The 112,123-nt window shown below is 71.0% G+C and carries 103 protein-coding genes and 3 rRNA genes (2 of these 106 only partly in view); 61 read left to right on the forward strand and 45 right to left on the reverse strand.

Features of this window, described 5'->3' with window-relative positions; all coding sequences use genetic code 11:
• The 3 genes from HNR25_RS13375 to HNR25_RS13380 form a co-directional block, all read left to right on the forward strand.
• Positions 1-2,309: the 3' portion of a sodium-translocating pyrophosphatase gene (locus tag HNR25_RS13375; protein ID WP_184635541.1), read on the forward strand. Its footprint begins 97 nt before the window's first position; 2,309 of the gene's 2,406 nt are visible here — the last part of the coding sequence; its start codon lies beyond the left edge, outside the window; the stop codon is at positions 2,307-2,309.
• A gap of 203 nt (positions 2,310-2,512) precedes the next feature.
• On the forward strand, positions 2,513-2,596 hold the full coding sequence (locus HNR25_RS27260; protein ID WP_512700821.1) for a hypothetical protein: 84 nt from the start codon (positions 2,513-2,515) through the stop codon (positions 2,594-2,596).
• Complete coding sequence (locus HNR25_RS13380; RefSeq protein ID WP_184635543.1) at positions 2,593-3,066, forward strand: SixA phosphatase family protein; 474 nt, start codon at positions 2,593-2,595, stop codon at positions 3,064-3,066. Before HNR25_RS27260 ends, HNR25_RS13380 begins: the two co-directional genes overlap by 4 nt.
• Positions 3,067-3,129: 63 nt before the next feature.
• Here HNR25_RS13380 and HNR25_RS26525 read toward each other — a convergent pair whose 3' ends face one another.
• Complete coding sequence (locus HNR25_RS26525; RefSeq protein ID WP_281387531.1) at positions 3,130-3,261, reverse strand: hypothetical protein; 132 nt, start codon at positions 3,259-3,261, stop codon at positions 3,130-3,132.
• Between the two features lie 553 nt (positions 3,262-3,814).
• Between HNR25_RS26525 and HNR25_RS13385 the strand changes: the two genes are divergently transcribed.
• From HNR25_RS13385 to rrf, 3 genes are all read left to right on the forward strand, one after another.
• A 16S ribosomal RNA gene (locus tag HNR25_RS13385) occupies positions 3,815-5,351 on the forward strand.
• Positions 5,352-5,660: 309 nt separating this feature from the next.
• Positions 5,661-8,752 (forward strand): 23S ribosomal RNA (locus tag HNR25_RS13390).
• Between the two features lie 125 nt (positions 8,753-8,877).
• A 5S ribosomal RNA gene (gene rrf, locus HNR25_RS13395) occupies positions 8,878-8,995 on the forward strand.
• The 16S, 23S and 5S rRNA genes sit together here, the layout of an rRNA operon.
• Positions 8,996-9,218: 223 nt before the next feature.
• Here rrf and serB read toward each other — a convergent pair.
• The 4 genes from serB to HNR25_RS13415 all read right to left on the reverse strand — a co-directional run bounded on the left by serB (position 9,219) and on the right by HNR25_RS13415 (position 12,777).
• Positions 9,219-10,451, reverse strand: a complete 1,233-nt coding sequence (serB, locus tag HNR25_RS13400) for a phosphoserine phosphatase SerB (RefSeq protein WP_184635545.1) — start codon at positions 10,449-10,451, stop codon at positions 9,219-9,221.
• A 136-nt stretch (positions 10,452-10,587) separates the two neighbouring features.
• Complete coding sequence (locus HNR25_RS13405) at positions 10,588-11,214, reverse strand: DUF1707 SHOCT-like domain-containing protein (protein ID WP_184635547.1); 627 nt, start codon at positions 11,212-11,214, stop codon at positions 10,588-10,590.
• 74 nt (positions 11,215-11,288) lie between these two features.
• Entirely contained in the window at positions 11,289-11,915 is a 627-nt protein-coding gene (locus HNR25_RS13410) for a DUF1707 SHOCT-like domain-containing protein (RefSeq protein ID WP_184635549.1), read from the reverse strand.
• A gap of 91 nt (positions 11,916-12,006) precedes the next feature.
• On the reverse strand, positions 12,007-12,777 hold the full coding sequence (locus HNR25_RS13415; protein WP_184635551.1) for an Rv1486c family protein: 771 nt from the start codon (positions 12,775-12,777) through the stop codon (positions 12,007-12,009).
• Between the two features lie 164 nt (positions 12,778-12,941).
• Between HNR25_RS13415 and HNR25_RS13420 the strand changes: the two genes are divergently transcribed.
• Positions 12,942-13,727: an ABC transporter ATP-binding protein gene (locus HNR25_RS13420; protein ID WP_184639271.1), complete on the forward strand. Its 786-nt coding sequence runs from the start codon at positions 12,942-12,944 to the stop codon at positions 13,725-13,727.
• 295 nt (positions 13,728-14,022) lie between these two features.
• Positions 14,023-15,009, forward strand: coding sequence for an SPFH domain-containing protein (locus HNR25_RS13425; RefSeq protein WP_184635553.1), 987 nt, complete (start codon positions 14,023-14,025; stop codon positions 15,007-15,009).
• 216 nt (positions 15,010-15,225) lie between these two features.
• Here the strand turns inward: HNR25_RS13425 and HNR25_RS13430 are convergent, their stop codons facing one another.
• Positions 15,226-15,573: a WhiB family transcriptional regulator gene (locus HNR25_RS13430; protein ID WP_184635554.1), complete on the reverse strand. Its 348-nt coding sequence runs from the start codon at positions 15,571-15,573 to the stop codon at positions 15,226-15,228.
• Between the two features lie 550 nt (positions 15,574-16,123).
• Between HNR25_RS13430 and HNR25_RS13435 the strand changes: the two genes are divergently transcribed.
• Positions 16,124-16,882: a sulfite exporter TauE/SafE family protein gene (locus HNR25_RS13435; protein ID WP_184635556.1), complete on the forward strand. Its 759-nt coding sequence runs from the start codon at positions 16,124-16,126 to the stop codon at positions 16,880-16,882.
• 161 nt (positions 16,883-17,043) lie between these two features.
• On the opposite strand, the gene HNR25_RS13440 is transcribed toward HNR25_RS13435, so the two are convergent.
• Positions 17,044-17,670 (reverse strand): HD domain-containing protein, encoded by a 627-nt coding sequence (locus HNR25_RS13440; RefSeq protein WP_184635558.1) that lies wholly within the window; start codon positions 17,668-17,670, stop codon positions 17,044-17,046.
• 140 nt (positions 17,671-17,810) lie between these two features.
• Here HNR25_RS13440 and HNR25_RS13445 point away from each other — a divergent pair, with 140 nt between their 5' ends.
• Entirely contained in the window at positions 17,811-19,175 is a 1,365-nt protein-coding gene (locus HNR25_RS13445; RefSeq protein ID WP_312862527.1) for an FAD-dependent oxidoreductase, read from the forward strand.
• 29 nt (positions 19,176-19,204) lie between these two features.
• On the opposite strand, the gene HNR25_RS13450 is transcribed toward HNR25_RS13445, so the two are convergent.
• Together HNR25_RS13450 and HNR25_RS13455 are read right to left on the reverse strand one after the other, a co-directional pair.
• Positions 19,205-20,098, reverse strand: coding sequence for a prolyl oligopeptidase family serine peptidase (locus HNR25_RS13450; protein WP_312862528.1), 894 nt, complete (start codon positions 20,096-20,098; stop codon positions 19,205-19,207).
• Between the two features lie 90 nt (positions 20,099-20,188).
• The gene (locus HNR25_RS13455) at positions 20,189-20,755 is read right to left on the reverse strand and encodes a TetR/AcrR family transcriptional regulator (RefSeq protein ID WP_184639273.1); all 567 of its coding nucleotides are present in this window, start codon (positions 20,753-20,755) and stop codon (positions 20,189-20,191) included.
• Between the two features lie 331 nt (positions 20,756-21,086).
• Between HNR25_RS13455 and add the strand changes: the two genes are divergently transcribed.
• Positions 21,087-22,124 carry an adenosine deaminase gene (gene add, locus HNR25_RS13460; protein ID WP_184635564.1) on the forward strand — a complete coding sequence of 346 codons (1,038 nt, stop codon included), beginning with the start codon at positions 21,087-21,089 and terminating at the stop codon, positions 22,122-22,124.
• Between the two features lie 90 nt (positions 22,125-22,214).
• Here add and HNR25_RS13465 read toward each other — a convergent pair whose 3' ends face one another.
• Entirely contained in the window at positions 22,215-23,399 is a 1,185-nt protein-coding gene (locus tag HNR25_RS13465) for a CapA family protein (RefSeq protein ID WP_246463657.1), read from the reverse strand.
• 328 nt (positions 23,400-23,727) lie between these two features.
• On the opposite strand from HNR25_RS13465, the gene HNR25_RS13470 reads away from it, so the two are divergent.
• The 5 genes from HNR25_RS13470 (at position 23,728) to HNR25_RS13490 (ending at position 29,621) form a co-directional block, all read left to right on the forward strand.
• Positions 23,728-24,189, forward strand: a complete 462-nt coding sequence (locus tag HNR25_RS13470) for a Fur family transcriptional regulator (protein WP_184635565.1) — start codon at positions 23,728-23,730, stop codon at positions 24,187-24,189.
• 100 nt (positions 24,190-24,289) lie between these two features.
• Positions 24,290-25,735 carry a catalase gene (locus tag HNR25_RS13475; RefSeq protein ID WP_184635567.1) on the forward strand — a complete coding sequence of 482 codons (1,446 nt, stop codon included), beginning with the start codon at positions 24,290-24,292 and terminating at the stop codon, positions 25,733-25,735.
• Between the two features lie 724 nt (positions 25,736-26,459).
• Positions 26,460-27,569, forward strand: a complete 1,110-nt coding sequence (locus tag HNR25_RS13480; protein WP_184635569.1) for a chaplin — start codon at positions 26,460-26,462, stop codon at positions 27,567-27,569.
• A 224-nt stretch (positions 27,570-27,793) separates the two neighbouring features.
• Positions 27,794-28,654, forward strand: a complete 861-nt coding sequence (locus HNR25_RS13485) for an SURF1 family cytochrome oxidase biogenesis protein (protein ID WP_312862529.1) — start codon at positions 27,794-27,796, stop codon at positions 28,652-28,654.
• A 130-nt stretch (positions 28,655-28,784) separates the two neighbouring features.
• Positions 28,785-29,621, forward strand: coding sequence for a class I SAM-dependent methyltransferase (locus HNR25_RS13490; protein WP_184635571.1), 837 nt, complete (start codon positions 28,785-28,787; stop codon positions 29,619-29,621).
• A 61-nt stretch (positions 29,622-29,682) separates the two neighbouring features.
• Here the strand turns inward: HNR25_RS13490 and HNR25_RS13495 are convergent, their stop codons facing one another.
• On the reverse strand, positions 29,683-30,861 hold the full coding sequence (locus HNR25_RS13495) for an aminotransferase class V-fold PLP-dependent enzyme (RefSeq protein ID WP_184635573.1): 1,179 nt from the start codon (positions 30,859-30,861) through the stop codon (positions 29,683-29,685).
• An 83-nt stretch (positions 30,862-30,944) separates the two neighbouring features.
• Between HNR25_RS13495 and HNR25_RS13500 the strand changes: the two genes are divergently transcribed.
• The gene (locus HNR25_RS13500) at positions 30,945-31,880 is read left to right on the forward strand and encodes a LysR family transcriptional regulator (RefSeq protein WP_184635575.1); all 936 of its coding nucleotides are present in this window, start codon (positions 30,945-30,947) and stop codon (positions 31,878-31,880) included.
• A gap of 82 nt (positions 31,881-31,962) precedes the next feature.
• Here the strand turns inward: HNR25_RS13500 and HNR25_RS13505 are convergent, their stop codons facing one another.
• Positions 31,963-32,658 (reverse strand): class I SAM-dependent methyltransferase, encoded by a 696-nt coding sequence (locus tag HNR25_RS13505; protein ID WP_184635577.1) that lies wholly within the window; start codon positions 32,656-32,658, stop codon positions 31,963-31,965.
• 249 nt (positions 32,659-32,907) lie between these two features.
• Between HNR25_RS13505 and HNR25_RS13510 the strand changes: the two genes are divergently transcribed.
• From HNR25_RS13510 to HNR25_RS13525, 4 genes are all read left to right on the forward strand, one after another.
• On the forward strand, positions 32,908-33,804 hold the full coding sequence (locus HNR25_RS13510) for an SDR family NAD(P)-dependent oxidoreductase (protein ID WP_312862530.1): 897 nt from the start codon (positions 32,908-32,910) through the stop codon (positions 33,802-33,804).
• A gap of 162 nt (positions 33,805-33,966) precedes the next feature.
• A complete protein-coding gene (locus HNR25_RS13515; RefSeq protein ID WP_184639281.1) occupies positions 33,967-34,230 on the forward strand; it encodes a phosphoribosyl-ATP diphosphatase in 264 nt (87 codons plus the stop codon).
• Positions 34,231-34,313: 83 nt separating this feature from the next.
• A complete protein-coding gene (gene hisG / locus HNR25_RS13520; protein WP_184635579.1) occupies positions 34,314-35,168 on the forward strand; it encodes an ATP phosphoribosyltransferase in 855 nt (284 codons plus the stop codon).
• A 96-nt stretch (positions 35,169-35,264) separates the two neighbouring features.
• Positions 35,265-35,987, forward strand: a complete 723-nt coding sequence (locus tag HNR25_RS13525) for a spermine/spermidine synthase domain-containing protein (RefSeq protein WP_376767497.1) — start codon at positions 35,265-35,267, stop codon at positions 35,985-35,987.
• Between the two features lie 46 nt (positions 35,988-36,033).
• On the opposite strand, the gene trxA is transcribed toward HNR25_RS13525, so the two are convergent.
• Positions 36,034-36,420 carry a thioredoxin gene (gene trxA, locus HNR25_RS13530; protein WP_184635581.1) on the reverse strand — a complete coding sequence of 129 codons (387 nt, stop codon included), beginning with the start codon at positions 36,418-36,420 and terminating at the stop codon, positions 36,034-36,036.
• 312 nt (positions 36,421-36,732) lie between these two features.
• Between trxA and HNR25_RS13535 the strand changes: the two genes are divergently transcribed.
• Positions 36,733-37,131 carry a YidH family protein gene (locus tag HNR25_RS13535; protein WP_184635583.1) on the forward strand — a complete coding sequence of 133 codons (399 nt, stop codon included), beginning with the start codon at positions 36,733-36,735 and terminating at the stop codon, positions 37,129-37,131.
• A 74-nt stretch (positions 37,132-37,205) separates the two neighbouring features.
• Positions 37,206-37,541, forward strand: coding sequence for a DUF202 domain-containing protein (locus HNR25_RS13540; RefSeq protein ID WP_246464317.1), 336 nt, complete (start codon positions 37,206-37,208; stop codon positions 37,539-37,541).
• A 203-nt stretch (positions 37,542-37,744) separates the two neighbouring features.
• On the opposite strand, the gene HNR25_RS13545 is transcribed toward HNR25_RS13540, so the two are convergent.
• From HNR25_RS13545 to HNR25_RS13555, 3 genes are all read right to left on the reverse strand, one after another.
• Entirely contained in the window at positions 37,745-38,737 is a 993-nt protein-coding gene (locus tag HNR25_RS13545) for an NAD-dependent epimerase/dehydratase family protein (RefSeq protein ID WP_184635587.1), read from the reverse strand.
• 76 nt (positions 38,738-38,813) lie between these two features.
• Entirely contained in the window at positions 38,814-39,524 is a 711-nt protein-coding gene (locus HNR25_RS13550) for a PIG-L deacetylase family protein (RefSeq protein ID WP_184635589.1), read from the reverse strand.
• Between the two features lie 157 nt (positions 39,525-39,681).
• A complete protein-coding gene (locus tag HNR25_RS13555) occupies positions 39,682-40,401 on the reverse strand; it encodes a WbqC family protein (protein ID WP_312862532.1) in 720 nt (239 codons plus the stop codon).
• 364 nt (positions 40,402-40,765) lie between these two features.
• On the opposite strand from HNR25_RS13555, the gene HNR25_RS13560 reads away from it, so the two are divergent.
• Complete coding sequence (locus tag HNR25_RS13560; protein WP_184635591.1) at positions 40,766-42,379, forward strand: glycosyltransferase family 2 protein; 1,614 nt, start codon at positions 40,766-40,768, stop codon at positions 42,377-42,379.
• A gap of 218 nt (positions 42,380-42,597) precedes the next feature.
• Complete coding sequence (locus HNR25_RS13565; RefSeq protein WP_184635593.1) at positions 42,598-43,020, forward strand: DUF3817 domain-containing protein; 423 nt, start codon at positions 42,598-42,600, stop codon at positions 43,018-43,020.
• Here the strand turns inward: HNR25_RS13565 and HNR25_RS13570 are convergent.
• The 4 genes from HNR25_RS13570 to HNR25_RS13585 form a co-directional block, all read right to left on the reverse strand.
• A complete protein-coding gene (locus HNR25_RS13570; RefSeq protein WP_184635595.1) occupies positions 42,996-43,847 on the reverse strand; it encodes an SURF1 family protein in 852 nt (283 codons plus the stop codon). The genes HNR25_RS13565 and HNR25_RS13570 overlap by 25 nt on opposite strands.
• A 381-nt stretch (positions 43,848-44,228) precedes the next feature.
• Positions 44,229-45,680: a hypothetical protein gene (locus HNR25_RS13575; RefSeq protein WP_184635597.1), complete on the reverse strand. Its 1,452-nt coding sequence runs from the start codon at positions 45,678-45,680 to the stop codon at positions 44,229-44,231.
• Between the two features lie 320 nt (positions 45,681-46,000).
• Positions 46,001-46,237: a helix-turn-helix domain-containing protein gene (locus HNR25_RS13580; protein WP_184635599.1), complete on the reverse strand. Its 237-nt coding sequence runs from the start codon at positions 46,235-46,237 to the stop codon at positions 46,001-46,003.
• Positions 46,234-46,539, reverse strand: coding sequence for a hypothetical protein (locus HNR25_RS13585; protein ID WP_184635601.1), 306 nt, complete (start codon positions 46,537-46,539; stop codon positions 46,234-46,236). The genes HNR25_RS13580 and HNR25_RS13585 overlap by 4 nt, the downstream gene beginning before the upstream one ends.
• Before the next feature lie 405 nt (positions 46,540-46,944).
• On the opposite strand from HNR25_RS13585, the gene HNR25_RS13590 reads away from it, so the two are divergent.
• From HNR25_RS13590 to HNR25_RS13600, 3 genes are all read left to right on the forward strand, one after another.
• A complete protein-coding gene (locus tag HNR25_RS13590) occupies positions 46,945-47,433 on the forward strand; it encodes a hypothetical protein (protein WP_312862533.1) in 489 nt (162 codons plus the stop codon).
• A gap of 98 nt (positions 47,434-47,531) precedes the next feature.
• On the forward strand, positions 47,532-47,903 hold the full coding sequence (locus HNR25_RS13595; RefSeq protein ID WP_184635605.1) for a hypothetical protein: 372 nt from the start codon (positions 47,532-47,534) through the stop codon (positions 47,901-47,903).
• Between the two features lie 120 nt (positions 47,904-48,023).
• Positions 48,024-48,371 (forward strand): helix-turn-helix domain-containing protein, encoded by a 348-nt coding sequence (locus HNR25_RS13600; RefSeq protein WP_184635607.1) that lies wholly within the window; start codon positions 48,024-48,026, stop codon positions 48,369-48,371.
• A 163-nt stretch (positions 48,372-48,534) separates the two neighbouring features.
• Here the strand turns inward: HNR25_RS13600 and HNR25_RS13605 are convergent, their stop codons facing one another.
• Positions 48,535-49,146 (reverse strand): ATP-dependent Clp protease proteolytic subunit, encoded by a 612-nt coding sequence (locus tag HNR25_RS13605; RefSeq protein WP_184635609.1) that lies wholly within the window; start codon positions 49,144-49,146, stop codon positions 48,535-48,537.
• Positions 49,143-49,817 carry a ClpP family protease gene (locus tag HNR25_RS13610; RefSeq protein ID WP_184639287.1) on the reverse strand — a complete coding sequence of 225 codons (675 nt, stop codon included), beginning with the start codon at positions 49,815-49,817 and terminating at the stop codon, positions 49,143-49,145. The genes HNR25_RS13605 and HNR25_RS13610 overlap by 4 nt, the downstream gene beginning before the upstream one ends.
• 306 nt (positions 49,818-50,123) lie before the next feature.
• Here HNR25_RS13610 and HNR25_RS13615 point away from each other — a divergent pair, with 306 nt between their 5' ends.
• The 4 genes from HNR25_RS13615 (at position 50,124) to HNR25_RS13630 (ending at position 53,157) form a co-directional block, all read left to right on the forward strand.
• Positions 50,124-51,095, forward strand: coding sequence for a zinc-binding dehydrogenase (locus tag HNR25_RS13615; RefSeq protein WP_184635611.1), 972 nt, complete (start codon positions 50,124-50,126; stop codon positions 51,093-51,095).
• A gap of 216 nt (positions 51,096-51,311) precedes the next feature.
• On the forward strand, positions 51,312-52,079 hold the full coding sequence (locus tag HNR25_RS13620; protein ID WP_184635613.1) for an alpha/beta fold hydrolase: 768 nt from the start codon (positions 51,312-51,314) through the stop codon (positions 52,077-52,079).
• Positions 52,080-52,183: 104 nt separating this feature from the next.
• A complete protein-coding gene (locus tag HNR25_RS13625; protein WP_184635615.1) occupies positions 52,184-52,774 on the forward strand; it encodes a fluoride efflux transporter FluC in 591 nt (196 codons plus the stop codon).
• Complete coding sequence (locus tag HNR25_RS13630) at positions 52,771-53,157, forward strand: fluoride efflux transporter FluC (protein WP_184635617.1); 387 nt, start codon at positions 52,771-52,773, stop codon at positions 53,155-53,157. Before HNR25_RS13625 ends, HNR25_RS13630 begins: the two co-directional genes overlap by 4 nt.
• Positions 53,158-53,174: 17 nt before the next feature.
• Here the strand turns inward: HNR25_RS13630 and HNR25_RS13635 are convergent, their stop codons facing one another.
• Positions 53,175-53,819: a class II aldolase/adducin family protein gene (locus tag HNR25_RS13635; RefSeq protein WP_184635619.1), complete on the reverse strand. Its 645-nt coding sequence runs from the start codon at positions 53,817-53,819 to the stop codon at positions 53,175-53,177.
• A 392-nt stretch (positions 53,820-54,211) separates the two neighbouring features.
• On the opposite strand from HNR25_RS13635, the gene HNR25_RS13640 reads away from it, so the two are divergent.
• The 5 genes from HNR25_RS13640 (at position 54,212) to HNR25_RS13660 (ending at position 61,660) form a co-directional block, all read left to right on the forward strand.
• The gene (locus HNR25_RS13640; protein WP_246464327.1) at positions 54,212-55,699 is read left to right on the forward strand and encodes an aldehyde dehydrogenase family protein; all 1,488 of its coding nucleotides are present in this window, start codon (positions 54,212-54,214) and stop codon (positions 55,697-55,699) included.
• A gap of 221 nt (positions 55,700-55,920) precedes the next feature.
• Complete coding sequence (locus tag HNR25_RS13645) at positions 55,921-57,483, forward strand: GMC family oxidoreductase (RefSeq protein WP_184635623.1); 1,563 nt, start codon at positions 55,921-55,923, stop codon at positions 57,481-57,483.
• Positions 57,484-57,595: 112 nt separating this feature from the next.
• Positions 57,596-58,702 carry a quaternary amine ABC transporter ATP-binding protein gene (locus tag HNR25_RS13650; protein WP_184635625.1) on the forward strand — a complete coding sequence of 369 codons (1,107 nt, stop codon included), beginning with the start codon at positions 57,596-57,598 and terminating at the stop codon, positions 58,700-58,702.
• Positions 58,703-58,704: 2 nt separating this feature from the next.
• Complete coding sequence (locus HNR25_RS13655; protein WP_376767498.1) at positions 58,705-60,684, forward strand: ABC transporter permease; 1,980 nt, start codon at positions 58,705-58,707, stop codon at positions 60,682-60,684.
• Entirely contained in the window at positions 60,677-61,660 is a 984-nt protein-coding gene (locus HNR25_RS13660) for a glycine betaine ABC transporter substrate-binding protein (protein WP_184635627.1), read from the forward strand. The genes HNR25_RS13655 and HNR25_RS13660 overlap by 8 nt, the downstream gene beginning before the upstream one ends.
• An 87-nt stretch (positions 61,661-61,747) precedes the next feature.
• Here HNR25_RS13660 and HNR25_RS13665 read toward each other — a convergent pair whose 3' ends face one another.
• Positions 61,748-61,981 carry a hypothetical protein gene (locus HNR25_RS13665; protein WP_184635629.1) on the reverse strand — a complete coding sequence of 78 codons (234 nt, stop codon included), beginning with the start codon at positions 61,979-61,981 and terminating at the stop codon, positions 61,748-61,750.
• Between the two features lie 122 nt (positions 61,982-62,103).
• A complete protein-coding gene (locus tag HNR25_RS13670) occupies positions 62,104-63,210 on the reverse strand; it encodes a baeRF2 domain-containing protein (protein WP_184635631.1) in 1,107 nt (368 codons plus the stop codon).
• A gap of 237 nt (positions 63,211-63,447) precedes the next feature.
• Between HNR25_RS13670 and HNR25_RS13675 the strand changes: the two genes are divergently transcribed.
• Positions 63,448-63,657, forward strand: coding sequence for a hypothetical protein (locus HNR25_RS13675; RefSeq protein WP_184635633.1), 210 nt, complete (start codon positions 63,448-63,450; stop codon positions 63,655-63,657).
• A gap of 135 nt (positions 63,658-63,792) precedes the next feature.
• Here the strand turns inward: HNR25_RS13675 and purL are convergent, their stop codons facing one another.
• The 5 genes from purL to purS all read right to left on the reverse strand — a co-directional run bounded on the left by purL (position 63,793) and on the right by purS (position 68,424).
• Positions 63,793-66,093: a phosphoribosylformylglycinamidine synthase subunit PurL gene (gene purL, locus HNR25_RS13680; RefSeq protein ID WP_184635636.1), complete on the reverse strand. Its 2,301-nt coding sequence runs from the start codon at positions 66,091-66,093 to the stop codon at positions 63,793-63,795.
• A gap of 76 nt (positions 66,094-66,169) precedes the next feature.
• Positions 66,170-66,706, reverse strand: a complete 537-nt coding sequence (locus HNR25_RS13685; RefSeq protein ID WP_246463660.1) for a hypothetical protein — start codon at positions 66,704-66,706, stop codon at positions 66,170-66,172.
• A gap of 30 nt (positions 66,707-66,736) precedes the next feature.
• A complete protein-coding gene (gene purQ / locus HNR25_RS13690; RefSeq protein ID WP_184635638.1) occupies positions 66,737-67,441 on the reverse strand; it encodes a phosphoribosylformylglycinamidine synthase subunit PurQ in 705 nt (234 codons plus the stop codon).
• 106 nt (positions 67,442-67,547) lie between these two features.
• Complete coding sequence (locus tag HNR25_RS13695) at positions 67,548-68,000, reverse strand: ATP-binding protein (RefSeq protein ID WP_184635640.1); 453 nt, start codon at positions 67,998-68,000, stop codon at positions 67,548-67,550.
• A gap of 181 nt (positions 68,001-68,181) precedes the next feature.
• Positions 68,182-68,424: a phosphoribosylformylglycinamidine synthase subunit PurS gene (gene purS / locus HNR25_RS13700; protein ID WP_184635642.1), complete on the reverse strand. Its 243-nt coding sequence runs from the start codon at positions 68,422-68,424 to the stop codon at positions 68,182-68,184.
• Positions 68,425-68,924: 500 nt separating this feature from the next.
• On the opposite strand from purS, the gene HNR25_RS13705 reads away from it, so the two are divergent.
• The 5 genes from HNR25_RS13705 (at position 68,925) to HNR25_RS13725 (ending at position 74,027) form a co-directional block, all read left to right on the forward strand.
• A complete protein-coding gene (locus HNR25_RS13705) occupies positions 68,925-69,527 on the forward strand; it encodes a sigma-70 family RNA polymerase sigma factor (protein ID WP_184635644.1) in 603 nt (200 codons plus the stop codon).
• A gap of 456 nt (positions 69,528-69,983) precedes the next feature.
• Complete coding sequence (gene pdhA, locus HNR25_RS13710; RefSeq protein ID WP_184635646.1) at positions 69,984-71,099, forward strand: pyruvate dehydrogenase (acetyl-transferring) E1 component subunit alpha; 1,116 nt, start codon at positions 69,984-69,986, stop codon at positions 71,097-71,099.
• Between the two features lie 2 nt (positions 71,100-71,101).
• Entirely contained in the window at positions 71,102-72,079 is a 978-nt protein-coding gene (locus HNR25_RS13715; protein ID WP_184635648.1) for an alpha-ketoacid dehydrogenase subunit beta, read from the forward strand.
• Positions 72,080-72,108: 29 nt separating this feature from the next.
• Positions 72,109-73,596 carry a dihydrolipoamide acetyltransferase family protein gene (locus tag HNR25_RS13720; protein WP_184635650.1) on the forward strand — a complete coding sequence of 496 codons (1,488 nt, stop codon included), beginning with the start codon at positions 72,109-72,111 and terminating at the stop codon, positions 73,594-73,596.
• 251 nt (positions 73,597-73,847) lie between these two features.
• The gene (locus HNR25_RS13725) at positions 73,848-74,027 is read left to right on the forward strand and encodes a hypothetical protein (RefSeq protein WP_184635652.1); all 180 of its coding nucleotides are present in this window, start codon (positions 73,848-73,850) and stop codon (positions 74,025-74,027) included.
• Positions 74,028-74,086: 59 nt separating this feature from the next.
• Here HNR25_RS13725 and HNR25_RS13730 read toward each other — a convergent pair whose 3' ends face one another.
• The 3 genes from HNR25_RS13730 to HNR25_RS13740 are packed head-to-tail and all read right to left on the reverse strand — an operon-like array spanning position 74,087 to position 75,263.
• Entirely contained in the window at positions 74,087-74,266 is a 180-nt protein-coding gene (locus HNR25_RS13730; RefSeq protein WP_184635654.1) for a DUF397 domain-containing protein, read from the reverse strand.
• Positions 74,267-74,287: 21 nt separating this feature from the next.
• Positions 74,288-74,467, reverse strand: coding sequence for a DUF397 domain-containing protein (locus HNR25_RS13735; RefSeq protein ID WP_184635656.1), 180 nt, complete (start codon positions 74,465-74,467; stop codon positions 74,288-74,290).
• A complete protein-coding gene (locus tag HNR25_RS13740; protein WP_184635658.1) occupies positions 74,460-75,263 on the reverse strand; it encodes a helix-turn-helix domain-containing protein in 804 nt (267 codons plus the stop codon). Before HNR25_RS13740 ends, HNR25_RS13735 begins: the two co-directional genes overlap by 8 nt.
• Before the next feature lie 173 nt (positions 75,264-75,436).
• Here HNR25_RS13740 and HNR25_RS26530 point away from each other — a divergent pair, with 173 nt between their 5' ends.
• Genes HNR25_RS26530 through HNR25_RS13750 form a run of 3 tightly spaced genes read left to right on the forward strand, consistent with a single transcriptional unit; the run spans position 75,437 to position 76,052 of the window.
• Entirely contained in the window at positions 75,437-75,562 is a 126-nt protein-coding gene (locus HNR25_RS26530) for a hypothetical protein (RefSeq protein ID WP_281387534.1), read from the forward strand.
• Entirely contained in the window at positions 75,559-75,867 is a 309-nt protein-coding gene (locus HNR25_RS13745; RefSeq protein ID WP_184635660.1) for a hypothetical protein, read from the forward strand. Before HNR25_RS26530 ends, HNR25_RS13745 begins: the two co-directional genes overlap by 4 nt.
• Positions 75,864-76,052, forward strand: a complete 189-nt coding sequence (locus HNR25_RS13750; protein ID WP_184635662.1) for a hypothetical protein — start codon at positions 75,864-75,866, stop codon at positions 76,050-76,052. Before HNR25_RS13745 ends, HNR25_RS13750 begins: the two co-directional genes overlap by 4 nt.
• 161 nt (positions 76,053-76,213) lie before the next feature.
• Here HNR25_RS13750 and HNR25_RS13755 read toward each other — a convergent pair whose 3' ends face one another.
• From HNR25_RS13755 to HNR25_RS13765, 3 genes are all read right to left on the reverse strand, one after another.
• A complete protein-coding gene (locus HNR25_RS13755) occupies positions 76,214-76,420 on the reverse strand; it encodes a hypothetical protein (RefSeq protein ID WP_246463663.1) in 207 nt (68 codons plus the stop codon).
• 49 nt (positions 76,421-76,469) lie between these two features.
• Positions 76,470-76,856: a VOC family protein gene (locus tag HNR25_RS13760; RefSeq protein ID WP_184635664.1), complete on the reverse strand. Its 387-nt coding sequence runs from the start codon at positions 76,854-76,856 to the stop codon at positions 76,470-76,472.
• A 255-nt stretch (positions 76,857-77,111) separates the two neighbouring features.
• Entirely contained in the window at positions 77,112-77,489 is a 378-nt protein-coding gene (locus tag HNR25_RS13765; protein ID WP_312862535.1) for a hypothetical protein, read from the reverse strand.
• Between the two features lie 728 nt (positions 77,490-78,217).
• On the opposite strand from HNR25_RS13765, the gene HNR25_RS13770 reads away from it, so the two are divergent.
• The 8 genes from HNR25_RS13770 (at position 78,218) to HNR25_RS13805 (ending at position 91,919) form a co-directional block, all read left to right on the forward strand.
• Entirely contained in the window at positions 78,218-78,862 is a 645-nt protein-coding gene (locus HNR25_RS13770) for a GntR family transcriptional regulator (protein WP_184635666.1), read from the forward strand.
• 104 nt (positions 78,863-78,966) lie between these two features.
• Positions 78,967-80,247 (forward strand): MFS transporter, encoded by a 1,281-nt coding sequence (locus HNR25_RS13775; RefSeq protein WP_312862536.1) that lies wholly within the window; start codon positions 78,967-78,969, stop codon positions 80,245-80,247.
• A gap of 168 nt (positions 80,248-80,415) precedes the next feature.
• Positions 80,416-81,063: an OB-fold-containig protein gene (locus HNR25_RS13780; protein WP_184635668.1), complete on the forward strand. Its 648-nt coding sequence runs from the start codon at positions 80,416-80,418 to the stop codon at positions 81,061-81,063.
• 90 nt (positions 81,064-81,153) lie between these two features.
• Positions 81,154-82,026, forward strand: a complete 873-nt coding sequence (locus HNR25_RS13785) for an LLM class flavin-dependent oxidoreductase (RefSeq protein WP_184635670.1) — start codon at positions 81,154-81,156, stop codon at positions 82,024-82,026.
• A 291-nt stretch (positions 82,027-82,317) separates the two neighbouring features.
• Complete coding sequence (locus HNR25_RS13790) at positions 82,318-84,354, forward strand: SPFH domain-containing protein (protein ID WP_184635672.1); 2,037 nt, start codon at positions 82,318-82,320, stop codon at positions 84,352-84,354.
• 4 nt (positions 84,355-84,358) lie between these two features.
• Complete coding sequence (locus HNR25_RS13795) at positions 84,359-89,377, forward strand: DNA repair ATPase (protein WP_184635674.1); 5,019 nt, start codon at positions 84,359-84,361, stop codon at positions 89,375-89,377.
• Between the two features lie 174 nt (positions 89,378-89,551).
• A complete protein-coding gene (locus HNR25_RS13800; RefSeq protein WP_184635675.1) occupies positions 89,552-91,375 on the forward strand; it encodes an acyl-CoA dehydrogenase in 1,824 nt (607 codons plus the stop codon).
• 334 nt (positions 91,376-91,709) lie between these two features.
• Positions 91,710-91,919, forward strand: a complete 210-nt coding sequence (locus HNR25_RS13805; RefSeq protein WP_184635677.1) for a DUF6458 family protein — start codon at positions 91,710-91,712, stop codon at positions 91,917-91,919.
• An 88-nt stretch (positions 91,920-92,007) separates the two neighbouring features.
• On the opposite strand, the gene clpB is transcribed toward HNR25_RS13805, so the two are convergent.
• The 5 genes from clpB to dnaK all read right to left on the reverse strand — a co-directional run bounded on the left by clpB (position 92,008) and on the right by dnaK (position 99,079).
• Entirely contained in the window at positions 92,008-94,620 is a 2,613-nt protein-coding gene (gene clpB, locus HNR25_RS13810; protein WP_184635679.1) for an ATP-dependent chaperone ClpB, read from the reverse strand.
• A 121-nt stretch (positions 94,621-94,741) separates the two neighbouring features.
• The gene (locus HNR25_RS13815) at positions 94,742-95,164 is read right to left on the reverse strand and encodes a heat shock protein transcriptional repressor HspR (protein WP_184635681.1); all 423 of its coding nucleotides are present in this window, start codon (positions 95,162-95,164) and stop codon (positions 94,742-94,744) included.
• A gap of 5 nt (positions 95,165-95,169) precedes the next feature.
• Positions 95,170-96,333: a molecular chaperone DnaJ gene (gene dnaJ / locus HNR25_RS13820; RefSeq protein WP_184635683.1), complete on the reverse strand. Its 1,164-nt coding sequence runs from the start codon at positions 96,331-96,333 to the stop codon at positions 95,170-95,172.
• A gap of 132 nt (positions 96,334-96,465) precedes the next feature.
• Positions 96,466-97,194 (reverse strand): nucleotide exchange factor GrpE, encoded by a 729-nt coding sequence (gene grpE, locus HNR25_RS13825; protein WP_184635685.1) that lies wholly within the window; start codon positions 97,192-97,194, stop codon positions 96,466-96,468.
• 34 nt (positions 97,195-97,228) lie between these two features.
• Positions 97,229-99,079, reverse strand: coding sequence for a molecular chaperone DnaK (dnaK, locus tag HNR25_RS13830; RefSeq protein ID WP_184635687.1), 1,851 nt, complete (start codon positions 99,077-99,079; stop codon positions 97,229-97,231).
• A 544-nt stretch (positions 99,080-99,623) separates the two neighbouring features.
• Here dnaK and HNR25_RS13835 point away from each other — a divergent pair.
• The gene (locus HNR25_RS13835; protein ID WP_184635689.1) at positions 99,624-101,783 is read left to right on the forward strand and encodes a (Fe-S)-binding protein; all 2,160 of its coding nucleotides are present in this window, start codon (positions 99,624-99,626) and stop codon (positions 101,781-101,783) included.
• Positions 101,784-101,979: 196 nt separating this feature from the next.
• Here the strand turns inward: HNR25_RS13835 and HNR25_RS13840 are convergent, their stop codons facing one another.
• Complete coding sequence (locus HNR25_RS13840; protein ID WP_184635691.1) at positions 101,980-102,183, reverse strand: hypothetical protein; 204 nt, start codon at positions 102,181-102,183, stop codon at positions 101,980-101,982.
• 338 nt (positions 102,184-102,521) lie between these two features.
• Between HNR25_RS13840 and HNR25_RS13845 the strand changes: the two genes are divergently transcribed.
• The gene (locus HNR25_RS13845) at positions 102,522-102,944 is read left to right on the forward strand and encodes a hypothetical protein (protein WP_184635693.1); all 423 of its coding nucleotides are present in this window, start codon (positions 102,522-102,524) and stop codon (positions 102,942-102,944) included.
• 100 nt (positions 102,945-103,044) lie between these two features.
• Here HNR25_RS13845 and HNR25_RS13850 read toward each other — a convergent pair whose 3' ends face one another.
• Both HNR25_RS13850 and HNR25_RS13855 read right to left on the reverse strand, forming a co-directional pair.
• The gene (locus HNR25_RS13850) at positions 103,045-104,265 is read right to left on the reverse strand and encodes an FUSC family protein (RefSeq protein ID WP_184635695.1); all 1,221 of its coding nucleotides are present in this window, start codon (positions 104,263-104,265) and stop codon (positions 103,045-103,047) included.
• Positions 104,266-104,400: 135 nt separating this feature from the next.
• Entirely contained in the window at positions 104,401-104,949 is a 549-nt protein-coding gene (locus tag HNR25_RS13855; protein WP_312862537.1) for a gamma carbonic anhydrase family protein, read from the reverse strand.
• Positions 104,950-105,311: 362 nt separating this feature from the next.
• On the opposite strand from HNR25_RS13855, the gene HNR25_RS13860 reads away from it, so the two are divergent.
• Together HNR25_RS13860 and HNR25_RS13865 are read left to right on the forward strand one after the other, a co-directional pair.
• A complete protein-coding gene (locus tag HNR25_RS13860) occupies positions 105,312-106,883 on the forward strand; it encodes a DivIVA domain-containing protein (RefSeq protein WP_184635700.1) in 1,572 nt (523 codons plus the stop codon).
• 190 nt (positions 106,884-107,073) lie between these two features.
• A complete protein-coding gene (locus HNR25_RS13865) occupies positions 107,074-107,523 on the forward strand; it encodes a GNAT family N-acetyltransferase (RefSeq protein ID WP_184635702.1) in 450 nt (149 codons plus the stop codon).
• 69 nt (positions 107,524-107,592) lie between these two features.
• On the opposite strand, the gene HNR25_RS13870 is transcribed toward HNR25_RS13865, so the two are convergent.
• Positions 107,593-109,080 carry an MDR family MFS transporter gene (locus HNR25_RS13870; RefSeq protein ID WP_184639299.1) on the reverse strand — a complete coding sequence of 496 codons (1,488 nt, stop codon included), beginning with the start codon at positions 109,078-109,080 and terminating at the stop codon, positions 107,593-107,595.
• A 354-nt stretch (positions 109,081-109,434) separates the two neighbouring features.
• On the opposite strand from HNR25_RS13870, the gene HNR25_RS13875 reads away from it, so the two are divergent.
• The 3 genes from HNR25_RS13875 to HNR25_RS13885 form a co-directional block, all read left to right on the forward strand.
• A complete protein-coding gene (locus HNR25_RS13875) occupies positions 109,435-110,016 on the forward strand; it encodes a TetR/AcrR family transcriptional regulator (RefSeq protein WP_184635704.1) in 582 nt (193 codons plus the stop codon).
• 139 nt (positions 110,017-110,155) lie between these two features.
• Positions 110,156-111,511 carry a PhoX family protein gene (locus HNR25_RS13880; protein ID WP_184635705.1) on the forward strand — a complete coding sequence of 452 codons (1,356 nt, stop codon included), beginning with the start codon at positions 110,156-110,158 and terminating at the stop codon, positions 111,509-111,511.
• Positions 111,512-111,916: 405 nt separating this feature from the next.
• Positions 111,917-112,123, forward strand: partial view of a C40 family peptidase gene (locus tag HNR25_RS13885; protein ID WP_312862538.1) — the beginning only. Its footprint extends 219 nt past the window's final position; the window shows 207 of its 426 coding nt (coding positions 1-207); it begins with the start codon at positions 111,917-111,919; its stop codon lies beyond the right edge, outside the window.

The raw sequence follows: 112,123 nt of genomic DNA on the forward strand, positions 1-112,123 counted from the left end.
TCGCGCTCGCCGTCGCCGGATGGCTGGTCCGTGAAGTTCTCGCCGCCGGCCAGGGCACCGAGCGGATGCAGGACATCGCGCGTGCCGTCCAGGAAGGAGCTGCGGCGTACCTCAAACGCCAGTTCCGCACCCTGGTCGTGTTCGTCATCGTCATCCCGGTGCTGCTGTTGCTGCTGCCGGCGGACGACCTCGCGGTGCGGATCGGACGATCCGTGTTCTTCGCCCTCGGCGCCGGCTTCTCGGCCCTCACCGGCTTCATCGGCATGTGGCTGGCCGTGCGCGGCAACCTCCGTGTGGCCGCGGCCGCCCGCGAAGGCGGTGAGAGCGGAGAACACTCCGCGATGCGGATCGCCTTCCGCACCGGCGGGGTCGCGGGCATGTTCACCGTCGGTCTCGGCCTGCTGGGAGCGGCCGTCGTCGTCCTCGTCTACCGCGGCGACGCCCCCAACGTCCTGGAAGGCTTCGGCTTCGGCGCGGCCCTGCTCGCGATGTTCATGCGGGTCGGCGGCGGCATCTTCACCAAGGCCGCCGACGTCGGCGCCGACCTCGTCGGCAAGGTCGAGCAGGGCATCCCCGAGGACGACCCGCGCAACGCCGCGACCATCGCCGACAACGTGGGCGACAACGTCGGAGACTGCGCGGGCATGGCCGCCGACCTGTTCGAGTCCTACGCCGTGGTGCTGGTCGCCTCGCTGATCCTGGGCCGTGTCGCCTTCGGCGTCGAAGGCCTCGTCTTCCCGCTGCTCGTACCCATGATCGGCGTCATCACCGCCATCATCGGCATCTTCATCGTGGCGCCCCGCTCGCGCGACAAGACCGCCATGTCGGCCATCAACCGGGGATTCTTCGTCTCGGCGGTCATCTCCGCCGTCCTGGTGACCGCGACCGCCTTCGCCTACCTGCCCGCGAGCTTCGACGGGCTCACCGGCGCCGGCGAGGAGATCCAGGGCCTGGACGGCGACCCCCGGCTCGTGGCCGTCGGCGCGGTGCTCGTCGGCCTGGTTCTGGCCGCCGCGATCCAACTGCTGACGGGCTACTTCACCGAGACCGACCGGCGCCCCGTGAAGGACATCGGCGAGAGCTCGGAGACGGGCGCCGCCACGGTCATCCTCTCCGGAGTCTCGGTGGGTCTGGAGTCGGCCGTCTACTCGGCGGTGCTGATCGCCGGTGCCGTCTACGTCGCCTTCCTCATCGGCAGCGCTTCGGTCACGCTCAGCCTCTTCGCCGTCGCCCTGGCGGGCACCGGCCTGCTGACCACGGTCGGCGTCATCGTCGCGATGGACACCTTCGGGCCCGTAGCCGACAACGCCCAGGGCATCGCCGAGATGTCCGGCGACGTCGAAGGCGCCGGTGCCGACGTGCTCACCAGTCTCGACGCGGTGGGCAACACCACCAAGGCCATCACCAAGGGCATCGCCATCGCCACCGCGGTGCTCGCTGCCACCGCCCTGTTCGGTGCGTTCCGCACCGCGGTCGAAGAAGCGCTCGCGGAGTCCGGCCAGGACGCGGCCAGCTTCAGCCTCTCCATCGACGAGCCCAACGTGCTCGTCGGCGTCATCGTGGGTGCGGCGGTCGTGTTCCTGTTCTCCGGACTGGCGATCAGCGCGGTGGGCCGGGCCGCCGGGCGCGTGGTCCTGGAGGTGCGGAACCAGTTCCGTACCCACCCCGGGATCATGGACGGCTCCGAGAAGCCCAAGTACGCGCGGGTCGTCGACATCTGCACCCGGGACTCGCTGCGTGAGCTGATCACGCCGGGGCTGCTGGCCGTACTCGCGCCCATCGCCGTGGGCTTCGCGCTGGGCTACGCACCGCTGGGGGCCTTCCTCGGCGGCGCGATCGCGGCCGGTTCCCTGATGGCCGTCTTCCTGGCCAACTCCGGCGGCGCCTGGGACAACGCCAAGAAGCTCGTCGAGGACGGCAACCACGGAGGCAAGGGCTCCGAGGCGCACGAGGCCACGGTCATCGGCGACACGGTCGGCGATCCCTTCAAGGACACCGCCGGTCCGGCCATCAACCCTCTGCTCAAGGTGATGAACCTGGTCGCGCTGATCATCGCGCCGAGCGTCGTGATGCTGTCCGACGACTTCTTCCTGCGGGCCGCGGTCACCGTCGTCGCGACCGCGGTCATCGTCGGCGCGATCGTGTGGTCCAAGCGCCGCACCGGCGAGGTCACCGCGACGAACCTGCCCGGCAGCGGCACCGGTGGCGACGGCGGCTCCCCCGCCGTGGAGGCCGACGGAACGGCCGCCGGCGAGGGATCCGTGCGCAAGGAGGAGGCCCGCGCCGCAGACGGCGGCGGCGAGGACTGACCCCCGCTGCGCTCCACGGGGCGCGGGCGCCCGGTATGCGGTCCCGGGCGCCCGCGCCCTTTCGCTTTTCCGGGGGTTCTCCAGGGCGATACCGCCGGATACGGTCGCTTCGGCGGCGCGGGCGGCGCCCGCGCCGGAGGGTGCCGGCGACCCTCTAGGCTGAGCGGCGAAGAACCGCGCTGGAGGATGTCCCGTTGTCAGGAATGAAAGGGCTGGCCGTGATCGTGGGAGCCATGCTCGGTGCCATGGCGGTGATCGCGATCGTGGCCACGGTGCTGTCGCCATGACCAAACGACTGATCGTGCTCAGGCACGCCCAGGCCGAGCCGCTGATCGACGGCTCCGACCACGAGCGTGCGCTGACCCCCGAAGGCCGTGACCAGGCGCGGGCGGCGGGCGCCACCCTGGCCTCGGCCGGCGCGCTTCCCGACCACGTCGTCTGCTCGACGGCGCTGCGCGCTCGGCAGACCCTCGAATCGGCGGTCGAGGCCGCCGGTCGAATCCCCGACCCCGACTACGAGCGCGACCTCTACGGCGCCGACGTCTCCGCGGCGCTGGAGGTGGTCTCGCGGACCGACCCCGACGTGGAGACACTGCTGATCGTGGGGCACAACCCCACGATGGCCCAGCTCGTGGCGGCCTTCATGCCGGACGAGCCGCTGGACTCCTTCCCCACGGCCGGCCTCGCGGTGATCGATCTGGAGGTCGAGTGGCTCTACGCCGCGCCGGGCACGGGGGCGGTGCGCCTGCTGACCTGACGGCGACGGTCGGAGCCGCCGGAGGCCCCGCGCCCGCATCCGCCCCCGTCCGGCGGCTCCGCGTCACCCGTCGGCGGTGAGTTCCAGCAGTCCGGTGGCGACATCGGTGAGGGTGGCGCCCACCGTGTCGGGGGCCGTCCAAACACGGGTGCCGGCGGTCGGCCGCGCCTCGCCGCCCGGCCCGAGTTGGCTCATTCCGCGAAGACCGCTATAGTCGTCCGAGCCGCCGTGGTTCGGGACGTTCAGCGCCTGCCTCCACGGAGCGGCGCTTCACCTCGTCTGCGGCCGTCGTCGGACGGTCGGGGCGGGATCCACACGATTCGATTCGAATCTCCTTCGTATGGCGGGGTCCGACTCTGCCTGTGGGAGTGGAGACGGTTGTGCGGAAGCAGTCGGATTCGCGTTCTGAATTCGCCGATTTGGCGGGTTAGCGGGAACCCTGCTAATGTGAAGACACAACAGAGAGCGGGGCGAAATCGCACTCCGGTGCGGTGGGGATCCCGCCGGGAGATTCCGTCTCTTGGGAAGAGCTCGGGCGGATCCGCCGGACGGCGGGTCGGGGCTTGTACCGGATGAGCGGTCGTTCCTTGAGAACTCAACAGCGCGTGTTTTTCTTTGTGCCAAGTTTGTTTTGGCCCCGTGGAACCGGCGCCTTCGGGCGGTTCGGTTCCGGGGTTCCTTTGATGGGCCCGGGTTGGCTCCGCGTGCTGCGCGGGGTTTTTACCGGGTCGTGTCGGGGTTCAGACCTTTAATGGAGAGTTTGATCCTGGCTCAGGACGAACGCTGGCGGCGTGCTTAACACATGCAAGTCGAGCGGTAAGGCCCTTCGGGGTACACGAGCGGCGAACGGGTGAGTAACACGTGAGCAACCTGCCCCTGACTCCGGGATAAGCCGGGGAAACCCGGTCTAATACCGGATAGGACGTTCCGTCGCATGGCGGGGCGTGGAAAGGTGTTTCTCCGATCAGGGAGGGGCTCGCGGCCTATCAGCTTGTTGGTGGGGTGAAGGCCTACCAAGGCGATTACGGGTAGCCGGCCTGAGAGGGCGACCGGCCACACTGGGACTGAGACACGGCCCAGACTCCTACGGGAGGCAGCAGTGGGGAATATTGCGCAATGGGCGGAAGCCTGACGCAGCGACGCCGCGTGGGGGATGACGGCCTTCGGGTTGTAAACCTCTTTTACCACCGACGCAGGCCCGTGCTTCTGTGCGGGTTGACGGTAGGTGGGGAATAAGGACCGGCCAACTACGTGCCAGCAGCCGCGGTAATACGTAGGGTCCGAGCGTTGTCCGGAATTATTGGGCGTAAAGAGCTCGTAGGCGGCGTGTCGCGTCTGCTGTGTAAGTCCGGGGCTTAACTCCGGTTTGGCAGTGGATACGGGCATGCTAGAGGTAGGCAGGGGAGACTGGAATTCCTGGTGTAGCGGTGAAATGCGCAGATATCAGGAGGAACACCGGTGGCGAAGGCGGGTCTCTGGGCCTTACCTGACGCTGAGGAGCGAAAGCGTGGGGAGCGAACAGGATTAGATACCCTGGTAGTCCACGCTGTAAACGTTGGGCGCTAGGTGTGGGGACTTTCCACGGTTTCCGTGCCGTAGCTAACGCATTAAGCGCCCCGCCTGGGGAGTACGGCCGCAAGGCTAAAACTCAAAGGAATTGACGGGGGCCCGCACAAGCGGCGGAGCATGTTGCTTAATTCGACGCAACGCGAAGAACCTTACCAAGGTTTGACATGCCGGGAAATCCTCCGGAGACGGGGGGTGCCTTCGGGCGTTCCGGCACAGGTGGTGCATGGCTGTCGTCAGCTCGTGTCGTGAGATGTTGGGTTAAGTCCCGCAACGAGCGCAACCCTTGTTCCATGTTGCCAGCACGTGATGGTGGGGACTCATGGGAGACTGCCGGGGTCAACTCGGAGGAAGGTGGGGATGACGTCAAGTCATCATGCCCCTTATGTCTTGGGCTGCAAACATGCTACAATGGCCGGTACAGTGGGCGTGCGATGCCGTGAGGCGGAGCGAATCCCTAAAAGCCGGTCTCAGTTCGGATTGGGGTCTGCAACTCGACCCCATGAAGGTGGAGTCGCTAGTAATCGCGGATCAGCAACGCCGCGGTGAATACGTTCCCGGGCCTTGTACACACCGCCCGTCACGTCATGAAAGTCGGCAACACCCGAAACGTGCGGCCTAACCCTGCGGGGAGGGAGTGCGTGAAGGTGGGGCTGGCGATTGGGACGAAGTCGTAACAAGGTAGCCGTACCGGAAGGTGCGGCTGGATCACCTCCTTTCTAAGGAGTCGTTGCTGTCGGCCCGTTGTTTTTCGTCGTGGGCCGGCCGGCTCGGAAGTGGACCCGGTGGCCTGTGGGCGGCCCCGTTCTCGTCGGTGGATCTTCGGATCGCGGCGGGTGGGGCGGTCCGGTGCCGGGAGTGGTTGCGGAGGATGCACGCGCTGTTGGGTGTCTGAGGGGGCGGCCTGTGGGTCGTCGTCCCGGTGCCACCCCGACGAAGACGCGTCCCGGTTCGGGGCGGGTTGTGGTCGGGCTCGTGGTGTGCGGTTTGATTTGTGGATAGTGTGCGCGAGCATCTTGTATCTGCGGTGGCCAAGCAAGAGTGGCATACGGTGGATGCCTTGGCACCAGGCGCCGATGAAGGACGTGGGAGGCCGCGATAGTCCACGGGGAGCCGTCAACCGGGCGTTGATCCGTGGGTGTCCGAATGGGGGAACCCAGCCCGAGTTGTGTCGGGTTGCCGCCGTCTGAATGTATAGGGCGGTCGGTGGTGACGCGGGGAAGTGAAACATCTCAGTACCCGCAGGAAGAGAAGACAACAGTGATTCCCTCAGTAGTGGTGAGCGAACGGGGATGATGGCTAAACCGTGCGCGTGGGATAGGCGGCAGTCGTTGCGTGTGCGGGGTTGTGGGGTATGTCTGTTCCGGGTCTGCCGATCCGGTCCGTGGTGGTGTGTGTCAGCCGAAGCCGTTGGGAAGCGGCGCCGGAGCGGGTGAGAGTCCTGTAGGCGAAGGCGCATGGCATCGTGGTGGGCGTGGCCCCGAGTAGCGCGGAGCTCGAGGAATTCCGTGTGAATCCGGCAGGACCACCTGTCAAGCCTGAATACGTCCTGGTGACCGATAGTGGACGAGTACCGTGAGGGAAAGGTGAAAAGTGCCCCGGTGAGGGGTTGTGAAATAGTACCTGAAACCGTGTGCTGTCAAGCCGTCAGAGCTTCGCTTGAGTGCGGGGTGATGGCGTGCCTTTTGAAGAATGAGCCTGCGAGTCATGGTGTGTGGCGAGGTTAACCCGTGTGGGGTAGCCGTAGCGAAAGCGAGTCTGAACAGGGCGGTGGAGTCGCATGCTGTGGACCCGAAGCGGAGTGATCTACCCATGGCCAGGGTGAAGCGGAGGTAAGACTTCGTGGAGGCCCGAACCCACCAGGGTTGAAAACCTGGGGGATGAGCTGTGGGTAGGGGTGAAAGGCCAATCAAACTCCGTGATAGCTGGTTCTCCCCGAAATGCATTTAGGTGCAGCGTCGTGTGGTGCTCCCCGGAGGTAGAGCTACTGTTTGGCCGATGGGCCCGACCAGGTTACTGAGGTCAGATAAACTCCGAATGCCGGTGGAGTGAGCGCGGCAGTGAGACTGCGGGGGATAAGCTCCGTGGTCGAGAGGGAAACAGCCCAGACCTCCGGCTAAGGCCCCTAAGGGTGCGCTAAGTGGGAAAGGTTGTGGAGTTGCTGAGACAACCAGGAGGTTGGCTTAGAAGCAGCCATCCTTGAAAGAGTGCGTAATAGCTCACTGGTCAAGTGATTCTGCGCCGATAATGTAGCGGGGCTGAAGTGCGCCGCCGAAGCCGTGGGGCCGGCACGTTGGTGTCGGTTGGTAGGGGAGCGTCGTGCGTTCGGTGAAGCCGCCGGGTGACCGTGTGGTGGAGGGCGTGCGAGTGAGAATGCAGGCATGAGTAGCGATACCGGAGTGGGAAACTCCGGCGCCGATTGACTAAGGGTTCCTGGGGCAGGTTGATCCGCCCAGGGTGAGTCTGGACCTAAGGCGAGGCCGACAGGCGTAGTCGATGGATGACGGGTTGATATTCCCGTACCCGTGCGCGTGCGCCCGTGTCGATAGCCCTGATGCTGACCATGCATGCCCGTCTTCGTGCCTTCGGGTGCGGGGGTGGTGGTGTGCCTGGGACCCGAGGGGTGTGTAGGCAAGTGATGGGGTGACGCAGTGGGGTAGCTCTACCCGGCGGTGGTTGTCCGGGGGTAAGCGTGTAGCCCGGGGTGGTGGTAAATCCCTGCCCTGTTACAGGGGTGAGGCGTGATGCCGAGCCGTTTCGGCGAAGTGAGTGATCCCGTGCTGTCGAGAAAAGCCTCTAGCGAGTGCGTGTGCGGCCAGTACCCGAAACCGACGCAGGTGGTCAGGTAGAGTATACCGAGGCGTTCGGGTGATCCGTGGTTAAGGAACTCGGCAAATTGTCCCCGTAACTTTGGGAGAAGGGGAGCCCTGTCCGGTGATCAGGTTTTCCCTGTGAGCGGGGCGGGGTCGCAGATACCAGGGGAAAGCGACTGTTTATTAAAAACACAGGTCCGTGCGAAGTCGTAAGACGCTGTATACGGACTGACGCCTGCCCGGTGCTGGAACGTTAAGAGGACCGGTTAGCGCTTGTGCGTGAGGCTGGGAATCTAAGCGCCAGTAAACGGCGGTGGTAACTATAACCATCCTAAGGTAGCGAAATTCCTTGTCGGGTAAGTTCCGACCTGCACGAATGGCGTAACGACTTTCCCGCTGTCTCAACCGCGGGCCCGGTGAAATTGCAGTACGAGTAAAGATGCTCGTTTCGCGCAGCAGGACGGAAAGACCCCGGGACCTTCACTATAGCTTGACATTGGTGTTTGGGATGGTTTGTGTAGGATAGGTGGGAGCCGGTGAAGCCGCCACGCCAGTGGTGGTGGAGGCGTTGGTGAAATACCACTCTGGCTGTTTCGGGCATCTAACCTCGGGCCGTGATCCGGTCTGGGGACAGTGTCTGGTGGGTAGTTTAACTGGGGCGGTTGCCTCCTAAAGGGTAACGGAGGCGCCCAAAGGTTCCCTCGGCCTGGTTGGCAATCAGGTGGTGAGTGTAAGTGCACAAGGGAGCTTGACTGTGAGACGGACGTGTCGAGCAGGTGCGAAAGCAGGGACTAGTGATCCGGCGCCGGCGTGTGGAAGCGGCGTCGCTCAACGGCTAAAAGGTACCCCGGGGATAACAGGCTGATCTTCCCCAAGAGTCCGTATCGACGGGATGGTTTGGCACCTCGATGTCGGCTCGTCGCATCCTGGGGCTGGAGTTGGTCCCAAGGGTTGGGCTGTTCGCCCATTAAAGCGGCACGCGAGCTGGGTTTAGAACGTCGTGAGACAGTTCGGTCCCTATCCGCTGCGCGCGTTGGAGACTTGTGAAGGGCTGTCCCTAGTACGAGAGGACCGGGACGGACGAACCGCTGGTGTGCCAGTTGTTCCGCCAGGGGCATGGCTGGTTGGCTACGTTCGGGAGAGATAACCGCTGAAAGCATCTAAGTGGGAAGCTTGCTTCGAGATGAGGTCTCCTGCCCTGTGGTGGGGGTAAGGCCGCCAGGTGATGACTGGGTTGATAGGCCGGGTGTGGAAGCCTTGTGAGGGGTGGAGCTGACCGGTACTAATAGGCCGAGGGCTTGTCCGCCGTGGATGCTGGGTGCTCGCGCATGCTATGTTTTCTCCTGCTGGCCTGGTGTGTGGGGTCGGTGGGGGTTCCGCAGGTTTCGCCTGTGCGTCTGCCGTTGTTGGCGGGTGTGTGGGTGGTGGGTTTTGCGGTGGTGATAGTGGGAGGGTCACACCCGGTCTCATTCCGAACCCGGTCGTTAAGTCTCTTTGCGCCGATGGTACTGCCTCCATGGTGGGGGTGGGAGAGTAGGTTGCCGCCGCATTTCTTTGTAGAAGGGGGCGGGTCGTCGTCGGGCGGCTCGTCTCCTTCTTTTTTTGTGTCCGGGGGTGTGACTGGGGGTGGCGGTGCGGGTGCGTAGTGTCACAAGCCCGGGCTGGCCGGGTCGCGGGTGCTCATGGTGGCGGAAAACGCCGGACCGGACGAGGTCCGGTCCGGCGGAAGCGGTCGATTCACGGGCGGGGGTGGGGCGGAGTCGGGATCCGTCGTCAGCCGGCGGGACCGTCGAGGTCGCCTTCGCGGTCGGCCGCCTCGACCTCGTCGCGGGAGACCCCCAGCAGGTAGACGATGGTGTCCAGATAGGGGACGTTGACCGCCGTGTCGGCCTGTTCCTGCACCACCGGTTTGGCGTTGTAGGCCACGCCCAGACCGGCCGTCTGCAGCATGTCCAGGTCGTTGGCGCCGTCGCCGATCGCCACCGTCTGTGTCACCGGAACGCCCGCCTCGTGAGCGAAGCGGCGCAGAGCCTCGGCCTTGCCCTTGCGGTCGACGATCGGTCCCACCAGCTGGCCGGTGAGCTTGCCGTCCACGACCTCCAGCGTGTTGGCCAGGGAGTAGTCGATCCCCAACCGCTCGACGAGGGCGTCGGTGATCTGGGAGAAGCCGCCGCTGACGATGGCGCACTCGTAACCCAGCCGCTTGAGCGTACGCACCAGAGTGCGTGCGCCGGGGGCGAGCACCAGCCGGTCGCGCACCGCGTCGAGCGCGGACGCGTCGAGGTCTTTGAGCAGCGCGACGCGGCGGCGCAGGGAGTCCTCGAAGTCGAGTTCGCCGCGCATCGCCTCTTCGGTCACGCGGGCGACCTCTTCGGCGCAGCCGGCGTGCTCGGCCAGAAGCTCGATCACCTCGCCCTGAATCAGCGTGGAGTCGACGTCCATCACGATCAGGTGCTTGCCGCGGCGGTGCAGCCCGCTGGGTTGCAGCGCCACGTCGATCCCCTGCGTGGCCGCCTCCATGGACAGATCGCCGCGCAGCTGCTCGGGATCGGCGCCGGAGATGTCCAGTTCGAATGAGGAGACGGGGTAGCTCGCGAGCCGCTCGATGCGCTCGATGTTGGCGCCGGAGCGGGCGACACAGGAAGCGATCGCCCCCAGCGCGCCCGGACGCAGCGGGTCCGCCAGCACCGTCACGTGGAGTTGTTCGGGGGACGCGTGGCCCACGCGCCCGTTGCCGTCGGAGTACTCGACGTCCATGTCGAGGTCGATGCAGGTCTTGTCCACGGCCGCGCGGATCTCCGTGAAGACGCGGCTGCGGCTGACGCCGGGGGCGACGCCCTCGTCGACGCTGACGAGCGCGCTCAGGACGAGGCGTTCTCCTACGACGACCTGTTCGAGGTCGACGAGGACGACCGGGAACACGGACAGGGTGCTGAGCAACCGTGCGCTGACGCCCGGGCGGTCGCGGCCGGTCACCGTTACCAGGAGCGTGGTGTGATCATTCATCGCGCCAACTACGGTACTCGCCCGACTTTTCGGACCGACGGCCAGGGCCGCGCCTAGGGAACCGGTGTTCATCTCCTGGTCATCGGCCTGCACCGATACCGCCACCGGTGCGCCGTCTGCGAGCCGCCGCCGGCGGCTATCGGCGGTTCTTGCGCTTGCGCTTGGGCCGCTTCGCCTTGACCTCGATTCCGCCCAGCATGCAGGTGCCCGTCAGCCGGATGACGGGGTGGTTGGGGTCGGTGACCGCATCCGTGCCGTTCAGCCCCGTCCCCCCGAGAATCCCCGCTATGTTGTTCACCACACGGACGCCGTGCGGGACGATGATCTCCAGCCCGCCGCAGATCACTGCGCACTGGATGGTGACTTCGCGCTGGGAGAGCACGGCCTCGCGCAGGTCCAGCTCGACGCCGCCGAAGAGCACGGAGACGTTGGTTCGCGGCTCGACGAGCCAGCGCCCCTTGCGCTCGGCCCCGCTGAACACCGCGACGATGTTCTCGCGCCCGGTGCTGTCGGCCGCCAGCCGCCGCGCCTCCTCGGTGGCCGCGGACATCGCCGCGCCATCGCGGTCGTCGCCGACGCCGCCGAGTTCGGGCAGGTCGTGGGTGATCCCGGCGAGCTCGCCGACGGTCTTGGCGCGGTAGAGGGCGTCGACGCGCTCCTCGTGCTCGGCCTGGGTCAGCCGTCCTTCGGCGGCCGCTTCGCGCAGGCGTTCGGCGACACGGTCGCGATCGGCGTCGGAGGCGCGGATGTGGTCGGGTTCCATGGCGCGTGGCCGTCCTTCTGCTGTCTTCGGCGTATCGTGTTTCGTCGCCGCGTGGCCCCGGTCGGCGCCGCGGCTCAGCGGCAGCGGCGCTTGCGTTCGGCGGCCCCGGCACGCCGGGGTTTCGCCCGGGCCTCGACCGAGGAGAGCCAGGACGATCCGGTGATCACCACGGTAGGCGCCGAGGAGTCGGCGTCCAGGTCGGTATCGATGCCGGTGGCGCTGAGGATGTCGGATGCGCGGCTCACCACGCGCACCCCGGGCGCGACGATGATCTCCAGCGAGCCCATCACGAGTGCCGTCTGGATCGTCACCTCGTGCTGGGACAGGGTGGCCTCGCGCAGGTCCAGTACGGCGGCGCCGAGGATCACGGAGACGTTGGTGCGCGGCTCGACGAGCCAGTGCCCCGTGCGTTCCGCGGAGGCGAGTACGGCGCGGATGTTCTCGCTCCCGGTGGGTGAGCGCGGCGGGGCGGCGGCCTCAGGGGCGGTCGGGGCCCCCGCGGGGAGGTCCGTGGTCAGGGGGGCGAGCTCGCCCCGTGTGCGTGCGGCGTAGGCGGCGTCGATGCGCTCGCCGTGCTCCGCGTGGCTGAGGCGGCCTTCGCTCAGCGCGGCGGCCAGGACCTCGGCGGTGCGGTCGCGGTCGGCGTCGGATGCCTTCAGGTTCGCGGGTCCCGCGGCGGGCGCGGATGCCGTCTCGTTCATAGGTCCAGTATCGGACGGGGATCCCGCTGAGGGGATCCGGTGGCGTCCCTGGCTTTCCCCTGATGTCGTCCGGGGCGGCCCCGGGGTCGGGTCAGTCGGCGGCGGCGTTGTAGGCGGCGACGCGTGCGCGGCGCACCGCGGCGTCGAGTACGCGCAGCGCTTCGCGGCGGGACTGCATCTGCGCGGCGCTGAGTCCGCGTCCTTCGTCGTCGTCGGCGAGCCGGACCACGACCGCCAGCCGGTCGGCCTGTGCGGCGAGCCGGTGCGCGCGCTGCGGGTGCCCGGGGGCCAGGCCGGGTGTGGGCGCCCGGTCGGCGTCGCGCAGGTCCGCCAGCGCCCGGGTGACCTCCGGACCCCACGCGGAGATGTCGTCGACCTGTCCGAAAAGCGCGGCGGATTCGCGCATGGCGGTGTGCAGCCCGTGCTCGGCGTCGGGCAGGGGGACGGGTTCGGGATCGGCGTCGGCCGCCGGGTACGGCGTCCAGGCCACGCCGACGTAGGAGGAGCCGCGCCGGTCCTCGTGCGGCACGAGGCCGACCTTGCCCCGCTCCAGCCGCACCAGTACCGCCTCGCGGGCGTCGAGGGCCTGCCTGTTGAGCTCGGCGCCGCCGACCAGGCCCAGCGGGTCGCCGGGGACGGGCAGGCACAGCCGGAAGGACGCGAGCCCGTGCGGACGCAGTCCGGCCAGGGCCGACCGCAGCGGTGTACCGGCCTCGAACGGAAGGTCGTCCTCGGCGGTGCCGATGACGTGGGGGCCGGTGTCGCGCTCGGTGGCGCCGACGGCGTCGTCGAGCCCCGCGCGGCCGGCCAGCCAGGCGTTGCCCCATGCGACGAGCTGGGCGGATGAGAGTTCTCGCAGCATCGCCTCTCAGCCTAGATCGGTGCGCGTATCCCGAGGGACGTCGAGTAGGTTCGCTTCGACGGGGTCCGCTGCCGCGCGGACCCTTCGGTGCGCCGCGGGGCCGCACCGCGGCAGAGGGCGGCGTGTTGCGATTCACCAGTCCCAGTATGACGACGGAGAGTGCGATGAACGGCCAGGTGCTGCGCATGAGCGGCGTGACGGTGCGCCGCGGCGAGGCGGAACCGCTGCGCGAGGTGGATTGGACCGTGGAGGAGGACGAGCGCTGGGCGGTGCTGGGCCCCAACGGGGCGGGTAAGACGTCGCTGCTCAGCGTGGCCGCCGCACAGACGGTGCCCGACACCGGATCGGCCGAGGTGCTCGGCGCGTCCCTGGCCGGTGCCGACACCACGGAACTGCGCAGCATGGTCGGGTTCGCCAGTTCCGCGGTGGCCAACCGCATTCCCGATGCGATGACGGTGCTCGATCTGGTGATCAGCGCGGCCTACGGGTATCTGGGCCGCTTCGGCGAGGAGTACGGAACGGTCGACTACGGGCGCGGGCGGGCGCTGCTGAACCGCTGGGGTGCGGGCCACTTGGCCGAGCGGCGCTTCGGCACCCTGTCGGAAGGCGAGCGCAAGCGGGTGCTCATCACCCGGGCGCTCATGGCCGACCCGGAGCTGCTGCTGCTCGACGAACCGGCCGCCGGGCTCGACCTGGGCGGGCGCGAGGACCTGCTCGGGCGGCTGGGCGCGCTGGCCGACGACATCGACGCGCCGACGCTCGCGATCGTGTCGCACCATGTGGAGGAGATCCCGCCCGGATTCACCCACGTGCTGATGATGCGCGACGGCGCGGTGACGGCCGCCGGGCCGGTGGAGTCCGTCATGACCGGGGAGAACCTGAGCGCGACGTTCGGGCTGGAGCTGAAGCTGGAGCGCGACGGGAAGCGGTGGAACGCCCGCGCCGTATGACGCATGCGTCCGGCGGGGATCCATCCCCGCCGTCCCCGGGCTGAGGCCAGGATCAAATCGACATATCGGAGTGGCCGCAATCGGGTGTGCTGTCCGCATGCGGTCAGGTAGTGCCCGTTCGGCGCGGGACGAGTGGGCTTTTGCGGAGACGTGCGGGTACATCCGGCTTAGGATCGCCGCGTGTGCCGGCGGCGGTGTGCCGCCCGCGCACCGGTTGCCGCGTACCGGCCGGAGTGGCTCGGCGATCGCGCACTGACCACCTGTGTCCCCGTACAGGAGAGCCGGAGCCGCCCCGATGGGAACCATCGTCATCATCCTGCTGATCTTCGTCGCCGTCCTGGCCGTGATCGGTTGGCGCAGCGTCCGCATCGTCCCCCAGGCCATGGCCGACGTCGTGGAGCGGTTCGGCGGCTACCACCGCACGCTCAGCTCGGGGTTCAACATCGTGGTTCCGTTCATCGACCACGTCCGCCAGCGCATCGACATGCGGGTGCAGGTGGTCAGCTTCCCGCCCCAGGCCGCCATCACCCACGACAACCTGTCGGTCAACGTCGACACCGCCGTCTACATCAGGGTCACCGACCCCTACAACGCCACCTACCGGGTCGCCAGCTTCATCCAGGCGGTCGAGCAGTTGGCTTCGGCGACGCTGCGCAACGTCATCGGCGGGATGGAGCTGGAGCAGACCCTGACCTCGCGCGACGAGATCAACCGGGAGCTGAGCGCCGTGCTGGACGAGGCCACGGCCGAATGGGGTATCGAGGTCAGCCGCGTCGAGCTGAAGTCCGTCGAGCCCCCGGAGTCCGTCCAGGAGGCCATGGAGAAGCAGATGCGCGCCGATCGCGACAAGCGCGCGGAGATCCTCACCGCCGAGGGGCAGAAGCAGTCGGCGATCCTGCGGGCCGAGGGCGAGCAGTCGGCAGCGGTGCTCAGCGCCCAGGGGTCCGCCGACGCGGAGAAGGTGCGTGCCAAGGCCCAAGCCGAGGCGATGACGGTCCGTGCCCGCGGCGAGGCCGATGCGATCACGATGGTGGCCAAGGCGCTGAAGGCCGGCGACGTCAGCCAGGAGGTGCTGGCGTATCAGTACGTGCAGAAGCTGCCCGAGATCGCGCAGGGCGACTCCAACAAGGTGTGGATCGTACCCAGCGAGATGGGCAAGGCGCTGGAGGGCATCGGCGACGTGTTCGGGCGCGTCCGCGACGTCGCCGACGAGGCATCGGCCGGGACGAACGGTGCGACCGGTGCCGACGGAGAGGACGGCGGGCGGCGCCTCGACGGCTGACGGGCTGTCGGGTAGTCGGCCGGTCGTGGTGGGCGGTCGGCCGATGCGCAGAACAGTTCCCGAAACGCGTGCGCGGTGCCGTCGGTCCGCGCCTTCGCGCTGCTGCCGCGAAGGCGCGGACGGGTGCCGCGGTGGCGGCGGGTGCGCCGCGGGGCGCGGCGGAGGCGGATCAGCGCTCCGGCCGAACCGTCCGCCTTCCCCGGTGCGGCGCCGCCGTCACCGCTCGGCCTCGGCCGGGGCGGCGAGCGAGGCGTCCTGGAGCCAGCCTTCCCCTGCGGTCTCCGAGTTCGCCCGCTCGTAGCGTGCCCGTGCTGTCGTCAGCAGATCCCACCACGACGTGACGTCCGGGCGCCGCCGCAGCAGCGCCCTGCGCTCGCGTTCGGTCATGCCTCCCCAGACACCGAACTCGATGCGGCCGTCCAAGGCCTCGGCCAGGCACTCGGTGCGCACCGGGCAGCCGCGGCAGATCAGTTTGGCGCGGTTCTGCGCCGCTCCCTGAACGAACAGTGCATCGGGGTCGACCTCGCGACACAGCGCGCGGGTCGTCATCTCTGCAGTCCACATGTTGCCCCACTCCCAAGATCAGCATGTGTGTCGGATGCGCCGACGGGCGCGGTCGCCGGCGCGGATCGGCGGGGGCGGGGCACCGGCCGGGAACGTTTCCCGAGCGCTGGTCCGGACAGGGGGTCGGCTCTTCGCGTCGGGCCGGGGTTTCGGCTTGTTGTGTCCCACCTCACCGCTGATGTCGAAACTACGGATCGGCGGAGAAGCACGACAGGCCCCATTGGGCCCATTTCTGATATAGCCCGAGTGGGTCATGGCCAAATGGACTCCGGTTTGCAACACGGTGCGCTTCGGATTAGGCACGTTCGGCGACGAGCGCGGCTCGGCGGTCGCGGGCGAACGAGAGGGGACGGGTTCGGGGGTGTGGCGAATGCGACACGGGGCGCGTCTCGGCGGCGCGCACCGGCGAGTGATCCGCAGCGTAGACTGTATGCACTGAACCTCGGGTTCGGCCGAGTCAGCGGCCTCCGGGGTCCGTACGGCGTGCGGAGCCGCCCGATCGGACTATGCGCTCCTGCCGCCGCTCGTTCCCACTTCGTGAAAGGCGGCCATGAGTCCGTGGGAGGCGCTCGCCATTCTGCTGGCGGGCATCGGCGCAGGCGGGATCAACGCGGTCGTAGGGTCGGGAACCCTGTTCACCTTCCCGGTACTGCTGGCGTTCGGGTTCCCACCGGTGACGGCGTCGATCTCGAACAGCATCGGCCTGGCTCCGGGCGCCCTCACCGGAACCTTCGGCTACCGGCGCGAGCTGCGCGGCCAGGGCCGCCGCGTGCTGCGGCTGGCGGCGATGTCCTGCCTCGGCGCCTTGACCGGCGGCGTGCTGCTGCTCAACCTGCCCTCGGAGGTCTTCGAGAGCGTCGTGCCGGTGCTCATCGGCATGGCGTGTGTGCTCATCGTCGTCCAGCCGCGCATCGCCCGCCGGATGCGCGAACGCAGGCCCCCCGGCTCGGGCCGGGGACCGCTGGTGCCGCTGGGGGTCTACGCCGCCGGCACCTACGGCGGTTACTTCGCCGCCGCCCAGGGGATCGTGCTGATCAGCATCCTGGGCACCGCGCTGGACGAGGACGTGCACCGGATCAACGCGCTGAAGAACGCGCTCGCCGCCACCGTCAACGCCACGGCCGCGGTCTTCTACATCACCTTCGGGGCGCCGTCGTGGCCCGCGGTCGCGCTGATCGCGGCGGGCTCGGTCGTCGGCGGCTACACCGGGGCGGTGCTGGGCCGCATGCTCAAGCCCTTCGCGCTGCGCGGGCTGATCGTGGCGGTCGGGCTGACCGCCGCCGTCCAGCTGGTACTCGAACGGATCTGAGTCCGCCCCGCCGCTCCGCCCCTCGGCGGCGCCGGTCGCCGCGTTTCCAGTGGGAGACGGGCCGACTCGCCCGACGGACGAGCCGCGCCCCATGCTCCGACCCCGGGGCGGCCGGCTCCGCGGGGATCCCGGTCGGGTCCCCGGTCCGGCCCGCCCCGGACTCAGCCGGCCGCGAGGTACCCGCGGCGCTCGGCGTCCTCGATCAGCGCCTCCGCGTAGGACCCCAGCGCCGGGGACCCGTCGGCGATGATCTTCACCTTGTCGGCGACCTGCCTGCGGGTGACGTTGTGGCGCACCCACGTGCCGCCCTCGGTGTGCCAGTTGGCCAGCATCGGCGCCAGCCGGTCGACGGCCTTGGCGAAGCGCGCCTCCGGCGTCGTGCGCGCCTCGAACTCGTCCCACAGCGCACGCGTGTGCCGGGCCTGGTCCTCGGGCAGCAGGGCGAAGATGCGATCGGCGGCGGTGCGTTCCCGATCGGCCTGCGAGCCGGTCTCTCGCGTGTCGAAGATGAACGTGTCGCCGGCGTCGATCTCGACGATGTCGTGCAGCACCAGCATCTCCACGACCCGGTCGATGTCGGTGCCCTGCGGCGCGTACTCGGCGAACACCCGCGCGGCCAGTGCCAGGTGCCAGGAGTGCTCGGCGTCGTTCTCGCGGCGCGACCCGTCGACGAGCATGTTGCGCCGCAGGATGCGCTTGAGCTTGTCGGTCTCCAGAACGAACCGGAGTTGGGACGTGAGCCGTTCGTGGTCGACGCCGCCGGCGAACACCGGTGCCGGTTCCGTCACGTAAGTAGCCCTCCTAGCAACGATGGGTGCCACGTCGGCACCAGGGGAATCTCCCGGATACCACGGGGATGATCCCATGCGGCGGCGTCCGTACGGTCGGCGCCGAGGCGTCCGGCAGAGGAGACGGCATGGAGCGGCGAGTGAACGAACGGTCACGGCTCATCGTCATCGGCGGCGACGCGGCGGGGATGAGCGCCGCGTCGCAGGCTCGGAGGCTGCGCGGCGCAGAGGACCTGGAGATCCTCGCCCTCGAACGCGGACACCACACATCCTACTCGGCCTGCGGCATCCCCTACCTGGTCGGCGGAACCGTGAACAGCTCCGACTCCCTGATCGCGCGCGATCCCGCGACCTTCCGCCGCGACTTCGGCATCGAGGTGCGTACCGCGACCGAAGCCGAAGCGATCGATCCGGACCGGGGCACCGTCACCGCCCGCACCGCCGGCGGGCCCGCCGTCGAGGAGCCCTTCGACGCGCTCATGATCGCCACCGGCGCCGTCCCGGTGCGCCCCGGCCTTCCCGGCATGGACGCGCCGGGAGTGTTCGGCGTGCAGACCCTGGCCGACGGCATCGCCGTGCGCGACGTCGTCGACACCGGGCGGGTACGCACCGCGGTAGTGGTCGGCGGGGGCTACATCGGGCTGGAGATGGCCGAGGCGTTCGTGCAGCGCGGCATCGAGGTGCGCCTGATCGAGGCCGCCTCCGAACCCATGACCACGCTCGACCCCGACATGGGGCGGCTGGTGCACGACGCGCTGCTCAAGATGGGGGTGCTGGTGCACACCGACGAGCCGGTCACCGGAGTCGAGACCGGACCCGGCGGCGCCGCCCGTGCGGTGGCCACCGACCGCGCGGCCTACCCGGCCGACATCGTCGTGCTGGGGCTGGGTGTGCGGCCCGACAGCGAAATGGCGGGCGCCGCGGGGATCGACGTGGGGCCCACCGGCGGCATCGCCGTCGACGCCCGCATGCGCACCTCCGCCGAAGGGGTGTGGGCCGGCGGCGACTGCGTGCAGAGCCTGCACCGCATCTCGCAGGCGCCCGTGGCCATCGCTCTGGGCACCCACGCCAACAAGCAGGGGCGGGTGGCCGGTACCGACATCGGCGGCGGCTACGAGCGCTTCGGCGGTGTACTGGGCACGGCCATCAGCAAAGTGTGCGGTCTGGAGGTGGCGCGCACCGGGCTCAACGAGACCGAGGCCGAGCGCGCCGGGTTCGAGTTCGCGACCGTCGCCCTGGAGTCCACCACCCGGGCGGGCTACTACCCCGGAGCCGAACTCATGACGACGAAGGTGCTGGCCGAGCGCACGTCCCGGCGGCTGCTGGGTGCCCAGATCGTCGGCCGGGAGAACGCGGCCAAGCGAGTGGACGTCCTGGCCGCAGCGCTGTGGGGCGCCATGTCGGTGGACGACGTCGCGGGGATGGACCTGGGCTACGCGCCGCCGTTCTCGCCGGTGTGGGACCCCGTCCAGATCGCCGCCCGCAAGCTGGCCGAGACGGTCTGAGCGGCGCCCCTCCGCTGCCGCCGCCGGGCTCAGGCCAGCCGGACGGTCTCCTCGGTCGGCGACGAGGTCTGGGGGCCGGCGGCGAGGTGGGAGTGGAACCATTCGGTCAGGGCGCGGTCGGCCAGCACGTTGCCGGGCGCCGGCGGGCCGGGCTCCAGTCCCGGTTCCGGGCCCATCGTGTGGGCGAGGTCGGGCACCTCGATATGCCGCAGCGCCTCAGCGGGATAGTGCGCGGCGAGCGCGTCGTGCAGGGCGCGGCCGCGTTCGGGCGCGACGACGTCGTCCTGCTGGCCGTTGACGACCAGGAGCGGGGGCTGGGGGCGGCGCTCGGCGATCTCGCCGGCGCGGGCAGCGAAGTCCAGCCAGGCGGCGACCTCGTGGGAGGTCTCGTTCCAGCTGTAGGGGATGCCCAGGCGCCGCTCGCGGGCGGTGAGCACCGCCTGCGGCTCGATGATCGGGTTGACCGCGCCGGCGGCGGCGATGGGCAGCTTGCTCTCGGCCAGTGCCAGCAGCGCCGCCGCGCCGCCCGCGCCCACGCCCATCAGGCCCAGGGCCGAGTCGGCGACGGGGAACCGCGCACGCAGGTCCTTCACCGCACGCGGGAGTTCGGCGGCGGCCTGTTCGACGACCGGTCCGAAGAGCTCGATCAGGTAGTCCGCCTGCCCGCGCCGGTTGACCTCGGCGACCCCGCCCTCGGGCAGCCGGGCGCCGAACATCGGCAACCCCAGGTAGAAGCGCCACGCGGGCAGGGAGGCCAGTGGCAGGGTTCCGGCCAGGGCGGCCTCACTGCGCGGGGGCTCGAACGCGTGCAGAGCGAGGATCATGGGCGCCCGGTCGGCGGCGACCGCGGGCGGTACCGCGACGAAGGGGATCCCCGCCGCTGTACCGGTGGTCGGATGGGTGAGGGTGCTGTCGGCTCGCACTGAAGGCTCCTCCCGTTTTCGGATGCCGAAAGCCGTCGTGGCGATCTGGATCGGCCTCATCCGTGCTGAGCATGCCTGTCGCAGCCTAGTTCAGCCGAAGTGTCGGCCGAGGTAGGTGCGCAGCAGGATCTTGCTCTCGTCGATGAGGCGGGGGTCACCGTCGGGGTCGGTGCGGAACGCGAGTTTGAGGACCGCGTCGGCGGCCTCGACGGCCACGGTCACGGCGCGGTCGAGGTCCTCGGTCGCGTCGGCGCCGGCCACCGATGTCAGCAGGGTGCGGATGCGGGTGGCGATCACCCGGTTGTTCTCGGCCGCCGAGTCCAGCAGGCGGGTGTCGACGACGTCGCCGAAGTGCAGGCTGCGGAACCCGGGGACGGTGCGGTGCATCTCCAGGTACTCGTCGACGATGGCGTCGGCGGCCTGGATCCAGTGGCTGCGGCCGCCCGCTGCGAGGCGGTCGCGCACCCGGGCGGTGAACAGGTCCAAATAGCGCAGCGCCAGCGCCTGGGTGATGGCGCGCTTGTCGGGGAAGAACTGATACACCGACCCGATGGCCACGCCCGCGCGTTCGGCGATACGTGTGGTGGACAGGTTGGTGTAGCCGCCTTCGTCGAGCAGGTCGGCACAGGCGTCGAGCATGCGCTGCACGCGCACCATGCTGCGGTGCTGGGCCGGGAGTCTGCGCAGAGGGGCGTGGGAAAGCGAGGAGCCGGCCGCGCCGAATCCTCTGCCGGGCTCCCGGTCGGCGGCGTCGGCGGGCGGTTCGGCCCCTGGCGGTGTCGGCACCCAGGCGGTGCCGTGAGTGGAAGTGGTCATCACGCCCCCTCTGACTCTGCCCTGTGTGCACTCGGTTCCCCATCCAAGCCGACGTCGCCGCCGTGATCGCGGTTGTGACCGCATACGGCCATGCCGGCGGATGTGCCGGATCGGAACCGGCGGCGCTCCGCGGCGCTTGGAGCGGGGGCCGCGGCTGAGTAACGTCGTCCGAATGGAGCTCCCGAAACTCGCCTCCGACGTCGAGGCGTTCATCCACGAACTCCCCAAGGTCGAGCTGCACGTGCACCTGGAGGGCTCGATGCAGCCGGCCACGCTGCTGGAACTGGCCCGCAAGCACGGCGTCGCCGGCGTCCCCGCGTCGCTGGAGGACGTCCGCGAGTGGTACGTCTTCAGCGACTTCGCGCATTTCATCGAGGTCTACCTGGCGTCGGTGCGCACCCTGGTCGACGAGGAGGACTTCGCCCTGCTGGCGGCCGACGCGGCTGCGCGGCTGGCGGCGCAGAACGTGCGCTACGCCGAGGTGCACGTGAGCCTCTACGCCCATCTGATGCGGGGCGTTTCCGCACGCGCGGTCTTCGACGGGATCGAGGCGGCCCGCGTCGAGGCCGAGCGCAGGCACGGGATCCGGCTGCGCTGGATCCCCGACTTCCCGGGCGACTACGGGGTGCACACCGGCGAGCAGGCGTTGGACGCGGTGCTGGCGGAAGGGCCCGACAGCGTCGTGGGGTTCGGTGTGGGCGGGGTCGAGGTCCCCTTCGGGCCGATGGCCGGGCTCTTCGGCCGCGCTCGCGCGGCCGGGCTGCACAGCCTGCCCCACGCCGGCGAGAACGGCGGCCCCGAGCGGGTGCGCGAGGCGCTGGACCTGCTCGGGGCCGAGAGGATCGGCCACGGAATCGACAGCATGCGGGATCCCGACCTGGTGGCCCGGCTGCGCGACGAGCGCGTTCCGGTGGACGTCGCGCCGACCTCCAACCTGCGCACGGGTGCCGTCGGCCGGCTCCTCGACCACCCGCTGCCGCGGATGGTCGAGGCCGGGCTGACGGTGACGCTGAACAGCGACGATCCGCCGATGTTCGGGACCGACCTGAGCAACGAGTACCGCACGGCGGCCCGGCTGGGGCTGGGCGCGCCGAGTCTGGCGGCGCTGGCCCGCAACGGCGTTGCGGCGTCCTTCCTGGAGGACTCCGCCAAGCGGGTGCTGATCGCCGAGATCGACACCGTTCTTGCCGGGCACGCGCACGGATGGTGAGCCTTCGGCCGGTCCGGGGCGCCGGGCCCCGCAGCGGTCCGAAGGCCGCGGCGGCGCCCGGACCGCTGGCCGCGGCCCCGGACCGGGCGGTCAGCCGGCCTCGGCCGGCTCCTCCCCGCCGTCCTGGCCCTGCGGGGTCGGGCTGAGCCCGACGGTGCACTCGGTGCGGTAGGACTCCCAGGTCGCTCCCGCGTCCTCGGCGGCGGCGCCTTCGTAGAGCACGGGCACGCCGCCGCGGATCCGGCCGGGCTTCCACTCGTCGCCGACCACCTCGCCGTCCTGGAAGGTGAGGTTGAGGACGCCGGTCTCGGCGGTGGGGCCGCTGTAGTTGTAGAAGGCGAAGTTGCCCAGGCCGTAGTGGACGTAGGAATCGCCCACGTAGCCGCCTGGGGAGAGCACGTGGGCGTGCCCGCCCACTACGGCGTCGGATCCGGCGTCGGCCAGGGCCTGGGCGAGGCCGGGCGCGTGCGGCTTGGGGCAGTGGTCGCCTTCCCGGCCCCAGTGCAGGTAGGTGATGACGGTTTCGGCCTCGTCGGCGGCCGACGAGACCGCCTCGACCAGGCGGCTCTGCATCTCGTTCTTGGACGAGGCGAGGCCGGGCTTGCCGGGGCCGGCGGTCCAGGCGGGGATGAGGTCGGTGTTGAGGACGTCGGTGGCGCCGATGACCGCCACTTTGCCGCCGTCGGTGTCGAAGATGTGCGGTTCGTAGGCTTCCTGTTCGTCCCGGCCGGCGCCCACGATGGGAAAGTCCGCCTCTTCGGCGTTGGCCAGGGTGTCCTGCAGGCCCTCGGTGCCGTAGTCCATGCCGTGGTTGTTGGCGACGGAGGCGACGTCGACGCCGGCCTGCTCCAGCGCGGTGAAGGCGGTCGACGGCGCGCGGAACACGAACCCCTTGGAGGGCGGCGGGGTGCCGCCGTCGGTGACGGCGGTTTCGAGGTTGACGATCGACAGGTCGGCTGCCGAAAGCGTCTGGGAGACCTCGCCCAGCGCGGTCGCGGGATCGGCGTCCAGGCGCTGGCGCAGCTCGCCCTCGAAGTGCACGTCGCCGCCGATGGCGACGGTGATGGGGGCGCTCTCGCCGTCCTCGCCGGACGGGGCGGGGGAGGACGGCGCGTCCGGGGAGGGGCGGTCGTCGCCGGCGGCCTGGCCGGTGTCGTCGGGGTCGCCGGAACCACCCGATGAGCAGGAGGCCAGGAAGACGAGGGTGGCCATGGCGGCACCCGTGCGTACCGAAGCGCGCATCGGGGAGGCGGGGGTCGAAGCGTCGTTGGGCATCGAAGGCTCCAAGTAGGAGGCAGCTGCAGTGGTGCGGGGGCGGGGGTGCCGTCACGGAGCGGGCGCGACCGCGGGGCCGATTCCCGGTTTCGGGGGAAGGGAGCCAAGGAGAGGATACGGGGCGGAGGCGGCGCCGAGATAGCTGCAGCGCGCGATTGCGACTACACAACGTGGTCGATCTGTGTTCTCGTGTATTCGCGTGTGTGCGGCCGCGTGCGTGCAGCGCGGGGAGAGTCCAGTTCATGCGGGGGTCGGGACGCGGTCGGCCGCGATACTTGATTTCCTCGCTTTCTTGAATAATTCCAGTTTGTGTCCTAGAGTGACAGGCATGGACAACGTCGCCGACGATCTCCGCTCGGCCGGACTCCGGGTCACCGCGGCACGGGTGGCCATCCTGGAGCAGGTCCGGATCGGCAATCACCTCGACGCCGAACGCATCGCGCGCGGCGTTCGCGGTTCGCTCGGCCACGTCTCGACCCAGGGGGTCTACGACGCGCTGCATGCGCTGACCAGGGCCGGCCTGCTCCGGCGGATCGAACCCGCGGGATCGCCCGCGCGTTTCGAGTCCCGGGTCGGAGACAACCATCACCACCTGGTCTGCCGCTCCTGCGGCGAGGTCGCCGACATCGACTGCGTCGTCGGGGAGGCTCCCTGTGTGGAGCCGTCGAACACGCGGGGTTACGCGATCGATGAGGCCGAAGTGGTGTTCTGGGGCGTCTGTCCGCAATGCCAGGCACAGTCGGCGGGATCCGGGAGTGGACAGCCCGCGCGGACCGGGAGCGAGGTCTGACCCGCTCCCCGCAGGGCCGGCGGCTGCCGCGAGGGCACCGCATCCCCGGCCCGGTGCCGTTCATCGAGGCCTCGTCAAGCATTTTCGAAAGGTGCGAGCAGTGAGCGTTCCCTACAGCACGGACGACGCCGGCCACCCGGCGCCCAGCGATGGTTTGTCGCAGTCGGTAGGCCCCAACGGGCCGCTGCTGCTCCAGGACCACTTCCTGATCCAGAAGATGGCCCACTTCAACCGCGAGCGCGTGCCCGAGCGCGTCGTGCACGCCAAGGGCGGCGGCGCCTTCGGCGAGATGGAGATCACCGAGGACGTCAGCCGGTACACCAAGGCGGACCTCTTCCAGAAGGGGAAGAAGACCCCGCTGCTGATCCGCTTCTCGACCGTGGCCGGCGAGCTGGGCAGTGCCGACACCGCCCGCGACCCCCGCGGCTTCTCGCTGAAGTTCTACACCGAGCACGGCAACTACGACCTGGTCGGCAACAACACGCCGATCTTCTTCATCCGCGACCCCTCGAAGTTCTCCGACTTCATCCACTCGCAGAAGCGCCGCGCGGACAACCAGCTGCGCGACCACAACATGCAGTGGGACTTCTGGACGCTCAACCCCGAGTCGGCCCACCAGGTCTCGTTCCTGATGACCGACCGCGGGACGCCCAAGACCTGGCGCCACATGCACGGGTTCGGCAGCCACACGTTCCTCTGGTACAACGCCGACGGCCAGAAGTTCTGGGTGAAGTACCACTTCAAGACCGACCAGGGCGTCGAGAACCTCACCGCGGACGAGGCCAAGGCGATGGAGGGCGACCCCGACGCCCACCGCCGCGACCTGTGGCAGGCGATCGAGCAGGGCGACTACCCGTCCTGGACGGTCAAGGTCCAGGTCATGCCCTTCGAGGACGCGACGAACTACCGGATCAACCCGTTCGACCTGACCAAGGTGTGGCCGCACGAGGACTACCCCGAGATCACCATCGGGAAGTTCACGCTGAACCGCAATCCCTCGAACTACTTCGCCGAGATCGAGCAGGCGGCGTTCGAGCCGTCCAACCTGGTGCCCGGTATCGGCGGCAGCCCGGACAAGATGCTGCAGGGCCGGCTGTTCTCCTACCCGGACACCCACCGCTACCGCATCGGCCCGAACTACCTGCAGCTGCCGGTCAACCAGCCCAAGGTCCAGACCCGCAGCTACAACTTCGACGGGCCGATGACCTACGCCAACAACGCCGACCCGGTCTACGCGCCCAACACCGCGGGCGGGGCGGTTTCGGCCAACGAGCTCTACGAGGACGAGCACTACCACGTCTCCGGCGACATGGTGCGCTCGGCCTACGAGCTCCACAAGGAGGACGACGACTTCAGCCAGGCGCGTGCGCTCTGGGAGAACGTCCTCAGCGAGTCGGAGCGGACCAATATGATCGGCAACATCGTCGGCCACGCCTCGGCCCCCGAGGTCACCGGCGACATGAAGAAGCGCGTGGTCGAGTACTGGACCAACGTCCACCCCGACCTGGGCGCCGGCGTGGCCGAGGGCCTGGGCGTGCAGGCCTGACCCGTCCGTCGCGCATGCCGCAGCGCTGAGCGCCGCCGGGGCCGGTGAACCGGCCGGCCGGAGCGGCGCGCCGCCCCGGGTGCGATCCGCGCGGTACCTCCGGGTACCGCGGGATCCGCCCGGGGCTTCGTGCTGTCCGGGGCGTCATCCTTGTCCTGGTTCGCGGTTTTTATCTATTCTGTGGTGGAATAGCGAGAAAGTCGGATTGCCGGTTTCCGGCGATCGGATTTCGGTCTGGGTTCGGTGTCCGTGCACGAGGGTGTGTGCGCCGCACCTTCCGAGTTGACCGGAATATGGGTTGTCTGGGGTGTTTCGGGCGCCTTCCGGGGGTGTCGCGCTCCGTGGCCGCCGCGCTTATCGGACACCGGTGGCCCGCATTTTATGCTGCCTGATCAGGCGTTACTTCGGTGTGTAGTTGAGGTTGTGCTCGCCGATTTCTGTTATCGCCCTTTTTCTTGGAAAAAGCCCTGGCGTGCGGCGCGACGCTGTTAGCGTTGTCGATCAACGGCGCAAGGAAACCCGCCCCGGTTCTTCCCGGGGGTGCGCCGTCCGGATTCCACCGACGCGCGGGTGCGTTCGAACTCGTGCCCCCGCGCCGTCGCGGATGGTTCCGGTCACCCTGTTGTCCCCCTCGGGGCGACGGATCACTACCCCGCCTTAGGTGACGCCTCGCCTCCGAACGAACACGACCGGTGTTCGCGTCTGCGAAAGGTCATGCCTGAACATGCACAAGCGCTTCTACACGTCCCTGTCCGCCTCGCTGCTGGCCGCCGGCCTGGTCGGGGCCGCACCGGCGACCGCCTTCGCCGAACCCGAAAGCGACGGCTCGGGCGGGATCGCCTCCGGCAACCAGGTCAACGTGCCGGCTGACGTCAAGGCCGAACTGTGCGGCAACGCGCTGTCCGTCCTGGGGATCTCGAAGGCCGACTGCACCCGCGTCGCCGAGGTGCTCTACGCGTCGAGCGACGAGGGGCAGGACTCCCCGCAGACCGACGGCTCCGGCGGCATCGCCTCCGGCAACCAGATCAACATCCCCGTCGACGCCGCCCTGGACGTGTGCGGCAACTCCGCCGCGATCGGCGGTGTCGCCGAATCGGACTGCACCAGCGTGGTGAACAAGCTGGTCGAGGAGTCCGACGAGGGGCAGGACTCCCCCCAGACCGACGGCTCCGGCGGCATCGCCTCCGGCAACCAGATCAACATCCCCGTCGACATCGCCCTGGACGTGTGCGGCAACTCCGTCGCCGTGCTGGGCGCCTCGAAGTCCGAGTGCACCACCGTCGTGAACGTCATCGAGGAGTCGGGCGGCGGCGACGAGGGGCAGGACTCCCCGCAGACCGACGGCTCCGGCGGCGTCGCCTCCGGCAACCAGATCGACGTCCCCGTCGACGCCGCGGCCGACATCTGCGGCAACGCCGTATCGGTGCTGGGCGTCGCCGAGGCCCAGTGCCTGGAGACGATCTCCGACGACGGCGGTGAGGACGACCCGGGCAAGGACGAGCCCGGTGAGGAGACCGAGCCGCCCGAGGAGGGCGAGGAGACCGACGACCCGGACGAGCCGGGTGAGGACGGCCCCGGCGACGGCGACACGACGCCCTCGCCCGAGCCCACCCCCGAGACCGGCGACGACACCACCCCGGACACCAAGCCGGCGCCCGAGGGCGACGACACCGACGCGTCCGGCGGCCTGCCGGTGACCGGACCGGCCCTGGGCGGTCTCGTCGCCGCCGCCGTGGCCGCCGTCGGCGGCGGTGGCGCCGCGATGGCCATCAGCCGCCGCCGCAAGGCCGCCGCGGTCGGTGCGCAGGACACCGCAGCCGGCACCGAGGAGTAGTCCCCGGAGCCGCACCCGGCGCGTGCCGCCCCGCTGAGCGAGGGGCGGCACCGCCGATCCGGCGGGCGCCGCGCCCCAGGTCCCGACGGGCCCCGGGCGCGGCGCCCGCCTGTGTCGGCCGCCGGTTCCGCCCCGGGCGGGCGGCGCGGCGCCGGCCCGTTCGGGCAGGTCGGCGACGGCGACCCGCTGACCGCGGGTTCCGTGCCTGCTATAGCCTCGAAAGCGTGCTCCGTGTCCTGCTCTCCCCGCGCATGCTGGCATTCCACGCGCTGGTGGCACTGATCGTGCCGTCGTTCGTCTGGCTGGGCTTCTGGCAGCTGGACCGCTGGGAGGACAAATCCGCGGAGGTCGCCCTCCAGGAGTCGAACATGGCGGCCGACCCGGTCCCCGTCGGGCGGCTCACCGCCCCGGGCGCCGCCGTGACCGCCGACGAGCAGTGGCGCAGGGTCACCGCGACCGGGCACTACGACGCCGAACACGAGCTGCTGGTGCGCAACCGCGACGGCTCCGGGGGTGTGGGCCTGCATGTGCTGACCCCCCTGGTCACCGGCGACGGACCCGCCCTGCTGGTCAACCGCGGCTGGATCGAGCAGCCGCCCACCGCCACCACCCGCCCGGACGTGCCGCCGCCGCCCGAGGGCAGGGTCACGGCCACCGGCCGCCTGCGGCCCGCCGAGACTGAGGAGACCACCGGTATCCGGGTGCGCGGCGGGCTGCCCGAGGGCCAGATCATGATCGTCGACGTGGACCGGATCGCCGCTGATTCGCCCTACCCCGTCTACGGCGGCTACGCCGAGCTGACCGACCAGAGCCCGGAAGGCGCCGACCCGCCCGAACAGGTCCCGCCGCCCGAGCTGAACACGGGGATGAACATCTCCTATGCGGTGCAGTGGTGGATCTTCACCGCGATCGCCGTCGCCGGGTGGATCTTCCTGATGCGCCGCGAGCTCGCCGACGCCCGCAGCGGCGGCGCCCCCGCCGCGCCGGAGGGCGGCGCAGCGGCCGAACCGGCCCCCGGATCGCCGGGCGGCGACGGCGGCGGGAGCGCGCATCCCCGGTCCCCGCGCTCCGGCGCCCGGTCGTAGGGCCGCCCGCTGCCGGTAGGGCCGCCCGAGCGGCAGGCGCGGCGGCGCGGCGGCCCCGCCCGGGGGCCCGTGCGCGTGCCGCTCCCGGCGATCGCGTGCGCCGGTTCCGGGCGGCTGAAAGGATCGGCGTATGAGCGACGACGCGGGCGGAACCGACATCCAGCGTGTGACCCGGCGGCCGGCCGGCCCGGACGAGAGCGCGCGGGCCAACCGCGTGTGGTGGGAGCGCGCGGCCGACGACTACCAGGCGGAGCACGGGTCCTTCCTGCGCGACACGGGCTTCCTGTGGGGGCCGGAAGGCGTCGACGAGGCCGACGTCCGGTTGCTGGGCCCGGTGGAGGACCTGCGCGGAACCCGGGTGCTGGAGCTGGGCTGCGGCGCCGGGCAGTGCTCGCGGTGGCTGCGGTCCCACGGGGTCGAACAGGTCGCGGCCGTGGACGTCTCCCACCGCCAGCTGCAGCACGCGCTGCGGATCGACGAGCACACGGGCGTGCGGGTCCCGGTCGGGCAGGCCGACGTCCAGCGCCTGCCGTTCGCGGCGGAGGCCTTCGACCTGGTCTGTTCGGCCTTCGGCGGGCTGCCGTTCGTGCCCGACGCCGAGGCGGCCGTGGCCGAGTCGGCGCGGGTGCTGCGGCCCGGCGGGCGGCTGGTGTTCTCCGTGAGCCACCCGTTCCGCTGGTGCTTCCCCGACGACCCCGGCGAGCGCGGGCTCACCGTCCGACAGTCCTACTTCGACCGCCGCGCCTACGTCGAGGAGAACTCGGCAGGGCGCGCCGTCTACGTCGAGCACCACCACACGGTCGGCGACTGGGTCCGCGCGGTCGTCGGCGCCGGCCTGGTTCTGCGCGACCTGGTCGAGCCCGAGTGGCCCGAGGACAACCCCGAGACCTGGGACGGCTGGAGCCCGCTGCGCGGCCGCCTCTTCCCGGGCACCGCCGTATTCACCGCGGTGAAGCCCGAGGGGTGAGCCGCCGGGAGGGCGGGGCCGCTGAAGCGGCCGGATACCCGACGGTCCCGCAGGTGCCCGATCACGGATCGCCGAGTGCGGCGCCCGCCCCCTCCAGGGACGCGACGGCCTCCACGGCCCGGTCGACGTCGGTGGACGCGGTGGAGACGTGGAAGCTGAACCGCACGCGTCCGGCGCGTTCGGCGGCGACCACCCCGGCGTCGGCGAGGCGCTCGGCACTGCCGGGCGGCAGCGGGAGCGAGACGATCGCCGAGTCGCCGGGCGGCAGCCCCAGCCCCGACCGGAATCGCGCCGCCAGCGCCAGGTTGTGCCGGTGGATCGCCTCGACGCCGATCCGGGCGATGAAGTCCAGCGCGGGTGCCTGCCCCGCCCATGCCGGCCAGACCGGCGCCAGATCCAGCCGCCGTGCATCCGATGCGAGACGCAGCGGCCCGCCGTAGACCGAGTCCCAGATGTCGGCCCCCGCGTACCAGCCCGCCGCCAGCGGCCGCAGATCGGCGAGGGCGTGGGGGGTTCCCGTCAGGAAGCACGTGCCGCGCGGTGCGAGCAGCCACTTGTAACCGCAGGCCACCAGGAGGTCGATCCGCTCGGCCGGCAGCGGGTACCACCCTGCGGCCTGGGTGGCGTCGACGAGTGTGCGGGCGCCGGCGGATTCGGCTGCGGCGAGGATCGCCTCCAGCGGTGCGACGGCGCCGTCGGCCGACTGCACAGCCGAGACCGCGACCAGGTCGGTGGTCGGCCGCACGGCGGCGGCCAGATCGGAGAGCGGGACGAGGCGCACCCGCACTCCCCGTTCCTGCTGGGCCAGCATCGGGAACAGCAGTGAGGTGAAGTCGCCCTCGGGCGCCACCACCTCGGCGCCGTCGGGCAGGGCGGCCGCGACGAGGCCGACCAGCTGCGACGCCTGCGATCCCACGGCGACGCGGTCGGGGGCGACCCCCAGCAGCCGGGCGAACGCCGCGCGGGAGTCGCGCACGGCGGCGTCCATCGCCGCCACGTCCAGGCGGCCGGCCGCGCGGTCGCGCTCGGCGCGCACGGCGGCCTCGTGGCCGGCCAGGGGCGGAATCCCGTAGGTGGCGGTGTTGAGGTAGGCGGTTCCGGTGCCCGCGGTCCCGAAGTGCTCGGCGATGTGTGCGGGCAGGAGGCCGTCCGGCGTCGCCGGAGCATTCGGCGCGCTCGGCTGCGGGTCCGGCGCCGGGTGGTGCCCGCGGCCCGGGGCGGGGGCGTTGTCGGTATCCATGCCCCGATCCTGGACGGCGCGGAGGCCAAGGACAATCGGAAGTTTTGCGCAGCGGACCCAGAAACGGTTGATACCTTCGGCACGTGCTCGAACTCCACCGGTTGCGTGTGCTGCGCGACGTCGCCCGCCTCGGGTCGATGAGCGCCGCCGCCTCCGCGCTCTCCTACAGCCAGCCCGCGATCTCCCACCACATCGCGCGCCTGGAGGCCGAGGCCGGTACTCCGCTCGTCGTGCGGCATGCCCGCGGGGTGCGGATCACCGAGGCGGGCCGGGTGCTGGTGGAGCACGCCGACAGTGCGCTGGCCGCCCTCTCCGAAGCCGACGAGAAGGTCGCGGCCATCGCAGGGCTACGGGCGGGCCGGGTACGCCTGTCCGCGTTCCCCACCGCGGTGTCGGGCTTCGTGCCCGAGGCACTGGCAGCGCTGCGCCGGCGCGCCGCCGACGTGCGGGTTCTGCTTTCGGAGGCCGAACCCGCCGATGCGCTCGCCGCGCTGCGGGCAGGCGAGACCGACATCGCCGTCGCCTTCGACTATGCCGAAGCGCGGAGCGACCCCGACTCGCGGCTGCGTTTCGTGCCGCTGATGCGCGACCCCGTCGTGCTCGCCGTCCGCGACGACCACCCGGCCGCCGGGACGCGACCGGTGCGTCTGGCCGATCTGGCCGTCGAGCCGTGGGCCTCCGGGTGCCGGCGGTGCCGCGACCACCTGGAGTCCCGGTGCCGCACCGCGGGATTCGAGCCGCGGGTCGACTTCGCGACCGACCAGTACGTGGCGGTGCAGCGGCTGGTCGCCTGCGGGGTGGCCGTCTCGGCGCTTCCGGACCTGGCGTTCGCCTGCCACAGCGAGCCCGGGGTGGCCCGGGTGGCGCTTCCCGAGCTGGGGGCGCGACGGATCTACGCGGCGGTGTCGGCCGGTCCCCGGCCGCCGGCCGTCGCGGCGATGCTGGACGAACTGGCCGCCGCCGCAGACGCGCACGCGCCGACGGCCGGTCCCGACGCGGTCGGCGGCGACGGCCGCTAGCGGCCCGCCGCCGAGCGAAGGTGCACCGTGCGCTCGACGGCGGGCCGGCCGCAACGCCCGGACCCGGGCGCCGCGGGCGGGATCAGCCTTCGGCGGGCCGCTGCAGGTGCTGGATCCAGGCCGGCGGGAGGTTGGCCATCACCCGCTCGGTGCCGATCCCGTAGCGGTTGACCCACTCCTCGACGACCCAGCCGGAGCGGGCCTGGCGCAGGTAGTCCTCGCGGGGGGCGACCACCGCCTTGACCTGCTTGGTGTAGAGGTAGCCGAACAGGGAGAGGCGGCCGCCGGGGCGCAGCACGGTGAAGTAGTACTCCAGGATCTCGCGGACCTCCTCCGCGGTGAAGTTCGCGAAGGGCAGCCCCGAGATGATGACGTCGTAGCCGCGGTCGGTACCGAGATCGGTGACGAGCTTCTGGTGCACCGTCGCGCTGTCGGCGATGCGGGCGAGCTCGGGGTCGGTGGTGAGCTGATCGGCCAGGCGCCCGGCGAACTCCGGGTTGGACTCGACCAGGTCGATCGTGTCGCCCTCGCGCATGTGCTCGGCGATCACCCGTGAGACGGCGCCTGTTCCGGCACCCGCCTCCATGATCGACAGTGGGGCGTCGGGGGTCGCGCGTTCGTCGACGAACCGGGCCAGCGCGTTTCCGAGGCCGCGGCTGCTGGGAGCCACCGCCCCCGTGGCGCGGAAGGTACGGACCGCCTGCCGGACGAAGAGCCCGGCGTCGCCGAGCCGCGAATCGAGACCAGTGGATTGCAGTTGTTTCTGTGGCGCTGCCATGCATGAACGGTAATGCTTCTCACCGTAAGCCGCAGGTTAGTCGGGCCGGTGCGTGTCGGGTAACACCGCTCACACGGGGCTCGGCGAGCAGGCGCCGGACTTGGTAGACAGGGCCGACCCGGCGGACGGGGCCGCGGCCCGCGACCGGTCCGGCGAGCCCGACCGCACCGGCCGGAACAGACCGCACCGGCCGGAACAGAGCAGACCGACGAGACCGGGCCGCGGCGCCCGAGTGGAGAGCGAGCATTCGTGAGCGAAACCGAGTCCAGCAACGAAACCGGGTCCGCCCCGCCCGGCCGGGGTGTCCCGCACCGCCGCACCGCGCTGGTGACCGGCGCCTCGGCGGGCATCGGCGCGGAGTTCGCGCGCCTGCTCGCCCACCTCGGATACGACCTCGTCCTCGTGGCGCGCCGCGCCGAGCGCATCGAAGCACTGGCCGCGGAGCTGTCCGCGGAGTGCGGCGTTTCCGCCGCCGCCCTGCCGGCCGACCTCGCCGACGCCGGCGACCTCGCCCGCGTGGAGGAGCGGCTGCGCGCCGACGGGACGGGCGACGCGGCACCCGTCGACCTGCTCGTCAACAACGCCGGAATCGGCGGGGGCGGCGATTTCGCCCGGCAGGACCCCGCCGAGATCGACACCATGCTCGACCTCAACGTCCGCGCCGTGGTCCGGCTCGCCCGCGCGGTCATCCCGGTGCAGATCGACCGCCGCCGCCGGGCCGGCCTGGCCGCGGACGCCAATCCGCGCATGGGCGTCGTCAACGTCTCCTCCATGGCCGGGGAACTGGCGGCCAACCCCGGCGGTTCGGTCTACGGCGCCACCAAGTCCTTCGTCCGGCTGTGGAGCGAGAGCGTCGCCGCGGAGACCGCCGGCCGGGGGGTGCGGGTCACCGCAGTGCTGCCCGGGTTCGTACGCACCGACATGACCGAGGGCGTGCAGGAGAAAGGACTTCCCGACATCGCGTTCGTGTCCAAGGAGCGCGTCGTGGCCGAATCGCTGCGGGCGTGGGCGGCCGGTCGCGATTCCGTCGTTCCCGGCGCCCAGTACAAGGCCGCCGGCGGTCTGCTGCGGCTGATCCCCGGAGCGCTGTTCAAGACCGCAGCGCGCCGCGGCGGATCGGAGGAGGACCCGCACGGGCGGGATTGAGCCGTCGGCCGCGGCGCCGGGCGTGTGTCCGGCGCCGCGGCGGTGTGCGCACGGGTGCCGCAGCGGCGGGGCCGCCGGTCCGGTCCTATGGGCGGTGCCGGGTCACGAGCGGGTCCGGGGTGCGCCTAGGCTGGGAGGGCATGCCGCTCTAGGAAAGTGATGATGAAGACCTTCGATGAGCTGTTCACCGAGCTGTCCGAGAAGGCGCGTTCGCGCCCCGAAGGCTCGGGCACAGTAGCGGCCCTGGACGCGGGCGTGCACGCTGTCGGCAAGAAGGTCGTCGAAGAGGCCGCCGAGGCGTGGATGGCCGCCGAGTACGAGTCGGACGAGGCCGCGGCCGAGGAGATCTCCCAACTGCTGTACCACCTCCAGGTGCTGATGCTGGCGCGCGGGCTGCGCCTTGAGGACGTCTACCGGCATCTGTAGGCCGGTCCGGGGCGTTTCGCCCCCGTGGCCGGCCGCGTCCGTGCCCGTGCTCGACGTCGACGTTCAACGAGGACATCCGCTTTATGGCTGACCAGCTCCGCATCGCCGTGCCCAACAAGGGCCAGCTCTCCGAACCCGCCAGCGACATGCTCCGCGAGGCCGGCTACCGGCAGCGCAAGGACTCCCGCGACCTGGTGATGGTCGACCCCGACAACGAAACCGAATTCTTCTTCCTGCGCCCCAAGGACATCGCCGTCTACGTCGGCGAAGGCATTCTGCAGGCCGGCATCACCGGCCGCGACATGCTCCTCGACTCGCGGGCGCCCGTGGAAGAGGCGCTGCCGCTGGGATTCGGCGGCTCCACGTTCCGCTTCGCGGCGCCCGGCGGCTCCTCCATGACCGTCGACGACCTCAGGGGCAAGCGGATCGCGACCTCCTTCGAAGGGGTGCTGGAGAGCTACCTGGAGGGGAAGGGGATCGACGCGCGCGTCATCCACCTCGACGGCGCCGTGGAGAGCTCGATACAGCTCGGCGTGGCCGACGCCGTCGCCGACGTCGTCTCGACCGGGACCACACTGCGCAACGCCGGCCTGGAGCTGTTCGGCGAGCCGGTACTGACCTCCGAAGCCGTCGTGATCCGCCCGCGCGGCGCCGACGACGACCCCAAGATCGAGCAGCTGCTGCGCCGCCTGCGCGGTGTCCTGGTGGCGCGCGACTACGTGATGATGGACTACGACGTCCACGCCGAGCAGCTCGACGACGCCGTGGCGCTGACCCCCGGCATGGAGGGCCCCACGGTTTCGCCGCTGCACCGCGAGGGCTGGGTGGCCGTGCGGGCCATGGTCCCGCGCTCCGCCGCCCAGCGCATCATGGACGACCTGTGGCAGATCGGCGCCCGCGCGATCCTGGTCACCGACATCTACGCCTGCCGGCTGTGACCGCCGGCCGCCGGACCGGGCGCGGGTAGGGTGCGCACCCGGCCGGGGAGCGCCGCTGCCCCGGCCGGACGGCCCGTCGACCACGAGGGAGGACCGGTGGAGGGCGCCGCGGAACGGATCGCGGGATCGGGACCGGAGCCGGAGGTCCTCGACAGGACCGTCGGTGCCACGGGCGGGGAGCTGGCCCTGCGCCGGGTGGACGGGCATTTCGAGATCATCAGCAACGGCGTGTTCCTGATGGACACCCGTGACGGCGCGTCGGAGCGCGAGATGGTGCGGGCCTGCCTGGCCGCCCTCCCCGAGGCGTGCGGCGGTTCGGGTGTGCGCGTGGTGATCGGCGGCTTGGGTGTGGGCTTCTCGGCGCGCCGGGCCTTGGACGACCCGCGGGTCGAGCGCGTGCACGTGGTCGAGCTGGAGCCCGCGGTGGTGGAGTGGCACCGCGGTCCACTCGGCGCCGCCGCCGGTGATGTACTCGCCGACCCCCGGTGCGCGGTGGTCTGCGCCGATTTCGCCGTATGGCTGGCCGAGGCCGCTCACGCGGCCGAAGGGCCGTGGGCCGACGTGATCTGCTTGGACACCGACAACGGGCCCGACTGGACGGTCGTCGAGGGCAACGACCGGCTCTACGCGCCCGACGCGCTGGCGCGGCTGCGGCGGCTGCTGCGGCCCGGCGGCGCCCTGGCGTTCTGGAGCGCCATGCCCGCCCCCGGGTTCGCCGCACTGCTGGAACGCGAGTTCGGTACCGTCGCGACGGTCGAGGTCCCCGCCCGGGCCGGCGGTCCCGACATCGTCTACGTGGTCCGCGTGCCCGCGGCATGACGAAGGGGGCGCACCCGAGCGGTGCGCCCCCTTGCGGTACTGCGGTTCACTCGGCCTGGGCCTCCTCGCCTTCGGCCTGCTGCTTTTCGATCTCCTTGCGGACCTCGTCCATGTCGAGATCGCGGGCCTGGCGGATGAGGTCTTCCAGGCCGTCCTGCGGCAGGGCGCCCGGCTGAGCGTAGATCACCGTCTTTTCGCGGACCACCATCAGCGTGGGGATCGACTGGATGTCGAAGCTGGCGGCCAGTTCCTGCTGGTCCTCGGTGTCGACCTTGGCGAAGACCAGGTCGCTGTGCTTCTCAGAGGCCTCTTCGTAGACCGGGGCGAACTGCTTGCACGGTCCGCACCAGGACGCCCAGAAGTCGATGAGGACGAAGTCGTTCTCCGTCAACGTCTCATTGAAGTTGTCCTTGGTGAGTTCGATCGTGGCCACGAAGTCTCCTGGTGACGGGTCGGTTACGTGCTCCTCCTAGAGCGGTCGTGCCCGCTGTTTTGTTCCACACGCGTCCGCTGAGGTGCGGATGCGGGCCGGTCGGCGCCCCGCACGCCCCGCATATCCCGACATCCCGGCCGGCGGCCGACATCCGCGGGGCCGGCCGTGCGGGTGCCGGCCCCGCGTGCCGGGCCCGCCGGCGATCTCCCGGTTGAACACCGGTTTGGGGGGAAAATGCCGAGGTCACTAGGGTCGAGGAGGTATGTGGTCCCGGTCGGCCGGTTGCGGTCGGCCGTCGACGGAAGGCGGGGGATGACCGAGGGGAACGAGCCCTCCGGCGGAGGGCCGACCGACGCCGGCGCGCAGCGCTCCGGCGGGTCCCGGGGCGTCGAGCCGGACTACCGCTTCACCCTCGCCAACGAGAGGACTTTCCTGGCCTGGATCCGCACCGCGCTGGCCCTGGTGGCCGGCGCCGTGGCGGTGCTGCATCTGGTCCCGCTGAACTGGGAGTCGGGGCTGCGGCTGGCGGTCGGGTTCGCGCTGACCGGACTCGCGATCGTCATCACCGTCTACGCGCCGCTGCGCTGGTTGCGGGTGCAGAAGGCGATGCGCCGCGACCAGGCGCTGCCCATGAGCGCACTGCCCGTCATCACCGCTGTGGGAGTGGCGCTGGTGTGCGCCGTCGTGCTGCTCGGGAACTACTGGTCGTGAGCGGTTCCGGAGCGGGAGGGACCGGCGGCGGCTCCGGCCCGCCGCGCAGGCGGCGCGCCCGCGGTGCCGACGGTCTGCAGGCCGAGCGCACGCTGCTCGCCTGGCAGCGGACGCTGATCGTGCTCGTCGCGGTGGCGCTGCTCTACCTGCGTGATCCGCTGCTGCCCGGCGGTGTGCAGACGGGAGGCGATCCGCTGAACCGGCTGTTCCCGGTGCTGGCGACGCTGGCCGCGCTGGGCGGGCTGATCGTGCACCTGCGCCGGCGGTGGCGCAGCACGGAGCACGGGTTGCACGACGATCGGACGGGGCGCCCGCCCGCGCCCGTCGCCCGCCCGTGGGCGATGGTGCTCGTGAGCGCGGCTGCCTGCCTGCTGGCGGTCGCGGCCGCGGTGGGCGCGTTCGCGGGCTGACACCGGCGTGCTGTCGAACGGATCGTTCCGGACGCGGGCCCGGCCGGGTCGGACGGCTTCCCGCCCGACCGTGCGGATCCTCCCGGGCGCGCACGCGCCCGGCGTGTGCGCCCCGCCGGAAGCGTCGCCGGGCGGTGTCCGGGGCACCGAAGGGCCGGAAGCGGGGATCCGGCCCTGCGTGCTCCGGGATCGGGGACGGGGAGTCAGGACGCCAGAGCCGGGTGCTGCGGCGGGGTGTCCGCGCGCTTGTCGCCGATGATCGAGGCGATGATGTCGTCGAGCCGCCACTGCGGCTCGTAGCCGATGAGGTCGGCGGCCAGGGTGGTGTCGGGCATCCGTCGCCGCATGTCCTCGTAGCCCTCGCCGTAGGCCTCTTCGTAGGGCACGTGGACCACGTCGCCGGTCGATCCGGTCAGCTCGATCACGCGCTGCGCCAGCTCGCCGATGGAGACCTCCTCAAGCCCGCCGAGGTTCACGGCGCGGTTGCGGGCCGGCGGGCACTCCAGCAGCCGGACCATGGCCGGGACCACGTCGAACACCGAGCCGAAGCAGCGCCGCTGGGTGCCCTCGCCGTAGACGGTGATCGGTTCGCCCGCCAGCGCCTGGTCGACGAACCGGGGTACGACCATGCCGTAGCGCCCGGTCTGGCGGGGCCCGACGATGTTGAAGAACCGGGTGATGGCGCAGGGCAGGCCGGAGTCGCCGCCGTGGATGTAGGCGACGAGCTCGTCGAGCCCTTTGGCGGCGGCATAGGACCAGCGGCTCTTCAGGGGCGAACCGAGGATGCGATCGGCGTCCTCGGTCAGCCCGTCGGTGTCGTTCTTGCCGTAGATCTCGCTGGTGGAGGCGATGAGGTAGCCGGCGCCGTGCCGCACGGCGGCCTCGACCACGTTCTCGGTGCCGTGCAGGTTGGTGCGCAGCGACTCCAGCGGCTTGTCCACGATGGTGTGCACACCGACCGCCGCGGCCATGTGGAACACGGTGTCGTGCGCGGCGACGACATCGTCGACCAGGGCTTTGTCCAGGACCGATCCCTTCACCAGTTCGAAGCGCGGGTGACCGCCGAGCTGCTCCAGGTTGGATTCGGAACCGGTCGACAAGTCGTCCAGGGCCACCACTTCGTGACCCTGTCCGATCAGGTGGTCGCACAGATGCGATCCGATGAATCCGGCTCCTCCGGTCACAACGGCTTTCAAGTTGCCTCCCCCGTTTCAGGGTGCTCGTGGATACGCGGTTTCGGTTTCGCGGAGTGGGGTCGGGCCCGGTGCGGGCTCATACCAGCCAGCGCATCGCGTAGTAGCCCTCCGCGGATGCGACCCCGCCTTGCATCCCGCGCAGTACGGCCAGGCTCTGCAGAGTGAGCTCGGACCGCGTGTGCGGGTGGTCGTGGCACTGGCTGCCGTACAGGCGCATGGCGGCGATCTTGGCGTCGAAGTCGGCCTGGTCGAGCCGGACCAGCATGTTGGGCGGGGCGGTGGACTGCTGGTGCCACTGGTCGGCGGCCTCTTCGTAGGCCAGTACGAGGCCGGGGTGGTGGCGCCGCCGGGTGTCGGACGGGCGCAGCGCGGTGTGCACGGCCTCGGCGGCCGCCTGGTGGTCCTGGTTGTAGCTCAGCCGGTGCGGGGCGATCACCACGGTGGGCTCGACGGCGCCGATGGACAACGGGCTGTGGCGCTCGACGGTGTTGGCGATCTCGAAGCGCGGGACCGCGTCGAGGCGCAGGTGGTAGTCGTCTCCGGGGAAGGCGATGTGCCAGTCGTCCCAGCGGTAATGGTCGGCGACGGCCTTGATCTCGCCCACACGCTCGTCGGCGCTGGAGAAGCCCTTGGCGGATACGTCGGCCGTGTCGCCGACGGTCAGGAACTGCACATAGACCTCGGCTCCGGCGGTCTTGGCCCGGTGCAGCAGGCCACCGCATCCCAGGACTTCGTCGTCGGGGTGCGGGGCGATGACCAGGAGGCGCTGGTGGGACCAGTCGAACATGAGCGGCGTCCTTCGCGGGGGATTTTCCGTGGATACGCGGGTGCCGGGGCCGGTGCCGGGGGCGGGCGGATCGCGCGGCGGAGCCGGCGCGGCGGTTGCGTGGTGCAGCGTTCGGGAGGGGTGCGGTGCCGATGGCCGGAACCGGCCGGGCGGCGGGTCAGTCGCCGGTTTCGCGTGTGCGGCCGCTGCGCAGGATCCGCAGCGCGTCGGCCGGCCCTGCGTTGGCGAGCAGATCGAGCGCGGCCATACGGGCGAGGAAGTCCTCCTCGGCACGGTTGTGCTGGGGATAGGAGGGGTGGCGGAACCGTTGCCACTCCACGTCGACCCCGTAGCGCTCGAAGACCGCGCCGTCGACGTAGTCGCGCGCGCCGTCGCCGGAGAGCATGCTGGTGGCGCCGACCTTCGCGGCGATCTGGGCGAGCAGTTCGCTCTTCTGCCCGGGAAAGTCGCCGAGCCCGCTGGCGCGTACCAGCGGCGTGTCGATTCCGAATCCGTCCAGGGCGGTGCGCATCGTGGCCATGGCGAGGTCGGCGAGGCTGTCCCACTCCTGCTCGTAGACGCCCAGAACCTCCGCGCGGAGCGCGGGCCAGAACGGCGCACCGCGGTAGCAGTGCTCATCGAGGGTCCGACGGTGTTTTTCCTGCCAGGGACGGGAGTTGTCGATCTTTTTGTCGATGATCCGTTCGTTCCGGTTCCGTTGTATCGCCGGAACGGTGAGCAGGACCGGACCGCCCTTCGTGGCTACGTAGTTGCGGTTCTGCCACCCCCGGCGCTCGTATTGGACATGATCAAGAACGACAAAGAGGTCACTCTGGTCCGCCTTGTCGATGAGTCCCAGCCACGGCAGGTAATGGGGCTGGTGCATGGTGACGCGCACTGCGGGTCCTCTCCGAGGTGGCTTCGGCACAGGGAGTGGTGCTGACCAGTACGGATTCCGCGGATTCGGTCCTGCTAGCGGGTGCTGGCCGGAGCGATCCGGGTGGTGAGGGCGGGAAAGGCTGATACCGGTTGTAACCGACGCGGAATATGGAGAAACTGCGGACATCGGGTCGTGTTGCTGGCTGACTCCCTCCGGTATTGCATCAACGGGCTCCCCCGACCGCAAGCACATGCCTAAGATTCGTGTGGCCTAGTTAGGACGCCGTGATCGGTGAACTTCTGCGGCCGCGGGAACGTCAACTCAACGCCGGTTCTTGTGCCGCCGGCCGAACACCCCGAACCCACTGCCAGGAGGACAAACCGTGCGTACGGCGCGTTTCATCGGAAGTTGGCTCGCCGGGGTGATCGCCCTGACGCTGGCCGTGACCCTCTTCGCGCAATGGCTGGGGTTCGTCCTCGACTCATCCCTCGCGGCAGCCCCGATGCCGCTCCTGCTCGGCATGGCGTTCGGCGTCAACCTCTTCGCGTGGAGCCTGGTCGGCGCCGCACGGCTGGGCGACGACTCCGTACGCGGGCTGAGAGCGCGACGCAGCTCCAGAGGCGGGCACCGGAGACTCGCCCGCCGCCGTGCGGCCTCCGCCGACCCCGCCGACCCCGCCGAGGCGGTCGCGGCCGCCGGCGACGACCGGGTCCTGGTGCGCTCGCATGCCGCGCCCGGCGCGGGCGGCGGCACCGGAACGGCCGATCCCGCCCTCGGCGCCGGAACGGCCGAGGCGACCGGGGCGGAGCCGGAACCGGAGTCGCCGGAACCGGGGCCGCCCGCCGCCCGCGCCGCAGGTCCCGAGCACATCAACCTCGCCGTCGTGATCCCGGCGCACAACGAGGAGCCGGTGATCGACGCCGCCATCACTTCGGCACTGCGGCTGTTCGACCGCTGGGACATCTACGTGGTCTCCGACAGCTCCGGCGACGCCACCGCCGACATCGCCGCAGAGACCGGCGTCAACGTCCTGGAGCTGCTGACCAACCGCGGCAAGGCCGGCGCCATCGACGCGGTCGTCGACGAGTTCGGGCTGACCGACAACTACGAGGGCGTGGTCATGCTCGACGCCGACACCGAACTCGACAGCGCCTACGTCGAAGGCGCCCGCCGCCAACTCGCCGATCCCGGAGTCGCGGCCGTGGCGGGCTTCGTGGTGGCCGAGTGGAAACCCGAACAGCGCACGGTCGTGGGCCGGATGATCTCCGCCTACCGCGACCGCCTCTACTGGCTGCTGCAGTACCTGATGCGCTTCGGGCAGACCTGGCGCTACTCCAGCGTCACGTTCATCGTCCCCGGCTTCGCCAGCGTGTACCGCACCCGCGCCCTCGAAGCCATCGACATCAATCCCAAGGGCCTGGTGATCGAGGACTTCAACATGACCTTCGAGGTGCACCACAAGCGGCTCGGGCGCATCTCCATGAACAGCGATACCAAGGCGTACTGCCAGGACCCCTTCACTATGGGCGACTACATCAAGCAGGTCCGGCGCTGGACCCTGGGCTTCTGGCAGACGGTGCGCCGGCACGGGATATGGCCGAGCCTGTTCTGGTTCGCGCTGTTCTTCTACATCCTGGAGGTCATGGTCGTATCGGTGCTGCTGCTGGCCACGGCGCTGCTGGCGGTCTTCAGCCTCGCCGCGCCGACCACCGGCGGCGCGGTGCTGGAGATCGGCGCCTACGCGGAGGCCTACGGGGCCGTCTCGGCGGTGCTGCCGCTGACCACGATCCTGGTCGGACTGTTCGTCCCCGACTACATCCTCACCTGCGTGCTGGCGACCGTACGGCGGCGCCCCAGCTACCTGGTCTACGGCCTGTTCTTCCTGCCGATGCGGATCATCGACGCCTACCTCACCCTGCGCACGGCACCGCAGGCCTGGACCACCCGTTCCGACGGCCGCTGGCAGAGCCCGACCCGGGAATCGGGCGTGCTGTGACGTCGGCTCCCCGGTCCTGGTGTGCTGTCCCGGCACGTCGGTGACAGGTGCGCTGCGGGGCGCCGGCGCCGTGTGCGATGCCCCGCATCCGCGGCGCCCACTACGGCGCTTAGGCTCGAATCAGGTCCGCAGTGCGGTAGGCGCTGCGCACCGCAGAGACTGCGCGGCCCGCCCTCCGGGGCGGAGGCCGCCGCCCCGCCGATAGCACGAGGTGCCCCGTGGAGAAGAAGCGTCTGCCGTTCGCCCTGTACCGGATTCTGGCCTACGTGACGGGTGTCTTCCTGCTGCTGCTCACGTTCGTGTCGATGCCGGCGAAGTACCTCGTCGGCGAGACCGCGCGGTTCTCGCTGGTCGGCGCCCCCGCGGGCACCCAGGCGCTCGTCGGCGACGACTCGGTGCTCATGCCGATCGTGGCCGTTCCGCACGGCTACATCTACATGGCCTACGTGCTGGTCGTGCTGTGGCTGGCGCTGGACCGGCGCTGGAGCGCCCTGCGGACGGTGGGCGTGGCGCTGGCGGGAACGATCCCCTTCGTCGGGCTGGTCATCGAGCACCGCCTGGCCGCGGCGGAGAAGGCGGGGGAGCGTCCGCAGGACGCGTCCGGGACCGCGTCCGATCAGGTCCGGGCCACCGGCGCCTGACCGGCGCCTCCGCCGGAGGCGGGGGCCGCCCCGTCACCGCCGCCGGTGCCGTCGTCGCCGGTGGAGCCCTCCTCGTGCAGCGCTCGGCGCACCAGCGAGATCCAGAACACCACGACGGCGATGCCGAAGATCACCCACTGGGCGGCGTAGCTCACGTTGCGCCAGTTCCATACGACGCCCGCGGGCGGGGCCGGCGGCGGGATCTCCCGCAGCTCGGCGGCGGAACCACCGGAAGCGGGGTCCTGCGGGCTCTGCTCGCCCCGCACCACATAGCCCTCGTAGAGCCGGTAGGGCCACTGGTTGACCAGCAGCGAGGGCGCGATGCGGGCGACATCGCCGTCGGGGACGTCCATGGGGACGTAACCGTCCTCGGCCTTGTCGGGCGGCTGCAGCCACCCGGTCACCGTCACTTCGCCCTCGGGCGGGGGCGCCACGCTCTGCGCGGAGTCGGTCGCGTCCTCGGGCAGCCACCCGCGGCTGACGGCGACGGCCGTATCGTCGCCGGTGACGAGCGGAGCGACGACGTAGTAGCCCTTCTCGCCCTCGGGCGACAGTGCCGGCGCCAACCGCTGCTGCGCGGGGTCGTAGACGCCGGTGGCCCGTACCGCCTGATTGCCCTCGCTCTCGGACATGTAGGCGCCCGGCTCCAGCGCCTCGCTCAGGGGGCGGGCCTGGGAGAGCCGCTCGATCGGGTTGTCCACGACCTCGCGCGAGGGTTCCTGGGCACGCACGAACTGCCAGTACCCTGCCGTCAGGCACGCGGCCACGGCGAGTACGGCCAGCAGATGCGTCCCGATCCATCCGGGCTTGACCAACACAGAGTGCACAGACCCAGGTTATGTCCGGCTCACCGGGCAGCCGCGGCGCCCCCGGATCCGCCGGCGGACTTGACCTTGCGGGGCGCGGCTTTGTCCGCGGGTTGAGCGCATATGGATATTACTTTAAGTAGTTCACTGTGACAGAGGGTTGTTACGGCAGGTCATAACCGGTAGTCTGGGTAACCAGAGCGAGAGGGAAAACCGACATCGGTGAAGCTCTCCCGCCACAACTTAGAGCCTTTAAAGGTCGCGACTCCAGGGGGGAGGAGTCGGCGACCGTTCCCAAAGCGAGGGCCGCATCCGTGATTTTGAGGGGGGACACGGAGGCGGCCCTCGCGTTTTCTTGTGCGGGGTGTTCGTGCGCGCCGGCGTGCGCGTTCCGCAGGGCGGTCAGTCCATGAGACGGTCGAAGATCCCGCGGACATCGGCGTCCGAATAGTCGGAGTCGTAATCGCTCGGCGGTCCGAGGTCGAGGTACGTGGAACTCTCGTACTCCAGCACCGGGGGACACGGGTCGCCGATCTCCTCGCTGTAGTCGTTCACCGGCTTGCCGGTGCGCAGCGAGTACGCCGTGACGCTGAACTCGCTGGCAAAGAAGTCGACCTCCGCGTTGCCCTGCTGCGTAACGAGCGGCTGGTCCGCCCCCGCGCTGTAATAGCAGGTCTCCTGGCGGCTACCCCGCTCGGGGCCTTCAACGCAGGTCACCAGGACCGTTTCGGCGGCTCCGTCGGCCTGCCAGGAGTCGGGGAAGCCGTACTGTGCGGCATCTATCCCGAACGTCTGCATCGCGTGCGGACCGTCGCCCTTGTAGGCCGGGGCGCCGGGATAGGCGGCCGGGTGCTCGCAGTACTGCTCGTCGGAGAGCAGGGCCTCGGCGGCGTCCGCCGCCGACTCGTGTTCGGGGTAGGCCTTCAGGTACGCCTGGTAGGCCGCGCCCGCCGCATCCGGGTCGGTCACGCCGAAGGACTCCGCGCAATCGAACATCCGTCCCGGGACCCGATCGGCTTCCGATGCGACAGGTTCGGCCAGTTCCGGATTCTGCCAGTCCTGGTCGAGCATCCAGTTGTCGATCGCTTTGGCCTTGCACGGCGGGGTCTCGGCCAGGGAGGCGATGAACGACTCCGTCACCGCGCGCACGCGCCCGCTCTGGCCGGGCGTGTCCTGGAGTGTGTCGGACAGCTGCGTGAAGGCGGCCTCGGTGGCCGCCAGCGCCGGATCGTCGTCGCCGCGGAACTCTTCGCCGTCGTTCTGCATCGCGACGTCGAGCAGGAACTCGGCGCGCTTGGGGCCGGCGCCGTCCCAGCGGGCGTCGGGGCGCTCCAGGTAGGCACCGAGCTTTGTGGCCGCGGTTGCGGCGTCTCCTGCGTCGAGGGCGGTCAGCAGCCGCTCGCATGCCGTGCGCTCCGCTTCGCCGCGCTCGGCCGCCGATCCGTAGGCGGCCCCGTGGATCGGGCCGATCGACCATAGCGAGTCCACCGCGCGGTCGCACTCGCCGGCGGCGTGCGCATCCTCGGCGTAGTGCACGACCGTCCAGGTGTCGAAGCGCAGCCAGCCGAACGCGACAAGGAGCAGGCAGGCCGCCAGGAGGACGCGGCGGCGCCACAGCGGATTCCACCGGCTGCGCGGCTCCGGGGGCTCGCGGGGTGCGGGGGGCGCCGTCCGCCAAGTGTGGATGACCAGGGTCAGCCACCAGGCCACCAGCAGAAACCGCCATACCAGGAAGGCGGGGTAGAGGGCGGTGAGCGTCAGCAGGCCGGCCGAGACGGCCAGCGCCAGGGCCGCCAGGCGCGGTCGGCGCAGCAGCAGGTAGCCGACGCCGAGCAGGGTGGCGTTGCCCAGCACCGCGGAGATCCGGTCGGGCGCAGGCCCCGGATCAGCAGTGGGTGCGGGCGTTGCCGGTTCGGATCGCGGCGGGAACGGGGGGTTTTCGGGTGGGGGATCGTCGGGGTTCAACGTGGCACTCCTCGGCCGTGTTGAGGGGGCGACCGTCGGTGTCAGTCAACCAGGTCGGGCCGCGAAGCGCCGCATTTCCGCGAATCCCCGTCTCCCTATGAGGGCAGGGCATATCGGGCGGTGTCGTAGGCCGACATCCCCGCAGCCGAAGGAAGGAAGCCGGGAGCAGGTCCTCCCCGCGCCTGCACCCCCGCGCCCGCCGTACAGCGTCACCCGGGCGCGCCCGCGCGGTCGGATCCGCGCGGGCACAGTTCCAGTTCCACGTCGCAGGCGTCCAGCAGAGCCAGCAGCGTCCGCACCGTCGGGGAGCGTTTGCCGGACTCGTAGTCGCTGATGTTGGGCTGCGGGACGGCGGTGGCCGCCGCCAGTGCCGATTGGCTCAGGTTCGCGTGCTCGCGGGCCTGCTTGAGCAGTCCCGCGACCCGCTGCGGTGCGGTGGGATTCACCTGGCCGCACCGGTCACGGCGGCGGCGATCTCGTCGGCGAGCCGGGCGAGGTCGCCGGTGTCGAACAGGACGAATGCGTTGTAGCGCAGGCGCAGGAGAAGTCCGTCCTCGGCCTCGGCGACGGTCAGCTCGACCGGGAGGCGGTCGCCGCGGAAGGCCGCCTGGGTGCCGTTGCGGCGCAGGACCGCATGGCCGGGTTGGCGGGTGTGTTCGACGAAACCGAGGTTCGCGGCCCGGGCGACCGCAGGGTCGATCAGCGTCGGTCCGGGCAGCGTGCGTTCGACGGTCGTCCAGCCGTGCATGCGGTCCTCCTCCGAAAGGCGTTATATAGCTATAAAGCTATAGTCCGCGGTGGTGGGCTGTCAACGGAGCCCCGAGGGCGTCGACCGCACGAGGGTGCGGCGTCCGCCCCGGGGTGCCGGGCCTTTCGGGACGAGGATCGCCGAAGGAAGTCCCGAAACGCCCAAGGAATGCGAATCCGGGTGGTCACGGATCCCGGTTGCGGGCATCGGATTCGCGGATGACCTGCATATTCGGAAGATCATCGTATTCGGTGCGGAAGATCGGCTCGTGCTGTCCTCAAGTAGGGGCGAAACACCAAAAAGCAGCGCGAACGCCCCCTTTCCCTCTACCCTCTTCAGGGGCCGCGAGGCGTGGAATCCGCCGTGCCTCGGGCCCCGCTTGTTCCGTGCATGCGAAGGAGCGCCGTGACCGACCTGGATCAGCAGATGGGGGAGCTCCTCGGCCTGGACGGGGTCCTCAGCGTCTGCCTCGTCCACTGGCACGAGGGCCGTGCCCTCGTCTGCCACGGTGCCGACGACACCGGTCGGGCGGCCCAGACCGCGGCCGTCGTGCGGGCGGTCGCGGAAGGTCCGCTCCAGCAAGGGCGGACGGTGGAGGAGATCGTCGTCACCGACGGCGGCCACCACATGATCTACACCGTGCTCGCCCGCGCCGGCCTGTGCCTCCAGGTGCGCATGGACCGCGAGCGCGGCAGTCTCGGCCGCGTACTGCACCGGCTGCGGCGCCTCGCCGACGAGGCGCAGCCGCCGGTCCCCGACGTCCGCAGAAGGCGGGGGACGCCCGACCCGGGCACAGCCGCCACGACCGTCGAGCGGTCCGTCCTCGTCCGGGTCCTCAGCGCCCTGCGGGAGCTGTCCGTCGGCAGTCCCCGGGCCGGCGAGGTGGTCGGTTGACCGGTGGAGCGAGAGCGCGCGGACACGGCCGACGACTGCGCCGCTGGATCGCCGAGCGGCGGGTGCTGCTCGGGTTCACCCACAGAAGAGAGAAGGACATGGCCAACATCGATTCCGGGCTCAAGGAAATGATGGAAATCGACGGTGCGATGGGCGCCGCTGTCGTCGACTACAGCAGCGGCATGGCGCTGGGCACGCTTTCGTCCACCAACTCCTTCGACCTCAATATCGCCGCTGCGGGAAACACCGAGGTCGTACGGGCGAAGATGCGCACCGTCGAACAGCTCGGCCTCAACGAGGCGGTCGAGGACATTCTGATCACGCTGTCCTCGCAGTACCACGTCATCCGCCCGCTCACCAGCCGCAAGGGCCAGGGACTGTTCCTCTATCTGGCGCTGGACCGCGGCCGCGCCAATCTCGCTTTGAGCCGCCACCGGCTCAAGGTGATCGACGATGAGCTGGAGGTGTGAAACCCCGCCGGCGGTTTTCTGCCTCCCGCAGAATGCGCCGGTGCCTGCTCATCAGCGATGGCCGAGCCGGAGCGGGCGGCGTAGCCTCGGGGTGTCCGGGAGTACGTCAGGGGAGGGACCATGGGCCGAGAGTGCCTCGACGGCGGCGAGCCGCTGATGCGCGACCTCATCGGGGGCGTGCTGCGCCGGGCCAGGCTGGAGCAGGGACGCACGCTCCAGGACGTCGCCGACGACGCGCAGGTCTCGCTGCAGTACCTGTCGGAGATCGAGCGCGGCCGCAAAGAGCCCTCCTCGGAAGTGCTGGCCGCGGTCTACCGGGCGTTGGGACTGCACCTGGTCGATCTCGTGGGCGGGCTGCACACCGAGCTCGCTCCCGCACCGATCGCCGGCGGTGCCGCGCGGCCGATCGGGCCCGGCGGGACGGGTGGGCCCGCCGGAGGCGTCCAGGCGGTCCTGCTGGCCGCCTGAACCCCAGCGCCGCCCGGCGGCAGCCGGCGGCAGCCGGGGGCTGCCGCCTCGCCGCCGCTGCGGCGATCGACGGTCCCGCCGGTCGACGGTCCCCTCGATCGCCGCGATCGCGGGATCCCGGCGCACCCTCCGTCGGGGATCCGGCGGATCCCCGACGGCGGCTTCAGGCGGCCGCGGCGGGCACGGCGCGCCTTCCGCTCACCACCCGGTCGACGAGGCCGTAGTCCCGGGCCTGGTCGGCGGTGAAGATCTTGTCGCGGTCGGTGTCGGCACGCAGCCGCTCCACGCTCTGCCCCGTGTGGTCCGCGAGGATCTCCTCGATCTCGGAGCGCACGCGCAGGACCTCGGCCGCTTGGATCTCCAGATCGGCGGCCTCGCCCTGGCCCTCGCTGGAGGGCTGGTGCAGCAGCACCCGCGAGTGCCCCAGCGCCATCCGCTTGCCCGGGGTACCCGCGGCGAGCAGTACCGCGGCGCCCGACGCCGCCTGGCCCATGCAGACCGTCTCCACGTCGGCGCGCACGAACCGCATGGTGTCGTAGACGGCCGCTACCGCGGAGGTGGAGCCGCCCGGGGAGTTGATGTAGAGGCTGATGTCGCGCCCGTCGCTCTCGTGGTCGAGGTGGAGCAGCTGGGCCATGGTGACGTTGGCGACTCCGTCGTCGATGGGGGTACCCAGGAAGATGATGCGTTCGGAGAGCAGCCTGCTGAACACGTCGTAGGCGCGCTCGCCGCCGGAGGTGCGCTCGACGACCGTCGGAACCGTGTACTGGGTCATGCCCGCTCCTCCTTCTGCTGCCCGCCTGCCGCTACCGGATCCGGGGTGATACCGGGAGCGTGCTCCGTGCCGAATCCGAAGCGCCGGGCGGTATCGCCGCCCAGTTCGGCGACGCTCTCGACCACCCGGTCGACGAACCCGTACGCGCGCGCCTCCTCGGCGGTGAACCAGGCGTCGCGGCGCTGGTCCTGGGAGATGCGCTCGGCCGACTGGCCGGTGTGGTGCGCGATGAGCTCCTGCAGGGTCTTCTTGGTGTAGGCGAGGTTCTCCGCCTGGATGGCGATGTCGGCGGCCGTGCCGCCCACGCCGCCCGAGGGCTGGTGCATCATGACCCGCGCGTTGGGCAGGCTGTAGCGCTTGCCGGGGGTGCCCGTGCACAGCAGGAACTGGCCCATGCTCCCGGCCATGCCCATGACCAGCGTCGCCACGTCGTTGGGCAGGAAGCGCATGGTGTCGTAGACCGCCATTCCCGCGTGCACGGCGCCGCCGGGGCTGTTGATGATCAGCGTGATGTCGCGCTTGGGGTCCTCCTCGGCGAGCAGCAGCAACTGCGAGCAGATCCGGTTGGCGACCGCGTCGTCGACCTGGGTGCCCAGTACGACCATCCGGCCGTGCAGGAGCCGCCCGGCGAGCCGATCGTCGAACGGCGCCCCGCCGTCCTCGGCGGACATGCGCGGAAGCGTCGGCGGGAGTGTGGAACGAGTGGTATGCACGTCTCCTCCTTGGTTGGTTCGGCGAAACCGGAACCCGAGGGGTGGCCACCGCATCGTCCGGTCGAGTCCAGCCTGCGGCCGGCACCGGGGCGGAATCGAGCGTTTCTGCCCTGAGGCGATCCGCTGCGGGCAGAGGACGAAGCACCGGAGGGCGCGATCCGCGGGTGATCCCGGGCACACGCCATTGACCTCGACCTCGGTTCAGATACGACGTCGGGTGCGGAACCAGGTCCACGACCGCGGACGGAAAAGGAAGTGATCGCCATGCGCGCGGTGCAGGCACAGCGGTTCGGCGGCCCCGAGGTGCTGGAGACGGCCGAGGTTCCCGCCCCCCGGCCGGGTCCGGGGCAGGTGCTGGTGGACGTGGAGGCGGTCGACGTGCTGTTCGTCGAGACGCAGGTCCGCAGCGGCTGGCAAGCGCAGATGTGGGGGATCGAGCACCCGTGGACCCCCGGAGACGGCGTCGCCGGGCGGGTGGCCGACGTCGGCCCGGGCGTCGACCGTGCGTGGCTGGGCGGCCGCGTCGTGGCGACCGCCGGAAGTTCCGGCGCCTACGCCGAACGCGTCGTCGCCGCCGAAGAGACTCTGGCCCCCGTACCGGACGGGGTGAGCTCGCGCGCCGCGGTCGCGCTGGTGCACGACGGCCGCACCGCCCGGATACTGCTGGAAGGGACCGGAGCCGCGAAAGGGGAGCGGGTGCTGGTGACGGCGGCCGCCGGCGGCCTGGGCCTGGTCCTGGTGCAGCTGGCCCGCGCGGCCGGAGCCGAGGTCGTCGGCGCCGCGCGCGGAGAGAGCAAGCTCGACCTGGTGCGCAGCATGGGAGCCGGCGCCGCGGTGGACTACTCCGCCCCCGACTGGCCCGACCGGGTCCGGGACGCCTTCGGCGGCAGCGGTCCCGACGCCGTCTACGACGGGGCGGGCGGGAGCATCGGCGCCCGCGCGTTCGCGATCACCCGGGACGGCGGGCGCGTCTCGGCGCACGGTGCACCCGGCGGCGGGTTCGCCGATATCGCGGCCGAGGACGCCGAGCGCCGCGGAATCGTCGTGCGCGGCGTCGAGTACGCCCAGCCCGCCGCGGCCGACAGTGCGCGGCTCATCGGCGAGGTGCTGGCCGACGCCGCCGCCGGACGCCTGCACACCCCCGTCGGGGCCGTCTTCGGGCTGGAGCGGGCCGCTGACGCGCACGCCCTGCTGGAAAGCCGCGCCGTGCTGGGCAAGGTGCTGCTGGCGCCGTGAGCGCGCCGTGCGTACCCCGGCAGCCTCCCGGCCGCGCACGCCGGAACCGGCGTGCGGGCGAACCCGTCGGCGCCGGTAGCGGCGGTGCGGCCGGGGATCGGCCCGGATACGTGGGCCGGAAAGGCCGGGAGCGCGGCCGCCGATCGAACCGCAAACTCCCCCGGCGCGCTGCGCGGTGCCGTTACGCTGGCCACCTGGAGAACCAGGAGGTCGCGCATGGCTGTCGTCGCCCTCCACTACCGCTTCGACGGGCCCCGGCACGCCCCGGTCGTGCTGCTGTTGGCCCCGCCGGGTGCGAAGTGGACGCTGTGGGAGCCGCAGATGCCCGAACTGACCCGGGAACTGCGCGTACTGCGTGTCAACCACCGCGGCCACGGTTCCTCGCCCGCGCCCGGGGGCGACTACACCATGGACGAACTGGGCGCCGACCTGCTGGCGCTGCTGGACGAGTTCGGGTTGGACCGGCTGTCGATCGTGGGGGCCGGCCTCGGCGGAATGCTGGCGACCTGGCTGGCCGCCTCCCACCCGGGGCGGGTGGCGCGGCTGGGCTATGTGGCGGGCACGGCCGCCGTTCCGCGTGAAGGGCCGTGGCAGCGGCTGGCGGAGCGCGCCCGCCGCGACGGAATGGAAGCCGTCGTCGACGAGGCGACCCGCTGCTGGTTCACGCCGACCTTCGCGGAGTACCGCCCCGACGTGGTCAAACGTGTAGCCGAAGAGTTCTCCGGGGTCGCTGCGGCAGGCTTCGCGGGCTGGTGCGCGGCGGGGGCCGGCCTCGATCAGCGCCGCCTGCTGGCCCGGGTGAAGGCGCCGGCGCTGGTCGTCTCCTCGGTACACGACCCGCTGCTGCCGCCCGGCCACGGCCGCCGGCTCGCCCGCGGCCTTCCGCACGCCCGCCTGGAAACCGTTTCGGGAGCCGCCCACCTCGCCGGTGTCGAACGCGCCGACCGCGTCAACGAGTTGCTCACCGAGCACGTGGCCCACTGACGGGGCGAGCGCTCCGTCGCGCCCGGCCCGACGGCGCTGCGACGGTCGGCGGAACCGGACGGGTGCCCGCCGGGGGCGGCCGCGGCGCTGGTAGGACTGGATCCGTGTCCGAACGTCCCGACGCCCCGCACCCCGACGGCGGCGCGTCCGCCCCCGGGGAGGCTTCCGCGGCCGGGCCGGCTCCGCCGTCGGTCGATCCCGACATCGACCTGCACGTGCCGCGCGAGCGCCGCGAGCTGCGCGACGCCCCGTGGGCGGTGCTCGCCGCGGTCTCGCTCGGCGGGGCGCTCGGCGGCGCGGCCCGCAGCGCGCTCGGGCTGGCGCTGCCCCAGGAGGCGGGCGGCGTCCCTTGGGCGACACTGTCCGCCAACCTGTCGGGGTGCCTGCTGATCGGCGTGCTGATGACGGTCCTCGTGCGCGCCCGCCCGGACTCCAAGCTGCTGCGGCCCTTCGCCGGGGTCGGCGTCCTCGGCGGCTACACCACCTTCTCCGCCCACATCGCCGACGTGCGCGGGCTGCTGGAGGCCGGTGTCTGGGCCGGTGCGGTGGGCTACATCGGCGCGACGCTGCTGGGCGGCCTCACCGCGGTGTGGGCGGGCGCCGCGCTGACCGAGTCCCTGCTGGACCGGCGCGCCGCGAAGGCGCGCCCGGGCGCCGGGCGGGGCGGCGGCGAGAACGGGGAGGCGGCGCCGTGACGGTTCTGCTCGCCGCGCTGGGCGCCGCGATCGGCGCTCCGCTGCGCTACCTCGCCGACCGGTTCGTCCAGCAGCACCACGACTCGACGTTCCCCTGGGGGACCCACGCCGCCAACGCCACGGCCTGCCTGCTGCTGGGTACGGTCAGCGGGTTCGCGCTGCCGGAGTGGGCAGCGGCGCTTGTGGCGACCGGTGTCCTCGGCGCCCTGTCGACGTATTCGACGTTCGGCTACGAGACGTTCGCGCTGCTGCGCGCGGGGCGGCGCTTCCTGGCCTTCGCCAACGCCGCCGTGTCGCTTGCGGCCGGACTGGGCGCCCTGCTGATCGGCCTGGCGGTCGCCGCATCGCTGACCGGCGCGGCGTCGCTGACCGGCGCGGCCTGAGCGGGCGGCCGCCGGTTTCAAAGGATGTCGGGCCCCGCCCACGCGTAGGCGTTGCGTTCGCGCACTTCGGCCAGCTCGTCCTCGGACAGGACCCGCGGCTCGCCCAGGCTGCGGGCGCGGAGGTAGACCCCGCACAGCCACTCCAGGAGCCGCGCGTGCTCGAAGGCCTCCTCGGCCCCGGCGCCCACGGCCAGTCCGCCGTGGTTGGCCAGCAGCGCGGCGCGTTTGCCCTTGAGCGCCTTGACCAGGTGGTCGGCCAGCTGCCCGGTGCCGTACGTGGCGTAGTCGGTGACCGGGACCGCACCGCCCAGACGGGCGGCGCTGTGGTGGACCGGGGGGAGCTCGGCGAGTGCGGCGGCGACGACGGCGGCGCTGTCGCCGTAGGCCTGCACGACTGCACCGGCGTCGCCGTTGCGGTAGGCGGCGGTGTGCAGCGTGGTCTCGGCTGCGGGTTCGCGGCGCCCTTCCAGGACTCCGGCTTCGACCGACAGCACCGGGCAGTCGGCGGGCTCGACCTTGTCCAGCGGGACCCCTGCCGGGGTGACCGCCAGGAGGGAGCCGCTGCGGACGCTGACGCTGCCGCCCTCGTCGCGGGCGAGGCCGCAGTCGACGAGCCTGCGGGCGGTCAGGCATACATCGCGGCGTTGTTGCTCCAGCAGCATGGGTCCTCAGCAGTCTCCGGCGCGGCGGTCCGGGATCGGGGACGACGGCGACCCGGCAACCGTTAGGTATGCCTAATCTACATTAACCCGACATGGGGTGCCGCTGTCCAGAGGGCGATCGGCCTGCCGGTCGGCCACCGGGGGTCCGGGCGCCCGGATCGTCGGCGCACCAGGCGGAACGCGATACCGCGATCGTCGGCGACGGCGCAACGGGATGCGTGTGACGAGTCACGAAAGCGCTTTCCGATTTCCGACTGTTTACGCAGCTCAGCTATGGTCTAGCGGTTGACACGCGATGAGTGACGTATCTGCACTGGCCGTATCCGGCCAACCCACCTGGGAAGGAGGGGCCCGTGACCGGGTCTGACCTTCGACTACCGGCCAAGCCCTACCTGTCCGAACCCGGAAAAGCGGGCCCCGAAAGCGAATACATCGACGGTGCCTGGCGCGCCGCGGCCAAGGGCGGCACCCGCGAGGTGCTCGACCCCTACGACGCATCCGTACTGACGGTCGTCAGCGAGGGCGGCGCCGACGACGCCGACACCGCCGTAGCCGCGGCCCGCGCCGCGTTCGACGACGGCGCGTGGGCCCGCCGGCCCGCAGCCGAGCGCGGCCGCATCCTCGACCGCATCGCCGACTTCCTGCAGCGCGACCGCGCCGAGATCGCGCTGATGGAGTCCTTCGACACCGGCAAGACCGTCGACGAGGGCGGCATCGACGTCGACGACGTCACCGCCGTGTTCCGCTACTACGCCGGCCTCGCCGACAAGGACACCGGCCGCGCGGTCTCCACACCCGAAGGCGTCTCCAGCCGCGTCGTCTACGAACCCGTCGGCGTCTGCGCGATGATCACGCCCTGGAACTACCCGCTGCTCCAGCTCGCCTGGAAGATGGCGCCCGCCATCGCCGCCGGCAACACCATGGTGGTCAAGCCCAGCGAAATCACCCCGGTGACCACCTGCAAGCTCGTGGAGCTGTGCACCGAGGCGGGCGTGCCGGCCGGCGTGGCCAACCTGGTGCTGGGCACCGGCGCCGAGGTGGGCTCCGCCCTGGTCGAGCACCCCGGCGTCGACCTCGTCTCCTTCACCGGCGGGCTGGCCACCGGAAAGCGGATCATGGCCTCGGCCGCCGAGACCGTGAAGAAGGTCGCGCTGGAGCTGGGCGGCAAGAACCCCAACATCGTCTTCCCGGACGTCGACCTCGACACGGCGGTCGACTACGCGATGATCGCGGCGTTCTTCCACTCCGGCCAGGTCTGCTCGGCCGGTGCACGGCTGATCGTGCACGAGGACGTCCACGACGCGTTCGTGGCCGAGCTCTGCCGCCGGGCCGAGCGTGTGCGCCTGGGATGCGGCCGAGACGAGAGTGTCCAATGCGGCCCGCTCGTCTCCGCGGAGCACCGCGCCAAGGTCGAGGCCGCCGTCGCGCGCGGCGTCGAGGAAGGCGCCACACCGGCCGTCGGGGGGCGCCGCCCCGACGAGCCCGAGCTGGCCGACGGCTTCTTCTACCGCCCGACCGTCTTCACCGGCTGCCACGGCGGCATGGACATCGTGCAGACCGAAGTCTTCGGGCCCGTCGTCACGGTGGAGACCTTCCGCACCGAGGACGAGGCGATCGCCATCGGCAACGACACCGACTACGGCCTCTCCGGCGCCGTGTGGACCGACGACCCGGGCCGGGGCGAGCGCGTCGCCGCCGGGCTCCGCCACGGCACCGTGTGGATCAACGACTTCGGCCCTTACCTGCCCGGGGCCGAATGGGGCGGATTCAAGCGTTCGGGCGTGGGCCGCGAACTGGGCCACGCCGGCCTGGACGAGTACCGCGAGGCCAAGCACATCTACCGCAACCTGGCCCCCGAGCCCCAGCGCTGGTTCGACTGAGCCCGCGGGGGCGCGCACGCCGCGCCCCCGCGCCGTCGCCGCGCTCGTCTCCACCTCCACCCCCTACCGCCGGCTAACTGCCCGCGGCACGCGTTCCGTAGGCCCGCACGGGCCGCACGGGCCGCGGCGCGGTTCCGCCGGCGGTCGCGTCCGCCTGTGCCGCACCGCCCGGCGGCCGCCCTGCGCCATGTCCCCATCCCCTCCCAGAAGGAGTTGTTCAGGTGTCCGCACGCGATAACGACACGACCCACGAATACGACTACGTCATCGTCGGCGGCGGAACCGCGGGCTCGGTGATCGCCAACCGGCTCACCGAGGACCCCGCCACCAGCGTGTGCGTCATCGAGGGCGGCCCCTCCGACCAGGGCCTGCAACGCGTACTGCGCCTCAAAGACTGGCTGGACCTGCTCGAAAGCGACCTCGACTACGCCTACCCCACCGTCGAACAGCCCCGCGGCAACTCCCACATCGTCCACTCCCGCGCCCGCGTCCTGGGCGGCTGCTCCTCCCACAACACCCTGATCAGCTTCCGCCCCTTCCCCCGGGACCTGGACGACTGGGTCGCCGCCGGCGCCCACGGCTGGGACAACGCCACCGTCCAGTCCTACGCCGACCGGCTCAAGAACAACATCACCCCCGTCGCCCCCCACCACCGCAACCCGATCGTCGCCGACTGGATCACCGCCGCCGCGGCCGCCACCGGCGCCCCCGTCATCGAGGACTTCAACGCCGAAACCTCCCACCGCGGCGGATTCAGCCAGGGCGCGGGCTTCCTCCCGGTCTCCTACGACCCCCACACCGGCCACCGGTCCTCGGCCTCGGTGGCCTACCTCCACCCGATCACGGGCCTGCGCGCCAACCTCGCCCTGATGCTGGAAACCCGCGCCTACGAACTGGTGCTGGAGGGCGAGCGGGCCACGGGCGTGCGGGTCGCGACCGCCGACGGCGAGCGGCGCACCGTCACCGCCCGAAACGAGGTCGTGCTGTGCGCGGGGGCGATCGACACGCCGCGGCTGCTGATGCTCTCGGGCGTGGGCCCGGCCGCCGACCTGGCCGCGGCCGGCGTCGGGGTGCGCCACGACCTGCCCGGGGTGGGCGAGAACCTGCTGGACCACCCCGAGTCCGTCATCATGTGGGAGACCGCCCGCGAGGTGCCCGACACCACGGTGATGTCCTCCGACGGCGGCCTGTTCGTGCGCCGCGACGCCTCCGACCCGCGCCCGGACCTGATGTTCCACATCTACCAGGTGCCCTTCGACGACAACACGGCCCGGTTGGGCTACGACTCCCCGGGCCCGCGCAACGCGATCTGCATGACGCCCAACGTCCCCCGGTCGCGTTCGCGCGGGAAGATGTGGCTGCGCAGCGCCGACCCGGAGGAGAAGCCGGCGCTGGACTTCCGCTACTTCACCGATCCCGGCGACTACGACGCCGCCACGATCGTGGACGGGCTGCGCATCGCCCGGGAGATCGCGGCGACCGAGCCGTTCGCGTCCTGGATCGAGCGGGAGGTGGCGCCGGGGCCGTCGGTGGCCACCGACGCGGAGTTGTCGGAGTTCGGGCGGCGGGCCGCGCACACGGTGTATCACCCCGCGGGCACGTGCCGGATGGGGGCCGCGGACGATCCCGGCGCCGTGGTCGATCCGCGGTTGCGGGTGCGGGGCCTGTCGGGGCTGCGGGTGGCCGACGCGTCGGTGTTTCCCACGATGCCCTCGCCCAACCCGATGGTGACCGTGTTGACGGTGGGCGAACGCGCCGCCGACCTCATCCGCGCCGACCACTGACCCCACCGCACCGCGTCCCGGTCCCGGCGAACCCGCTGCCGGACCGAACACCGGGCCGCGCCGCAGAACCCTACCCGGGGCGGCGCGACCGATCAGAGGAGCGACCCTTCCGATGAACTCTCCAGCAGAGTCCACCGCACGACCGCAAAGCGCCGGATCCGGCGCAGAACCCAGAATCTCCGTCCGCAACATGTGGAAGGTCTTCGGCAAGAACGCCGGATCGGTGGTCGGCACCGACCTGGCCGAACAGGACCGCGAGACCGTCCGCGCGCGCACCGGCGCCACCGTCGCCGTACGCGACATGACCTTCGACGTGCACCCCGGCGAGACCTTCGTCGTGATGGGCCTGTCCGGATCGGGCAAGTCCACCCTGGTGCGCTGCATGACCCGGCTGATCGAACCGACCTCCGGAACCATGCTGCTGGACGGCGAAGACGTCGCCACGTGCGCACCGCGGCGCCTGCGCGAACTCCGCCGCAGCAGAATGTCGATGGTCTTCCAGCACTTCGGTCTGCTGCCGCACCGGCGCATCATCGACAACGTCGCCTACGGCCTGGAGGTGCGCGGCACCCCCCGCGCCGAGCGTTACGCCCGTGCCCGCGCGATGATCGAGATGGTCGGCCTGGCCGGCAACGAGGAATCCCGCCCCGGCCAGCTCAGCGGCGGTATGCAGCAGCGCGTCGGCCTCGCCCGCGCACTGGCCGCGGACCCCGAGGTGCTGCTGTTCGACGAACCCTTCAGCGCCCTGGACCCGCTGATCCGCCGCGACATGCAGGAAGAGGTCCTGCGGCTCCAGCGCGAGCTGCACAAGACCGCGGTGTTCATCACCCACGACCTGTCCGAAGCACTGAAACTGGGCGACCGCATCGCGATCATGCGCAACGGCGCGCTCGCGCAGATCGGTACCCCCGAGGACCTCGTGGGCAACCCCGCCGACGACTACGTCCGCGACTTCGTCAAGGACGTCTCCCGCACCACGGTGCTGACCGCGAGCAGCCTCGCGCGCCCGGCCCGCGGCGACGAACCCACCGACGGTCCGGTCGTGCGCGCCGGCACCGTCGTGGGCGACATCGTCGCACCGCTCGCCGGCGGGACCGCTCCGCTGCGTGTCGTCGACCCCGACGGCGCCGTGCTGGGTTACGTGGGGCGCGAAGACGTGCTCCGGCTCGTGGCCGAGGACAGCGCGCGGGCGGCGGACACGCCCGCCGCGGGGGTGTGAGCGTGAGCACCGACACCGACACCGCCCGCGGCTCGGCAGCGCCCGCCGGAACGGCCGCCGCCGCGGCTTCTGCCCCCGCGGGGCGCCCCCGCCGCGCAGGGCTGCCCGCCTGGGCGCGACGCCCCTGGATCGCGGCCGTGCTGGTCGCCGCCGTGCTGGTGGCGGCCGCCCTGCTGCCGCTGCCCCAGAGCGTGACCGCGTTCCCGTCCGGCCCCGGCGCCCGGGTGGACGGCGTGCTCAACGACGTCTACGACTGGGCCGTCGCCAACCGCGACAGCAGCCCTGTGTTCATCTACGGGTTCAACTACCTGTCGGTGCTGCTGGGCTCGGCCGTGGTGTGGATCGAGACCCTGCTGCAGGCCCTGACCTGGCCGGGCGTCATGGTGCTGGGCCTGCTCGCTTCCTGGCGCGCCGCCGGACGGCGCGCGATGCTCGTCGTGCTGGCCGCCTTCGCGGTCTTCGGTGTGACCGGGCTGTGGGACGCCGCCATGACCACGCTCGCGCTGATCACCGCATCCGTGGCACTGGCGCTGATCGTGGGCCTGCCGCTGGGCATCGCCTCGGGCCGCAGCGACCGCGTCGAGCGCGCGCTGCGCCCCGTGCTGGACTTCATGCAGGTCATGCCCGCATTCGCGTACCTGATGCCGATGCTGCTGCTGTTCGGTATCGGCAACCCGGCTGCGGCCGTGGCCACGGCGGTCTACGCATTGCCTCCGTCGGTGCGCATCACCTCTATGGCGCTGCGCAGCGTCGACGGCGGCGCCGTCGAGGCCGCCGCCTCGCTGGGTTCCACCGGACTGCAGACCCTGCTGAAGGTGCGGCTGCCCATGGCCAAGCGCACCATCATGCTGGGCGTCAACCAGACCATCATGCTCGGCGTATCCATGGTCGTCATCGCCTCGGTGATCGGGGCCGGCGGCCTGGGCGACGCCATCTACCAGTCGCTGTCGAAGGTCGACGTCGGCGGCGCGCTGGAGGCCGGACTGGCCATCGTCATGCTGGCGATCGCCATGGACCGGGTCACCGCCGGAGTGGGCGCCGGCAGCGACGGCGCCCCGACCGCGCTCCGCAGCCCGTGGCTGCGCGCCGGCGCCTACGTGCTCGCCGCAGCGGCGGTGGCCGGGGCGGCGGCGCTGCGCATCGACGACTGGCCCCAGCAGCTGCGGCTGTACACGGCCGGTCCGGTCAACCGCTTCAACGACGCCTTCGCCGACGCCGTCGGAGGCGTCACCACCGCTATCGGGGACGGCACCGTCGTGTGGGTCCTGGATCCGCTGCGGGCCGTGCTCACCCAGTCGCCGTGGTGGCTGGTCGTGCTGGCCGCGGCCGTGCTCGGCCGGGTGTTCTCCGGCCGGCGCGCCGCCGCCACCGGCGCCGTCGCGCTCACGCTCGTGGGCCTGATGGGCCGCTGGGGCAACGCCATGGACACGCTCTCGCAGGTGCTGGTGGCCGCGGTCGCCGTGCTGGCACTGGGCATGGCGATCGGCATCGCCATGTCGCGCAGCGACACGCTCGCGGCGTTCCTGCGGCCGGTCCTGGACGCGATGCAGACCCTGCCCCCGTTCGTATACCTCATCCCCGCCGTCGTGCTCTTCAGCGTCGGCCGCGTGCCCGCCCTCGTGGCGGCGCTGGTCTTCGCTCTGCCGCCGGTCATCCGACTGGTCAACGACGGCATCCGGGGAGTCCCGCAGAACACCGTGGAGGCCGCTTCGGTCATGGGATCGACCTCGGGCCAGCTGCTGGCCAAGGTCGAACTCCCCCTCGCCCGGTCGTCCCTGCTGCTCGCCGTGAACCAGGCGATCATGCTCATCCTGTCGATGGTCGTCATCGGCGCCCTCGTGGGCGGCGGTGCGCTCGGCTACGGCGTGGTGTTCGGACTCAAGCAGAACGAGTTCGGACTCGGACTGACTTCGGGCCTGGCCATCGTGTGCCTGGGCATTCTCCTCGACCGACTCACTCAAGGTAGGAAAACCGATGCATAAGACACTCACCCGATTCGCCGGTCCCGCACTGCTCAAGGGAGCGGCTGTGGCCGCCGGGCTCACGCTGGCGACGACCTCGTGCGCCGCCACCAGCGGCGACGTCTCCTCCGGAGGCTCCGGCGACGACACCGTCCGCATCGCCGTCAACGGCTGGGTCGGCTACGAGGCGTCCGCCGCCGTGCTGACCCACCTGCTCGAAAACGAGCTGGACGTCGACGTCGAGCAGAAGCAGATCGACGAGCAGCCGTCCTGGCAGGGCCTCAACGACGGCGACCTGGACATGATCGTGGAGAACTGGGGCCATGAGGACCTCATGGCCCAGTACGGCCCGGACGGCAACGACAGCGTCGTCGACGGCGGCTCCACCGGCAACATCGGGACGCTGGGCTGGTACCTGCCCCAGTACATGGTCGACGAGCACCCCGAGCTCGCGACCTGGGAGGGTGTCAAGGAGAACACCGACCTGTTCCAGACGCCCGAGAGCGGCGACAAGGGCGAGTTCCTTGCGGCCGACCCCGCGTTCGTCACCCAGGACCAGGGCATGATCAACCACTTCGACATGGACCTGAAGATCGTGCACGCCGGCTCCGAGGCCGCCCAGATCTCGGAGATGCGCAAGCGCTACGAGAGGGAGGAGCCCTTCCTCTCCTACTTCTACGAACCGCAGTGGCTGCATAACCACATCGACATGGCCAAGGTCGAGTTCCCGGAGCATACCGAGGGCTGCGCGGACGACGAGGACGACGTCTCCTGCGACTACCCCGAGTACGACCTGAACAAGATCTTCCGCACGGGCTTCGCCGAGGACGACTCCCCGGCCTACCGCATGCTGGAGAACTGGAACTGGTCCAACGCCGACCAGGACGCGGTCGCGACCCTGATCGCCGACGAGGGCATGTCGTCCGAGAAGGCCGCCGCGACCTGGGCCGAGGAGAACACCGACGTCTGGCAGGAGTGGATCCCCGCAGACGCCTGACGGCGATCCGCGCTCCGCGGGCCGCCGAGTCCGCGGCCCCGGCGTGAACGCCGGGCGCCGAGCCGGGACCGGTACGCCGGTCCCGGCTCAGCGCCGTTCGTGGCGGCGGCGCACAACGACCCGGTAGACGTTCAGCGCCGCCGCGGCGGCTCCCGCCGACAGCACAACGGTCAGCGGCGCCGAACCCAGCACCGCCGCCAGCACGGCGCCCCCTACCAGCACGACCAGCCCGAACACCGCCAGAACGAGCCGGAAGAGCAGCGGGCTGGCCGGGCGCTCATGGCTGCCCACCGGCCCCTTGAGACTTCCGCGGCGACGCATGTCCGCCTGCCCTCCTGCGACGACCCGGGAGCCGCCGCGCGTCCGATCCTCGCCACCGGCCTTCCCGCTCCGATCCGTGTCGTAGCGGCCCGCGTGCGCCGCACCGCGACCGCCCGGACGGGTCAGGACGCCGGGGAGAACCGCAGGAACGCGCCCACACCCTCCTGCGCATCGCCGGGCTCCGGAAGCCGGGTGAACGCCGCGCTGGTGGCCTGAGCGGCGCGCAGCAGCAGCGAGCCGGCCGGTGCCTCGAACGCCTCGGCGGGATCGGTCAGCCGGTCGCGGCGCTCGGCCGCCTCCAACGGATCCGACGCCGACGCCCACAGTGTCGGCTCGCCGGCGCGGTCACCGGACAGCAGCAGGCGGCTCACCCGGCCCGACCGCAGCGCTTCGCACGTCGCGGCGAGCCCCTGCACGGCCCGCCCTTCCCGGCCGAGGTCCTGAGAGAACTCCTCCAGCAGACCCGACCGCAGGATCAGCGCGGTACGGCGCAGTCCTTCCTCCACGGATTTGCGCAGATCGGCGACGGCGTCCGGGGCGCCGTGGCCGCCGCCGGAGATCTCGATGAGCATCTCGGCCGTGCCGCGGGCGAGATGCTCGCGCACCTTGCCCAGGGCACGCTCCTCGCCGCCGACGAACACCGCCGCCGCCTGGACGGCCTGGACGGCCTCCTCCACGTCGCGGGCGACCTCGGCGGCGTTGGCGAACCCCGCCTCCTCGGTGTGGCGGTGCCGGTGCTTCCGCCGCCGGCCCCCCGCGGGCTCCTTGTTGACATGCAGTGTCGCGCCGCTCGTGTGCCGCTCTTCGGACAGGTCGCCGCAGGCAGGGTAGGCGTAGACGTCGGCGCCTTCACGATCCGCGGCCACCACCACGTAGGGCAGGCTGTCGTCGAGGTCGCAGACGAGCTCGACGGGGTCGGGCACCGGAAGCAGGGACGCGCGGTCCTCCGGCGGCGGGCCCGAAAGGGTGTAGGCCGCGATCAGCCCGCCGTCCCCGGCGAACAGCGCCTCACCCTGCGGGCCCGGGACGTCCGGCGTCCCGCCCGCCGCGGAGTCGAGCGCCTTCAGCGTCGCCTCGGCGGCGCCGCTCTCCGACAACTCCTCCCGGAGTCCGCGCCATCGCAGACCGATCTCGTGCGCGGGGTGGTCCACGGCGCGGGTGGTGTCCATGCACACCGATGCGACCGGCCCCGGAGCACGGTACAGCGGTTCCAGAAATCGCAGATCCATGTGGTCGGACCGCAGCCGAACGGCCCCTTCACCTCCCGACGCCGCTGTCCTGTGGCTGGCAACGCGGTCGCATCCGGCGCACCGCCGGACCGTCCCGTCGGCTCCACTGCCCGAGGCGGCAGGCCGCATGCGGAGCCCGGCGGGGCGTCCGGCGCTGTTTGCCCGGATGGGGCGGCGGGTAGCCGCTCGGCGTGTAAGCAGCAACGACTGCGCCGACGACCGGCATGGAGGCGCGCGATGGCACAAGGCAGCGACAAGCACGGCCCGAAGCTCGACGACGAGATCGAGCGCGAGATGCAGGGCGTGCTGAAGGGCGACAAGCCCACCCGCGTCCAGGAAGAGCAGGAGCCGGAGCCCACCGTCACCGACGAAGGGGAAGCGGCCACCGACCCTGCGGCCATCGACGACGACGCCGAACTGCCGGAGGACGAGCGCCGCGGCCGGTAACCGCCCCGGGGCGGGCCTCGTAGAGCGCATCCACGGCCCCGCGGCCCGAGGCCGGCGACCGGTGGAGCGGGGGCCCGGGCGGTCCCCGGGGCCCGGCACCGGCACCGCCTTCCAGGGCACCGGCCCCTTCAGCGTTTACGCGTCCTTCAGGGCCTCCGGCAGCGTCGATCCGTGGGCGGTGCGCACGGTCTCCAGGTCGACGCTGAACCCGCCTTCCGCGTGGGTGACGGTCACCGACGTGCCGCCCACGATCCCGATCTCGGCCGCGGGCACGTGGTGTGTGCGGCACAACCGGGCGAAAGCGCCCTCGTCCTCGGAATCCACGACCACGATCGCGCGGGCGCCCGACTCGCTGAACAGCGCGGTGAACGGGTCCTCGCCCAGGTGCACCGAGCAGCCCACCCCGCCGCGCAGCGCCGATTCCGCCAGTGCGACGGCCAGGCCGCCGTCGGAGAGGTCGTGGGCGGCCGTCAGCAGCTGCTCGTCGACGGCCGCGGCCAGCAGGCGGGCCAGAGCCGCCTCGGCGCCCAAGTCGACCTGGGGCGGCAGCCCGCCGAGGTGGCCGTGGACGACCTCGGCCCAGACCGAACCGCCCACCTCCTCGGCAGTGCGGCCCAGCAGCATGATGCGCGAGCCCTCGCCGTGCCGCGGGAACGCGCTGGTCGGCCGCGAGTGGACGTCGTCGATCACGCCCAGCACCCCGATGACCGGGGTGGGATTGATCGCGGTGTCGCCGGTCTGGTTGTAGAAGCTGACGTTGCCGCCGGTGACCGGGGTGCCCAGCTTCTGGCAGGCGTCGGCGAGGCCCCGGGTGGATTCGGCGAACTGCCACATCACACCGGGGTCCTCCGGCGAGCCGAAGTTCAGGCAGTTGGTGACCGCCAGCGGCCGGGCCCCGGAGGCGGCGACGCTGCGGTAGGCCTCGGCGAATCCGGCCTGGGTGCCGGTGTAGGGGTCCAGGCGCGCATAGCGGCCGTTGCCGTCGGTGGCCAGCGCGATGCCGCGGCCTCCGTCCGCGCCCAGCCGGATCATGCCGGAGTCGTGCGGCGCCGAGAGCACGGTGTCGCCGCGGACGTAGCTGTCGTACTGCTCGGTGACCCACGAGGGGTCGCACACGCCGGGGGCCGCGAGCACGTCGAGCAGCTGCGCGCGCAGCTCCTCGTCCCCGCGGGGCCGCTCCAAGGCGTCGGGGGTATCGGCCTGCAGCGCGTCCTGCTCGGCGGGGCGCGCGTACGGGCGCTCGTAGACCGGGCCCTCGTCGGAGGCGGTACGCGGCGGCAGGTCCACCACCGTCTCGCCGTTCCAGGTCATCACCAGGCGCCCGCCGCGTGCGGCCTCCTCGGGCGTGACGTCGGTGACCTCGCCGATGACACTGGCCTGCACGCCCCACGTGCCGCAGGTGTCCATGAACGCGTCGAGGCTGCCCGGTTCGACGACGGCCATCATCCGTTCCTGCGACTCGCTCATCAGGATCTCCTCCGGAGTGAGCGTGGAGTCGCGCAGCGGCACCCGGTCGAGCTCGATGCGCATGCCGCCGGTGCCGCCGGCGGCGAGCTCGGTGGTGGCGCAGGAGACCCCGGCCGCGCCGAGGTCCTGCACGCCCACCACCAGCCCGTCGCGGAACAGCTCCAAGCTGCATTCCACCAGGAGCTTCTCCAAGAACGGGTCGCCCACCTGCACGCTGGGCCGCTTGGTGTGGCTCTCGTCGTCGAAGTTGGCGCTGGCCAGCACCGACGCGCCGCCGATGCCGTCGGGACCGGTGGTGGCGCCGAACAGCACCACCTTGTTGCCCGGGCCCGGCGCCTGGGCGAGCTGGATGTCGTCGTGGTCGAGCACGCCCACGCACAGGGCGTTGACCAGCGGGTTTCTGGCGTATCCGGCGTCGAACCCCAGCTCGCCGCCGATGTTGGGCAGTCCCAGGCAGTTGCCGTAGAAGGAGATGCCCGAGACCACCCCGGGCAGCACGCGGCGGGTGTCGGGGGCCTCCAGCGGGCCGAACCGCAGCGCGTCCATCACCGCTACGGGCCGTGCGCCCATCGTCAGGATGTCGCGGACGATGCCGCCCACGCCTGTGGCCGCGCCCTGGTGCGGCTCGACGAAGGAGGGGTGGTTGTGCGACTCGATCTTGAAGGTGACGGCGCGGCCGTCACCGACGTCGACCACGCCCGCGTTCTCGCCCATCCCGACCAGCAGCGCGTCGCTGTGCGGCGCCTTCTCCCCGAACTGGCGCAGGTGGACCTTGGAGCTCTTGTAGGAGCAGTGCTCGCTCCACATCACCGAGTAGATCGCCAGTTCGGCGGCGGTGGGGCGGCGGCCCAGGATGGTGCGGATGCGCGCGTACTCGTCGTCGGCCACACCCAGCTCGGCGTAGGGCTGGTCGGTATCGGGGGTGTGCTGCGCGGCGGCGACGGTGTCCGGCCGGGGCTGTTCGGGCATGCGGTGTTTTCCGTTCAGGGCGTGCTCGGCGGGGCGGTTGCGGTTCGGGTGCGGACACGGGCTCCGGCCGCAGGGGTCAGGAACCGGGCTCCTGGGCGTTCATCAGCATCAGGCCGGCGCTGGCTTCGGGCGCGTCGACCGGGGTGGCCGTGATCAGCACCTGCCCGTCGGTGAGGTAGCTCTCGCCGAGCGGGACGTCGTCGGGGTCGGCCTCGTTGTCCGGCAGCACCCGTCCCCAGCCTTCGTCGAGCAGGTGGTTGAAGACGGTTTCGATCGCCTGCTCGGTGGCCTCGTCGGAGCCCTGCTCCGCGCTGCCGTCCTCGACGGAGACGCCGACGACCCGCACGCACTCCACGTCGGGGCACTGTTGGCCGAAGTCGGAGTAGGAGGTGCCGTCGGGGGCGTCGCCGAGCCGGTCGAGCGGGGGCGCCGCCGCCGGCGAGGAGACGCTTCCCGGCGGTCCGGTCTGCCCCGCCGCCGGGGCGGGGCCGGGGTCGGGCCTGTTGAGCGCCCGGAACAGGCCCACCGCCCCGGTGGAGACCAGTGCCACGGTGACCACGGCAGCGAGTACCACCATGGTCACTCGCGACCGCAGCTGGTCCATCAAGCGCATACCGTCTCCCGGACGTCGCGTGGGCGGTCGTCAGCCGGTCGCGGCAGGCGCCGCGGTGCTGGATTCCAAATGCGCGAGGAGGGAGGTGAAGAAGTCGAGCCCGTCGGTCGAGGGGCCGGTCAGTTCCTCCACGGCGTGTTCGGGGTGGGGCATCAGGCCCACCACGTTGCCGGGCCCGTTGCATACGCCGGCGATGCCGCGGTGTGCGCCGTTGGGCGCCTCCCCCGTGTAGCGGGCGACCACGCGGCCCGAGCGCTCCAGCTCGTCCAGCGTGGCGTCGTCGGCGACGAAATTGCCCTCGCCGCTCTTGAGGACGATGCGGACTTCCTCGCCTTCGGTGTAGCGGTTGGTCCAGGCCGTGTCGGTGGACTCGATCCGCACCCTCTGAGGGCGGTTGATGAACCGCAGCGAGCTGTTGCGGGTGAGTGCGCCGGGCAGCAGGCGGCTTTCGCACAGGATCTGGAAACCGTTGCAGATGCCCAGGACCGGAAGCGCGCCCGAGCGGGCTGCGGGCACCAGCTCGTTCATGACCGGGGCGAAGCGGGCGATGGCGCCGCAGCGCAGGTAGTCGCCATAGGAGAAGCCTCCGGGCAGCACGACGGCGTCGACGCCCTGCAGGTCGGGGTCGTCGTGCCAGAGCGGCACGGGACGGGCGCCGGCGATGCGGACGGCGCGTTGGGCGTCCCTGTCGTCGAGGGAGCCGGGGAAGGTGACGACGCCCACACGGGCTGTCATGGGCACTCTCCGGGTACGGGTCGGATGGGAGCCGGGCGCCGTGTGCGGCCGGACCGCTTCCGACGCTTCCGGATCCCGAGGTTACCTGCCGGCCCCGGTACCGGGGTCAGCGCAGGACCGGCTCCATACGACTCCACTCGCCGTGCTCGGGCGGACCCGGCCGGCAGCGGATGACGCGCTTGGCCATGTGCAGCCGGGTGCTGCCGTCGGGGTCGGCGAGGACCGCGACCTCGTCCATGATCTGGCGCATCAGAAGAAGGCCCCTGCCCGACTCGGATTCGATGTCGGGCAGGGGCACCCGGTCCGGGTCGAACCCGATGCCCCTATGGGCGACGTCGACCTCGCAGGATTCGGTTCGCACCCGGGCCGTGACCCGGTACCCGGTGGACGGGGATCCGTGGTCGACGGCGTTCGCGCAGGCCTCGGAGGCGGCGAGCAGGATCGGGAAGCGGCAGTCGGCGCAGACGCGGGTGCTGCGCAGCGCTTCGTTGAGGAAGTCCCGCACCACGGCCACGGTGTACGCCTGTCGGGGGAGCGCAATCGAGAATTTCACATCCATCGCAAGCCCTCACGACCGGTAGGCACACGGTGAAACTTTCCCGGGGTGCGCTCTGCGAAACGGACATGGGCGGGAGTTGGCCGGATGCGGCAGGTGATATGGCGGTTCCGCAGCGCTACCCAACCCGGGTGCCGGTCCGCGACGAATTCGGGTCACTGTCGGCGTGCCGTCTCGACGCGTCCTAATCCACGTGCAGCGAGAAATCCTCGATGACCGGATTGGCGAGCAGCGTCTCGGCCATTCGCCGGACCTCCTCCAGCTTGGCCTCGTCGGCCTCGCCCTCGACCTCCACCTCGAAGCGCTTTCCTTGGCGGATTCCGCGGATTCCGGAGAACCCGAGGCGTTCGCAGGCGCCGGCGATGGCCTGGCCCTGGGGATCCAGAATCTCCGGCTTGAGCATGACGTCAACCACGACGCGGGCCACGGGGTCCTCCACTGATCGATCGGGCGGCGGGTTCGGTGCGGGGGGAGTCGCGTCCGCGTCCGCGGGTAGCGGGGCGGAGGCAGCAGAAAGCGTACGGCACCGGGGCGGTTCCGAGCAGGCACCGTGCGGGCCGTTGCGTCGGCGTCTATCCTGGACGGAGGTGCATGTGGTTCACCGTCACCCTCGAACCGCCCGCGAAGGGCCTGCACAGGGGGCGCGCCGCGTCCCTGCCCCTTCGCAACGCCGTCACCGCCCGCTCTCAGGGAGACGCATCGCAGCCCGAATCCGTCCCCGCACCGTCGGCCGTCGCTACGCCACGGAGACCGTGCGCATCCGCTCGCATGAAGGCGTTCCGCGGACCTGTCCACCGGATTTCGGAAGGGAGCGGACTCCGCCCCGGGGATTCGGTGACAAGCATCACCCGGGCCGGAGGCATCATAGAAGGCCTTTGCGTGCGTCTACCCGACCAGTAGCACGGCCGGTCGTCCCAAGGGGGAGATTTGACGACCATTGACCTGGAGCGAGTGAGCGAATCCGCCGAGCCCGCCGAAGAGCTCGACTTCGCCACCGCCGTCACCCCGTACGCCGATCAGCTCTACCCCACGGCGCTGCGCATGACCCGCAACTCCGCTGACGCGGAGGATCTGGTGCAGGAGACGTTCGCGAAGGCGTTCGCCAACTTCCACCAGTACCGGGCGGGCACCAACCTGCGCGCGTGGCTCTACCGCATCCTGACCAACACCTTCATCAACGGCTACCGCAAGAAGCAGCGCGAGCCCCGCCAGGACTCCACCGACGAGATCAAGGACTGGCAGCTCGCCGCAGCCGAGGCGCACTCCTCCACGGGACCGCGCTCGGCCGAGGCCGAGGTACTGGACCGCTTGCCCGACTCCGCCATCCGGCACGCGCTGGCCGCGCTGCCCGAGGACTTCCGCCTGGTCGTCTACCTCATCGACGTCGAGGGTTTCACCTACAAGGAGGTGGCGGCCCGCATGGGCACGCCGCTCGGCACCGTGATGTCGCGGCTGCACCGCGCGCGCCGCCAGCTGCGCGGGCACCTGGCCGACTACCGCAAGGACCGCGGCGTCAGCGCCGCGGCCTGACCTCGCGCGCACCCGGCGAGGCCGCGCCCCGAACGCGCAGGGCGGCCGCTCGATCGCGGCATGCCCCCGGGCGCGAAACCGCCCGCCGTCCGGATGCGCCGGCGGGGCCGCCCCCTTCCCGGAGAGGCCCCCCGGTGTAGCTCTGTGTAACCGCTTCCCGCTGTGCGGTCACCCGGTATGCCACGGGTGGCCCGCTGTGGTTCTCGGCCGTCCGAATTCTTCTTCGGACGGCCTTGCAATTGGTAGGAAGCCCTGCTAGTTGCACTTTCCGGTGTCTCGGTCATGATGGGGCCGCGGACGAAAGTCGGCGCTGGGCCCTTGCGCCTTCAGCGGTGAGTTCTGTCACGATGTCGGTAGGGCTGTCCGCTTATACCCGTTACCCCGGGTGAGCGGCAGAGATCCGGCCGACGTAGTGGCACCCCGCGAAACCGGCCCCGAGTACCCGAGGAGCGACAGGTGTCGGACAACACCGCGCATGGAGAACCCGAGCTCGTCCAGCTCTTGGCTCCGGACGGAGAGCTGCACGACGACCCCGACTACCCGCTGGACATCAGCGCCGAAGAGATCCGCGGCCTCTACCGCGACCTCGTCCTGGTCCGCCGCGTCGACACCGAAGCCGTCGCGCTGCAGCGCCAGGGCGAACTGGGCCTGTGGGCCTCGCTGCTGGGGCAGGAGGCCGCCCAGATCGGTTCCGCGCGCGCATTGCGCCCGCAGGACACGGCTTTCCCCTCCTACCGCGAGCACGGCGTCGCCTGGGCGCGCGGCGTAGCGCCCAAGGAACTGCTGGGCCTGTTCCGCGGCGTGACCAACGGCGGCTGGGACCCCGCCGAGTACGGCCTGCACCTCTACACCATCGTCATCGGCAGCCAGACCCTGCACGCCACGGGCTACGCCATGGGCGTCCAGCGCGACGGCGCCACCGGTGAGGACGGTTCGGCGGTCATCGCCTACTTCGGCGACGGCGCCAGCAGCCAGGGCGACACCAGCGAGGCGTTCACGTTCGCCGCCGTCAACAACGCCCCCGTCGTGTTCTTCTGCCAGAACAACCAGTGGGCCATCTCCGAACCACCGGACCGCCAGACGCGCGTCCCGCTGTACCGCCGCGCCGCCGGATTCGGCTTCCCCGGCGTGCGCATCGACGGCAACGACGTCCTGGCGTCCCTGGCGGTCACCCGCAAGGCGCTGCAGCAGGCCCGCGAAGGGCAGGGCCCCATGCTCATCGAAGCGTTCACCTACCGCATGGGCGCCCACACCACCAACGACGACCCCACCCGCTACCGGGCGTCGGCCGAGCTGGAGGAGTGGAAGGCCAAGGACCCCATCCTGCGGCTGCGCACCCACATGCAGACCGCCGGCATCGCCGGCGACGACTTCTTCACCGAGGTCGAGGACGAAGCCGACCGCCTCGGCGAGCGGCTGCGCGCGGAGTGCCGGTCACTGCCCGACCCCGACCCGCTGGACATCTTCCACGAGGTCTACGCCGAGCCCAACACCCAGATCGACCTGCAGCGGGCCGAGTTCGCCGACTATCTGGCGTCGTTCGACGACGCCGGCGCCGAAGGAGGGCGGTGACCATGAGCGTCGACCTCACGATCGGGAAGGCGATCAACGCCGGCTTGCGCCGCGCGATGGAGTCCGACCCCCAGGTGCTGGTCATGGGCGAGGACGTCGGCCGCCTCGGCGGGGTGTTCCGCGTGACCGACCAGCTGTACAAGGACTTCGGCGCCGACCGCGTCATCGACACCCCCCTGGCCGAATCGGGCATCGTCGGCACCGCCATCGGCCTGGCCCTGCGCGGCTACCGGCCGGTCTGCGAAATCCAGTTCGACGGCTTCTTCTTCCCGGCCACCAACCAGACCTTCGCCCAGCTCGCGAAGATGCGCCGCCGCTCCGCGGGGGCGCTGAACGTCCCGGTCGTGCTGCGCATCCCCTACGGCGGCGGCATCGGCGCCGTCGAGCACCACAGCGAGTCGCCGGAGGCCTATTTCGCCCACACGGCGGGGCTGCGGGTGGTGACCCCGGCCAACGCGGTCGACGCCTACTGGATGATCCAGCAGGCCGTCACGTCACCCGACCCGGTGGTGTTCTTCGAGCCCAAGCGGCGCTACTACGACAAGGCCGAGGTCGACACCGGCGCATCGGAGGCCGCCGCGGCGATGGGATCGGCCCGCGTCGCGCGTCCCGGCAGCGACGTGACGCTGCTGGCCTACGGGCCCATGGTCAAGACCGCGCTGCAGGCCGCCGAGGCCGACACCGAGCGCTCCATCGAAGTCGTCGACCTGCGCTCCCTCGCGCCGGTCGACTACGCCACCGTCGAGGAGTCGGTGCGGCGCACCGGACGGCTGGTCGTCGCGCACGAAGCCCCCGTCACCGGCGGCATCGGCGGCGAGGTCGCGGCGCGCGTCACCGAGTCCTGCTTCTACCACCTGGAGTCGCCGGTCATCCGCGTCGGCGCCTTCGACACCCCCTACCCGCAGTCCCGCCTGGAGGAGCACTACCTGCCCGATCTGGACCGGATCCTCGACGGCGTCGACCGCGCGTTCGCGTACTAGAAGGGGGCGGGAGAGACAAGGTGAACCAGGTGAACACCGAACAAGGCGGCGTACAGGAGTTCCGGCTGCCGGACGTGGGCGAAGGGCTCGTCGACGCCGAGCTGCTGCAGTGGTATGTGCAGCCCGGCGACGAGGTGCAGGTCAACCAGATGATCTGCGAGGTCGAGACCGCCAAGGCGGCCGTCGAGCTGCCCAGCCCGTACGCGGGCACCGTGCGCGAGCTGCTGGCCGAGGCCGGATCCACCGTCGACGTGGGCGCGCCCATCATCACGATCGACACCGGCGGCGCGGACCCCGGCGGCACCGGGGCCGGCGCGGAGGAGACCGAGGAGCGGGAGAAGCCGCTGGTCGGCTACGGCGAGCGCGCGTCCTCGACCACCCGCCGCCCGCGCCGCAGGCGCACGGGTGCACAGGCCGGTACTGCCGCTGCGGCGCCCGCCGCACCCGGCGGCGCGTCCGGTGGCTCCGATGGGGAGGCCGCACCGGCCGCACCGGCCGTACCCTCCGCACCGGCGGCCCCGTCGGGTCAGGGCGCCGGGAGCGTGTCCGACCCGGCGGCGGGCAACGGCACTCGGGCGCGTGCACTGGCCAAGCCGCCGGTGCGCAAGCTCGCCAAGGATCTGGGTGTCGACCTGGCGTCGGTCGCCCCGACCGGACCGGGAGGCCTCGTCACCCGCGACGACGTCCGCCGCGGCGCCGGCGAGGCGGCAGCACCCGCCGCCCCCGCCGCACAGCCCGCGCCGGCGGCACAGCCCGGGCAGCCGGAGCGGCCCGAGCAGGAGTCCGTGCCCGCGCCCGCGGCTGATGCCGGGGCGCGTGAGGAGCGCATCCCGGTCAAGGGCGTACGCAAGCACACCGCCCAGGCCATGGTGCGCAGCGCGTTCACCGCGCCGCACGTCACCGAGTTCCTGCAGGTGGACGTCACCGAGGCGATCGCGACCGTCGACGAGCTGCGCGACCGGCGGGAGTTCGCCGACACCAAGGTGTCGCCGCTGCTGCTGGTGGCGCGCGCCCTGCTCACCGCCGTGCGCCGCCACCCCGAGGTGAACTCCTCCTGGGACGACGAGCGCCAGGAGATCGTGCGCAAGCACTACGTGAACCTGGGCGTCGCGGCGGCCACCGACCGGGGACTGGTGGTGCCCAACATCAAGGAGGCCCACACCAAGCCGCTGCCGGAGCTGGCACGGGAGTTGCAGGCGCTCACCGAGACCGCCCGAGCGGGCGACGCGACCCCGGCCGACCTCACCGGCGGCACGATCACCGTCACCAACGTGGGGGTGTTCGGCGTGGACGCCGGAACGCCCATCATCAACCCGGGGGAGGCCGCGATCCTGGCGTTCGGCCAGATCCGCGACATGCCCTGGGTGCATGAGGGCGAGCTGGCGGTGCGCAAGGTGACGACGCTGTCGCTGTCCTTCGACCACCGGCTGGTCGACGGCGAACTGGGCTCGAAGGTCCTGCGCGACATCGGCGCCATGCTGGAGGACCCCAAGACCACGGCGCTGATCTGGGGCTGACGCCTGTAGCGGGGCGGGGCTGCGGTCCCGCCCCGCTACGTGTGCCGGGCGGCCGGGCCGTGCCCGGACACCGGGCGGGTGCGCCCGTTGTGTCGGGTCCGCCGAAAACGAGTGCGGGATCTTGACCGTTTTCCAGCACTGTGCCGGTAATAACCTCGCGCTCGGCGGGAGAACAGCACGCCCCCAGCCCGATGCCGGGCGGTCCCGCCCCCGCTATGCGCAGCCTGCGTGCTGAATCATAGGATTAGAGGATGTTCGCCCTCTCCCCGATGATCCTCGTCATCGGCGTCGTGGTCCTGCTGGCTGTCGTCGCGGTGGTGGCTCTGGTGATCGTGCTGGCTGTGAAGTCCGGCACGTCCGATGAATCCGGCCCGCCCCAGCCGCCGCAGCGCCCCTACCCGGGCGACCCGCCCGGCCCGCCCCCGCAGTAGCGCAACCTCCTCCAGCAGCAGGCCGCCGCGTCCGGTGCCTCCGCCCTCGCGGGCCGGGGTCAGCGGAGGCCGTCGGCCCGCAGCGCGGTGACGAAGGCGTGCCATTCGTCGGCGGGGAAGCCGAGGTGGCCCTGGTCGCGGTGCTGCGTATCGCGGACGAGGGTCTCGTTCCCCTCGGCGACCTCGACGCAGTCGGCGTCTTTAGCCCCGCTGTAGCTGCTCTTGTGCCACTTATCCATGAGTCTCTCCTCCGGCCGGGGTCAGCGGAGGCCGTCGGCCCGCAGCGCGGTGACGAAGGCGTGCCATTCGTCGGCGGGGAAGCCGAGGTGGCCCTGGTCGCGGTGCTGCGTATCGCGGACGAGGGTCTCGTTCCCCTCGGCGACCTCGACGCAGTTGGGGTCCTTGGCCCCGCTGTAGCTGCTCTTGTGCCACTTATCCATGAGTCTCTTTCCTTATGCGTTCGATCAGCCGGATCGATTCCGATTGAGAGAGGGATTCTGAACACAGCTCCCCGAAGACGCCCACCATTTCAGTGACCTCGTTGGGCTTCTGTATGACGGCTTGCCCCCGCGCGTGATCGGCGTGCACGACCTGCCTACCGCCTTCCAGCGTCATGATCCGGAAGGCTCCGGCGATGGCAGGACGCCACGGGGCCTGCGTAGGCAGCACCAGAGGCACTACAGAGCTGGACTCGGCGAGCCACAGCACATGCTCCAACTGCTCTCGCATGACGTGTTCGTCTCCGGCGACACGGCGTAGAACTCCCTCATCCATGATCACCCGCAGGATAGCGCCCGGCCTGAGGTTTCGGATCCGGTCTGCCCTGACTTTGATGCTTTGCTCCGGAGCGCCGTGGTTGTCGCATTCCCGGCGCATGACCCAGCGGATGTAGGTCTCGCATTGGAGGAGGCCCGGGATGAGGAGCGGCTGGTACTCCCAGATCTCTTTGGCGGCCCGTTCCAGCTTGATGAAGTCGCGCCACTCTTCGGGAATCTCAGCGGCATGGCTCATGTCTTGCCAGAGCTGCCACAGAGCGCCGCCTGTAGACAAGTGCCCGTCAAATTTGCTGGCAATGTCGGATTTCGGTGCTCTTGTGGCCATCTCATATTTGCTGACGACTTGTCGGCTCATGTTGGCTGCCCGTGCGAGCTGAGTCTGCGTCATACCAGCTAGTTCCCGGTTCTGCTTGAGAGCAGTGGCCCAAGGCAACCATTCTTCATGTACGTGCTCAACCATGCGTCCATCGTGCTCTACCTGTCTTCAGGCTGTCTACGGATTCTCTAAAAAGACCCGATTGTGTAGCGATCATAGAAGGTTCGCATTGCGCAGGGGATCCTTGAACGCGAAAGACCCCCGCGACACGGGCGGTGTCCGGGGGCATGGTCCCCAGCTGAAGTGGAGCTGACGACATGTCGATCCTAGTAGGGCTGCTCGGCCCGGTGGCGCTCGTCGCCCGACTGGTGCGCCCGTCACGCGGTCTGCACGCCGCACCCGTCCGGTGGGTCCGCTTCGAGCCGGGCCCGGTGGCGCTGTGAGGGCCGCGAAGGGGCTGGTCGAAAGCCCGCGCTCGTGGCGCGACGTCCCCGAGTCGGGAGCCGTCTACCGCATCGGCGCCGAAGCCGGGGCCGTACTCATGGAGTGGCGACCGGCTCCGGACGGGAGGTGCGTCGACGTCTTCATCCACCGCGCGGTCTACGACCGCCGCCGCGGGGTGCGGCTCGCCCTTCCGGCGGCGGACTTCCAGCTCCGACTGTTCAACCGGATCCGCTTCCAGTCGTGGGATCCGTGCATCTACCCCCTCGGCTTTCCCCGCGACCGGGAAGAAGGAGGTGCGCCGTGAGCGCGCAGCGGTGGGCGTGCCGGCTCTGCACGCGCCCCAACACCGGGACGGTCTGCGGCTTCTGCGGGAACCCGCTGTCGGAGCAGTGGCGCCTACCGCCCCTGACCGCCGAGCGCGGCAGATCCCGCCGCGACCGGACCGCCCGCGTACGCCCCTACGTCCGGGCGTTCACCGGCGAGCCGTAAGACCGCCCTGATTCCCGCCCCGGTACGGCCGCCTCGGGTCAGCGGGGGCGGTCGGAGCCCGAGGCGGTGCCGGGGCGTGACCGCCGCGCAGAAGCGATGGCCGTGGCAGCGCCACGAGATCCCCGTGAGCGCCGGTCACGCCTTCGCGGGATCAGCCCGGACTAGCCGCCGTGGGAGGTGGGCGTCGACGGCCGCAGGAACCGCGCCCCCGCTGCGCAGACCACGGTGAGGCACGCGAGCATCCCGACGGCCCAGACGCTGCCCTGCTCGCCCGAGTGGAACAGCGGTGGGATGAGCGATATCAGCACGGCAGCCGACACGGACATCCCGAGCAGGCTGACCACGAACATCCACGTCTTCTTCATCATGGACCCGATCGGATCATCCGGCGGCGGCTCCGGCGCGGCTGCCCCGCGTTCAGGGGTGGCGGCTTCCGAGGACGCAGAACTCGTTGCCCTCCGGGTCGGCGAGTACGACCCAGTCCGTATCGCCTTGGCCGACGTCGACGCGCCGTGCGCCCAGATCGAGCAGGCGGCGGACCTCGTCGTCCCGTTCCCCGTCGGTCGGGTTGACGTCGATGTGGACCCGGTTCTTGGCGGCCTTCCCTTCGGGCACGGGCAGGAACGTCAGCGTCGGCGGCACCGGGCCCGGGCGGTCCTTGCCTTCGGGCACCGCAGGGGAGCCGATCGCGACGCCCCCTTCTTCCTGGGCCTGCACCTCGTAGCCGAGGACCGCGCACCAGAACCGGGCGAGACCGGCGGGATCGGCGCAGTCGATCGCGAGCTCGGTGAATTTGCTCGTCATGTCAGGGCCTCCCGGGCGAGTAGCGGATCCGCCCGACGCAGCACGCCGATCGCGGACCGGGGCGTCGCCGGCGCCGTCTTGAGCGTCTCCCGGCATACGTGCGGCCGCGGAGGCGCTACCGGGGTGCTGTGCGTTTTCCGCGAGACGTGCGGAACCGAACGGGTGTGTGCGGCGTCAGAACCGACAGAGGCCGAACAGGGCGGCCGGGGAGGGAACCGGGGGCCCGGGCGGTGGTTCTGCAACACCGGGGTCTCTTCACGCGGCTGTGAGGGACGGGGCGTGGTGCCTGCCGCGTTGGAAGGGGCTGGAGAGGGGGAACGTGAGTGCGCTCAGCAGCTGTGCCGCTCCGGCGGGGTCGCTGGCCGGGTGCGTGACGGTGCTGCCGACGAGGTCGTTCCAGAAGAACTTTCCGTCGCGGCACCAGACGTTGATGCCGCGCATGACCGAGATGACTGCGAGTTCGGACGTTCCGGCCTGATACATCGGCCGGGCCGCGACCGCGACGAGTTCGTCCCACAGTGCGGTGACGGCTCGTTCGGCGCAGAACGCGTGCCGAGGTCTGTGTTTCACGCGGTTGGCCAGTGCAGCCTTCACACGGTTCGCCCGCGGGTTGTTCAACCGCCAGTGACTCACTTCGACGTCTCCTGATCAGTTCGGTTTCCGCCGAGGGGCGCCGCCTCCGGGCGAGCCGGCGCGCTACCGCGGTCAGAGCATGGGTCGGTCAGTCGAAAGACCCACGATCCTGCAAAGTTGGTAGGCAGCGAACCCTGTCGTTACCTCCTGGTTATTCTTTGCGTTCCGGATAGTAGCAGCAATCGCCCCCTAGGGGTCGACCCTCGAAAATGTGACCCATGACACAGATGGAACTCGGGTGACTGGCGGGTGTACAGGGAGTTTTTCCTGTTCAGGAGGGGTTTCGAGGTGCTCTGGGGGTGAATCGGGCGCGCTTCGGCGCCTGGGGGATGTCGGGTCCGTCACCGGGGTCGGCCGGGCGGTTCGGGGTGCGTCATCCCCGGTCGTGCGGGGGTTCCCGGTAATCGCCGGGGTGTCGCTCCCGGTGTGTGCGCCCCGAAACCTGTTGAACCGTACAAAACTTCTCGTCGGTATTCGGAACGGCCGTTGTCCGGAGGTTGTGATCGGCTTTCGGTGGTCGACGGGTTGCGGAGCGTGGTAATCGGGTCGCGCGCTCGCTCGGTGGGGGTGCCGCATCGCCTTCTGCGGCGTGAGGCGCGGCTCCGGACGGAACGACCGTCTCTTCGGGGTTTCGCCGACTGCTTCGGGGCGGACGTGGTACGGGCCACCCCGTCCGTTTCCGCTGCCTCTGTGCACGCACCCGCGGGCGCGGTTAGCATAGATACAAGATGCATACAACGACCTCGGCGACCGACCGCGCCTACAGCTACGCCAAAGACGCGATCCTCGACCGGCGTTACGCCGGAGGCGACCTCATCAGCGAGGGCGATATCGCGGCCGGTGTCGGCGTGTCCCGAACCCCCGTGCGCGAGGCGCTGCTGCGGCTGCAGGCCGAAGGGCTGGTACGGCTCTATCCCAAGCGCGGGGCCCTGGTCGTCCCGGTGTCGCAAGGCGAGATCGACGACGTGATCGAGACCCGGCGGATGGTCGAGGGCCACACCGCGCGCAAAGCCGCCGGCGCCGACGCCGATACGCGCGGAGCGCTCGTCCGCCGGCTGGGCGAGCTGCTCGACCGGATGCGCGCGGAGGTCGACGGGGACCGCCAGGCGTTCGTCGTGGCCGACCGCGGTTTCCATCGGGAGATCGTCGCCGCGAGCGGCAACGACATCCTCGCCGGTACGTACGACTCGTTGCGCGACCGGCAGTTGCGCATGATGGAAGAGGGGGTCCGCACCGTGGCGCGGATGTGCAGGAACATCGACGAGCACGCCGCCATCCTCGCGGCGATCGAAGCGGGGGACGCCCCGGCCGTCGACCGCGCCGTGCGGATCCACATGGACGGGGCCGCGGAGCTGCTCGGGGCCCGGACGTGAGCGGCCCGCCGTCCGCGGCCGACGGGACCGGCGCCGCCCGCGCCCCGCAAGAGCCGGTCCGAACCACGCAGGCGCACGCACGCACCGATTCATCCGGTGACCGGGTGTCCACGGCGTCCGCGGACGCCGCGTCTCCGCCCCCCGCCATCCCCGCGGAACCCGCCGGCGGCGCCCGCGCCTGGCTGGTGTGGGGGATCGGCGTCGGCGTCTACTTCCTGGCGATGTTCCACCGCAACGGCCTCGGTGCGGCGGCGTTGCAGGCCCAGGAGCGCTTCGACGCCGGACCGGCGCTGCTCTCCCTGCTTCCGATGCTGCAGCTGCTGGTCTACGTCGTGCTGCAGGTGCCCACCGGACTGCTCGCCGACAGGGTCGGCCCGCGCGTGTCGCTGACGGCGGGGTCGGTGCTGATGGCGCTGGGCGTGGCGCTCTTCGCGGTCGCGCCCTCCATCGAGGCGGCCGTCGCCGGCCGGGTGCTGATCGGTGTCGGCGACGCCGTAACCTTCCTCAACGTCATCCGCCTCGCCGCCCTGTGGTTCCCCCGTTCCCAGTACGCCCTCGTCAGCGGGCTCACCGGGGTCGCCGGCGGGATCGGCCAGGCGGCCAGCGTCGCCCCGTTGGCGTTCGCGCTGCGCGGCATGGGCTGGACCGGCGCTTACCTCTTCTTCTCCGGCTTGACCGTGGTGATGGCGCTGCTCGTGGTGCTGGTGGTGCGCGACCGCCCTTCGGGCCGCGGATCCGCACCGGCCCGTTCCCCCGTGCGCGCGTGGGAAAGCGTCCGCGAGGCGCTGCGCACCCGCGGAACCCGGCTGGGCCTGACCCACCACGCCGCGATCATGCCGCCCTATACGATGCTCGGCGTGCTGTGGGGATACCCCTTCCTCGTCGAGGGGATGGGCTTCGCCCCGGCCCTGGCCGGGACACTGCTCTCCGGCGTCGGCCTGTCCGTGCTGTGGCTGTCCCCGCTCATCGGCGGACTCATCGGCCGCCGCCCCGGCATGCGGCGCCCGCTGGCCACGGCCCTGGTCGGCTTGTTCGTCCTGGGCTGGTTCGCGGTGGTGGGCTGGCCCGGCGGCCTGCCGCCGTCCCCAGTGGTGGTGACGGTCCTGGTGGTCAGCGCCGCCGGTGCGGTGGCCGCCCCGGCGCTGTCGTTCGACTTCGCCCGCGACGGGCTGCCCGCCGAGCGCACCGGTGTGGCGTCGGGGCTGGTGAACATGAGCGGATTCCTGACCACCGTCGTGGTGACGGTGGCCGCGGGGCTGGTCCTGGAAGCCGACGCCGGATTCCAGGCGGCGTTCGTTCCGCTGACGGTCACCACCGCGCTCGCGGGCGGCGCACTGCTGGCCATGCTCTGGAAGCGGCCCCGGGCGGCGTCCGCCGGCGCCTGAGACCCGCCGAGGGCGGGCCGGCGGCGCCGGATCTGGCCGCTTCCGGACAATCCGCATCTGCGGTCTGCACCTCCCCGCCCCCGGTTCGGTAGCGTCGTGGCGCGCGTGCCGGAACCGCGGTGCGGCGGTCGTGGTGCGTAGCCGACAGGGAAACACGAGACACAGCCCATGAACGGTCTGCTCGAAGCCTCCCTCGCTTTTCCCACGGTCCTGTTCAGCTTCCTGCTGCTGGTGGTCGTCGGCTACTGGCTGTTCGTCGTCCTGGGCGCCGTCGACACCGACATCCTCGACTTCGACGCCGAACTCGACTCCGGCTCCGCCGGCGGGCTCGGCGGTGCGCTCGGGGCGGTCGGCCTCGGCGGCGTCCCGGTGACCGTGGTGCTGTCGCTGATGATCGCGGTGGCCTGGTTCGTGAGCCTGGTGGGAACCGTGCTGATCGATTCGCTGTCCGACACGTCGCCGCTGATGATCGCGTTGGGTCTGGTGGTCCTGGTCGCGGCCGTGGTCATCGCCTGGGGCGTCACCAGCGCGATCGCGATGGGCGTACGCGCGTTCCTGCCACCCGAGCGCCAGAGCCGCGGGGCCGACTTCGTCGGCCGGACCTGCGTGGTGCGCACCGGCCGGGTCGACCGGGACTTCGGCCAAGCCGAGATCTCCGCCGGCGAGGGCTCGTCGTCGCTGATCGAGGTCCGCACCATCGGCGACGAGCGGCTGACGTCGGGAAGCACGGCGCTGATCTTCGACTACGACGCCGACGCCGGCGTCTACCGCGTCACCCCGTTCGACTCCGCGCTCGACCCCGGTTCGCCGGACTGAGGCGTGGCGGGTGCTCCGCCGGGGAGCGCTCCGTCCACAAGCGCGGCAACGCCGTTGCCCGCCCGGATCCGGGCGCGGTAGGAACGGAGCATGACGACACTCGGTGCCGTGTTCCGGCCCCAACTTCCCCCCGAACGCCTCCGCCCTGTGGTCCGCGCGGCCGAGGACGCGGGCCTGGAGGAACTGTGGCTGTGGGAGGACTGCTTCATGGAAAGCGGTATCGCCACGGCGTCGGCGGCTCTCGCCTGGACCGAGCGGCTGCGGGTCGGAGTCGGCCTGCTTCCCGTACCGCTGCGCAACGTCGCTCTGACCGCCATGGAGGCGGCCACCCTGTACCGCCTGTTCCCGGACCGTGTCACGCTCGCCGTCGGCCACGGAATCCAGGGCTGGATGGACCAGGTCGGCGAACGGGCGGATTCGCCCATGACACTGCTGGAGGAGCACCTTGCGGCGCTGCGGGCGCTGCTGCACGGCGAACGCGTCACCACCGAGGGCCGTTACGTCCGCCTCGACGGCGTCGCCCTCGACTGGCCGCCCGCCGTCCCGCCCCGGCTCCTCGCCGGTGCGCGCGGCCCGCGCACGGTCCGCTTGTCGGGCAGCGGCGCGGACGGAACCGTGCTCGACTGCGCAGCGGGGCCCGACGACGTTCGGCGGGCCCGGCGGCTGATCGACGAGGGCCGCGCGCAGGCGGGGCGCACCGGCGACCACCGGGTGGTGTCCTACATCGTCGCCGCGACCGGTCCGGGTGCCGACGAGCGGCTCGCCGCCGAACTCGACACGGAGGCGATCGCTTCGGTGCCCGACGTCGCGGTGTCCGGCGACGCGGACGCCGTCGCCGCCGCCGTGCGGCGCCGTGCCGAGGCCGGAGCCCATACCGTCGTCCTCCAGCCCACCTCCGACGAGCCGGACCCCGAGGGGTTCGTGCGGTTCGCCGCCGAGGAGGTCCGTCCGCTGATCGGCTGACCGGGGCGGATCCGCCCCGGCCGCCGGCGGTGTCCGGCCGGTTCCGGACAGGGCGGCGGCTGCCGGGAACCCGTCCGGGCCCGTCGGCGTCCTACACCCGGGGCTGCGCCGCAGTAGGGAGGGTCCGAGTGCGCGGTGCCCCGATCCCCTGTAATCGTTCCCCCGATTCCCCCCGTCCCTCCGCCCTCGCACCGCGCCCGCGCGCCCGTCGCCGCCGGCCCGCCCGCCGAGGCGACGGCGCTCCGCGGCGCCCGCGTCCGAGGCTTCCAGGATGAAAGAGAACACTTCCTGATGGATTCGAGCACCATCACCACCGGGGCAGGCGTGCTGCTGGCCGTCGCGCTGCTGGTCGTCGTCGGTCTGGTACTGACGATCTCCCGCCTGTTCCGCAAGGTCGAACAAGGCAAAGCGCTGATCGTCTCCAAGGTCCGCAAGGTCGACGTCACCTTCACCGGCGCCGTGGTCCTGCCCGTGCTGCACCGCGCCGAGGTCATGGACATATCGGTCAAGACCATGGAGCTGGAGCGCAACGGCACCGACGGGTTGATCTGCAAGGACAACATCCGCGCCGACATCAGCATCAAGTTCTTCGTCCGGGTCAACCCCACCACCGACGACGTGCTGCGCGTGGCCAAGCTGATCGGCGTGGACAACGCCAGCAGCCAGGACAAGCTGCAGGACCTCTTCAGCGCCAAGTTCTCCGAGGCGCTCAAGACCGTCGGCAAGCACTTCGAGTTCGAGGACCTCTACACCCGCCGCGCGGAGTTCCGCGACCGGATCATGGAGGTCATCGGCCAGGACCTGAACGGCTACGTCCTCGACGACGCCGCGATCGACTATCTGGAGCAGACGCCCAAGGGCCGGCTGGACACCGACAACATCCTGGACGCCCAGGGCATCCTCAAGATCACCGAGCAGACCAAGCCCAAGAACGAGCGCACCCACCTGCTGGAGCAGGACGAGGCCAAGGAGAAGGACCGCCAGACCACCGAGTCCATGGAGGCCCGCGAGGAGCTGCGCCGCCGCCGCGAGGAGGCCGAGTCCAAGGCCGCGCGCGAGATCGCGACCCTGCAGGCCCGCGAGGAGGCCGAGACCGAGCGCGTCCAGGCCGAGGAGCGGCTCAAGGCCCAGACGGCCCGGATCCGCACCGACGAGCAGCTCGGCGTGCAGAACCAGAACCAGCAGCGCGAGATCGCCGTCGCCGAGAAGAACCGCGAACGCGTCATCTCCATCGAGGGAGAGCGGATCGAGAAGGACCGGATGCTGGAGGTCGTCGGCCGCGACCGCGAGACCGAGCTGGCCAGGATCGCCAAGGACAAGGAGGTCGAGGGCGAGAAGCGCGAGGTCGCCGACGTGGTGCGCGAGCGCGTCGCCGTCGACAAGACCGTCGCCGAGCAGGAGGAGAACATCAAGAAGCTGCGCGCGGTCGAGGAGGCCGAGCGCCAGCGCCAGGCCACGGTGATCCAGGCCGAGGCCGAGGCGCAGGAGAACCTGGTCAAGGACATCAAGGCCGCGGAAGCCGCCGAGCAGTCCGCCAAGCACCGGGCCAACGAGGAGCTGACCCTGGCCGAGTCCCGCCAGCAGGCCTCCGAGCTCGACACCCGCGCCAAGATCCGCCACGCCGAAGGGCTCCAGGCCGAGTCCGCCGCCGAGGGCCTGGCCGCCGTCCAGGTGCGCGAACAGGACGCCGAGGCCGTCGAGAAGGTCGGCCGCGCCGAAGCCTCCGTGGAACGCGAGAAGGCCAAGGCCCAGGCCGAGGGCGCGCGCGAGAAGCTCCGGGCCGAGGCCGAAGGCCTCAACGACAAGGCCGGCGCCATGGCCGCCCTCGACGAGGTCGGCCGCGAGCACGAGGAGTACCGCCTTCGCCTGGAGACCGAGAAGGACGTCCGCATGGCGGGCATCGACGTGCACCGCCAGGTCGCCGAAGCCCAGGCCTCGGTACTGGCCAGCGGCCTGGACAAGGCCGACATCAACATCGTCGGCGGCGACGGCATGTTCTTCGACCGCATGGTCAACTCCATCGGCATGGGCAAGGCCGTCGACGGGTTCGTCGACAACTCCGACGTCGCCCGGAACCTGGGCGGATCGTGGCTGGAGGGCTCCCAGGACTTCGCCCGGGACCTCTCCCGTGCGCTGGGCGAGGTCGGCACCGACGGCATCAAGAACCTGACGATCTCGGCGGTGCTGATGCGGTTGATCGACTCCGGCGGCCCCAACACCGAGCAGTTGCGCGAGCTGTTGAGCACCGCCAAGCGGCTGGGTGTCGACGAAGCCCCCGTGTCCGCCCTCGACAGCGCGAACCCCGACGGCGCGAAGGCGAAGCGGTGAGCTGGTGACCGACGCCGCGACCGGGGGGTCCGCCGAGCCGGACCCCCCGCCTTCCAGCCCCGCCGGCGATATCGACGCCGGAACCTACGAGGTACTGCGGTCGCGCCTGTCCGGCCAGGCCAAGGAACTGGCCCGGCGCGCCGAACAGCTCAACAGCCGCCGCGTGGAGGTGTTCGGCGGCAACGAGCTGACCCTGGCCGGGACGGCGCGGATCCGCACCGCCGACAACTGCGTCCCGCGCGACATCGTCTCGGTCGGCGGGCACATGCTCTTCGGCTACAACGCTTCCGCCGGCCTCAAGCCCGAGACCCGTGTGGGCGACGTGTTCTCGCTGCACACCTTCGTCCGCGAGTCCGAGGACGGCTCCGGCGCGTTCCGGTTCGACGACGCCGAGTCCGTGCCCGAACTGCTGGCCGACCCCCAGTTCGAACGCGACTTCGGCGAGCTGTACCGCTACTACCGCGAGACCCGGCTGATGCAGCTGCGGCGGGTCGAGGAGAAACTGCTCGCGGTGTTCCAGACCGGCCCGCGCACCGCAGACGTGCGGGTGCTGCGCTGGGACGTGCGCGCCGACGGCTCGATCGGCTACCTCGACAACCGGGGCGAGCGCGACCACGTGTTCCCGTCGCCCTACGACTTCGAGTGGATCCCCACCACCCGCGACGACCACGTGCAGGGCCGCCACCCCCACATCTCCGTTCTCGGCGAGCTGTTCGTCGAGACGGTCGGGGGCACGCTGACCGTCAAGGTCGTCAACGACACCGAGACCGGCGAGGGCATCTACAGCGAGCCCGTCGACGAGCGGCTGCAGAGCCTGGCCGACGCCGAGGTCTCCTACGCCCGCATCGGTGCGCTCATCCTGCTGCGGGTGCTGCCCTACAACGAGTCCCAGGCCCGGCACCTGGTGTTCAACACCCGCACCGCGGACGTGGTGCGGCTGGACGGCATCGGCCGGGCGTGCCGGCGGCTGCCCGACGACCAGGGGATCGTCTTCCCCGGTGGCTACTACCTGTCGACGGGGGCGGTCAAGACCTTCGACACCGATCTGCAGGAGCTGGAGTTCGAGAAGGCCGTCCGCTCGCCCAACGGCGAGGACGTCCTCTACGTCTTCCACGCCCGCAGGGAGGGCCGCAGCCTGCTGCTGCCCTACAACGTCATCCGCAAGGAGGTCGCCGCCCCGATCCCCTGCCACGGGTACTGCCTGTTCGACGACGGGACCCTGGCGGTGTTCCGCGCCGTCTCCGACGAACCCACGCGCGTGCACCCCGTGCAGGTGTGGCGGACCCCCTACGTCTCCGACGACTACGCCGCCGCCCAGCCCGTAGGAAGCGGCCCGTTGGAGCGGGTCGGCAACGCCGAGCTGGTGCGCGGCGTCTCCGACTTCCTGTCGGTGGCGCGCATGGTCGAGGAGATGACGCCGTCCACAGCGGTGTTCGAGGCGCTGATCGCCAACTGCCGCCGGGCGGGTGACCACTACCCGTGGATCGGCGACCCCGAGCTCGGCGGCCTGGACGAGCCGCTGGGCGAGGTGCGCGCAACCGCCGAGCAGGTCCTCGACGAGTTCGAGAAGGCGCAGGAGCTGACCGCCCAGGCCGAGAAGGCCGTGGCCGAAGCCGCCGAGCAGGTCGCGTCGCTGGTGCGCCGCTCCCGCGGCGAGATGCCGCGCTCGGCCCCGGCGTGGGTCTCCCGGCTGTCCGAGCTGCGCCGCGCCCAGGGCCGTCTCGTCACGCTGCGGGAGATGCGCCATGTCGACACCGGCCGGGTCGAGGAGCTGGACTCCGAACTGGCCGCGGAGCTGACCGACGCCGGCAAGCGCGCCGTGGAGTTCCTGCAGGGCGAGGACGCCTTCACCGGCTACCACACCGAGGTCGACCGGCTGGTCGCCGACGCCGAAGCCATCACCGCCGTGGCCGAGGCCGCGCAGGTGGCCGAGCGCATCGCCGAGCAGACCGAGGGCCTGGAGACCGTCACCGAGGTCGTGGGGTCGCTGGAGATCGCCGACGCCCGTGTGCGGACCTCCATCCTGGAGCGCGTCGGCGAGGTCCTGGGCGGCGTCAACCGGGCCCGCGCCACGCTGGAGGCGCGCCGGGGCGAGCTGCTCGACGCCGAAGGGCGGGCGGAGTTCGCCGCGGAGTTCGCACTTCTGGGACAGGCCGTCACCGGCGCGCTGGCGGCCGCCGACAGCCCGGACCGCTGCGACGAGCAGCTGGGCCGGCTGATGCTGCAGCTGGAGAACCTGGAGTCGCGCTTCGCGGAGTTCGACGAGTTCCTCGACGAGCTCTCCGCCAAGCGCGACGACGTCTACGAGGCGTTCTCGGCCCGCAAGCAGTCGCTGCTGGATGAGCGGGCCCGCCGTGCCGACCGGTTGGTGGAGTCGGCCGAGCGCGTGCTGTCCACCGTCACCCGGCGGGTGGCGGCCTTGGACTCCCTCGACGAGGTCAACACCTACTTCGCTTCCGACGCGATGGTCGCCAAGCTCCGCTCCAGCGCCGGGGAGCTGCGCGAGCTGGGCGACACGGTGCGCGCCGAGGAGTTGGAGGGGCGGCTCAAGGCCGCCCGCGAGGAAGCCGGGCGGTCCCTGCGCGACCGCGTCGACCTCTACGACGGCGGCGACACCATCCGGTTGGGGCGGCACCGCTTCGCCGTCAACAACCAGCCGCTGGATCTGACGCTGGTGCCCGGCGAGGGCGGGATGGCGCTGAGTATCACCGGCACCGACTTCCGCATGCCGGTGACCGACCCCGACTTCCTGGCCACCCGGGCGTTGTGGGAGCAGTCGGTGGTCTCGGAGAGCCCCGAGGTCTACCGCGCCGAGTACCTGGCGGTGTCGCTCCTGCTCGACGCGGAGTCGGGCGCCGGCGCGACGCCCCTGTCCGAGCTGCACCGGGCCGCGGCCCAGGGCGGGGAGGACGCGGGCGCCGGGCTGCTGCCCGTGGTCCGCGCGGCCGCCGAGGAACGCTACGACGAGGGCTACGAACGCGGCGTGCACGACCACGACGCCGCGCTGCTGCTGGGGGCGCTGCTGCGCCTGTACGCGGACGCCGACCTGCTGCGCTATCCGGCGCCGGCCCGCGCGGCCGCCCAGGTCTTCTGGGCGTTCGGCGCCGGGGAGGACGCCAAAGCGGCCTGGTCCACCCGGGCCGCGTCGCTGGCGCGTGCGCGCGCCGCCTTCGGCGGGCACCGCTCGCCGGCGATCGACGTGCTGTGCGCCGAACTGGACCGGGCGGTGGCGGCGTTCCTGCCCGAGGCCGGGTTGGAGCGGGCGTTCGAGGACACCGATTCGGCGGGGGAGTACCTGTTCGAGGAGCTGGCCCACGGCGGCGGGTTCGTCACCGCTGCGGGGGCGCGCACGCTGCTGGACCGGTTCCGCCGCGCCCTGGGCCCCACGGCGGCCGCCGCGCGGCAGGACTTCGAGCGCGACGTGCGGTCCCTGGACGGCGACCCGGCAGCACGCCACCAGTTGGTGCACGCGTGGCTGGAGTCCTACCTGGCGTCCTCGGGCGCCGAGGCGGGACCCGACCTGGTCGAGGCGGCGGCGGTCGAACTGTGCGGTTCGGCACTGGACCGCCGCGACTCCGCGGCCGAGCTGAGTACCGGGGTCACCGGGCTGCTGGGGACCCACCCGCGCATCGCCGAGCGCCGGGCCGTGCTGCGCCTGGACGAGGTGCTGGCGCGGGTGCGCCGCTTCCGCACCGAGCGCGTCCCGGCTTTCCGCGACTACCAGCGCCGCCGCCACGAGCTGGTGGCGCGCGAACGCGCCCGGCTGCGGCTGGAGGAGTACCGGCCCGCGGTGATGAGCGGGTTCGTGCGCAACCGGCTGCTGGACGAGGTCTACCTCCCGCTGATCGGCGACAACCTCGCCAAGCAGATCGGCGCGTCGGGCGAGGACAAGCGCACCGACCAGTCGGGCCTGCTGCTGCTGATCTCGCCGCCGGGGTACGGCAAGACAACACTGATGGAGTACGTGGCCAGCCGGCTCGGCCTGGTGTTCGTCAAGGTCGACGGGCCGTCGCTGGGGCAGTCGGTCACGTCGCTGGATCCGGCCGAGGCCCCCGACGCGACGGCGCGCCGGGAGGTCGAGAAGATCAACTTCGCACTGGAGATGGGCGGCAACACCCTGCTGTACCTGGACGACATCCAGCACACCGACCCGGAGCTGCTGCAGAAGTTCATCTCGCTGTGCGACGGCCAGCGGCGCATGGAAGGCGTCTGGGAGGGCCGCACCCGCACCTACGACCTCCGGGGCAAGCGGTTCGCGGTGTGCATGGCCGGCAACCCCTACACCGAGCAGGGCAGCCGGTTCCGGGTGCCGGACATGCTGGCCAACCGCGCCGACGTCTACAACCTGGGCGACGTGCTCTCGGGCCGGGACGAGTCGTTCGCGCTGAGCTACATCGAGAACGCGCTGACGTCCAACCCGGTGCTGGCCCCGTTGTCCACCCGTGAGCGCGGCGACGTCGAACTGCTGGTGCGCATGGCCGACGGCGACGAGTCGGTGCGCGCCGACCGGCTCTCCCATCCCTACTCCGCGGTGGAGCTGGAGCAGATCCGGGCGGTGCTGGCCACGCTTCTGCGCATGCAGCGGGTGGTGCTGGCCGTCAACCGGGCCTACATCGCATCGGCGGCCCAGGCCGAGGAGTCGCGGACCGAGCCGCCGTTCCGGCTGCAGGGCTCCTACCGCAACATGAACCGGCTGGCGGAGAAGGCGGTGCCGGTGATGAACGACGCCGAGCTGGAGGCGGCGATCGACGACCACTACCGGGGCGAGGCTCAGACACTGACCTCCGGAGCCGAAGCCAACCTGCTCAAGCTGGGGGAGCTGCGGGGCACGCTCACCGCCGAGCAGGCCCGGCGCTGGGAGGAGGTCAAATCCGCCTACGTCCGCGCCAAGGCACTGGGCGGCGAGGGCGACGATCCGGTGAACCGCGCGGTGGGCGCTGTGGGGATGCTGGCCGACCGGGTCGGCGCGGTCGAGACGGCCATCGGGCGCGCCGCCGACCGGATGCGCCCCGGCGGCGGCTGAGCGCCCCGGGGTCCGCGGGCGGCCGCCGCCGGTCGGCGGGGAGTGAGAGGACTCTCTCGAAAGGGGTGGGGGGTGGGCGCTGGCGACCACTCCTACCGGCTAGTAACCTTGACTTGTTACTAGTCAGTAGATCGCGTGTGCACACACAGCGGCCCGGACAAGCGGAGCGCGCCCATGTCGCATTACCAGAGCAATCTCCGTGACCTCGAATTCAACCTCTTCGAGGTCTTCAAGCGCCAGGACGTGCTGGGTAGCGGCCCGTTCGAGGAGCTGGACGAGGACACGGCCCGTACCATCCTGACGGAGGTCAACCGGCTGGCGACCGGGGTCGTCGCCGAGTCCTTCGAGGACTCCGACCGCAACCCGCCGGTGTTCGACCCCGCGACCAGCAGCGTCACGGTCCCCGACAGCCTCAAGAAGTCCTACAAGGCCTACATGGACGCCGGCTGGTACAACCTCGACCTTCCCCAGGCGCTCGGCGGCCTCAACGCCCCCCGCTCGCTGGCCTGGGCCGCCTCCGAAATGATCCTCGGCGCCAACCCGGCCGTGCACATGTACTCCGCCGGCCCCGGCTTCGCCAAGATCCTCTACGAAGAGGGCAACGACGCCCAGAAGCGCTTCGCCGAGCAGGCGATCGAGCGCGGCTGGGGCGCCACCATGGTCCTCACCGAGCCCGACGCGGGCTCCGACGTCGGCGCCGGCCGCACCAAGGCCGTCGACCAGGGCGACGGAACCTGGCACATCGACGGGGTGAAGCGCTTCATCACCTCCGCCGAGCAGGACATGACCGAGAACATCTTCCACCTCGTGCTGGCGCGCCCCGAGGGCGCCAAGGCGGGCACCAAGGGCCTCTCGCTGTTCCTGGTACCCAAGTACCTCGTGAACGAGGACGGATCCCCGGGCGAGCGCAACGGCGCCTACGTCACCAACGTCGAGCACAAGATGGGCCTGAAGGCCTCCACCACCTGCGAGCTGACCTTCGGCGCCAAGCACCCCGCCGTGGGCTACCTCGTCGGCGACAAGCACGACGGCATCCGGCAGATGTTCCTGGTCATCGAGCACGCCCGGATGATGGTGGGAACCAAGGCCATCGCCACGCTCTCCACCGGCTACCTCAACGCTCTGGAGTACGCCAAGGAGCGCAAGCAGGGCGCCGACCTCACCCGCCAGACCGACAAGACCGCGCCGCGCGTGGCCATCACCAACCACCCCGACGTGCGCCGCAGCCTGATGAACCAGAAGGCCTACGCCGAGGCGCTGCGGGCCCTGGTCCTCTACACGGCCACCCAGCAGGACGCGGTGCAGATCGCCCAGAACGCCGGCGTCGACTACAGCGACACCGACGCGCTCAACGACCTGCTGCTGCCCATCGTCAAGGGCGTGGGTTCCGAGCGGTCCTACGCGCTGCTGTCGGAGTCGCTGCAGACCCTGGGCGGGTCCGGGTACCTGCAGGACTACCCGATCGAGCAGTACATCCGCGACGCCAAGATCGACACCCTCTACGAGGGCACCACGGCCATCCAGGCCCAGGACTTCTTCTTCCGCAAGATCGTCAAGAACAACGGCGAGGCCTTCGGCCGCCTCGTCGGCGAGATCAAGGAGTTCGCCGCGGGCGAGGCCGGGAACGGCCGCCTCAAGCAGGAGCGCGCCGCCCTCGCCGAAGCCGCCGGCAACGTCGAGAAGATGGTCGAGCACATGGTCGGCGACCTGATGCGCTCGGCCGAGCAGACCGAAGAGGTCTACAAGGTCGGGCTGAACACCACCCGGCTGCTGATGAGCTCCGGCGACCTGGTGCTGGGCTGGCTGCTGCTGCGCCAGGCCGAGGTGGCCCTGAACGCGCTCGACGGCGCCGAGGGAACCGACCGCGACTTCTACACCGGAAAGATCGCGGCCGCCCGCTTCTTCGCCGATCAGGTCCTTCCGGGCCTGGCCACCGAGCGCGAGATCGTCGAGAACGTCGACACCGGCCTCATGGAGGTCCCCGAGTCCGCGTTCTGAGTACGCGGCGCGTCCGGCAGACCGGACTCCCTCGCTCCGGGGCGGCGATCCCGCCTCGGTGACAGCGGCCCGGTGCGCATTACCCCTGCGCACCGGGCCGCTGCGGTTCGAGGTGCGGCTGCGGCGGGCGACGTGCGGGCACACGCGCTGCGGGCGATCGGCCCCCGTCTCCGCGCCCCCCTGCGGCGCCCCGCCCGGCACGGTCCCGGAGAGGGCTTTCGCGACCGGTTCCGGACCGGAACCGGGCGACGGCGGGCGTTCCGGGATGGCGGGCCGACGAGCGGGTAGAAGTAGCCGACGGGAGCGCAAACCAAGCGGTGCGGAGGCAGTCGCAATGGGAGTAGGACTCGGCATATTCCTGCTGGTCATCGGGGCGGTGCTGTTTTACGGCATCACCGCCGACGTCGCCGGACTCGACCTGGACGCCATCGGCATCGTCCTCATGATCGCCGGAGTGGCCGTGGTCGCGTTGACCCTCATCCTGATGATGATCCGCCGCGACCGCACCAGGAGGCCGATCGAGAACGACACCGACGTGATCTGACGACCGGTCGCCCCCGACGACGACGGCGGTCCCGGCGGCACACGCCGCCGGGACCGCCGTCGTCGCGGGTCCGCCGCAGGGACCGCCGTCAGCCCGCCGCGGGCTCCGCGGCGGCCGGGCGCACGCTGAGCGCGTCCCGGCCCTCGTCGAGGTCGACGACGACCGTGTCGCCCTCCGACAGCTCGGCCGACAGCATCGCCTTGGCCAGCGGGTCGCCGATGGCCGCCTGCACCAGCCGCCGCAGCGGCCGGGCGCCGTAGACCGGGTCGTAGCCGGTCAGCGCCAGCCACTCCCGGGCGGCCGGAGTGACCTCCAGCGTCAGCCGCCGCTCGCTCAGCCGCGCCGCCAGCCGGTCCACCTGCAGGTCCACGACCCGGGTCAGCTCATCGGTGGACAGCGTCTCGAAGACGATGAGGTCGTCCAGCCGGTTCAGGAACTCGGGTTTGAAGGTGCCGCGTACGGCCGCCATCACCTTCTCCCGCCGCTCGCCGCTGTCCAGCGCCGGGTCGACGAGGAACTGCGAACCCAGGTTGGAGGTCATGACCAGCAGTGTGTTGCGGAAGTCGACGCTGCGGCCCTGGCCGTCGGTGAGTCGGCCGTCGTCGAGGACCTGCAGGAGGGTGTCGAACACCTCGATGTTGGCCTTTTCGACCTCGTCCAGCAGCACCACCGTGTAAGGCCGCCGGCGCACGGCCTCGGTGAGCTGCCCGCCCTCCTCATAGCCGACATAGCCGGGAGGCGCCCCCACGAGCCGCGCGACCGAGTGCTTCTCGGAGTACTCGCTCATGTCGATGCGCACGATCGCGCGCTCGTCGTCGAACAGGAACTCCGCCAGCGCCTTGGCCAGCTCGGTCTTACCGACCCCGGTGGGGCCCAGGAACAGGAACGAACCGGTGGGGCGGTCCGGATCGGAGATCCCGGTACGGGCGCGGCGCACCGCGTCGGAGACCGCGCCCACCGCCTTGTCCTGGCCCACCAGGCGCTTGCCCAGCTCCTCCTCCATGCGCAGCAGTTTGGCGGTCTCACCCTCCAGCAGCCGGCCCACGGGGATGCCGGTCCACGACGACACCACGTCGGCGACGTCGTCGGCGCCGACCTCGTCCTTGACCATGGTCGGCTCGGTTGCGGCGTCCTTCTCCTCTTCCGCGTGGGAGGCTTCCTCCAGCTGCTTCTCCAGCTGCGGGATCTCGCCGTACATCAGCCGTGAAGCCTCGGTGAAGTCGCCGTCGCGCTGGGCGCGGTCGGCCTGGGTGCGCAGGTCGTCCAGGCGCTCCTTGAGCTCGCCGACCCGGTTCAGCCCGGCCTTCTCCTGCTCCCAGCGCGCCACCAGGCCGTCGAGCTCCTCCTGCCGGTCGGCGAGGTCGGCCCGCAGCCGCTCCAGACGCTGAAGGGAGGCGGCGTCGGACTCCTTGCCCAGCGCCATCTCCTCCATCTTCAGCCGGTCGACGGTGCGCTGCAGCTCGTCGATCTCCACCGGCCGGGAGTCGATCTCCATGCGCAGCCGCGACGCGGACTCGTCGATCAGGTCGATGGCCTTGTCCGGCAGGAACCGGGCGGTGATGTAGCGGTCGGACAGCGTGGCCGCCGCCACCAGCGCCGAATCGGCGATCTGCACCTTGTGGTGGGCCTCGTAGCGGCCCTTGAGCCCGCGCAGGATCGCGACGGTGTCGGCCGCCGACGGCTCGCCTACCTGGACTTGCTGGAACCGGCGCTCCAGCGCCGCGTCCTTCTCGATGCGCTCGCGGTACTCGTCCAACGTGGTGGCGCCGACCATGCGCAGCTCGCCGCGCGCCAGCATCGGCTTGAGCATGTTGCCCGCGTCCATGGCGCCTTCGGCGGCGCCGGCGCCGACCATCGTGTGCAGCTCGTCGATGAAGGTGATGATCTGGCCGTCGCTCTGCTTGATCTCGTTGAGGACGGCCTTGAGGCGCTCCTCGAACTCGCCGCGGTACTTCGCTCCGGCCACCATCGACGACAGGTCCAGCGCGATCAGCCGCTTGTCGCGCAGCGACTCGGGTACGTCGCCGGCCACGATGCGCTGCGCCAGCCCTTCGACCACAGCGGTCTTGCCCACGCCCGGTTCACCGATGAGCACCGGGTTGTTCTTGGTGCGCCGCGCCAGCACCTGCACGACGCGGCGGATCTCGGAGTCGCGCCCGATCACCGGGTCCAGCGAGCCCGAACGCGCCCGGCCGGTGAGGTCGACGCCGTACTTCTCCAGCGCCTGATACGTGTCCTCGGGGTTCTCGGTCGTGACCCGGCCCGGTCCGCGCACCCGCGCGAACGCCTCCAGCAGCGCCTCCGGCGTGGCACCGGCGTCCTTGAGCAGCCGGCTCGCCTCGCCGCCGTCGGCGGCCAAGCCCACCAGCAGGTGCTCGGTCGAGACGAACTCGTCCTCCATCTGCTGGGCGCGCTGGGCCGCGGTGTTGAGCGCGACGACGAGCTGGCGCGAGCTCTGCGGCGCCCCCACACTGGTTCCGGCGGCCGCGGGCAGAGCGGACACGGCCTGCTCGGTCTTGGCGGCCAGGTCGTCGGGGGACGCACCGACCTCCTTGAGCAGCGGGCGGATGATCCCCTCGCCCTGCGAGAGCAGGGCAGCGAGCACATGCACCGGCTCGATCTGCGGATTTCCGTCGGTACTGGCACGCCGCATCGCCGTCGAAACGGCTTCCTGGCTCTTCGTGGTGAGTTTGTAGTTCATGCGTCGCCGCCCCCTTCGAGCGATCGCTATGCGGTTGTGAAACGGGTGTCGGGTGCCGGAGGCCGGGGCCTCCGGCGCGCGCGGGCACAGGCAGCCCCGTTCCGGGCGCCGCGGGTCCGGGTTACTGGTCCTGCTCGGGCGGAGGCGAGGTATTGAAGATCGTCACGCGCGTGCGCCGCACCGGCAGGAGCTCGCCGCCACCGGTCTCGCCGGCGGAGCGCCGCGCGACCGCCGAACGGGCCGCGTCGAGCTCGTTGCGCAGATGGAACACGTGTTCGCGCAGCTTCTCCACCTCGTACTCCAACTCCAGGATGCGCTTGATTCCGGCGAGGTTGATGCCCTCCTCCTGGGAGAGCCGCTGCACCTCCCGCAGCGTCCGAATGTCGCGCATCGAGTAGCGCCTGCCCCGGCCGGTCGCCCGCCCCGGCGAAACCAGGCCGAGCCGGTCGTACTGGCGCAGGGTCTGCGGATGCAGTCCGGACAGCTCAGCGGCCACCGAGATCACATAGACCGGGATGTCGTCGCCCAGTCCCGGATCGGTCATGACATTCACATCCCCTTCGCGCGCGTCTCCAGACCACTGCGCGGGTCTTGGTCCGCGGTCGCGGCACGGAACTTCTCCAGTGCCTCGCGCGCCTCCTCGTTGAGGCGATCCGGTACCGCCACGTCGACGGTCACCAGCATGTCGCCCGCCGTTCCGTCGCGCCGGGTCGCACCCTTGCCGCGGACGCGGAACGTGCGGCCGTTGGGCGTGCCCGGCGGGATCTTGACGGTGACGGGCAGGCCGTTGAGCGTCGGCACCCGCACATCGGCGCCGAGCGCGGCCTCGGGGAAGGTCACGGGAACCGTGATCGTCAGGTTGTCGCCCGACTTGCCGAAAACGGAGTGCGCCTGCACATGCACCACCACATAGAGGTCACCGGCCGGCCCGCCGTGTTCGCCCGGCGCGCCCTTTCCTTTCAGCCGGATCCGCTGACCGTCGGAGACGCCTCCGGGGATCCGTGTCTGGATCGTACGGGTGCTCTTGCCGCGGCCGCTGCCGCTGCAGGTGGGGCAGGGGTCGTCGACCACCAGGCCGCGCCCCTTGCACTCGCTGCACGGTTCGGAGAGCGAGAATCCGCCCTGGTTCCGGTTGTCGTGCCCGGTGCCCGAGCAGTTCGGGCACACTCGCGGTGCGGTACCCGCCTTCGCGCCGGTGCCTCGGCAGGTGGAGCATGCGGCCTCGCTGCTGAGCTTGAACGAGCGCGTGACCCCGGTGGCGGCCTCGCCGAAGGTCAGCCGCGTCTCGGTCTCGACGTCGGCCCCCCGCCGGGGCTGCGTGGTGGTGCGGCCGCGTCCGCCGAAGAGCCCGCCGAACAGGTCGCTCAGCCGCTCGCCGCCGCCGGCGCCGCCGCTCGGGGCGCCCTGGCCCTGGCCGAACAGGTCGCCCAAGTCGAAGCCGCCCGCACCGGTGCCGCCTCCGGGCCGGTAGGAGCCGCCGAACAGGGAGCGGGCGTCGTCGTACTCCTTGCGCCGCTTCTCGTCGCTGAGCACGTTGTAGGCCTCGGAGATCTCTTTGAAGCGCTCCTCGGCCGTGGGATCGTCGGTGTTGGCGTCGGGGTGGTTCGCACGCGCAAGCGTGCGATAGGACTGCTTGATCTCGTCCTGCGAGGCGGTCTTTGAGACTCCGAGGACCTTGTAATAGTCCTTTTCGAGGTAGTCCTTCGTGCTCATCGACGTTGCCTTCTCCCGCTTCGCGCTCTAGGTCCGATGTCCCCGGGAGCCGGTCCCCGCCCTCCGCTGCGGGGGACGGCCCGGAGGCCGCGTGCCCCGGGCGCCGCGCAGGCGCCCGGGGCCCGGGTACTGCTACTTGTCCTCGCCGGTCCCGCCGGAGGACTCGGAACCGGGCTGCCCGCCGGAGGCGTCCGCGTCACCGGACTCGGCCGACTCCGATGCCTCAGCGGCATCGTCCCCCGGACCGGCGACCACCACGCGTGCCGGGCGCAGGACCCGCTCGCCGATGGTGTAGCCGGGCTGGAAGACCTCGATGACCGTGGGAACCGTGGCGTCGGGTGAGGGCATCATGGTCAGGGCTTCGTGGACGTTGGGGTCGAACTCGTCGCCCTGCTCGCCGTACTTCTTCAGCCCCAGCTTGGTGACCAGCGCCTCCAAGGACTCCCCGACGGACTTGAAACCGCCGGTGAGCTCGTCGTGCTCGCGAGCCCGCCCGATGTCGTCGATGATCGGCAGGAGGTCGCCCACCACCTGGGCGGTGACCTGCTCGCGCAGGGCCGCCCGGTCGCGCTCGACGCGCTTGCGGTAGTTGGCGTACTCCGCCTGGGTCCGCTTGAGGTCGCCGGTCAGTTCCGCGACCTGCTCGCGGGCCTTGAGGAGCTCGCTCTCTTCGGCGGTCCCGTCGATGACCACGGGCTCCTCGTCGACGTCTCCGGCATCGGCCGGGGCCTCGGGGGAGTCGGCGGCGCCCTCGTCCCCTTCGGGCGTGCGGAGCTCGCCGGTCTCGGGATCGATGCGCCGCTTGTCGCGGATCACCGGCCCCTCCTGCTCCTCGCCGTTGTCGTTCTCCGGCAGCGCCATTGGCTGCGCCTCCCTTGCCTTGCCTATCGGCCGATCAGGCGTTGCCGTCCTTCTTGTCCTCGTCGACGATCTCGGCGTCCACGACGTCGTCGCTGCGGTCGCTCTCGTCCTGGGCACCGGCCGGCGTCTCCTCGGCGCCGTCGGCCTGCTCACCCTGGCCGTAGATCGAGGAGCCGATCTTCTGGCTGGCGAGCGCGACCTTCTCGCTCGCCTGGCGGATCACCTCGTTGTCGGTGCCCTCCAGCGCCGTCTTGAGCTCGGCGACGGCCTCCTCGGTCTCGGTCTTGACGTCGGCCGGGATCTGCTCTTCGTTGTCCTTGATGACCTTCTCGGTCTGGTGGACGAGGGACTCCGCGTTGTTGCGGACCTCGGCCTCCTCGCGCCGCTTGCGGTCCTCCTCGGCGTACTCCTCGGCCTCGCGGACCATCTTGTCGATCTCGTCCTGGCTCATGGCCGAGCCGCCCGAGATGGTGACCGACTGCTCCTTGCCCGTGCCCATGTCCTTCGCGGTCACGCTCACGATGCCGTTGGCGTCGATGTCGAAGGTGACCTCGATCTGGGGCACGCCGCGCGGCGCCGGCGGGATGCCGGACAGGTCGAAGACGCCCAGCTTCTTGTTGTACTGGGCGATCTCGCGTTCGCCCTGGTACACCTGGATCTGCACCGACGGCTGGTTGTCGTCGGCCGTGGTGAAGATCTCCGAGCGCTTGGTCGGGATGGTCGTGTTCTTCTCGATCAGCTTGGTGAACACGCCGCCCTTGGTCTCGATACCCAGCGACAGCGGGGTGACGTCCAGCAGCAGGACGTCCTTGACCTCGCCCTTGAGCACGCCGGCCTGCAGCGCGGCGCCGATGGCCACGACCTCGTCGGGGTTGACGCCCTTGTTGGGCTCCTTGCCGCCGGTCAGCTCCTTGACCAGCTCGACGACCGCGGGCATGCGGGTCGAGCCGCCGACCAGTACCACGTGGTCGATCTTGTCGACGCTGACGCCGGCGTCCTTGATGACCTGGTGGAAGGGCTGCTTGGTGCGGTCCAGCAGGTCGGAGGTCAGACGCTGGAACTCCGCCCGGCTCAGCTTCTCGTCGAGGTGCAGCGGGCCCTCGGACGAGGCGGTGATGTAGGGCAGGTTGATGGCCGACTCGCTGGAGCTGGACAGCTCGACCTTGGCCTTCTCGGCGGCTTCGCGCAGCCGCTGCAGCGCCATCTTGTCCTTGGACAGGTCGATGCCGTTGCTGTTCTTGAACCGCTCGGCCAGCCAGTCGACGATCGCCTGGTCCCAGTCGTCGCCGCCCAGACGGTTGTCGCCGTTGGTGGCCTTGACCTCGACGACGCCGTCGCCGACCTCGAGCAGGGAGACGTCGAACGTGCCGCCGCCCAGGTCGTAGACCAGGATGGTGGCTTCGTCCTCCTTCTCCAGGTGGTAGGCCAGCGCCGCGGAGGTGGGCTCGTTGATGATGCGCAGGACGTTGAGGCCCGCGATCGTGCCCGCTTCCTTGGTGGACTGGCGCTGGGCGTCGCTGAAGTAGGCCGGGACCGTGATGACGGCGTCGGTCACCTCTTCGCCCAGGTAGGCCTCAGCGTCGCGCTTGAGCTTCTGCAGCACGAAAGCGCTGATCTGCTGAGAGTTGAACGACTTCTCGTCGATCTCGGTCTTCCAGTCGGTGCCGACGTGACGCTTCACCGAGCGGATAGTCCGGTCGACGTTGGTGACCGCCTGGCGCTTGGCGACCTCGCCGACGAGCACCTCGCCGTTCTTGGCGAAGGCAACGACGGACGGAGTGGTCCGGGCGCCTTCGGCGTTGGCGATGACGGTGGGCTCGCCGCCTTCCAGGACCGAGACGACCGAGTTCGTCGTCCCCAGGTCGATACCGACCGCACGTGCCATGAGTTCGTTCCTCCGTCAGAGTTGAGTCTTACAGACGTAAGTTTGCTTCGCGGATCATCTACTGTCAAATCACTTGAGCCGATCCGACTCAACGCCTGTTTTCGCTCCTATAACGGTCGGGGCCACGGCGTTTGTTCCCGATCCGGTGCAGCGGTTGCGCCGTGTCCGGGCAGTCTCGGGGCGGGGTCAGGGGGCCCTCAGGGGCGGCGCAGCCGGGCATCGGGGGCGTATCGGCGGGGCGGGCGCGCGAGGGTGCGGCTGGTCACACCGGGGCGGCGGGGCCCGTTCCGGGGCGGCGAGCCCCGTTCGCACACCCGGGCGCACGGGTGAGGATGGAGGGGCGGGCGCCGGCGGCCGCGGCGGATGCGCAGGTGAACCCGCCGATTCGCTGCGGCGCCCGGTCGCCTAACGTTGGGGTTCGCGGCTCCGGCGCGTCCGTGCCATGGGGTGACGGGTCCAGCCGTCATTACTGGCTAGTAACATGCGGGGGACCTCCGATGTGTGGCGCATCGGGGCACGACAGCAGGATGGGAGGCCGCGGGCGATGCTCTACATCGTTCTGGGGATCATCACGACCCTCGTCGCCGTGGTCGGGGTCGCCATGTTCGCGTTCGGTATCCGCCGGATGGTGCAGACCGTGCGTCTGGGCCGGCCGGCGGAGAGCGGGCGCACAGGGCCCTTCGGCCGGCGACTGACGACGACGCTGATCGAGGTGCTCGGGCACACCCGGATGCTCAAGCGGCCCTGGGTGGGTGTGGCCCACTGGTTCGTGATGGTGTCCTTCCCGCTGCTGGTGTTCACCGTCGCCGAGGCGCACGGCGAAGTGTGGGACCCCCGCTTCCATCTGCCGCTGATCTACGACTGGACGGTCTACGGGCTGGCCATCGAGCTGATCGCGGCACTGGGTCTGATCGCCATCGTGGGCCTGGCCCTCTACCGCCAGTTCAACGGGCCGCGCCGCCGCGGGCGCGACTCCCGCTTCGCCAACTCCGTGCACTGGACGGCCTACTACGTCGAGGCCTACATCGTCGCGCTGCTGGTCGCCATCTTCGTGATCCGCGGCTTCAAGGCCGCGATCGGCGACTTCCCCTTCCCCGTGTGGGCCACCCCGCTCTCGCACGCGCTGGGCGCGGTGCTGCCCGCGAGTGAACCGGCCCTGGCCCTGGTCGCCGCGTTCAAGCTGATCATCTCCTGGATGTTCTTCATGGTCCTGGCCGCGGTGCTGACCATGGGCATCGGCTGGCACCGCTTCACCGCGCCGTTCAACATCTACTTCAAGCGCGACCCCGAGGGCGGGCCCGCGCTGGGCGGCCTCAAGCCGATGATGGACAAGACCGGCAAGGAGCCGCTGGACTTCGAGGAGGCCGACCCCGACGAGGACCCCTTCGGCGTCGGCAAGGTCGAGGACTTCACCTGGAAGGGCCTGCTCGACTTCTCCAGCTGCACCGAGTGCGGCCGCTGCCAGTCGCAGTGCCCCGCCTGGAACACCGGCAAGCCGCTCTCGCCCAAGAAGCTGGTCATGGACCTGCGGGACCACGCCAACGCCAAGGCGCCCTACATGATGGAGGGCATCACCGAGGAGACGCCCGACATCCACGACGACGTCCTCTCCCTGCTCGGCCAGCCCCTGGTGGGCACCGAGGAGGAAGGGGGCATCATCCACCCCGACGTGCTGTGGTCCTGCACCAACTGCGGCGCGTGCGTCGAGCAGTGCCCGGTCGACATCGAGCACATCGACCACATCATGGACATGCGCCGCTACCAGGTCATGATCGAGTCCAGCTTCCCCTCCGAGGCCAACACCCTGCTCAAGAACCTGGAGAACAAGGGCAACCCCTGGGGCATGGCCGAGGACCGGCGCATGGACTGGATGTCCGAGCTCGACTTCGAGGTCCCCGTCGTCGAGGACACGCTCCCCGAAGGCACCGAGTACCTGTTCTGGGTGGGCTGCGCCGGTGCGCTGGAGGACCGCGCCAAGAAGACCACCAAGGCCATCGCCGAGCTGCTGCACACGGCCGGCGTGAAGTTCGCGGTTCTGGGCGGTATGGAGGCCTGCACCGGCGACCCCGCGCGGCGCCTGGGCATGGAGTACGTCTTCCAGATGCTCGCCCAGCAGAACGTGGAGACGCTCAACGAAGCGGGTGTCACCAAGATCGTGGCCAGCTGCCCGCACTGCTTCAACACGCTGGGCAACGAGTACCCGCAGCTGGGCGGCGAGTACGACGTCGTCCACCACAGCCAGCTGCTGGCCCAGCTGGTGGACGAGGGCCGCCTCACCCCGGTCCAGCCCGTCGAGGAGAACATCACCTACCACGACCCCTGCTTCCTGGGCCGGCACAACAAGGTCTACACCCCTCCGCGGGAGATCATGGAGCAGGTGCCCGGCATCACCACCAAGGAGATGCACCGGCACAAGGAGCGGGGCTTCTGCTGCGGCGCCGGCGGTGCGCGCATGTGGATGGAGGAGCGCATCGGCAAGCGGATCAACACCGAGCGGGTCGACGAGGCGCTGACCACCGACCCCGACACGGTCTCGACCGCCTGCCCGTTCTGCCAGGTGATGCTGGGCGACGCGATCAACGAGAAGAAGTCCGCCGGTGAGGCCAAGGAGTCGCTGGAGGTGGTCGACGTCTCCCAGCTGCTGCTGCGCTCGGTCAAGCCCGGCGCCGAATCCAGTGGAGCGGAGCCCAAGGAGAACGCCTGACCGTGTGCGCCCGGCGCGGGCCGGCGAGCCCGGGCCGGGCGCACGGGTCCCGGCAGGGGCTGTACGGTGCCGCGCCGGACGGCGGCGGGTCCACCCGGCCCACCAGGACCGCGTTCCGGGCAGGCCGCCGCCCGGAGCGCGGCCCTGGTGGGCCGGTCTCCGTCCGGCGCCGGCCGCCGCCCGCCCCGGACCGTATTCAGCCTGCGCGGTACGGCTGTGCGGGGAGTCGGTGCATGCGGCGCCGCATCTGCTCCGGAACCGGTGCGCGCACGCCCAGCACGGTGTCGATCTCGTCGTAGGTCAGCCGCCGGTCGGCCCCGGCGACGGCGATCAGCAGTTCGGCGTAGAGCTCGATCTCGGCCATTGCCACATGGTCGTGCAGGCGCACGTACGGATCCATCCGCGCCCACCTCCATCGCCTGCACAGCGGGGGGCGCGACCCGCCCGTCCGCATGTATCCCCGGGTCGAAGCACCGACCGACGTGGGATCCCGCCGGAGACATCCCGCTGGCTGCAGACTACGTCGGGGCAGCGCGATGCCGCATGGCCCGGACGAGCCATTCTCGGCACCACGTTCGCGTAGCCCGTCGGGGGTAGGCACCCTCCGTCGGGATGCGGTCGCCCTTCGGCCCGGGTGCTGTGCAGTCCGGGCCGCAGGCGGGATCCGCAGCGCCCCGGAGCGCGGGGCCACGGGATGTTCCCGTGGCCCCGCCGGCCGCCGCATGCGACTATCAGGGCGTGCATTTTCACGGGTATTTCTGGCGCGGATCCGACCGGGAGCGCTCGCGCAAGGCGCGTGACGCTCATATCGACGGGCCCCTGTTCGCCGCCGCCGATGTGCCTCCCGTAAAAACCTGCTGGTGGTTGCGCAAACCCGCCGCCCGGGTTCGGGGCACCTGGGACGACGCGGAATCCGCCGCGACGTGGATGGTCGCCTGCTACGAGGGGGTGCGGGCCGAGATCGACGACGCCGCCGCGTTCTGGGCGCCCACCGGAGACCGCTGCGCCGCGGCCCTGCGCGACATCGCCGACGGGCGCGACATCACCTGGCAGTACCGGATCGGCGGGGACGAACGCGCCTTCGTCTCCGTCGTCGCCTGTACTCCCAACGCGTGGGACCGCGAGGCCCCCTGCCCTCTCGAAGAGGAGCGGGGCGGCTGACGTCCAGGGATCCTGCACGGGTCGTGGCGCCAGGCGCCCGCGCGCAGGTACCCGTACGCAGGGCCGCCGCCACCGGATCGCGGCACCGTGCCTCGCGCAGTCAGCCCGAGGACCCCGAGGACAGCTTCCGGTCCACCGAGCGGTGGAGGAGGCCGGTGGTGTACTCGAACTCCTCCTGCAGGCGGCCGGCCTCGACGAGGAGGATGCCGTAAGGGCTGGACCCGTCGGTGACGACGAGCTCGATGTGCTCGGCACGCTCGGACAAGCGCTTCTCGTACTCGCCGGACTGCTCCGTCAGCGAGTCCAGATGCCGGGCCTGTTCGACGAGCCGGTCCTCGTCCACCTCGCTGAACGCCTCGGCGATCTCGGCCAAGGCGGCGAGGAAGTCCGCATAGAGCCGGAGGAACTCGGTGCGCTGCGGACCCTCGCGGGTATGGGGGGCGGACTGGTCGAGGGTCCGCGTCACGGAGGCCAGCTGATACGAGATCCGGTCGAGGGCGTCGACCACGCTCGCGTAGCCGGAGAACGACGGCGAGCGGCGCCGGCGCAGCAGGCGCCCCGGGTTGTAGTAGACGCTCTCCTTGGCGGTGCGCACCGCGCTCTGCGCCTGGGCCACCGTGGTGCCCAGCCGGTTCGCGCGGTAGCGCCACTGGCCGGTGCGCTCCTGATCGAGGTCGCCTTCGCGCAGCGGTGGGTGCATGTCCGACAGCAGGCCGCACATCGCGTGGGAGAGCGAGCGGACACCGTACTCGGCGCTGCGGAACCGCATCGGCGGCATGACGACCAGGTTGACCAGCACGCCGATGCCGCAGCCGATGAGGACCAACAGCAGGATCTGGCCGAGCTGGGCGGCACCATCGAGGGCGCCGGCCGACGTCACGTATATGGCGAAGGCGAAGAGCGCCGCGGTCACCACCTGCGACCCCTGCGTTCCCAGCCGCGGCCACCGGCCGATGGTCAGGGCGATCAGTGTGACCGCCGCGAACGCGGCCACGCCGGACCCGGCCAGGAACCCGACCACCCCTTGTACAGCGACCCCCGCCGAGACCGCGGCGACGTAGCGCAGCGACTGGGCGACGGACTGGTAGATCGTCACCTGGATCATCAGCACCGCCGAGAACGGCGCGAACGCGGGCGCCGATGCCTGCAGCACGGTGTAGGAGACGATCCAGGCGAGTGAGGCCGCCAGTGTGCTCTTGACGATGAGCAGCAGGGTGGAGCGCTCGTAGCCCTCGCTGCGGGCGCGCAGCAGCCACTGCTTGACGCGCGACCAGCGTCCGGTCGACGCCGGCCGCCTTCCCGATCTCTCCGACGGCCGCATCGCCGCTCGCCCCCTTGCCCGACCGTGCTTCCTTGCCCCATAACCAGGAGGCGGCCGGTCATGTGCGCGGCGACGTGCGCAAACACGGTGCGCCAACGCCGTGCGCCGGGAGTTCGGGCGGGCGCCGTCCCGGTTCTACCGTCTGCGCCGCGGGGCGCTGAGCCAGGTGACCTCGCGGTGGCGCTCGGCGTAGCGGGCGTACTTCTCCGGGGTCTCGGCGAAGCCCGCGCGGTCCTCGTCGGTCAGCTCGCGCACGACTTTGCCCGGAAGCCCGGCCCACAGTGTCCCCGCCGGGACCTCCTTGCCCGGCGGCACCAGCGCGCCGGCCGCCACCAGGGCGCCCTCGCCGACGCGGGCGCCGCCCAGCACGATCGCGCCGATCCCGATCAGCGCGCCCTCGCCGACTTCGGCGCCGTGCACCATCGCCTTGTGCCCCAGGCTCACCCGGTCACCCAGGACCACGGGTTCGCCGGGGTCGGAGTGCAGCCCGCACTGGTCCTGGACGTTGCACATCCGGCCGATGGAGACGTCCTCGGTGTCTGCGCGCACGACCGAGCCGTACCAGACGCTGCTGCGGGCGCCGAGGTGGACGCGTCCGACGAGGACGGCGCTCGGGGCGATCCAGGCGTCGGGGTGGATGTCGGGCTCTCCGAACGGGGCGTCTCCGATGAGCGGAGTGGACACGTGCACCTCCCTGGGGCCGGGCCGGGTGCCGATCCGCGTCCGAGATGACGCCTCCGGACCCGCGCCGCTGTGAACGGGCATACCTTAGTAGTGCGGTGCGCTCGGCGGCCGGACCGGCGCGCCGTATGCGCAGGGAGCGTCCAGGCTATTGAGGGGGAGGCGCAGCGGGCACTAACGTAGTCGCCTCCCCATGTGTTCACTACGTCACACTTCGCACGCTAATCGGGTCTCTGTTGCGGTTTCCCATCACACCGCCAAGCTTGGGGAATGAATGTCATTGACGTGTATTCCGGGTGTTATGGGAATGATAGGCAGGGAGTCCGGCCACCATCCCATTGGCAGCCAACCTGGTTGATTAGGACATGAACGAGCAGAGCGCAGAGATCTTGCCGAACTTCCTCCGCGAGGAAGCCTTCCCGACCGAGAAGCGCGGTTACAGCAAACGCCAGGTCGACGACTACGTGGTGCGCACGCACAACCAGACCCGCGACCTTCAGGAGCGGCTGGCGCGCACCCACGACGAGCTGGAGCAGCTCCGCCGCGAGTTGGCCGAGGCCAAAGAGCAGGCCGCGGTCAAGCCTGAGCACGAACAGATCAGCGAACGCATGTCCAGCATCCTCCGTATAGCGGAGGAAGAGGCGAAGGAGAAGCGCAGCGAGGTCGACAGCGAGGTCGACGGCATCCGCAGCAAGGCCGAGGAAGAGGCGGCCAAGCGGATGAAGGACGCCGAGGAGCACGCCGAGCGCGTGGTCTCCAGCGCGCGCTCCGAGGCCCAGGAGATGGTGTCGGCGGCCAAGCAGGAAGCCGAACAGCTCCGTTCGCAGGCCGATGAGGAGTCCCAGCGGCGCATGGCCGACGCCGAGACGCGGTCCAAGAAGATCAACGACACCGCCGATCGCCGCCTGGCCACGCTCACCGCGACGCACAACGAGGCGGTGCGCCGGCTCAACGACATGCACGGCACGCTGGCCGAGTTGCTCGACGCCGAGCAGAAGGCGGGGCCGCTGGAGACGGGACTGACCCAGGCCGAGGTCGAGGCGGAGCAGGAGGCCGCCGGCTCCCCGAAGCAGGGGCAGCAGGGCCAGGGCCAGCCGCCCCAAAGCCGGCAGGGCGGACAGGGCTCGAAGCCGCAGCAGGCCCAGGGGCAGCAGGCTCAGAAACCGCAGCAGGCCCAAGGGCAGCAGGGTCAGGGCCAGTCGGCCCAAAGCCAGCAGGGTCAGGGCCAGGGCCAGAAGCCGGATCAGGGTCAGGGCCAGAAGCCGGATCAGGGTCAGGGCCAGAAGCCGGATCAGGGTCAGGGCCAGAAGCCGGATCAGGGTCAGGGCCAGAAGCCGGATCAGGGTCAGGGCCAGCCGGCCCAAGGCCAGCAGAGCCAGAAGCCGCAGCAGGCCCAGCAGCCGGCCGGTCAGCAGCAGGGCCAGCAGCAGGGCCAGGACCGGCAGTCCGCGGAACAGCGGCCCGCGGAACAGCAGGCCAAGGCCGTCTCGCCGCAGCAGCCGCCGGCGGGCGGAGGACGCGGCGACTCGGGGGCCGAGGCCCCGGCGGCGCCGCGCCAGGCCCAGCCTGCCCAGTCCGGGCAGGGCGGCACCGACGCCAAGGGCGGTTCCGCAGCCGAGCAGGACGCCGGTGAGGAATCCACCGTCCGTCTCGACCCGGACCAGTCCGCCGACCGACAGCACGCCGCGCCGCCGGCCGGGCAGGGCCCGCAGCCGCAGGGTTCGCCCTACGCGGGGGCTGCGCCGCAGCAGCACCAGGCGCAGCAGCACGACGTTCACAAACAGCAGCAGCCGAACCAGAGCGGCCAGCCCCAGCAGGCACCGCAACCGGCCAACGACCCGGGGATCACGGCCATCCATCAGCGTTCCGACGCGCCGGCGGCCCAGGGGCCGGACGACGCGGAGGGCACCGAGGGAGTGCGCATCATCAAGCCGTGACCCGGGTGCGGTCCGGATACCGGCGGAGTGGCGCGTGCGCACTCCGCCGAAGCGGACCGGGGCCGGGCTGGAACGGACTCGCTCATGTCTCAGGCGGAGCGGGGTGCCGAGCACCCCGCTCCGTGCTGTTTGTCCAGGCCTGAGGGCGACGTCGGGCTTATCCCGGCTGTCGGCTACGATGCCCGAAGCCATGATTATCCGCGCGGCCATCCGGTCTGACCTCGGTGCGATTCTGCGGCTCCTCCGCGAACTCGGCGACTCCATCCCCGAGCAGAGCAGCACGGTCCGCATGTCGTCGGCCGCCGTCCGCGCCTGGACCCGGATGGAGAACGACCCGGACCGCTCCGTTCTGGTCGCCGAGCGCCGCGGACAGATCATCGGGACCCTCGACCTGCTGGTCATCGCCAATCTCACCCATGACGCGCAATCCTGGGCGATCGTCGACAACCTCGTGGTCGACCCGGACTGCCGCCGCGCCGGTGTGGGGCGCGCGCTGATGGACGAGGCCGTCGACCGCGCCGGGCGCGCCGGCTGCTACAAGATCGAGCTGCTCTCCCACGAGAACCGCACCGGAACGCAGACGTTCTACGCGGCCGTGGGATTGGAGAGCTCGGCGGAGGGGTTCCGCCGCTACCTGTGAGGCGCGGGCGGGGGCGCCGCCTGCCGCACCAGGCCGCGCGCCCCGTGCACCCCCCGTGTACCCGTGCGGTCAGCCGCGTCCCGAGCGCAGCGGGATCGGTTTGAAGCAGAGCACGATCACGAACCCGACGACGCCGATCGGGACCCCCAGCGTGAACACGGTGTGCATCGCATCGCTGAACGCCTGGATCACCACGTGCTGGGCTTCGGGCGGCAGGGCCCGGATGGCATCGGGCGATCCGGTGGCCGACCCGGACATCTCCCCCGAACCGCCGGAGGCGCCCGCCGAGCGCGCGAACGCGTTGAGCTCGTCGTGCAGGCGGTTGGTCATGACCGAGCCGAACATCGCCACGCCGAGCGCGCCGCCGAGGTTGCGGAAGAAGGAGACGGCGGAGGTGGCCGCGGCCAGATCCGTTAGGTCGACGGCGTTCTGCGTCGCCAGGATGAGGATCTGCATGCACATTCCCAGCCCCAGCCCGATGAGGCAGACTCCGGCGCCCACCAGGACCAGGCTCGACTCGGTGTCCAGGAACGTCAGGGTGGTGAAGCCGCAGGCGACGAGCAGCGTGCCCGAGACCGGGAAGAGCTTCCATTTTCCGGTGCGGCTGACGAGGAAGCCCGAAGAGATCGAGGCGGCCAGCAGGCCGAGCACCATCGGCAGCGTCATCAGCCCGGAGGCCGTAGGGCTGAGCCCCTGCACGATCTGCAGGTACTGCGGGAGGTAGATCATCACGCCGAACATGCTCATGCCCACCGCCGCCGAGGCGAGTGCGCCCAGCACGAACGTGCGGTTGCGGAACAGGTGCGGCGGCAGGATCGGTTCGTGGGCGCGGCGTTCGACGAGCACGGCTGCGGCCGTGAGTACCAGTGCCGCGGCGATCAGCGCGAAGGACGGCGCCGAGGCCCAGTCGAACTCCTGGCCGCCCAGGCTCAGCAGCAGCATCACCGCGCTGGCGGCGCCGACGATGCACGTGGCGCCGCGCCAGTCGATGCGGTGTGCGACGTCGGGCCGCGCGGGCAGCTTGAGCAGGCGCTGGATGACGACGAACGCCACGGCCGCCAGCGGCACGGTGATGAAGAAGCACCAGCGCCAGCCGAGCGGGCTGTCGACGAGGAATCCGCCGAGCAGCGGGCCGGCGACGGTGGCGGCGCCGAAGACGGAGCCGAGGAAGCCGGAGTAGCGGCCGCGCTCGCGCGGGGCGACCACGTCGCCGAGGATGATCTGGGGCAGCGCGGCCAGGCCGCCGGTGCCGATCCCCTGGAACAGCCGCGCGACGATCAGCCAGGTCATGTCGGTGGCGAAGCCGGCGGCGACCGACGAGCAGATGAAGATCACCAGCGCGGTCTGGAACAGCAGCTTGCGGCCCCACACGTCGGAGAGCTTGCCCCACACGGGCGTCGACGCGGTCATGGTGAGCAGGGTGGCGCTGGCCACCCACGACAGCCGGTCCTGGCCGCCGAGCTCGCCGACGATCGTGGGCAGGGCCGTGCCCACGATCGACGTGGTGAGCATCGACGTCAGCATCGCCAGCATCAGACCGACGAGGATCTCGATCATCTGGCGGCGCGAGTAGTTCGTCTGCGCCTCTGCGCCGGCTGCGGTGCCGGCGTGCTGCCCCGGCACGGCCGCGGCCTGCTCGTCGGCAGTGCCTAAGCGTCGCTCCACGTTCGGGTTCTCCTCTTCGTCGCCCCGTATCGAACTGGTCGGACGGATCCGGCCGCTGGCACAGGGGAGCGGCCGTTCCCGGACACGGCGGGCCGCTGCCGCTGAAGCGGGCAGTCCGGTGGAATCTCCTCCTCAGGTATAAGTAAACAGTGTTGACTTGTCAAGCAGGGCGGTTATAGTGCGGAGAACCGAACGTGAGAAGCCGCGCTGAGCTGCGACTCCGCGCCGGTCACAGCAGGGGGCCCGATGAATACGACCGACGCCGCCGACACCTGCCACGGGCGGGTTCGCGACCGCGAGGCCACGCGCCGGCGGATCCTCGACAGCGCCCGCGAACTGTTCACCCACGAGGGATACGCCGAGGTCTCCTCGCGCAGCATCGCCGCGGCGGCCGGGGTCAACGTCGCCCTGATCAACCGCTACTTCGGCGCCAAACGCGGACTGCTGGCCGAAGTCATCGCCGAGGACGCCGCCTTTCCCGACCTCGTCGAGGGCGAGCGCGACACCCTGCCGCGCCGCATCGCCGAGCACGTGGTCCACCGCACGCTGGGTGAGGGGACTCCGCTGCAGCGGGCGCTGCTGCACTCGCTCGGCGACCCGGACCTCAAGTCGGTGTTCGAGAAGCGGCTGCAGAGCGCGATCATCGGCCCGCTGGCCGACTACATCGGCGGTCCCGACGCCCGCACCCGCGCGACGCTGGTGGCGGCGCTGCTGATCGGCGTCGGCAACGTCCGCCGGATGGGCGGAGCCGAAGCGCTCATGGAGGCCGACGGCGACGAGCTGGTGCAGCGGCTCACCGGGGTCGTCGAACGCTGCCTGGAGGCCTGACGACCGGCGCGCCAGCCGCCCCGTGCCCAGGCGGTGTCAATTGAGCGCCGCGTCAGCCGGCGGAGGCACGGGCATCATCGGCGGGTCACTTCGGCGGGTTCAGCTCGTGGTGACCGCACCTTCTCCGAAGGAGGAACCGATGCCCGACCGTGCTGACGCCCACGCATCCGGAGTGAACCGCCGGCGCTTCCTCGCCGGAAGCGGTCTGGTGGGCGCCGCGACGGCCCTGCAGGGACTCATGGGTCAGACCACGGCCCACGCCGCCGGCCCCGGAGCCGGAAACAACCGCGGCACCGTCGCCGCCGACAACGGCGGATACGGGCCGCTGCAACCCGCGGGGCCCGACGGGGAGCTCCTGCTGCCCGCCGGATTCACCTACGCCGCGTTCGGCCGCACCGGCACGCCCATGCGCGACGGCACGCCCACCCCCGGCCGGCACGACGGCATGGCGGCGTTCGAAGCCGACGACGGCGCGCTGCGCCTGGTCCGCAACCACGAGCAGAGCGGCGGCGAAGCCTTCGCCTCGCCCAGCTACGACCCGCAGGCCGCGGGCGGAACCACGACGCTGGTCGTCGACCGCGAGGCGATGCGCCTGGTCGATTCCTTCCCCAGTCTCACCGGCACCATCCGCAACTGCGCCGGCGGCCCCACTCCCTGGGGCAGCTGGCTGTCCTGCGAAGAGACCTTCACCGGTCTGGACACCGCCGACCCGCACGGCTACATCTTCGAGGTCCCCGTCGACGCCGACGGGCCGGTGGAGCCGGTGCCGTACAGAGCCATGGGGCGCTTCACCCACGAGGCCGTCGCGGTCGACCCCGCGACCGGCATCGTCTACGAGACCGAGGACCGCGGCAGCTCCGGCCTCTACCGGTTCGTTCCGGACACCCCCGGGCGCCTGGGCGAGGGCGGCAAGCTGCAGATGCTCGCGATCAAGGGAGACCCCCGCTACGACACCCGGACCGGCCAGCGCGCCGGCAAACCCCTGGCCGTGGAGTGGGTCGACATCGACGACCCGGACCCCGACAGCGGCGACTCCCTCGCCGTGTTCAATCAGGGCCGGGCGAAGGGCGGCGCGGTCTTCGCGCGTCTGGAGGGCGCCTGGTACGGCGACGGCGCCATCTACGTGAACTCCACCAGCGGCGGTGACGCCGGACTCGGCCAGGTGTGGGAGTACCGGCCGCGCGGCCGCTCGGGCGGACAGCTGATCCTGGTCTACGAGTCGGTCGACCCGGACCTGCTGCAGAGCCCCGACAACATCTGCGTCTCGCCCAACAGCGGCGGACTGGTGCTGTGCGAGGACGGTTCGGGCGGCGACATGCTGCGCGGGGTGACCGACCGCGGCGAGATCTTCGATTTCGCGGCGCTGAACAGCACCAACACCAGCGAACTGGCCGGGGCCACGTTCAGCCCCGACGGCCGGACGCTGTTCTTCAACGTGCAGAGCCCCGGCATCACCTATGCGGTCACCGGCCCGTGGAGCCACGGCGCGCTTTAGCAGCGGCGGTTCCGAGAGCGCGCAGGCCCGGTGCCCGCGTACGGCGGGGATCGGCGGCGGGGCGGCGGTGGAGGACGCCGCCCCGCCGCAGCCGAACAACCCGCGCGTTTCCCCCAGCCGTCGGCAAACCGCGCTTATCCCTCGGAATTTCCGTTCTCCGCTGCTCCCGGGGCGGCGCACCCGCCTATGCGGCGGGAAAATCCGACGCGACACGCCAAGGCGACCATAAGGACAAGTACGGTCGGCCCCTGTGTTTCCCTATGGAACTGTGCCCCGGGGCACACCGCTTCGGGGGAAGCGAAATACGGGGGAACAACGAGCATGTCGATCGGATCCGTCCACCCGAAACCGGAAAACAGACCCAGCGTCCTGGTCAGGGCCGCATTGACCTTATCCTCCCTGGCGGTGCTCGCCGCATTCGGAATCGGTTCCGCCGCCCCTGCGGTCGCCGAAGAGCGGGTGCAGCAGGCGTCGAGCGTCGCCGGGAAAGCCGTTCAGCACGCGAAGAGCCAGGTAGGAAAGCCCTACCGGTACGGCGCCGAAGGACCGGGGGCCTTCGACTGCTCGGGCCTTGTGCAGTACGCCTACAAGAAGGCCGGCAAGAACATCAGC

This window comes from Streptomonospora salina (genome assembly GCF_014204715.1).
Taxonomy (GTDB): Bacteria; Actinomycetota; Actinomycetes; order Streptosporangiales; family Streptosporangiaceae; genus Streptomonospora; species Streptomonospora salina.

What these genes read in the sequence shown, in the direction of transcription:
- HNR25_RS27260 (WP_512700821.1), top strand. Translation starts at nt 2,513, where the DNA reads ATGAAAGGGCTGGCCGTGATCGTGGGAGCCATGCTCGGTGCCATGGCG.
- HNR25_RS13380 (WP_184635543.1), top strand. Translation starts at nt 2,593, where the DNA reads ATGACCAAACGACTGATCGTGCTCAGGCACGCCCAGGCCGAGCCGCTG.
- HNR25_RS26525 (WP_281387531.1), bottom strand. Translation starts at nt 3,261, where the DNA reads ATGAGCCAACTCGGGCCGGGCGGCGAGGCGCGGCCGACCGCCGGCACC.
- serB (WP_184635545.1), bottom strand. Translation starts at nt 10,451, where the DNA reads ATGAATGATCACACCACGCTCCTGGTAACGGTGACCGGCCGCGACCGC.
- HNR25_RS13405 (WP_184635547.1), bottom strand. Translation starts at nt 11,214, where the DNA reads ATGGAACCCGACCACATCCGCGCCTCCGACGCCGATCGCGACCGTGTC.
- HNR25_RS13410 (WP_184635549.1), bottom strand. Translation starts at nt 11,915, where the DNA reads ATGAACGAGACGGCATCCGCGCCCGCCGCGGGACCCGCGAACCTGAAG.
- HNR25_RS13415 (WP_184635551.1), bottom strand. Translation starts at nt 12,777, where the DNA reads ATGCTGCGAGAACTCTCATCCGCCCAGCTCGTCGCATGGGGCAACGCC.
- HNR25_RS13420 (WP_184639271.1), top strand. Translation starts at nt 12,942, where the DNA reads ATGAACGGCCAGGTGCTGCGCATGAGCGGCGTGACGGTGCGCCGCGGC.
- HNR25_RS13425 (WP_184635553.1), top strand. Translation starts at nt 14,023, where the DNA reads ATGGGAACCATCGTCATCATCCTGCTGATCTTCGTCGCCGTCCTGGCC.
- HNR25_RS13430 (WP_184635554.1), bottom strand. Translation starts at nt 15,573, where the DNA reads ATGTGGACTGCAGAGATGACGACCCGCGCGCTGTGTCGCGAGGTCGAC.
- HNR25_RS13435 (WP_184635556.1), top strand. Translation starts at nt 16,124, where the DNA reads ATGAGTCCGTGGGAGGCGCTCGCCATTCTGCTGGCGGGCATCGGCGCA.
- HNR25_RS13455 (WP_184639273.1), bottom strand. Translation starts at nt 20,755, where the DNA reads ATGGTGCGCGTGCAGCGCATGCTCGACGCCTGTGCCGACCTGCTCGAC.
- add (WP_184635564.1), top strand. Translation starts at nt 21,087, where the DNA reads ATGGAGCTCCCGAAACTCGCCTCCGACGTCGAGGCGTTCATCCACGAA.
- HNR25_RS13465 (WP_246463657.1), bottom strand. Translation starts at nt 23,399, where the DNA reads ATGCCCAACGACGCTTCGACCCCCGCCTCCCCGATGCGCGCTTCGGTA.
- HNR25_RS13470 (WP_184635565.1), top strand. Translation starts at nt 23,728, where the DNA reads ATGGACAACGTCGCCGACGATCTCCGCTCGGCCGGACTCCGGGTCACC.
- HNR25_RS13480 (WP_184635569.1), top strand. Translation starts at nt 26,460, where the DNA reads ATGCACAAGCGCTTCTACACGTCCCTGTCCGCCTCGCTGCTGGCCGCC.
- HNR25_RS13490 (WP_184635571.1), top strand. Translation starts at nt 28,785, where the DNA reads ATGAGCGACGACGCGGGCGGAACCGACATCCAGCGTGTGACCCGGCGG.
- HNR25_RS13495 (WP_184635573.1), bottom strand. Translation starts at nt 30,861, where the DNA reads ATGGATACCGACAACGCCCCCGCCCCGGGCCGCGGGCACCACCCGGCG.
- HNR25_RS13505 (WP_184635577.1), bottom strand. Translation starts at nt 32,658, where the DNA reads ATGGCAGCGCCACAGAAACAACTGCAATCCACTGGTCTCGATTCGCGG.
- HNR25_RS13515 (WP_184639281.1), top strand. Translation starts at nt 33,967, where the DNA reads ATGAAGACCTTCGATGAGCTGTTCACCGAGCTGTCCGAGAAGGCGCGT.
- hisG (WP_184635579.1), top strand. Translation starts at nt 34,314, where the DNA reads ATGGCTGACCAGCTCCGCATCGCCGTGCCCAACAAGGGCCAGCTCTCC.
- HNR25_RS13535 (WP_184635583.1), top strand. Translation starts at nt 36,733, where the DNA reads ATGACCGAGGGGAACGAGCCCTCCGGCGGAGGGCCGACCGACGCCGGC.
- HNR25_RS13550 (WP_184635589.1), bottom strand. Translation starts at nt 39,524, where the DNA reads ATGTTCGACTGGTCCCACCAGCGCCTCCTGGTCATCGCCCCGCACCCC.
- HNR25_RS13585 (WP_184635601.1), bottom strand. Translation starts at nt 46,539, where the DNA reads ATGCACGGCTGGACGACCGTCGAACGCACGCTGCCCGGACCGACGCTG.
- HNR25_RS13595 (WP_184635605.1), top strand. Translation starts at nt 47,532, where the DNA reads ATGGCCAACATCGATTCCGGGCTCAAGGAAATGATGGAAATCGACGGT.
- HNR25_RS13600 (WP_184635607.1), top strand. Translation starts at nt 48,024, where the DNA reads ATGGGCCGAGAGTGCCTCGACGGCGGCGAGCCGCTGATGCGCGACCTC.
- HNR25_RS13605 (WP_184635609.1), bottom strand. Translation starts at nt 49,146, where the DNA reads ATGACCCAGTACACGGTTCCGACGGTCGTCGAGCGCACCTCCGGCGGC.
- HNR25_RS13610 (WP_184639287.1), bottom strand. Translation starts at nt 49,817, where the DNA reads ATGTCCGCCGAGGACGGCGGGGCGCCGTTCGACGATCGGCTCGCCGGG.
- HNR25_RS13615 (WP_184635611.1), top strand. Translation starts at nt 50,124, where the DNA reads ATGCGCGCGGTGCAGGCACAGCGGTTCGGCGGCCCCGAGGTGCTGGAG.
- HNR25_RS13620 (WP_184635613.1), top strand. Translation starts at nt 51,312, where the DNA reads ATGGCTGTCGTCGCCCTCCACTACCGCTTCGACGGGCCCCGGCACGCC.
- HNR25_RS13635 (WP_184635619.1), bottom strand. Translation starts at nt 53,819, where the DNA reads ATGCTGCTGGAGCAACAACGCCGCGATGTATGCCTGACCGCCCGCAGG.
- HNR25_RS13650 (WP_184635625.1), top strand. Translation starts at nt 57,596, where the DNA reads ATGAACTCTCCAGCAGAGTCCACCGCACGACCGCAAAGCGCCGGATCC.
- HNR25_RS13660 (WP_184635627.1), top strand. Translation starts at nt 60,677, where the DNA reads ATGCATAAGACACTCACCCGATTCGCCGGTCCCGCACTGCTCAAGGGA.
- HNR25_RS13665 (WP_184635629.1), bottom strand. Translation starts at nt 61,981, where the DNA reads ATGCGTCGCCGCGGAAGTCTCAAGGGGCCGGTGGGCAGCCATGAGCGC.
- HNR25_RS13670 (WP_184635631.1), bottom strand. Translation starts at nt 63,210, where the DNA reads ATGGATCTGCGATTTCTGGAACCGCTGTACCGTGCTCCGGGGCCGGTC.
- HNR25_RS13675 (WP_184635633.1), top strand. Translation starts at nt 63,448, where the DNA reads ATGGCACAAGGCAGCGACAAGCACGGCCCGAAGCTCGACGACGAGATC.
- purL (WP_184635636.1), bottom strand. Translation starts at nt 66,093, where the DNA reads ATGCCCGAACAGCCCCGGCCGGACACCGTCGCCGCCGCGCAGCACACC.
- HNR25_RS13685 (WP_246463660.1), bottom strand. Translation starts at nt 66,706, where the DNA reads ATGCGCTTGATGGACCAGCTGCGGTCGCGAGTGACCATGGTGGTACTC.
- purQ (WP_184635638.1), bottom strand. Translation starts at nt 67,441, where the DNA reads ATGACAGCCCGTGTGGGCGTCGTCACCTTCCCCGGCTCCCTCGACGAC.
- HNR25_RS13695 (WP_184635640.1), bottom strand. Translation starts at nt 68,000, where the DNA reads ATGGATGTGAAATTCTCGATTGCGCTCCCCCGACAGGCGTACACCGTG.
- HNR25_RS13715 (WP_184635648.1), top strand. Translation starts at nt 71,102, where the DNA reads ATGAGCGTCGACCTCACGATCGGGAAGGCGATCAACGCCGGCTTGCGC.
- HNR25_RS13725 (WP_184635652.1), top strand. Translation starts at nt 73,848, where the DNA reads ATGTTCGCCCTCTCCCCGATGATCCTCGTCATCGGCGTCGTGGTCCTG.
- HNR25_RS13730 (WP_184635654.1), bottom strand. Translation starts at nt 74,266, where the DNA reads ATGGATAAGTGGCACAAGAGCAGCTACAGCGGGGCTAAAGACGCCGAC.
- HNR25_RS13735 (WP_184635656.1), bottom strand. Translation starts at nt 74,467, where the DNA reads ATGGATAAGTGGCACAAGAGCAGCTACAGCGGGGCCAAGGACCCCAAC.
- HNR25_RS13740 (WP_184635658.1), bottom strand. Translation starts at nt 75,263, where the DNA reads ATGGTTGAGCACGTACATGAAGAATGGTTGCCTTGGGCCACTGCTCTC.
- HNR25_RS26530 (WP_281387534.1), top strand. Translation starts at nt 75,437, where the DNA reads ATGTCGATCCTAGTAGGGCTGCTCGGCCCGGTGGCGCTCGTCGCCCGA.
- HNR25_RS13755 (WP_246463663.1), bottom strand. Translation starts at nt 76,420, where the DNA reads ATGATGAAGAAGACGTGGATGTTCGTGGTCAGCCTGCTCGGGATGTCC.
- HNR25_RS13760 (WP_184635664.1), bottom strand. Translation starts at nt 76,856, where the DNA reads ATGACGAGCAAATTCACCGAGCTCGCGATCGACTGCGCCGATCCCGCC.
- HNR25_RS13770 (WP_184635666.1), top strand. Translation starts at nt 78,218, where the DNA reads ATGCATACAACGACCTCGGCGACCGACCGCGCCTACAGCTACGCCAAA.
- HNR25_RS13780 (WP_184635668.1), top strand. Translation starts at nt 80,416, where the DNA reads ATGAACGGTCTGCTCGAAGCCTCCCTCGCTTTTCCCACGGTCCTGTTC.
- HNR25_RS13785 (WP_184635670.1), top strand. Translation starts at nt 81,154, where the DNA reads ATGACGACACTCGGTGCCGTGTTCCGGCCCCAACTTCCCCCCGAACGC.
- HNR25_RS13790 (WP_184635672.1), top strand. Translation starts at nt 82,318, where the DNA reads ATGGATTCGAGCACCATCACCACCGGGGCAGGCGTGCTGCTGGCCGTC.
- HNR25_RS13800 (WP_184635675.1), top strand. Translation starts at nt 89,552, where the DNA reads ATGTCGCATTACCAGAGCAATCTCCGTGACCTCGAATTCAACCTCTTC.
- HNR25_RS13805 (WP_184635677.1), top strand. Translation starts at nt 91,710, where the DNA reads ATGGGAGTAGGACTCGGCATATTCCTGCTGGTCATCGGGGCGGTGCTG.
- clpB (WP_184635679.1), bottom strand. Translation starts at nt 94,620, where the DNA reads ATGAACTACAAACTCACCACGAAGAGCCAGGAAGCCGTTTCGACGGCG.
- HNR25_RS13815 (WP_184635681.1), bottom strand. Translation starts at nt 95,164, where the DNA reads ATGACCGATCCGGGACTGGGCGACGACATCCCGGTCTATGTGATCTCG.
- dnaJ (WP_184635683.1), bottom strand. Translation starts at nt 96,333, where the DNA reads ATGAGCACGAAGGACTACCTCGAAAAGGACTATTACAAGGTCCTCGGA.
- grpE (WP_184635685.1), bottom strand. Translation starts at nt 97,194, where the DNA reads ATGGCGCTGCCGGAGAACGACAACGGCGAGGAGCAGGAGGGGCCGGTG.
- dnaK (WP_184635687.1), bottom strand. Translation starts at nt 99,079, where the DNA reads ATGGCACGTGCGGTCGGTATCGACCTGGGGACGACGAACTCGGTCGTC.
- HNR25_RS13835 (WP_184635689.1), top strand. Translation starts at nt 99,624, where the DNA reads ATGCTCTACATCGTTCTGGGGATCATCACGACCCTCGTCGCCGTGGTC.
- HNR25_RS13840 (WP_184635691.1), bottom strand. Translation starts at nt 102,183, where the DNA reads ATGGATCCGTACGTGCGCCTGCACGACCATGTGGCAATGGCCGAGATC.
- HNR25_RS13850 (WP_184635695.1), bottom strand. Translation starts at nt 104,265, where the DNA reads ATGCGGCCGTCGGAGAGATCGGGAAGGCGGCCGGCGTCGACCGGACGC.
- HNR25_RS13860 (WP_184635700.1), top strand. Translation starts at nt 105,312, where the DNA reads ATGAACGAGCAGAGCGCAGAGATCTTGCCGAACTTCCTCCGCGAGGAA.
- HNR25_RS13865 (WP_184635702.1), top strand. Translation starts at nt 107,074, where the DNA reads ATGATTATCCGCGCGGCCATCCGGTCTGACCTCGGTGCGATTCTGCGG.
- HNR25_RS13870 (WP_184639299.1), bottom strand. Translation starts at nt 109,080, where the DNA reads ATGATCGAGATCCTCGTCGGTCTGATGCTGGCGATGCTGACGTCGATG.
- HNR25_RS13875 (WP_184635704.1), top strand. Translation starts at nt 109,435, where the DNA reads ATGAATACGACCGACGCCGCCGACACCTGCCACGGGCGGGTTCGCGAC.
- HNR25_RS13880 (WP_184635705.1), top strand. Translation starts at nt 110,156, where the DNA reads ATGCCCGACCGTGCTGACGCCCACGCATCCGGAGTGAACCGCCGGCGC.